86 protein-coding genes and 1 riboswitch (1 of these 87 running past the window's edge) are annotated in these 115,343 nt (G+C 60.1%); of the genes, 62 read left to right on the forward strand and 24 right to left on the reverse strand.

The genetic code is table 11. The features are described from left to right. From FCL40_RS12760 to FCL40_RS12775, 5 genes are all read left to right on the forward strand, one after another. Positions 1-109: IS3 family transposase (locus FCL40_RS12760; protein ID WP_136850104.1), on the forward strand; the 109-nt coding region annotated here is incomplete at its 5' end. 538 nt (positions 110-647) lie between these two features. Next, the gene (locus tag FCL40_RS18915) at positions 648-758 is read left to right on the forward strand and encodes a DUF6538 domain-containing protein (protein WP_407644151.1); all 111 of its coding nucleotides are present in this window, start codon (positions 648-650) and stop codon (positions 756-758) included. A 289-nt stretch (positions 759-1,047) separates the two neighbouring features. After that, entirely contained in the window at positions 1,048-3,336 is a 2,289-nt protein-coding gene (locus FCL40_RS12765) for a heavy metal translocating P-type ATPase (RefSeq protein ID WP_136853688.1), read from the forward strand. A 16-nt stretch (positions 3,337-3,352) separates the two neighbouring features. Further along, positions 3,353-3,709: a cupredoxin domain-containing protein gene (locus FCL40_RS12770; RefSeq protein ID WP_136853689.1), complete on the forward strand. Its 357-nt coding sequence runs from the start codon at positions 3,353-3,355 to the stop codon at positions 3,707-3,709. A 1,619-nt stretch (positions 3,710-5,328) separates the two neighbouring features. Further along, positions 5,329-11,319, forward strand: a complete 5,991-nt coding sequence (locus FCL40_RS12775) for a LamG-like jellyroll fold domain-containing protein (RefSeq protein WP_169307115.1) — start codon at positions 5,329-5,331, stop codon at positions 11,317-11,319. Between the two features lie 40 nt (positions 11,320-11,359). Here FCL40_RS12775 and FCL40_RS12780 read toward each other — a convergent pair whose 3' ends face one another. From FCL40_RS12780 to dinG, 7 genes are all read right to left on the reverse strand, one after another. Then, positions 11,360-12,073, reverse strand: coding sequence for a hypothetical protein (locus FCL40_RS12780; protein ID WP_136853691.1), 714 nt, complete (start codon positions 12,071-12,073; stop codon positions 11,360-11,362). Then, on the reverse strand, positions 12,048-12,311 hold the full coding sequence (locus FCL40_RS12785) for a late competence development ComFB family protein (RefSeq protein WP_136853692.1): 264 nt from the start codon (positions 12,309-12,311) through the stop codon (positions 12,048-12,050). The genes FCL40_RS12780 and FCL40_RS12785 overlap by 26 nt, the downstream gene beginning before the upstream one ends. Positions 12,312-12,324: 13 nt before the next feature. After that, the gene (locus FCL40_RS12790; protein ID WP_136853812.1) at positions 12,325-13,227 is read right to left on the reverse strand and encodes a histone deacetylase family protein; all 903 of its coding nucleotides are present in this window, start codon (positions 13,225-13,227) and stop codon (positions 12,325-12,327) included. A 111-nt stretch (positions 13,228-13,338) separates the two neighbouring features. Then, the gene (locus FCL40_RS12795; protein WP_136853693.1) at positions 13,339-14,004 is read right to left on the reverse strand and encodes a YccT family protein; all 666 of its coding nucleotides are present in this window, start codon (positions 14,002-14,004) and stop codon (positions 13,339-13,341) included. A gap of 10 nt (positions 14,005-14,014) precedes the next feature. Further along, on the reverse strand, positions 14,015-14,656 hold the full coding sequence (locus FCL40_RS12800) for a primosomal replication protein (RefSeq protein WP_169307116.1): 642 nt from the start codon (positions 14,654-14,656) through the stop codon (positions 14,015-14,017). Then, positions 14,653-15,423 carry a TSUP family transporter gene (locus FCL40_RS12805; RefSeq protein WP_136853695.1) on the reverse strand — a complete coding sequence of 257 codons (771 nt, stop codon included), beginning with the start codon at positions 15,421-15,423 and terminating at the stop codon, positions 14,653-14,655. The genes FCL40_RS12800 and FCL40_RS12805 overlap by 4 nt, the downstream gene beginning before the upstream one ends. A 1-nt stretch (position 15,424) precedes the next feature. Beyond that, entirely contained in the window at positions 15,425-17,512 is a 2,088-nt protein-coding gene (gene dinG, locus FCL40_RS12810; RefSeq protein ID WP_136853696.1) for an ATP-dependent DNA helicase DinG, read from the reverse strand. Positions 17,513-17,574: 62 nt separating this feature from the next. On the opposite strand from dinG, the gene FCL40_RS12815 reads away from it, so the two are divergent. The 17 genes from FCL40_RS12815 to FCL40_RS12895 all read left to right on the forward strand — a co-directional run bounded on the left by FCL40_RS12815 (position 17,575) and on the right by FCL40_RS12895 (position 51,234). Next, positions 17,575-19,905 carry a DNA polymerase II gene (locus FCL40_RS12815; protein ID WP_136853697.1) on the forward strand — a complete coding sequence of 777 codons (2,331 nt, stop codon included), beginning with the start codon at positions 17,575-17,577 and terminating at the stop codon, positions 19,903-19,905. 229 nt (positions 19,906-20,134) lie between these two features. After that, on the forward strand, positions 20,135-21,163 hold the full coding sequence (locus FCL40_RS12820; RefSeq protein ID WP_136853698.1) for a porin: 1,029 nt from the start codon (positions 20,135-20,137) through the stop codon (positions 21,161-21,163). A gap of 450 nt (positions 21,164-21,613) precedes the next feature. Further along, on the forward strand, positions 21,614-24,430 hold the full coding sequence (locus tag FCL40_RS12825; RefSeq protein WP_136853699.1) for a TonB-dependent receptor: 2,817 nt from the start codon (positions 21,614-21,616) through the stop codon (positions 24,428-24,430). Positions 24,431-25,254: 824 nt separating this feature from the next. Continuing rightward, entirely contained in the window at positions 25,255-26,031 is a 777-nt protein-coding gene (locus FCL40_RS12830; protein WP_136853700.1) for a DUF3450 domain-containing protein, read from the forward strand. After that, on the forward strand, positions 26,031-27,392 hold the full coding sequence (locus tag FCL40_RS12835; protein WP_136853701.1) for a MotA/TolQ/ExbB proton channel family protein: 1,362 nt from the start codon (positions 26,031-26,033) through the stop codon (positions 27,390-27,392). The genes FCL40_RS12830 and FCL40_RS12835 overlap by 1 nt, the downstream gene beginning before the upstream one ends. 2 nt (positions 27,393-27,394) lie before the next feature. Further along, positions 27,395-27,919, forward strand: a complete 525-nt coding sequence (locus FCL40_RS12840) for a MotA/TolQ/ExbB proton channel family protein (protein WP_136853702.1) — start codon at positions 27,395-27,397, stop codon at positions 27,917-27,919. Between the two features lie 11 nt (positions 27,920-27,930). Further along, complete coding sequence (locus FCL40_RS12845) at positions 27,931-28,335, forward strand: ExbD/TolR family protein (RefSeq protein ID WP_136853703.1); 405 nt, start codon at positions 27,931-27,933, stop codon at positions 28,333-28,335. A gap of 2 nt (positions 28,336-28,337) precedes the next feature. Further along, a complete protein-coding gene (locus FCL40_RS12850; RefSeq protein ID WP_136853704.1) occupies positions 28,338-28,958 on the forward strand; it encodes an energy transducer TonB in 621 nt (206 codons plus the stop codon). A 12-nt stretch (positions 28,959-28,970) separates the two neighbouring features. Beyond that, entirely contained in the window at positions 28,971-30,221 is a 1,251-nt protein-coding gene (locus tag FCL40_RS12855; RefSeq protein WP_136853705.1) for a tetratricopeptide repeat protein, read from the forward strand. A 70-nt stretch (positions 30,222-30,291) separates the two neighbouring features. Continuing rightward, entirely contained in the window at positions 30,292-32,103 is a 1,812-nt protein-coding gene (locus FCL40_RS12860; protein ID WP_136853706.1) for a DUF885 domain-containing protein, read from the forward strand. A 353-nt stretch (positions 32,104-32,456) separates the two neighbouring features. Continuing rightward, entirely contained in the window at positions 32,457-34,964 is a 2,508-nt protein-coding gene (locus tag FCL40_RS12865) for a TonB-dependent receptor plug domain-containing protein (RefSeq protein ID WP_136853707.1), read from the forward strand. Between the two features lie 600 nt (positions 34,965-35,564). Beyond that, a complete protein-coding gene (locus tag FCL40_RS12870; protein ID WP_136853708.1) occupies positions 35,565-38,174 on the forward strand; it encodes a TonB-dependent receptor in 2,610 nt (869 codons plus the stop codon). 717 nt (positions 38,175-38,891) lie between these two features. Further along, on the forward strand, positions 38,892-41,522 hold the full coding sequence (locus FCL40_RS12875) for a TonB-dependent receptor plug domain-containing protein (protein ID WP_324614084.1): 2,631 nt from the start codon (positions 38,892-38,894) through the stop codon (positions 41,520-41,522). A gap of 669 nt (positions 41,523-42,191) precedes the next feature. Then, complete coding sequence (locus FCL40_RS12880) at positions 42,192-44,948, forward strand: TonB-dependent receptor plug domain-containing protein (protein ID WP_229360333.1); 2,757 nt, start codon at positions 42,192-42,194, stop codon at positions 44,946-44,948. Between the two features lie 302 nt (positions 44,949-45,250). After that, the gene (locus FCL40_RS12885; RefSeq protein WP_136853711.1) at positions 45,251-46,324 is read left to right on the forward strand and encodes an efflux RND transporter periplasmic adaptor subunit; all 1,074 of its coding nucleotides are present in this window, start codon (positions 45,251-45,253) and stop codon (positions 46,322-46,324) included. After that, on the forward strand, positions 46,324-49,452 hold the full coding sequence (locus tag FCL40_RS12890) for an efflux RND transporter permease subunit (RefSeq protein WP_136853813.1): 3,129 nt from the start codon (positions 46,324-46,326) through the stop codon (positions 49,450-49,452). The genes FCL40_RS12885 and FCL40_RS12890 overlap by 1 nt, the downstream gene beginning before the upstream one ends. A 255-nt stretch (positions 49,453-49,707) precedes the next feature. Beyond that, positions 49,708-51,234, forward strand: a complete 1,527-nt coding sequence (locus tag FCL40_RS12895) for a zinc-dependent metalloprotease family protein (RefSeq protein ID WP_136853712.1) — start codon at positions 49,708-49,710, stop codon at positions 51,232-51,234. On the opposite strand, the gene FCL40_RS12900 is transcribed toward FCL40_RS12895, so the two are convergent. Then, the gene (locus FCL40_RS12900; protein WP_136853713.1) at positions 51,182-51,397 is read right to left on the reverse strand and encodes a DUF2897 family protein; all 216 of its coding nucleotides are present in this window, start codon (positions 51,395-51,397) and stop codon (positions 51,182-51,184) included. The two genes, FCL40_RS12895 and FCL40_RS12900, sit on opposite strands and share 53 nt — an antisense overlap. A gap of 257 nt (positions 51,398-51,654) precedes the next feature. Here FCL40_RS12900 and miaE point away from each other — a divergent pair, with 257 nt between their 5' ends. Beyond that, the gene (gene miaE / locus FCL40_RS12905; protein ID WP_136853714.1) at positions 51,655-52,416 is read left to right on the forward strand and encodes a tRNA isopentenyl-2-thiomethyl-A-37 hydroxylase MiaE; all 762 of its coding nucleotides are present in this window, start codon (positions 51,655-51,657) and stop codon (positions 52,414-52,416) included. Here the strand turns inward: miaE and FCL40_RS12910 are convergent. Next, positions 52,328-53,011 carry a lysoplasmalogenase family protein gene (locus FCL40_RS12910; RefSeq protein ID WP_169307117.1) on the reverse strand — a complete coding sequence of 228 codons (684 nt, stop codon included), beginning with the start codon at positions 53,009-53,011 and terminating at the stop codon, positions 52,328-52,330. The genes miaE and FCL40_RS12910 overlap by 89 nt on opposite strands. Positions 53,012-53,274: 263 nt before the next feature. Here FCL40_RS12910 and FCL40_RS12915 point away from each other — a divergent pair, with 263 nt between their 5' ends. The 3 genes from FCL40_RS12915 (at position 53,275) to FCL40_RS12925 (ending at position 56,611) form a co-directional block, all read left to right on the forward strand. Beyond that, positions 53,275-55,017 (forward strand): formate--tetrahydrofolate ligase, encoded by a 1,743-nt coding sequence (locus FCL40_RS12915; RefSeq protein ID WP_136853716.1) that lies wholly within the window; start codon positions 53,275-53,277, stop codon positions 55,015-55,017. Positions 55,018-55,149: 132 nt separating this feature from the next. Continuing rightward, positions 55,150-55,797, forward strand: coding sequence for an MBL fold metallo-hydrolase (locus FCL40_RS12920; RefSeq protein ID WP_136853717.1), 648 nt, complete (start codon positions 55,150-55,152; stop codon positions 55,795-55,797). Positions 55,798-55,963: 166 nt separating this feature from the next. Continuing rightward, entirely contained in the window at positions 55,964-56,611 is a 648-nt protein-coding gene (locus FCL40_RS12925) for an MBL fold metallo-hydrolase (protein WP_136853718.1), read from the forward strand. Positions 56,612-56,975: 364 nt separating this feature from the next. Here the strand turns inward: FCL40_RS12925 and FCL40_RS12930 are convergent, their stop codons facing one another. The 4 genes from FCL40_RS12930 to FCL40_RS12945 all read right to left on the reverse strand — a co-directional run bounded on the left by FCL40_RS12930 (position 56,976) and on the right by FCL40_RS12945 (position 64,649). Next, entirely contained in the window at positions 56,976-58,931 is a 1,956-nt protein-coding gene (locus FCL40_RS12930) for an MtrB/PioB family decaheme-associated outer membrane protein (protein WP_136853719.1), read from the reverse strand. A gap of 12 nt (positions 58,932-58,943) precedes the next feature. Beyond that, positions 58,944-59,876, reverse strand: coding sequence for a DmsE family decaheme c-type cytochrome (locus tag FCL40_RS12935; RefSeq protein WP_324614089.1), 933 nt, complete (start codon positions 59,874-59,876; stop codon positions 58,944-58,946). A 65-nt stretch (positions 59,877-59,941) separates the two neighbouring features. Beyond that, the gene (locus FCL40_RS12940; protein ID WP_169307118.1) at positions 59,942-61,936 is read right to left on the reverse strand and encodes an OmcA/MtrC family decaheme c-type cytochrome; all 1,995 of its coding nucleotides are present in this window, start codon (positions 61,934-61,936) and stop codon (positions 59,942-59,944) included. Between the two features lie 451 nt (positions 61,937-62,387). Further along, on the reverse strand, positions 62,388-64,649 hold the full coding sequence (locus FCL40_RS12945; protein ID WP_136853722.1) for a multiheme c-type cytochrome: 2,262 nt from the start codon (positions 64,647-64,649) through the stop codon (positions 62,388-62,390). A 449-nt stretch (positions 64,650-65,098) separates the two neighbouring features. On the opposite strand from FCL40_RS12945, the gene FCL40_RS12950 reads away from it, so the two are divergent. Next, a complete protein-coding gene (locus tag FCL40_RS12950; protein ID WP_136853723.1) occupies positions 65,099-65,671 on the forward strand; it encodes a NapC/NirT family cytochrome c in 573 nt (190 codons plus the stop codon). Positions 65,672-65,924: 253 nt separating this feature from the next. Here FCL40_RS12950 and FCL40_RS12955 read toward each other — a convergent pair whose 3' ends face one another. After that, positions 65,925-66,527 (reverse strand): acetate uptake transporter, encoded by a 603-nt coding sequence (locus tag FCL40_RS12955; protein ID WP_136853724.1) that lies wholly within the window; start codon positions 66,525-66,527, stop codon positions 65,925-65,927. A gap of 374 nt (positions 66,528-66,901) precedes the next feature. On the opposite strand from FCL40_RS12955, the gene FCL40_RS12960 reads away from it, so the two are divergent. The 3 genes from FCL40_RS12960 to glnS all read left to right on the forward strand — a co-directional run bounded on the left by FCL40_RS12960 (position 66,902) and on the right by glnS (position 71,287). After that, positions 66,902-67,132 carry a FeoA family protein gene (locus FCL40_RS12960; protein WP_136853725.1) on the forward strand — a complete coding sequence of 77 codons (231 nt, stop codon included), beginning with the start codon at positions 66,902-66,904 and terminating at the stop codon, positions 67,130-67,132. 3 nt (positions 67,133-67,135) lie between these two features. Next, positions 67,136-69,385, forward strand: coding sequence for a ferrous iron transport protein B (gene feoB / locus FCL40_RS12965; protein WP_136853726.1), 2,250 nt, complete (start codon positions 67,136-67,138; stop codon positions 69,383-69,385). A gap of 228 nt (positions 69,386-69,613) precedes the next feature. Further along, positions 69,614-71,287, forward strand: coding sequence for a glutamine--tRNA ligase (gene glnS, locus FCL40_RS12970; protein WP_136853727.1), 1,674 nt, complete (start codon positions 69,614-69,616; stop codon positions 71,285-71,287). 59 nt (positions 71,288-71,346) lie between these two features. On the opposite strand, the gene fur is transcribed toward glnS, so the two are convergent. Further along, positions 71,347-71,769 carry a ferric iron uptake transcriptional regulator gene (gene fur / locus FCL40_RS12975; protein WP_136853728.1) on the reverse strand — a complete coding sequence of 141 codons (423 nt, stop codon included), beginning with the start codon at positions 71,767-71,769 and terminating at the stop codon, positions 71,347-71,349. A 268-nt stretch (positions 71,770-72,037) separates the two neighbouring features. Here fur and cobB point away from each other — a divergent pair, with 268 nt between their 5' ends. Next, positions 72,038-72,769, forward strand: a complete 732-nt coding sequence (gene cobB, locus FCL40_RS12980) for a Sir2 family NAD+-dependent deacetylase (RefSeq protein ID WP_136853729.1) — start codon at positions 72,038-72,040, stop codon at positions 72,767-72,769. Between the two features lie 64 nt (positions 72,770-72,833). Here the strand turns inward: cobB and pepE are convergent, their stop codons facing one another. Next, the gene (pepE, locus tag FCL40_RS12985) at positions 72,834-73,541 is read right to left on the reverse strand and encodes a dipeptidase PepE (RefSeq protein WP_136853730.1); all 708 of its coding nucleotides are present in this window, start codon (positions 73,539-73,541) and stop codon (positions 72,834-72,836) included. A 507-nt stretch (positions 73,542-74,048) separates the two neighbouring features. On the opposite strand from pepE, the gene htpX reads away from it, so the two are divergent. Continuing rightward, positions 74,049-74,927 (forward strand): protease HtpX, encoded by an 879-nt coding sequence (gene htpX / locus FCL40_RS12990; protein ID WP_136853731.1) that lies wholly within the window; start codon positions 74,049-74,051, stop codon positions 74,925-74,927. 254 nt (positions 74,928-75,181) lie between these two features. Then, a complete protein-coding gene (locus FCL40_RS12995) occupies positions 75,182-75,499 on the forward strand; it encodes a cytochrome c3 family protein (RefSeq protein ID WP_136853732.1) in 318 nt (105 codons plus the stop codon). Positions 75,500-75,555: 56 nt separating this feature from the next. Here the strand turns inward: FCL40_RS12995 and bcp are convergent, their stop codons facing one another. Next, entirely contained in the window at positions 75,556-76,023 is a 468-nt protein-coding gene (bcp, locus tag FCL40_RS13000; RefSeq protein ID WP_136853733.1) for a thioredoxin-dependent thiol peroxidase, read from the reverse strand. A 7-nt stretch (positions 76,024-76,030) separates the two neighbouring features. Beyond that, positions 76,031-76,573: a glycine cleavage system protein R gene (locus FCL40_RS13005; protein WP_136853734.1), complete on the reverse strand. Its 543-nt coding sequence runs from the start codon at positions 76,571-76,573 to the stop codon at positions 76,031-76,033. Between the two features lie 229 nt (positions 76,574-76,802). Here FCL40_RS13005 and dapA point away from each other — a divergent pair, with 229 nt between their 5' ends. The 3 genes from dapA (at position 76,803) to FCL40_RS13020 (ending at position 80,973) form a co-directional block, all read left to right on the forward strand. Beyond that, entirely contained in the window at positions 76,803-77,681 is an 879-nt protein-coding gene (gene dapA / locus FCL40_RS13010) for a 4-hydroxy-tetrahydrodipicolinate synthase (protein WP_136853735.1), read from the forward strand. A 13-nt stretch (positions 77,682-77,694) separates the two neighbouring features. Next, a complete protein-coding gene (gene bamC / locus FCL40_RS13015) occupies positions 77,695-78,780 on the forward strand; it encodes an outer membrane protein assembly factor BamC (RefSeq protein ID WP_136853736.1) in 1,086 nt (361 codons plus the stop codon). Between the two features lie 741 nt (positions 78,781-79,521). Next, complete coding sequence (locus FCL40_RS13020) at positions 79,522-80,973, forward strand: DUF3360 family protein (RefSeq protein ID WP_136853737.1); 1,452 nt, start codon at positions 79,522-79,524, stop codon at positions 80,971-80,973. Between the two features lie 64 nt (positions 80,974-81,037). Here FCL40_RS13020 and astB read toward each other — a convergent pair whose 3' ends face one another. Further along, positions 81,038-82,378: an N-succinylarginine dihydrolase gene (astB, locus tag FCL40_RS13025; protein WP_136853738.1), complete on the reverse strand. Its 1,341-nt coding sequence runs from the start codon at positions 82,376-82,378 to the stop codon at positions 81,038-81,040. Positions 82,379-82,723: 345 nt separating this feature from the next. Here astB and topA point away from each other — a divergent pair, with 345 nt between their 5' ends. Further along, the gene (gene topA, locus FCL40_RS13030; RefSeq protein ID WP_136853739.1) at positions 82,724-85,384 is read left to right on the forward strand and encodes a type I DNA topoisomerase; all 2,661 of its coding nucleotides are present in this window, start codon (positions 82,724-82,726) and stop codon (positions 85,382-85,384) included. Positions 85,385-85,456: 72 nt separating this feature from the next. On the opposite strand, the gene ribB is transcribed toward topA, so the two are convergent. After that, positions 85,457-86,104: a 3,4-dihydroxy-2-butanone-4-phosphate synthase gene (gene ribB, locus FCL40_RS13035; protein WP_136853740.1), complete on the reverse strand. Its 648-nt coding sequence runs from the start codon at positions 86,102-86,104 to the stop codon at positions 85,457-85,459. 131 nt (positions 86,105-86,235) lie between these two features. Then, positions 86,236-86,378: riboswitch (FMN riboswitch) on the reverse strand. 136 nt (positions 86,379-86,514) lie between these two features. Next, entirely contained in the window at positions 86,515-87,270 is a 756-nt protein-coding gene (locus tag FCL40_RS13040; RefSeq protein ID WP_136853741.1) for a hypothetical protein, read from the reverse strand. A 192-nt stretch (positions 87,271-87,462) separates the two neighbouring features. On the opposite strand from FCL40_RS13040, the gene cysB reads away from it, so the two are divergent. After that, positions 87,463-88,437, forward strand: a complete 975-nt coding sequence (cysB, locus tag FCL40_RS13045) for an HTH-type transcriptional regulator CysB (protein WP_136853742.1) — start codon at positions 87,463-87,465, stop codon at positions 88,435-88,437. Positions 88,438-88,532: 95 nt separating this feature from the next. Here cysB and queD read toward each other — a convergent pair whose 3' ends face one another. After that, entirely contained in the window at positions 88,533-88,895 is a 363-nt protein-coding gene (queD, locus tag FCL40_RS13050; protein WP_136853743.1) for a 6-carboxytetrahydropterin synthase QueD, read from the reverse strand. A 155-nt stretch (positions 88,896-89,050) separates the two neighbouring features. On the opposite strand from queD, the gene FCL40_RS13055 reads away from it, so the two are divergent. The 23 genes from FCL40_RS13055 to FCL40_RS13165 all read left to right on the forward strand — a co-directional run bounded on the left by FCL40_RS13055 (position 89,051) and on the right by FCL40_RS13165 (position 112,025). Next, positions 89,051-89,263 (forward strand): hypothetical protein, encoded by a 213-nt coding sequence (locus tag FCL40_RS13055; RefSeq protein ID WP_136853744.1) that lies wholly within the window; start codon positions 89,051-89,053, stop codon positions 89,261-89,263. Between the two features lie 127 nt (positions 89,264-89,390). Beyond that, complete coding sequence (locus FCL40_RS13060) at positions 89,391-90,293, forward strand: bifunctional methionine sulfoxide reductase B/A protein (protein WP_136853745.1); 903 nt, start codon at positions 89,391-89,393, stop codon at positions 90,291-90,293. A 45-nt stretch (positions 90,294-90,338) separates the two neighbouring features. Beyond that, positions 90,339-90,872 (forward strand): hypothetical protein, encoded by a 534-nt coding sequence (locus tag FCL40_RS13065; protein ID WP_136853746.1) that lies wholly within the window; start codon positions 90,339-90,341, stop codon positions 90,870-90,872. Then, a complete protein-coding gene (locus tag FCL40_RS13070; RefSeq protein WP_136853747.1) occupies positions 90,872-92,530 on the forward strand; it encodes a response regulator in 1,659 nt (552 codons plus the stop codon). The genes FCL40_RS13065 and FCL40_RS13070 overlap by 1 nt, the downstream gene beginning before the upstream one ends. A 104-nt stretch (positions 92,531-92,634) precedes the next feature. Beyond that, on the forward strand, positions 92,635-93,087 hold the full coding sequence (locus FCL40_RS13075; protein ID WP_169307119.1) for a DUF2780 domain-containing protein: 453 nt from the start codon (positions 92,635-92,637) through the stop codon (positions 93,085-93,087). Positions 93,088-93,278: 191 nt separating this feature from the next. Then, complete coding sequence (locus tag FCL40_RS13080; protein WP_136853749.1) at positions 93,279-95,345, forward strand: methyl-accepting chemotaxis protein; 2,067 nt, start codon at positions 93,279-93,281, stop codon at positions 95,343-95,345. Between the two features lie 386 nt (positions 95,346-95,731). Beyond that, a complete protein-coding gene (locus tag FCL40_RS13085) occupies positions 95,732-96,865 on the forward strand; it encodes an SMP-30/gluconolactonase/LRE family protein (RefSeq protein ID WP_169307120.1) in 1,134 nt (377 codons plus the stop codon). Further along, positions 96,858-97,394, forward strand: coding sequence for a TlpA family protein disulfide reductase (locus tag FCL40_RS13090; RefSeq protein ID WP_169307121.1), 537 nt, complete (start codon positions 96,858-96,860; stop codon positions 97,392-97,394). Before FCL40_RS13085 ends, FCL40_RS13090 begins: the two co-directional genes overlap by 8 nt. 120 nt (positions 97,395-97,514) lie before the next feature. After that, positions 97,515-98,693 (forward strand): sensor histidine kinase, encoded by a 1,179-nt coding sequence (locus tag FCL40_RS13095; RefSeq protein WP_136853752.1) that lies wholly within the window; start codon positions 97,515-97,517, stop codon positions 98,691-98,693. Next, positions 98,665-100,008: a sigma-54-dependent transcriptional regulator gene (locus FCL40_RS13100; protein ID WP_136853753.1), complete on the forward strand. Its 1,344-nt coding sequence runs from the start codon at positions 98,665-98,667 to the stop codon at positions 100,006-100,008. The genes FCL40_RS13095 and FCL40_RS13100 overlap by 29 nt, the downstream gene beginning before the upstream one ends. Then, positions 100,005-100,610: a tetratricopeptide repeat protein gene (locus FCL40_RS13105; RefSeq protein WP_136853754.1), complete on the forward strand. Its 606-nt coding sequence runs from the start codon at positions 100,005-100,007 to the stop codon at positions 100,608-100,610. Before FCL40_RS13100 ends, FCL40_RS13105 begins: the two co-directional genes overlap by 4 nt. Continuing rightward, positions 100,607-100,894: a c-type cytochrome gene (locus FCL40_RS13110; protein WP_136853755.1), complete on the forward strand. Its 288-nt coding sequence runs from the start codon at positions 100,607-100,609 to the stop codon at positions 100,892-100,894. Before FCL40_RS13105 ends, FCL40_RS13110 begins: the two co-directional genes overlap by 4 nt. Positions 100,895-101,149: 255 nt before the next feature. Beyond that, complete coding sequence (locus FCL40_RS18675) at positions 101,150-102,037, forward strand: cytochrome c3 family protein (RefSeq protein WP_205729139.1); 888 nt, start codon at positions 101,150-101,152, stop codon at positions 102,035-102,037. 48 nt (positions 102,038-102,085) lie between these two features. After that, on the forward strand, positions 102,086-103,048 hold the full coding sequence (locus FCL40_RS13120) for a peptidylprolyl isomerase (protein ID WP_136853756.1): 963 nt from the start codon (positions 102,086-102,088) through the stop codon (positions 103,046-103,048). A 21-nt stretch (positions 103,049-103,069) separates the two neighbouring features. Beyond that, entirely contained in the window at positions 103,070-104,821 is a 1,752-nt protein-coding gene (locus tag FCL40_RS13125) for a hypothetical protein (RefSeq protein WP_136853757.1), read from the forward strand. A gap of 35 nt (positions 104,822-104,856) precedes the next feature. Next, on the forward strand, positions 104,857-105,252 hold the full coding sequence (locus tag FCL40_RS13130) for a c(7)-type cytochrome triheme domain-containing protein (protein WP_205729140.1): 396 nt from the start codon (positions 104,857-104,859) through the stop codon (positions 105,250-105,252). Continuing rightward, complete coding sequence (locus tag FCL40_RS13135; RefSeq protein WP_136853759.1) at positions 105,249-105,875, forward strand: c(7)-type cytochrome triheme domain-containing protein; 627 nt, start codon at positions 105,249-105,251, stop codon at positions 105,873-105,875. Before FCL40_RS13130 ends, FCL40_RS13135 begins: the two co-directional genes overlap by 4 nt. Next, positions 105,872-106,729 carry a hypothetical protein gene (locus tag FCL40_RS13140; RefSeq protein WP_136853760.1) on the forward strand — a complete coding sequence of 286 codons (858 nt, stop codon included), beginning with the start codon at positions 105,872-105,874 and terminating at the stop codon, positions 106,727-106,729. Before FCL40_RS13135 ends, FCL40_RS13140 begins: the two co-directional genes overlap by 4 nt. A gap of 17 nt (positions 106,730-106,746) precedes the next feature. Continuing rightward, positions 106,747-107,337: a c(7)-type cytochrome triheme domain-containing protein gene (locus tag FCL40_RS13145; RefSeq protein WP_205729141.1), complete on the forward strand. Its 591-nt coding sequence runs from the start codon at positions 106,747-106,749 to the stop codon at positions 107,335-107,337. 10 nt (positions 107,338-107,347) lie between these two features. Beyond that, the gene (locus FCL40_RS13150) at positions 107,348-107,719 is read left to right on the forward strand and encodes a c(7)-type cytochrome triheme domain-containing protein (RefSeq protein WP_136853762.1); all 372 of its coding nucleotides are present in this window, start codon (positions 107,348-107,350) and stop codon (positions 107,717-107,719) included. Beyond that, on the forward strand, positions 107,713-108,780 hold the full coding sequence (locus FCL40_RS13155) for an NHL repeat-containing protein (protein ID WP_136853763.1): 1,068 nt from the start codon (positions 107,713-107,715) through the stop codon (positions 108,778-108,780). The genes FCL40_RS13150 and FCL40_RS13155 overlap by 7 nt, the downstream gene beginning before the upstream one ends. Further along, on the forward strand, positions 108,767-111,091 hold the full coding sequence (locus tag FCL40_RS13160) for a cytochrome c3 family protein (protein WP_136853764.1): 2,325 nt from the start codon (positions 108,767-108,769) through the stop codon (positions 111,089-111,091). The genes FCL40_RS13155 and FCL40_RS13160 overlap by 14 nt, the downstream gene beginning before the upstream one ends. Before the next feature lie 10 nt (positions 111,092-111,101). After that, positions 111,102-112,025, forward strand: a complete 924-nt coding sequence (locus FCL40_RS13165) for a cytochrome c biogenesis protein ResB (protein ID WP_136853765.1) — start codon at positions 111,102-111,104, stop codon at positions 112,023-112,025. Here FCL40_RS13165 and FCL40_RS13170 read toward each other — a convergent pair. Further along, positions 111,937-112,572 (reverse strand): tetratricopeptide repeat protein, encoded by a 636-nt coding sequence (locus FCL40_RS13170; protein ID WP_169307122.1) that lies wholly within the window; start codon positions 112,570-112,572, stop codon positions 111,937-111,939. The genes FCL40_RS13165 and FCL40_RS13170 overlap by 89 nt on opposite strands. A gap of 260 nt (positions 112,573-112,832) precedes the next feature. On the opposite strand from FCL40_RS13170, the gene ccsA reads away from it, so the two are divergent. Continuing rightward, positions 112,833-113,519, forward strand: coding sequence for a cytochrome c biogenesis protein CcsA (gene ccsA / locus FCL40_RS13175; RefSeq protein ID WP_169307123.1), 687 nt, complete (start codon positions 112,833-112,835; stop codon positions 113,517-113,519). Here ccsA and FCL40_RS13180 read toward each other — a convergent pair whose 3' ends face one another. Beyond that, positions 113,520-115,343: the 3' portion of a bifunctional diguanylate cyclase/phosphodiesterase gene (locus tag FCL40_RS13180; RefSeq protein WP_136853768.1), read on the reverse strand. Its footprint extends 384 nt past the window's final position; the window shows 1,824 of its 2,208 coding nt (coding positions 385-2,208); its start codon lies off the right edge, out of view — the gene reads right to left on this strand; its stop codon occupies positions 113,520-113,522.

Genomic DNA, 115,343 nt, shown 5'->3' on the forward strand with positions numbered 1-115,343 from the left:
CGACTACATCGAGATGTTTTACAATTCGAAGCGCCGACATGGTTCCAATGATGGCTTGTCACCGGTAGAGTTCGAGGCCCAGTATTTTTCTAACCAATCGGGTGTCTAGGAAAATAGGGGCTATTCAATCGGACACAAAATTGCACCTTGAGTGAGTCGGAAGATCAAACTTTAACCGTTGTTGAAGCGTTTGACCAGCACGAGTTCAAGCCAAGCAGAATACGCATTTGACGTACCTTACAAGCAAGCCGGCGGCGCTATTTGCCTTCTAGCGGTGCTGGTGAAACTGATCGCTTCTACTGGTTTGATGTGATCACTCTGCTGGCGTTGGACACATAAATCGTAGCTTCATATGTGAGTGGTATTAGATTGTTGTGGTGTAAATTTACACGATGGGAATTTAAGGTTAGATATACTATGCAGCTTTATGCTTTATTTTCATGTAACCTTATGCTTCAGCTTTACCTGTAAGTTATTGATATTTGTCTTCTGGTTATGCAGGCTTATGGTTTAAGCGACAAAATCCCTGAATTCCATAGAAATCTATTTGTCGACGACCGTAGTGAGACACTCGGTGAGACACTTTGGGCTTTTCAAACACTTCTAAATCGCACTCAGCACCCTATCTGTTCTAGTCCAGACATGGCATCTGGTATGCCCGTGTGGTCGTTCCTAAAGACCTCCGTTCTCAGGTAGGCCAGAGAGACCTCAAGCAATCCCTTCGTACTCGTTGTAGGCGAGAGGCTATTCACGGATAAGCCGGACCTGGACTGCCCAGAGTCTCATTGACCATACAGTTAGGGTAGGGTCTATAGTGAGGATGAATCGAGCTGACGGAGGCCAGGTATGAGAAACGTCACCCGGCAGGCGGTTGTTGGTTCTTTGGTGCTAATTCTGCTGAAATTGTCAGGGTAAAGTGCCCATGTCTACTGTGGCTCTCTCCAAGGCGCCGTCCGTTCCCGGGAGAGGCCTGCGGAGTCAGATGCGTGACCTTTGTCTATACCCGCTTTTGTAATGAAAATGGCACTATCCCGGAGAGTTCTTAGTATGAAGGTAATATCAGGACAGGAATCACAAGATAGACCGGGCCCTAAGGCAAGCAGAACTGAGCCGATTGAACTTGTTGTGGATGGTGCCAGTTGCGCCAGCTGTGTGGATAAGATCGAGTCGGCTTTGGCCAAAGTGCCTGGGGTAAATCATGCCGAAATGAATTTCGCCATGCGCACGGTGATGGTTAGTGGGAGTGTCACCGTTGATGCTCTTATCAATGCTGTTGAGCAGGCGGGTTACAGTGCCAAGCCCCTCTCAAAGGTAGGGGAGATTGATGCGACGGATGAGCGGGAGCAAGCAGACAAAACCTACTACAAACGCCTGATGAGAGAGATGGCAATGGCTCTCTCCCTTGGAGTTCCACTGATGATTTACGGCGTTTTGGGCGGGGAGATGACCGTAGAGACTGGCACAGAGCGTCTGGTTTGGGCGCTAATAGGTCTCTTGACCCTGGCCGTTATGGTGTTCTCCGGCAAACACTTCTATGTTGGTGCCTGGCAGTCGTTCAAAAATCATTCGGCAACCATGGATACCCTGATTGCGCTGGGTACGGGCACGGCCTGGATTTATTCCGTGGTTGTCGTGGCGGTGCCTGATCTGTTGCCGGAAATGGCAAGGCATGTGTATTTTGAGGCAACGGCGATGATCATTGGCTTGATCAACCTTGGGTTGGCGCTGGAGGTGAGGGCGCGTGGACGTACCTCTGAAGCGATTAGGCGATTGATTGGTTTACAAGCAAAAACTGCTCGGGTGATTCGAGAGGATAGAGAGCTGGACGTGCTGATTGAGCAGGTGTTGGTGGGTGATACCGTTCGCGTGCGTCCGGGCGAAAAACTGCCGGTTGACGGCATCGTAACTGATGGCCATACCTCGATCGATGAGTCGATGCTGACCGGAGAGCCCATGCCTGTTGAAAAGTGCGAGGGCGATGAGGTGGTGGCGGGAACCCTAAATAAAACCGGTACCATCCTGTTTCAAGCCAGCCGGGTTGGGGCGGACACCGCGTTGGCGCAGATTATCAACATGGTGAAGCGAGCACAAAACTCCAAGCCGCCGATTGGCCGATTGGCCGATGTGATTTCTGGGTTTTTTGTTCCGGTAATTATGATCATCGCTGTGGTCAGCGCTCTGGTATGGCTGAATTTTGGGCCAGAGCCTACCGTCGCCTTTGCCGTCGTATCGGCGACTACGGTGTTGATCATTGCCTGCCCGTGCGCGCTGGGGCTAGCGACGCCAATCTCGGTGATTGTTGGGGTAGGCAAGGCTGCGGAAGCGGGGGTGTTGATTCGCAATGGCGAGGCTTTGCAAACGGCTTCCAAGATCAGCGCCATGATATTGGATAAAACCGGCACCATTACCCTGGGGACGCCCAAAGTTACGGATGTAATTGTCGCCAATGGCAGCAACGAACTTGAGGTGATGCAGCTGGCTGCCACTATTGAGTCCGGTTCTGAGCATCCGCTGGCTGAGGCCATCGTCGAATCTGCACTGGAGCGGGGGATAAAGCCGGGTAAAGCCGATGCGTTTAATGCGGTCGCTGGTCAAGGAGTTGAGGCCCAAGTCAATGGACAGGCGCTGTTGTTTGGCAATGAAAAGTTGATGGGTCAGCGGAACATTGATGTGGAGGAGTATGTTGAGCAAGCCCAGTCGCTGGCGGCTGACGCCAAGACGCCGATGTACTTTGCTGTAAATGGCAGGTTGGTGGCGATTATTGCCGTTGCCGATCCAATCAAGGAGGATTCGATTAAGGCCATTGAGCGTATGCAGCAGAGCGGGGTCAGAGTGGTGATGCTTACAGGAGATAACCGGGATACTGCCAGGGCGGTGGCTGGGAAAGTGGGAATCACTGAGTATTTTTCCGAAGTACTTCCAGATGACAAGGCAAAAAAAGTACAGGAGCTGCAATCTGCCGGAGAAGTGGTTGGCATGGTGGGAGATGGCATTAACGATGCGCCTGCACTGGCCCTGGCAAATGTTGGCTTTGCCATTGGAACCGGAACTGATGTGGCAATAGAAAGTGCAGACGTCACCTTGATGCGGGGTTCATTACATGGCCTCGCGGACGCCATCGCGGTTAGTCGGGCGACCCTTCAAAACATCAAGCAAAACTTGTTTGGCGCCTTTATCTATAACGTTGCCGGAGTGCCCATTGCTGCCGGTGTACTGTTTCCGTTTTTTGGGGTTCTGCTGAACCCCGTAATTGCTGGTGCCGCCATGGCGTTTTCATCGGTTACGGTGGTCTCCAACGCCAATCGATTGCGCTGGTTCAAGGCTCAGGAACACTAGAGAAGGGGGGGAGCGCGTGGCAATTATTAACCTTGTTGGTGTTGCATTAATCGGCCTGATTGTGTGGTGGTTCTGGCTGTATAAGCCGACACAGGTTAAGGCTGGTGGCGATGAGCCGATAACTATCGTGGTAGAAAATGGTGTTTACCTACCGGCGCAGATCCAGTTACCGGCAGGGAAGGCGATAACTCTTCGCTTCCTGCGCAAAGATGAGTCTCCATGTGCCGAAGTGGTTCAGTTTCCGGGTCTTGAATTGGCCAAATCTTTGGCCGTCGATAAGAGTACCACTGTTGAAATACCGCCATTGGAAGCAGGGGAGTACGATTTTCACTGCCAGATGCAGATGTATCGAGGCAAGCTTGTCGTTGGCTAATGGCGTCTTTATACAGTCTATAGTCCCCCATCTGTTTTCGCTAAGGTGCGCTTCCGCTTAGCCGGTCCCGTCGCTGCCGGGGTGTTCTCCTGATACCCGGTACATGCTCTACCCTTCTTGTGGCCCTAGGTCCTGTCTCACATCATGATGAATAGAGTTGATGTCAAATCAATCCTGTGGCTTTGTGTTGATGAGAAAATCTGAACTATCTCACTGAGGCTGCGGCAGAGGATGCTTTGAGGCTGTTGCTTGAGCAGGGCTTGATCTAAAAACATTTGAGGTGTAACCTTTGTTGACATTGTTTCGGTAGTTGGCCGATTCCCTGAGGAGGCGTCCTGGGGAGATGTCAGGGTTGCATCAACCCTGACAAACGATGCTCCGGCGTCAGGAGCGCCGCTCCATGTCTGACTCACTGGCTTGTTGCAGCCTCGACGGTGCGGGTGTGATTCACCTTTCGATCGGAACCTGGCTGGCGGTAGTTGGCTCTCGGTCCGGGAGTCAGCGGTACAGCGATGGGTGAACAATATATATCCTCTTTACTTTTAAAGAGTTAGCACATAAATGTCGCCTTGGAGAATGGGGTAAAAAGGGGTGACCCGGGTTCATGACGCATCAGGGAAACCTGTCATAATCTCGGCTTTTTCAACCTTGTTGCTGTCGGCTCTTAAAATGTTCCGTTTTTCGACTCTTTTGTGATGGTGGTGTCCCTGCGTGCCCATCATTATTGGGGTTGGAGGATGTTGTATGATTACTAATCTGTCGTAAAAGTATGGGTCGTTCAAGCTTGTTTTCGGGACGGAATGGCCAATTTTGTTGGTTAATGACCTACTTTGGTGCAGATTCGCCTCATGCTTGGAGAATGTAATTATGTTGACATTCACTTCAATGATTTGATTATAGATTTTTTTTAGTCATAATGGTGTTTATCAGAGCAAACCTAAACCCGCCCCAGAGAGGGGCACAAGGAGGAGATGGATGAAATCAGTATTTAAAGAGTTATCTGTTCTTATCGTTCTGTTCGTAGCCATCGCCTCGGTTGGGATGATCGGCACCCCCATCGGCGGCTAACCAGCCGGACTGGGTGAGGATGATCCGGCTAGGGATAGTCGGACATCCATTGGCAGCGACTCCGTTGCATCTTTAATCGGCGCTCGTCGGCGCCTTATCAGGCGGAGGTTGACTCGTCCTGCCCAATAGAGTCGGCGGGGTACCCCATTCCGCCACACATGGTCCGCCATCGGCTCAGCTCTCGCTGTTGTCTGCAGTTGCCTGGTGGTTGCCTGCAATTTTCCCGTTGTTTTCTTATCGGTTAGCCTCTCCACCACACGGGAGGATTTTTCCGCCCCGAGAATCGAACCCCAGTTGTCTGGTGTTGTTCCCACGCTTCAATCAGTTATCCAGGATTGCCTGCGATGCCTTGGCGGAACTGACTTGTATACAGGGGGATTTTTCAGCAAATGCCCCAATAGCCTCGACTACACTCAATGCAATTTGGTTCAGCAAGACCATGTGGATTCTGTGAATAATTCGGGGTCGCTGTCCCGAGGTGATAGCGGGTGAAGGCTATGGTTAAGCGCTTGACGTCTATTCTGTTACTCCTGGTTTTGGGGGCTTGGCCAATGATGGCCCTGCCCGCACTGTTTGATGATCCAAATTTTACGGAAGAGGCGCTCTCCCGGCCGGACGGCCAAGGGTGGTCAGGTGTCGTGGGGCTGGCCTTCTCCGAGGCCGGCGATCGTATCTACGCCTGGGAACGCGAAGGTCGTGTCTGGATTATCGATGAGGCCAACCCGGTGGCCACGCCCTTCCTCGACATCGCCGACGAGGTGTTGGCCTGGCGGGATCATGGGTTGCTGGGATTTGCCCTGGATCCCCTGTTCGAGCAGAACGGCTATGTCTACATCGGCTACATCGTCGATCGACACCACCTGTTGCACTGCGTCGAGCCGGACGCCGGGGTGGGGGCGCCCATCTGTGACCAGAACTACGATCCCAACTACACCGTGCTGCAAACCCAGGCCACCATTGGCCGGGTGGTGCGCTATACCGCCATCCGCCCCCAGGGCGCCCCGGACTTCAGCAACGCCGTGTCGGTCGACTACGACAGCCGAAAGGTGCTGATCGGCGAGTCTCCCTCCACCGGCATGGCGATGACCCACCAGACCCACGGCATCGGCCAACTGGTGTTCGGCACCGACGGCACCCTGTTGGTGGCTTTCGGTGACGGGGCCAGCTATGCCTCCACCGATGTGGGCAGTGCCGAAGAGAGTGCCTACCTGGATGCCCTGGCAGAGGGCATCCTGAGGCCGGATGAGAACGTGGGGGCGTACCGTGCCCAGATGGTGAACTCTCACAACGGTAAGATTCTGCGCATCGATCCCGCCAGCGGCGATGGGGTGGCGTCCAACCCCTATTACGACGGCGCGGCGCCGCGTTCGCCTGCATCCCGGGTGTGGGCGCTGGGGTTGCGCAACCCCTACCGGATGACCCTCAAACCCGGTACCGGCAGCCACAATTCCGCCGATGCGGATCCCGGCGTGCTCTACGTCGGCGACGTGGGGCTCAGTCGCTGGGAGGAGTTTGTGGTGGTGGACGGACCGGCCATCAACTTCGGCTGGCCCGTGTTCGAAGGGATGACCATTCAGAGCGGATACTTCTATGCTGCCCCCAACAGTGAGGCGGCATCGGCCGCCCTGGGCTGCGACGTCAAATTCACCGACCTGATCGTCCAGGAGTCCCAGCAGCCTCTCAGCTTTCCCAACCCCTGCGGTCAAGGTGAGATCACCTCGGTGCCGGTGTTTGAGCACCGGCGGCCGACCCTGGACTGGTTCCACATCGATCCCGACACCCGTTACCCGGCGTTTGACGGCAATGGTGACGCGGTCGCCGTGGGTATCGGCCAGCCGATACCTGGCACCTCCGAGGTGCTGACCCAGGGCACCCCCTTCGCTGGTAACGCCTCCACCGGCGGGACCTGGTATCTGGGCGGTGAGTTTCCCGAGTCCTACCACAACACCTATTTCCACGGGGATTATGGTGGCCAGTGGATCCGAAATTTTCAGATGAGCAGTGATGACCGGGTCACCCGGGTCGTTCCCTTCGCCAGCGATGGCGGCGGGGTGGTGTTCATCGCCACCCACCCGGCGGACGGGCGGCTCTACTACATCAGCTGGGCCAGCTTTATCTACCGGGTCAGCTATGCCCCCGGCGGCAACCGGGTGCCGGCGGCGGTGGCCTCTGCCGACCCCATCTTCGGCCCCAGCCCCCTGACGGTGCAGTTCTCCTCGGCGGGCTCCTCGGATCCCGAGAACGGCACCCTCAGCTTCGACTGGCAGTTCGGCGACGGCGCCAGTGACAGCGGCCCCTCGCCCACCCATGAATACCGGGCGTCGGGCAGTGGTCCAGCCAATTACACCGCCACCCTGACGGTGACCGATGACGGCTCGCCGCCCCAGAGTGACAGCGCTACCCTCCTGGTCAGCCTGAACAACACCCCGCCCCAGGTGACCATCACCTCGCCGGCGGACGGCACCCTCTACCCGCTCTCCGGAGACACCACCTATGATCTGACGGCGCAGATCACCGATGCCGAGCACGGCAGCGGAGAGCTCAGCTGCGCCTGGCAGACGGTCCTGCACCACAACAACCATACCCATGAAGACCCGGTGGACAACAACTGCAGCAGCCAGGTGCAGATCGCCCCGGCCGGGTGCGATGGCGAGACCTATTTCTACCGAGTCCATCTGACGGTGACCGATGCCCACGGGCTGGCGACCACCGCGGTGTCCACCCTCTACCCGGATTGCGGCGGCGTCTCGCCACCGGTGGCCAACGACGACAGCGCCAGCGTGCCGGTGGGGGGCTCCGTGGAGCTGGATCTGCTGGCCAATGACTCCGACGATACCGGCCTCAATCCCGGCAGCCTGACGCTGCTCAGCCAGCCGGCCAGCGGCCAGTTGACGGTGCTTCCCGGGACCGGCCGGGTGCAGTACCGGCCCGCCATCGTCACCTCCGGCAGCGTCAGCTTCCAGTACCGCATCTCCGATGTCGACGGATTCGCGTCCGATCCCGCCAACGTGACGATCGCCATCGTCCTCGACGGCAGCACCCCGGTGGTGGCGACCCCGGTGGTGACCCCTGGGGCAGGGGAGTACCCGGCGCCCCTTGAGCTGACCCTAAGTTCCGCCACCGGCGGGGCCACCCTCTATTACACCCTGGATGGTCGCGATCCGGATTTCGATTCGGCGGTGAGCGACGGCAGCCTAAGCCTCGAGCAGAGCGCCACCCTCAAGGTGTGGGCCTACCGCGATGGCTACGTGCCCTCTTCGGTAGTGACCGAAGGCTATCAGCTGTTGTCCGGCGGTCCCACCTTCCCCGTGGACGGCCTGGTGGGCTACTGGCCGCTGAACGAGGGGGGAGGCACCCTGATCGGCGACGCCTCAGGCAATGGTCATGACGGCCAGCTCAGCGGGGCCACCTGGACCAGCGGCTGGGATGACGGCGGCCTGCGCTTCGACGGGGTGGATGACCATGTGGTGGTTCCCCATAGCAGCCAGCTTGCCTTTACCCTGTTCCAAAGCTTCTCCCTCACAGCCTGGGTGCAGCCCGACGGCGGCCAGGGCGGCTGGGCCGGGCTGGTCACCAAGTCCAGGGATCAGGCGCCCTGGTATGGGCTGTGGATCACCAGCTGGGATGCCTGGGCCGCGGGGGGGCCCAACGCCATCTTCGACGGACCCATCAGTGGGGGCTGGCATCACCTGGCCCTGGTGCAGGACGCCTTGCTGGATTCGCGCTGGCTCTACGTGGACGGGCTCCTGGCGGGCACCCTGGACGCCCAGTTTGGTGAGGGCGGGGGGGACCTCTGGTTTGGCGGCGCCGCCGGCATCGAGGAGTTTTTCGACGGCGTCCTGGACGAGATTCGCCTCTATGACCGCCCCCTGACGGCGGAAGAGGTGGGGGTGCTGGCGACGGCCCCGCCGCCGGCGGCCGGTCCCGTGACTCTGCCGGACTCGGTGCAGATCGTCAGCGGTGCCAGCGTCGACATCGACGTGCTGGCCAATGACCATGCCCTGGCAGGATTGGACCCCGCCAGTGTCGAGGTGGTGGTATCACCGGATCAGGGCACCATCACCGCCATCGGCAGTGGCGACGGGGTGATCAGCTACAGTCACAACGGCAGCGGCCTCGGCGATGGTTTCAGCTACCGCGTCAGGGACTACGCCGGTGCCTGGTCGGCGGCCACGGCGGTCACCATCGGTGTCCAGGCTTACGTGCCGCCGACGGTGGCGATCACCGCTCCCCAGAGTGGGGCGCAGGTCAGCGGCAACCTGGTGGTTCAGTGGCGGCTGTCTGGGGACGACAGCCAGTACGACCACATTCATGTGCGCCTGGACGACAATCCCCATGTCACCCTGCACAACACCAGCCTCACCAGCTATGACTTCGGGGCGGTGGAAGCCGGGGAGCATAGCATCGAGGTCTGGTTGGTCACCCCGGAGCACCTGCCCCTGGCCAACCCGGAGGCCAGCGATTGGGTGAGTGTGACCGTATTGGACCAGAGCGGTGGCGATCCCACTCTGGTGGGGTACTGGGCCATGGATTCCGGATCCGCCCAGACCGCCCTGGACAGCTCGGGCAATCAGCATCATGGCCAGATCCTCGGCGCCCAGGTGGTACCGGGTCGCTTCGGCCAGGGGTTGAGTTTCGATGGGCTCGATGACCTGGTGCAGATCCCCCACGACGCCGCCTTGGCCTTCGGCAGCGGCGATGACTTTACCCTGGCCTTCTGGGCCCAGGGGGTAGGCAGCCAGCCCGGCTGGGCCGGTGTGGTCACCAAGTCCAGGGATCAGGCGCCCTGGTATGGCATCTGGGTGGCCAGCAATCGTCGGTGGACCTCCGGCGGGCCGCAAAACATCAGTGGCAGCAAGATCAGCGCCGGCTGGCATCATCTGGTGCTGGTGCAAACCGGTGGCAGTCGTCTGCTTTACCTCGATGGGGTGCTCAATGCCCAGGGCAGTGCCCAGGAGGCCAGTGGTGTCGGGGACCTGGTGTTTGGGGCTGCCCTGGGGGTCAGCGAGCACTTCAGCGGCATCCTCGATGAGGTGCGCCTCTACCGGCGGGCCCTCGGTGCCGCCGACGTGACCGGCCTCTATAACCTGGATCCGGGCGCCCTGAGTGTGGTGGCGGTAGATGACAACGCCACGGTGGACCAGGGCGGATCGGTCAGCATCGACCTGCTGGCAAACGACAGCGCCACCCTGGGATTGGACGCCGCATCGGTGGAGCTGATGAGTGCGCCTGGCGACGGCACTCTGCAGATAGACCCGGTCACCGGCGAGGCGGTCTACCAGCATGATGGCAGTGCCACCAGCAGCGACAGCTTCAGCTACCGGGTGGCGGACAGCCAGGGCAACCTGAGCAACCTCGCCCAGGTGCAACTGACCATAGTGCCCTACCTGCCGCCCACCGTGACCATCACCGCGCCGGTGTCAGGGGCCCAAGTGACGGGCAATCTGGTGCTGCAGTGGCAGACCTCGGGGGATCAGGCCGCATTCGACCACATCCATGTGCAGCTGGACGATGCTCCCTATGTGCCCCTGCACGATACCTCGCTGACCAGCTATGATTTCGGTCCGGGTTCGGTCGGGGAGCATGTGATGAGGGTGTGGCTGGTGGACGCCAACCATCAGGCTCTGCTCAATCCGGAGGCATCGGATCAGGTGACGGTCAACTGGAGTGATCCTGCTATTGTCAGCCCAGTTCAGATCGATCCTCCCGGCGGTGACTTCACCAGTGACGTGACCGTGACCCTGAGCGCCGACGCCGGCGCGGCGATCCACTTCACCCTGGATGGCTCCACCCCCGGGGCCGGTTCCAGCCGCTATGAGGCACCGCTGCTGATCAGTCAGAGCCTGACCCTGAAGGCGGTGGCCATACTGGACGGCGTCAGCAGCAGCGTCAGCTCTGCCCAGTTTAACCTGGATCTGCCGGGCGATGGCCTGCCCAGAGCCGGCCTGGTGGGGTACTGGCCCATGGATGAGGGCGGCGGCAGTCAGCTGTTGGATGCCTCCGGCTCCGGCCTGGTGGGCAGCATCTCCGGGGCGCTTTGGGCTCCGGGCTGGGCGGGCAGCGGCCTCTACTTCGATGGGATCGATGATCTGGTGAGTATTAGCCATCAGCCGCAACTGGCCTTTGCCAGCGGCGCTAGCTTCTCGCTGTCGGCCTGGGTCAACCTGGACGGCGATCAGGGCGGCTGGGCTGGGGTGGTGACCAAGTCCAGGGACGACTCCCCTTGGTACGGCCTGTGGGTGGCCTCCTACGATCGCTGGATCTTCGGCGGGCCAACCAACCTCAAGGGGCCGCTGGCCGAGGGAGGGTGGCAGCAGCTGACCCTGATCCAGGATGGCGCGGCAGGCAGCCGCAGCCTCTACCTCAACGGTACCCTGGTGGCCAACGGGGTGGCCCAGCACGCCGACGGTGCCGGCGACCTGGTTCTGGGCGGGGTACAGGGCGTGTCGGAGTTCTTCCGCGGCACCCTGGATGAGGTGCGACTCTACAACCGGGCCCTCAGCGCCGACGAGATTCAGGCGTTGGCGACCCTGGCGCCATAGGTTGAGGTTGCGCCATGGAAGGGGGGAGGCCGCCTCCCCCCTAGGGCACCCCGGCATCTGATGCCGGCTGATAGTGTTGCATCTCCACCTCCAGCACCAGGAACCCCAGTCGGCGAACCTCCAGGCGCACCAGCTGGTTGCCCAGATCAGGGGCAAACCAGAAATCGGCCACCCGGGATTTTTCGGGGTGACTCTGGCGCAGGTGCAGCGCCGTGTAGGGGGCGCCCATCAGCGACAGGGTGGCCTTGCCCAGATTCTCGAACCGGTAGTGGCGGGTTTCCGCTCCCCAGGTGTAGCTGGTGACCACATCCTGGCCGGACTGGGCCAGCAGCGGCAGATTCTGCAGCAGGGTGGCAGCGCCCTGGATGGCGGGCTCCATGCCGTCGGGGTAGTGGACCGCCTCCCCCTGCTGAAATACCCTTATCAGGCCCTGGTTATCGGCCTCCCCCCGGTAGAGGGCGGGAAACCAGCCGGCGACCTCGGTGGTGAAGCCCTGGGTATACCAGCGATCCTCCTGCCAGCGCAGCCGCGTCAGGTTGTGGGCCTCACCCAGCAGACAGAAATCGCCCTGGCTCTCCAGTGTCACCCCCTCCCGGTCATGGCTGAGGCTCTGGAATCCCTGGCCGCAGGGCACCCCCTGGCTGCTGGCCAGGTAGTGGGCGGTAAACCCGCCGATGGGGGTGGACTGGACCGCGACCGACAGCAGCAGCGACAGCAGCGGCAGTAGCTCAATCCTTGCGGGGGTGATGTGCAATGTACTCCAGGGCCCGCTCCAGCGCCTGGTCCACATTCTTCTGCATGGCGATAAGCTCGTCGGTAGAGGCGTAGGCACTGAGATCAACCCGGTGGCGGAAGTAGCGGCAGGGCAGCTGGTTGAGGGTCAGGCAGTAGAGATCCGCCAGCGGATCGGCACCAAGCTGTTCACCGAGTTTGCGTTCGGCAACCGTCTGCTCCAGCAGGATTTCATAGTAATTTCTGATTTCGGCGTCCATGAGTCAGGCTCCTCTATCCCAGAGTGAAGGCGGCATGGAACAGCTGTCCGTGTCGCCGGGTCAGGCTGTCGGGATCGCGGTCGTAACCGCCGCCGATGACACAGGCCAGTGGTATGGCGTGGTCCCGACAGGTTGATAGTACCAGCTGTTCCCGCTGGCGTAATCCGTCATCGCTGATGCAAAGGTGTCCGAGGCGATCGCCTTGGTGGACGTCCACCCCGGCATCGAAGATCACCAGGTCCGGTTGATGCAACCTGAGGGCCAGGGTTAGCGCCTGCTCCACTGTCTGCAAGTAGACGGCATCCCCCACACCCTTCTCCAGGGGAAAGTCCATGTTCGAGGGCGGCTTGCGGCTGGGAAAGTTGGACTCACAGTGCACCGAACAGCTGATGATCTGGGGGCGGTCGGCACACAGGGCGGCGGTACCGTCCCCCTGGTGGACATCCAGATCGAAGATCAGTACCCGATCGACGCCCGGCTGAGTCAGGGCCTCTTCGGCGGCCAGTACCAGATCATTGAAGACGCAGTAGCCGCTGCCAAAATCGAAGTGGGCGTGGTGATAGCCGCCGGAGAGGTGCAGAGCCAGTCCATGCTTCAGGGCCAGGCGGGCGGTCAGGCTGGTGCCGGATACCGAGGTCAGGGTGCGTGCCACCAGGGCCTGGCTCCAGGGAAAACCGATGCGCCGTATCGCCCGGGCATCGAGTCGGTTCTCCAGGAAGGCGCTGGTGTAGTTGTCGCAGTGACAGCGTGTCAGCTGCCCCGGGTTGAGCCTGTCGGGCCGGTGCCAGCGGAGCTGCTCAGGGGGCAGTGTGCCGGTCAGGTAGTCGTACAGGTGACGGTACTTGGTGATGGGGAAGCCGTGGCTGGGCGGCAACATCAGTTGGGAGTAGATGGGGTGATAGACGCAATGGAGCATACTAGGCGAGGGCGGGGGTGACGGCCCGCCCATGGGTACCTGCCGAGCCTTGAGAGAATGGGCGCCACCAAGGCGCTCATTCATGGAAAAGGATCAACAGGCCCTTCACAGTTACATGTTGGAGATGGCCCAGGTCATGAACTCCTTGCGGGTCTGCTCATCGGCCTGTTGCCACCAGTACTTCAGCATCGCTTCCGGGTTGAGTTTGGCGTCGCCCTGAAGCTGTACCTCATTGGCATCGGTTGGCGTGTCGGCGCTAGCCGCGGCGCTGCCCTTGGGGGCGGTGGCGGCGATCACCTCCTGCTTGTGCTTCTGCTCAGGAGTCAACTCCTTGGTCAGGGAGTCGATGATGCTCTCCTCGTGGATGCTGGTCATCTCGATGCTGTACTGGACCTGGTGACCGTCGGAGTGGGTGACGCTGACCTTGGGAGCCTGGGCAAAGGCCTTGGCCTGTTTCAGATCCCGGATGGGGGTCTGGGGTCGCAGCTTGTAGACGCCATCGGCATCGATGGTGATGTGCAGCAGGAAGGGATCGGAGTTGACCCTCTGGTGGCCGTCACCATAGGGCTCCTCGATGAGATCCTTGTAGACCAGGGCAACAGTGTGCTTGCCCTTCTCCAGCTCGATTTCATCTTTATGGCTGAAGAAATTGGACTTTACCTCCTGACCATTGACGGCGATGAACTCCATGGACAGCGGAATGTTCAGGTCGGCCGCCAGGCTGTTCAGGCTCAGGCCTCCGGCGATAAGTGCAGCCATCAACGAGGCTTTGTTCATCCTGTGCTCCTTAATATCTCTGCCCGTTTTGCTCTAGGCGGGCGATGCGTTCTTCAATATAGGTCATGGCCTGACGACACCGGCCCAGCCGTTTTTGTGTGGTCAGAATCTCATTCTGTAGTTTGATTTTTTCCGCCCCCTGATGCAAATCAAGTTTTTGTTCCAACTCATGAATCTTTTGTTGAAGGCGGTCGGCCCAGTTTTGGTGCTTGCGCAGTTCGGCGTAGGCGCTGTGGCTGTTTTGCATCACCGAGCGGGCAATCCACTGGTATTGGCTGTCCTGCCGCGGCACGCTTCGGCGCCGGCTGGAGAAGCGGGCACCGGCGGCCTGCAGTCCGGTGGTGGCCAGGGCCTGAGTCACCGCCTGGTAGCGATCGGAAAACTGCTGGCACACCAACTCGAAGGTGTCGCCGGAGTCGCTGGCCTGGCTCAGGCGATCCAGTTTAGCCAGGTCCTGCTCCAGCCGCTGCAGGCACTGGGCCAGCGACGCTCCGGTGTGGTCGAACAGGGCGGAGTGAAATCTCTGCTGGTGATCCAGGGCCTGTGAAGTGTTGCCGGGCAGGGCGTGGTCATGTTCGCGTACCTGGCTCTTAAGTTGCTCCAGGCGCTGCCTGAGCAGTTGCAGCAGGTCGCTGCGGCGCCGATAACTCACAGCCACGCCTCCACCGCCAGCTTTCCGGCGATAATCAGCACCACAGAGATGAACACCGGCCGAATGAAGCGGCTGCCGTAGCGGATGGCGGAGTGGGCGCCGATCCAGGCGCCGGCCATCAGGCAGCCCCCCATGGCCAGGCCAATGCCGAAGTGGACATGGCCCAGACCGATGAAGAATCCCAGGGAGGTGGCATTGCTGACAAAGTTCATGCTGCGGGCCAGGCCGGAGGAGAGCAGAATGTTCATCCGGTAGAGCACCATGGAGGAGACGGTCCAAAAGGCGCCGGTCCCCGGTCCGGCGAAACCGTCATAAAACCCCAGGGTGACTCCCTGGAACCACTGCTTGGTGCGCAGCTTCGGGCAGCGCACCGGCAGGCCCCGCTGCTCATCGCTGGGAGAGGGGGACAGCAGGGTATACAGGGCAATGAGGACAATCACCAGGGGCAGGATGCGGTTGAGCACCTCGGCGGAGAACAGGTCTACCGCGAGGGTGCCGGCGCCGGCGCCAATGAAGGTGGCCAGCACCGACTCCCGCCAGAACCTGGGGTTGAACAGCTGCTTGCGGTAGAAGGCCCAGCTGGCGGTCAGGGAGCCGAAGCTGGCGGCCAGCTTATTGGTGCCCAGCGCCAGGTGAGGGGGAAGCCCGGCAGTCAGCAGCGCCGGAATGGTCAGCAGTCCACCGCCTCCGGCCACGGCGTCGATAAAGCCGGCGACAAAGGCGACTGAGGAGAGCAGCAGTATCAGGTCGAGACCCAGTTCCATCATCTCAATATTCAATATGGCGGCGGTAGGGGGGCAGGGAGTCGAGCAGGGCACTGCCGTAACGCTTGGTTACCAGCCGTCGGTCCAGCACGGAGATTCTGCCGTAGTCGGTTTCGTTGCGAAGAAGGCGACCGCAGGACTGTACCAGCTTTTTGGCCGCATCGGGAACCGCTAGCTGTAAAAAGGGGTTGCCGCCCTTGGACTTGATGTACTCGGCATGGGCCTGCTCCACCGGCGAGGTGGGTACGGCGAAGGGCAAGCGGGTGATGATCAGGTTGGTCAGATAGTCCCCGGGTAGATCCAGTCCTTCGGAGAAACTGCTGGTCCCAAACAGGATGGAGCTCTCGCCGCGGTCGATGCGCGCCTTGTGCTCGGCGATCAGCTCGGAGCGGGCGCGCTCCCCCTGCACCAGGATCGGCAGCTTCTTGTGCATCCTCAGGGTGTCGGCCACCGCCTCCATCTGCCGGTAGGAGGTAAACAGCACCAGGCTGGCGGTCTCCTCCTCCAGCAGGTCGGGAATGGTCTTGATCAGCATGTCGCCGAAGCGCTCATCCTGGGGCTCGACGCTCACCTTCGGCAGGAACAGGGTGGCGTTCTGCTGGTAGTCGAAGGGGGAGGGCAGTGCGGCGTAGCGGGTACCGTCGTCGTTGCGCAGGCCCACCTGATGGCGGTAGTGGTCGAAGCTGCCCAGGGCCATCAGGGTGGCGGAAAGCAGGGCGACGCCGGCCGCCTTGCTCCACAGCATCTCCTCCAGCATAAAGCCGATTTCGATGGGAGAGGTGCTGACGTGGTAATCGTGGCGCTGTTGGAATTCCACCTTCTCTATCCAGCGGGCGAGGGGGGCGCTGCCCTGGGGGATCTCCCGGGTCATCATCTGCCACAACTGAGTCAGGCCCTCCAGGCGCTGCAGGTGCTGGCCCACTTCCGCCACCATGGGCTCGGCCTGCCAGCCCTTGATGTCGCCCTCCTTGATCGATTCCATCAGCATGGTTTGCAACTTGGTGAGCCGTTTCAAGGCCTGACCGCTGGCGCTCTTCAGGTTGGTAGCCAGGGTCACCAGTGCCTCGGGCAGCACGCCATTTTCGAAGCGGTGTCGCAGCTCCGGGTTGTCGAACAGGCTGGGGTTGGCTTCACAGAAGGTCACCATCTGCCCCAGGCCGTCTCCCAGGGCCTCGATATCCTCGGTCAGTTCGGTGGCCAGGTTGGTGGCCCGGTCAGAACGCAGCTCCCGGGCCAGCTTGTGGGCAGCCTTCTCCAGCTTGCCCAGCCATTCCACGGTACTCTTCATGTTGGCGCTGGCGGCGGAGAAGTCGCGGGTCACCTGGGGCAGGTGGTGGGCCTCGTCGATGATGTAGTACATGGCGTCCGGTTCAGGCAGGATCTTGCCGCCTCCCAGCTCCAGATCCGCCAGCAGCAGCGAGTGGTTGACGATCAGTACGTCCCAGCTGTCCATCTCATCACGGCTGCGGTGGAAGGGGCAGTCTCTGTGGGCGGCCAGCTGCTTGTTGCAGCTGTGCTTGTCTGAACCGATCTGCTGCCACAGGTAGTCGGTGACCGGCTCGGGCACGCTGTCCAGCTCCCCGTTCCACTTCCCCTCATGGTAGGCCTGGTGCAGCCGCTTAAGCAGGGCCACGTCGGCGCTGGCAGGCTTGCTTTCCCATAGCGCCTGCTGGCCAGTGTCGCCGTCACCCCCCTCGTCGGCCAACAGCTCCAGTTTGGAGAGGCAGGCGTAGCGCTGACGCCCCTTGGCCAGGCCAAAACGGAAGTTGAGGCCGCTGTGCTTCTGCACCAGGGGGAGATCCTTGTTCACCAGCTGCTCCTGCAGGGCAACGGTGGCGGTGGCAATACACACCTTGCGGCCGCTGGCCAGGGCCTGGGGAATGGCGCCCAGGCAGTAGGCCAGCGACTTACCTGTGCCTGTTCCGGCCTGGACTACCACGATGCGTCGCTCCTTGCAGTACTCGCCGGCCAGGGTCTTGGCAATTTCGGCAATCAGGTAGTTTTGCTCCTTGCGCCGGACGAAGTTGGGGATCGCTTCGGCGATGCCGTTATAGGCCTGGCGGGTCAGTGTCTTGGTCTTGTCGCTGAGCATGCTGTGCGTGGGTTGGGGGAAGTAGCTGTACAGAATACCAGTATTTGGGGGAGAATGCCTCCATGACAGTACCTACTCATCAAACCGGCTGGCTGTTGAGTCGCAACCAGTATGGCGACGACCAGGGCATCACCCTGGAGTACTGGCTGGCCACCGACCAGGGACCGGTGAAGCTGATCATCCCGGGGCAGGCTCACCAGGGATTTGTCTGCGAAACCCAGGCGCAGGCGCTTCGACGCTGGCTGGCTCCCTGGCCCCAAAGCCTGTGGCGACTGGCGCCGGTGGCCGCCACAGACTTCGGCGCCCGCCCTCAGCTTGGGGTCTACCTCTACTCCGACAAGTTGTGGCAGGAGCTGCAGTCCTACTGCCAGAGCCGGGGCATCGCGCTGCTGGAGAGAGACGTGCGCGCCTGCGACCGTTTCCTGATGGAGCGACGCATCACCTCGGCCCTGACCTGGCGTCGCGGAAAAGATGGGGTGCAGGTGCGTAGCACCGATTACCTGCCCAAGTTGACCATGGTGTCCCTGGACATCGAGTGCAGCCGGGAGGGGGAACTCTACTCCATCGGGCTGCACAGCGATGCCGATGCCAGGGTGCTGATGCGGGGAGCCAGCCAGGAGCGGGCTCCCGCCCATATCGAGTGGTGCCAGGATGAGCCGTCGCTGATCCTGGCCTTGTTGGAGTGGTTCCGCCGCTTTGACCCGGATGTGATCATCGGCTGGAACGTGGTGGGGTTCGACCTCAAGCTGCTGCAGAAGCGGGCCGAGCGGCATGGCATCCCCTTGACCCTGGGACGGGGCGCGACCCTGCCACTGTGGCAAAAGGACGCCGGGGCGGGGCGGGGCTATGGCCTTGAGGGCCGGGTGGTGCTCGACGGCATCGACTGGCTGAAGGCCGCGTTCTACCAGTTCGACAGCTTTGCCCTGGACGCTGTGGCCAGGGAGCTGCTGGGTGAGGGTAAGGCGTGTCAGGACAGCGGCAATCGCATGGCGGAGATTGAACACAACTTCCACCATGACAAGCTCGCGCTGGCCCACTACAACCTGATGGACTGCGAGCTGGTTCGCCGCATCTTCGATAAACTGCAGCTGCTGCCCTTCGCCTGTCGCCGCGCCCAGTTGACCGGGTTACAGATGGACCGGCTGGGAGGATCGGTGGCGGCCTTCACCAACCTCTATCTGCCGGAGCTTCACCGGGCCGGGTTTATTGCGCCGGACCTGACCGACAGTGACATCGCGCCCAGCCCCGGTGGCTACGTGATGGATTCCAGGCCCGGGCGCTACCGCAACGTGTTGGTGCTCGACTTCAAGTCCCTCTACCCCTCCATCATCCGCACCTTCCTGATTGACCCCATGGGCATGGTCGCGGCGGCCCAGGCCGAGGAGGGCGATTGTGTGCCGGGATTTCGTGGTGCACAGTTTCACCGCTTTCAGCACCGTCTGCCCGCCATCATCGAGTCTCTGTGGCAGCAGCGCGAACTGGCCAAGGCCGCCAACGATGCGCCCCTGTCCCAGGCGATCAAGATCCTGATGAACTCCTTCTACGGCGTACTGGGGGCTGCTGGCTGCCGTTTTCACGATCCCCGCCTGGCCTCCTCCATTACCCTTCGCGGCCATGAGATTATGAAAACCACCCGGGCCTGGATAGAGCAGGCGGGCTTTGAGGTGATCTACGGCGACACCGATTCCACTTTCGTTCATGTGGGCGATCACCTGACCGAGCTGCAGGCTGGCGAGATAGGGAGGAATCTGGTGGCCATGGTCAATCGGCGCTGGCGTCAGTCGCTGCAGCGTGACTATGGCCTAAGCAGCGTACTGGAACTGGAGTTCGAAACCCATTTCCATCACTTCTTCATGCCCACCATCCGCGGTGCCGAGACCGGATCCAAGAAGCGTTACGTGGGGGCCTGTTGCAGGGAGGGGCGACTCGAACTGGTGTTCAAAGGGATGGAAACGGTGCGCAGCGACTGGACGCCGCTGGCCAGGGAGTTTCAGCAGCAACTGTACCGGTATTGGTTCGAAGGGAAGCCGGTGGTGCCGCTGGTGCTGGGGCGGGTGGCGGCACTGATGGCCGGAGAGTGCGATCACCAACTGCTGTATCGCAAGCGGTTGCGCCAGGAGATCCAGGAGTACCGATCCAAAGGGCCCCATGTGGTGGCCGCCGAGCGGGCCAATGCCGTGTTGGGGCAGAGACGTTACCGGCGAGGCAGCCAGATCGCCTATTTGATGACTCACAGCGGGCCGGTGCCCCAGGAAGAGGCGAAAGACCTCAGCCCGGATTACCAACACTATCTGGAGAAGCAGCTTGAGCCCATCGCCGAACCGGTGCTGGCCCACCTCGATCCACCCACCAGCCTGGAGCAGCTGATGACTGGTCAGATGGGTTTATTTTAATGGGTGGTTGTTGCCTGGGTGTAATAAGGAGGAGTCACTGGTGGTTATTAAAAAGTAATTTATGCGTTTCGGGTGCAAATTAATGCATTTTTCCTAGCAAAAGTGTGATGTCGATCACCGTGTGATTTGAAACTTTCCTGATAGTCTCGAACCCCTTCAGCGGATGAATGTTGCTCGCGATGGATTGGGAGACACACTAAGAATCAGATACACATAAAGGTTAGGTTAGATGAAAAAGTCACTTATTGCAGTTGCCGTTCCGGCGTTGTTGGCTGCCCAAGCTCAGGCAGTTGAGTTGTATAACGACGGTGTTAACTCCGTAACCATGGGTGGCCACCTAACTGTCCAGCTGGATGACAAATCTGGCGACACCAAGATCAATGACAACATGCCGCGCATCAACTTCAGCTTTGATCGTGACATGGGCAACGGCTACAAAGTCGACTCCCGCATCGAAAGCCAGTTCAACATGGTGAACGGCGGCGAATCTTTCAAGACCCGTCTGGGTTATATCGGTATCTCCCACGACGACTACGGTCGTATCTCCGTCGGTAAGCAGTGGTCGGTATACTATGACGTGGCCGTGGTAACCGACTACGCCTACGCCTTCTGGGCCGATCACCTGGGTGTCTACTCCTACGGTGTTGACGGCGGCGAAACCGGCATGGGCCGCGCCGACCAGGCCCTGCAGTACCACAACACTTTCTCCCTGGGCAACGCCGGTGACCTGACTCTGGGTCTGCAGTGGCAGGGTGCCGAAGGTGGCCTGGACGATCGCTTCGGCGGCAGCCTGGTGTACAAGGTTGGCCAGGTGAGCCTGGGTGCCGGCTACTACGGCGGTGATGTGGATGGTTCCTTCACCACCCCCAACGGCGTAGAGCTGGAAGATGGTGACAGCATCGATGGCACCATCGTGTCCGCCAGCTACGGTACCTGGGGCAAGGGCCTGTATGCCGCCGCTGCCTACATGCAGGGTGACAACCAGGAAGACTATCGCTTTACCGGTGAGTCCGAAGGTCTGGAGTCCGTGCTGAGCTACGGTTTCGAAAATAACGCCACCGTGTACACCATGCACCGCTTCATCAAGTCCAAGGATGAGATTGCTCAACTGGGTCGCAAGTACAATGAAGCGGATATCCTGGTTGGTGCTGCCTACATGCTGAGCAGCAACGTGGAAACTTACGGTGAGTACCGCTTCTCTACCGGTGACGATTACGACGACAACGCTTTCGCCATCGGCCTGCGTATCTACCTGTAATCTAATAGAATTAATATAAAAAGGCCGCCCGATTGGGCGGCCTTTTTTTTGTGCCATGAATCGTCGGTGTAACAAAGAAGCGGTCGGTTAAAAAGGGAGTGTGTTTTCCTGTAAACAAAATTCGATCCCGGTACTCTGACAATTCCCGATTGTAACAAAGGTGTAATATCGGTTTGGGCGTGGGGTTTGTGCTGTCTTTGATGTTCTTTGTGGTGTATCTATCCGTTCATGCGGTTAATGCTGATTTTGAATATGGCATTAATTGGCTTGAGCCAGATTTATTAAGGTGGCGCCTATTGTTGCGAGGTGAAAGAAAGGTTGCATGGCTGTTGCTCCTGTGATTAATATCGGTGTTGCTGAAGGGTTTGTCCTGCCGAAGTGTTTCAAATTTTTGGATTTGAATCGCGACGGAAAAACAATAAACACATTGATGTGTCAAGGGAGAATGAGATGAAGAGCAGTACAATTTCGAAAGCAGTCAAGTTTGCTTTAATTGTCGGCGCATCCTCTGCCGCGCTCAGCGCACCGGCCGTATGGGCCGAAGAGAATGAAGTAGAGCGCATCGAGGTAACCGGTTCCCGCATTAAGCGGACCGACATGGAGACTCCGGTTCCAGTCACTGTGATTGGCCGTGCTGAGATTGATGCGATTGGCGCAGTAAACGTCGCTGATATCTTGAATTCGTCACCGGTGGCCGTTGCCGGTTCCGATCAGTCCAACAGCACCTTTTCCACGACCACCGTTGGCTTGAACACCACCTCTCTGCGAAACCTGGGTGAATCCCGTACCCTGGTGCTGGTGAATGGACGCCGTTTTGTCTCAGGTGTTGATCCATCGACCGGCTATGCGGTTGACCTGAACGCGATTCCCGCCGCCATGATCGAGCGCATCGACATCCTGAAGAGTGCCTCCTCCGCCGTGTACGGCTCCGATGCGGTCGCAGGTGTGGTGAACATCATTACCCGTAAGGATTTTGAGGGGCTTGAAGTCGACGCTCAGGCCGGTGTCTCCGACGAGGGCGACCGCGATACTCAACAGATCACCGTTACTGCCGGTGGCAGCTGGTCCGGTGGTAACGCCTGGGTGTCCCTGGGTTATGACAACGACGATGGCCTGAAGGCCACCGATCGCAGCTTCTCCGCTCAAGATACGGCCATCTATCTGGATGAGAACGGCAATGAGTTCGCTGGACCTCTGTTCTCTTCCTATCCGCCCCAGGGGCGAATCACCATCAGTGGCGTCGGCAGCTTCAATGCCGACGGTACCCCCTTTACCGCAGACAGCCGTTTTAACCGGGCCAGCTATCGTCAGCTGGTCACTCCGCTCGAGCGTCGTTATGCCGCGGCTGGCCTGACCCATGAGTTAAGCGATAGTGTTCGTTTCTTCTCCGAACTGAACTGGAACAGCACCGAGACCAAGGATTCCACCATCGAGCCCACGCCTTTTGATGTGGTAAACGATGTCTGGCTCAAGGACAGAAACGGGACTGGTGGCATGAGTGTCGACTCGCCGCTGATTCCTGAGCTGCTACGCCAGGAACTGGTGGCCGCCGGCATCACCGATCTCAATGAGGTGACCTTTGTCCGCCGTATGGTCGAACTCGGCGCTCGCTCCACCGACCTGACCCGCGACACCATCCGCGTCGCAACCGGCTTCCAATGGGACATCAATGATCAGTGGACCGCCGATGCCTACCTGACCTGGGGACAGACCGACCAGTGGCAGGACAACGGTGGCCAGGTCAACGTCGAGCGTGCCGCAAAGGCGCTGGATGTCGTTGAGATTGACGGTGAGTTGCTCTGCCGGGATGAGCTGGCACGCCTGAACGGCTGTGTGCCCCTGAATATGTTCGGCGAGGGCACCATCTCCGCCGAGGCTGCCGACTACGTCCGCGTTCCTGCCAAGGCGACCGGCGTTGCCGAACAGTTTGTGCTGGGGGTTAACCTGGCGGGTGAGCTGCCTGTCGAGCTGCCCGGTGGCAACATGATGCTGTCTACCGGTGTCGAGTTCCGTGAAGAGAAGGGCTCATACTCCCCCGGTGATCTGGCACAAACCGGTGCCTCCAGTACCAACCGCTCCGAGCCGACCAACGGCAGCTTCAATACCACCGACATCTTCGGTGAACTGGTGCTTCCGGTGTTCGATGAACTTGAAGTCAGCTTGGCGGCGCGTTACTCCGACCACTCCATCGTGGACGGGCAGACCACCTGGAACGCCGGCATTCAGTACACCCCCATCGACGGCCTGATGTTGCGGGCCTCTGCCGCCACCGCGGTACGTACCCCCAACATCTCCGATCTCTATGCGGGCCGCGGCGAGACCTTCGCCACCGTTACCGACCCCTGCAACGGCATCGACGCCACCACCCCCGGCAACATCGCCGACAACTGTCGCGCCATTCCCGAGGTTGCGGCGCGAATCGCGGCCGACGGCTCTTTCGACCTGACCCAGGCCGAGGTCCAGGGAACCGGTGGCTTCATTGGCGGCAACCCGGACGTCAAAGAGGAGACCGCCGATACCTATAGCATCGGTGCGGTCTGGCAGGTCTATGAGGATCTGTCCCTGACCGTCGATTACTATGACATCTCCGTCGAAGATGCCATCGACGTCACCAGCCGCTCCACCGTGCTCTCCCGCTGTTTCGATGTGGATCCCAGCGAGTTCAACTCCGCCGATTGTAACGGTGCGGCGATTCGTGACGGCAACGGTGCGCTCATCGAGGTGAACTCCGGTACCTCCAATGAGAACAACATCGATACTTCCGGTGTCGATGTGGAGGTTACCTATACCCACGAGCTGTTTGGTGGTGACTTCCGCGCGAATCTGGTGTGGAACTACACCAGGGAGCTGGTCACTACCGGCATTCTCTCCGGTGATGCAGTGGACGAAGCGGGAGAGATCCTGACCCCGGAAAACCGGGCGGTGCTGAACCTGTTCTACGACTACGGCGATCTGACTGCCGCCTGGCGTATCCGCTACTGGGATCAGGTGGTCGATTCCAAAGAGGGTGATAACTTTAACTTCACCGACTTTGAGCCGCTCGATGAGTACAACAGCGTCGGCAGCTACTTCTACCACGACTTGAACCTGGCCTATAACTTCACCGAGAGCTTGGTCGGCAGCTTTGGCGTACGCAACCTGTTCGACAAGCAGCCGCCGCTGTTGCCACAGGGCACGCTCTATGGCGGTACCGGCATTAACACCGCCTCCGAGGCGTACGATGTGACCGGCCGTTACTTCTACGCCGGTGTCACCATGACCTTCTAACTTCGGGTCTATCCGATAAGCGCTGCCCAAGGGTAGCGCTTTTTTATGGTTCATCGCGCATTACCTGGCTTCGCGGCCATCCGCGAACGTGGTGCCCGGCCCAAGCACAACCGGTGATGCTGATGCCGCTGCTGTTGGGCCGGTTTCAGATCTCAGGGCAATCAGGCCGGTTCGACCTGGATGGTGGCGAGCCCCCGCGCTGCGGCAAGCAAGGTCCGATTAGGGTTCACACCCTCGGAGTTGCCTGGTGAAACATCTTCATTTTCCTGCCGGGTTTGCCTTACCCGCCAGCCTGCATAAGCAGTCGCTCTCACCCGCGTTGTTATTCTCCTGGCGGAAACTCAGCCGGTCACTCATTGGAAGCGCAACTTTCCCTATTGTGGTGCTAAGTCTGTGGTTTTTCCGTCTGACGATTGGTCGGTGGCTGCTGCTGGTGTGTCCTGAGTTTGTAGTGTAAATGTCTATCAATGTATAACAGACATTGATTCTGTGTTGGTGGTTGGGCCACTCCCGGGGGGAGATGCTGGTCGAACTGGTGAATAAAGATGGGGAAAATACGGAAAAAAGCGCCGTTTGAATAAAATTTATCCCGTTGCCCGGATTTATCTATTCTTTGGTGCCTGAAGCGTTTGGTAACATGGTTGACACACCTTGGCAAACTGTGGAAAGATGCGGGGGCGCTCACCTTAGCAAAGGGAACGAGAGCAAGGGATATATAACAAATAGACCAATAATGTAGGACTGGCCCCGACAGAATGCATAGGTGTACACACCGTATAAGTGCCGCCGGGGCCGCAAACTCACAACAAGACTGGTTGGGAACTATGTCCGTGATTAGTAAAAGAACCGCACTAGCAACTGCCTTTGCTGTGGCATTGGCAGGTACCGGCGTTGCGTCCGCCGCTGATCTGGCCGGCATTCAGAAAGCCGACGAACAGATCCAGAAAGACGCCATTCAATCTCAGAAAAAGATCAATAAGCTGTACGACCAGGCTCAGGACATGCTGTACGACTACCGTCTGGTGGTTGACGAGTATGAGACCCTGAAGTCCTACAACGACTACTACGCTGGCCTGGTTGCCGACCAGGAAGCCAACATCGCTTCCCTGCAGACCCAGATCGGCGGCATCGAGAAGACCAAGCAGGGCATCATCCCCCTGACCTTCAAGATGATCGACACCATGGAGCAGTTCATCGAGCTGGATGTGCCCTTCTCCATTGAAGAGCGTCGCCAGCGCGTAGCCCGCCTCAAAGAGGTGATGGGTGACTCCAACGTCTCCACCGCAGAGAAGTACCGCCTGGTTCTGGATGCCTACCAGATCGAGAACGAGTACGGCAACAAGATGGCTGCCTACGAAGGTAAGCTGAACATCGACGGCAAAGAGCTGACCGTTGACTTCTTCCACCTGGGCCGAGTGGTATTCCTGGCTCAGTCCCTGGACCAGAAGACCGGTTGGGTATGGGACAATGGCGCCCGCACTTGGAAGGCCCTGCCTGACGAGTCCATGCGCAGCGTGGCGAACGCCATCAAGATGGCCCGTAAGCAGGCCGCCCCAGACCTGTTGAAACTGCCTGTTCAGACCGCGGAGGGAGCTGAGTAATGAAAAAGTTGATCTCTACCGCCATGGTAGCCGCTGCGCTGTCTTTCAGCGGTGCAGCCCTGGCCTCCGAGGCGCCTAAAGCCGTTTCCCTGGATCAACTGCTGAACCAGGTGAAGACCGAGCGTCAATCCGAAGCCAAGCTGAACAAGAAGCGTGAGGCCGAGTTCTCCGCCGAGCGTGCCGACAAGGCCGCCCTGCTGAAGAAGGCCAAGGCTCAGCTGGCTGCCGAAAAGCAGCGTGGTGAAGAGCTGGTACGTCGCTTCTCCGACAACGACCAGACCATCAACCAGCTGAACAAGGACCTGGAAACCGCCAAGGGTGACCTGGGTGAGATGTTCGGTGTGGTACGTCAGGTATCCAACGATACCGCCGGTCTGATCGATGCCTCCCTGATCAGCGCCCAGTACCCTGGCCGCGAAGAGCTGATGTACAAGCTGGCCCAGGCTAAAGAGCTGCCCACCATCAAGGAGCTGGAAGAGCTGTGGATCTCCCTGCAGACCGAGATGACCGAGTCTGGCAAGGTGGTGAAGTTTACCGCTCCGGTGACCGACTCCAACGGTAACGTCTCCGACCAGAGCGTGACCCGCGTGGGTCCCTTCACCCTGTTGGCCAACGGCGAATACCTGAGCTACAACGCCGAGACCGGCACCATCCTGGAGCTGCCCAAGCAGCCCGAGGGTTACAAGGTTGCCAGCGTTAAGAAGTTCCTGAACGCCGGCGCCGGTGAAACCACCGACACCTTCATCGATCCCTCCAAGGGTGCGCTGCTGCAGGTGTACACCCAGAAGGCCTCTTTGGAAGAGAAGTTCCACCAGGGTGGCACTGTCGGCTACATCATCGCCGGCCTGCTGGGCTTCGGTCTGCTGATTGCCGTCTGGAAGGTACTGACCCTGACAGCCGCTTCTGCCAAGATCCGCTCTCAGATCAAGAATGTTGACAACCCCGGCAACAACCCCCTGGGTCGCATCCTCAAGGTGTACCAGGAGAACAAGGATGTGGACGTTGAGACTCTCGAGCTGAAGATCGACGAAGCCATTCTGAAAGAAACCCCAAGCATCGAGCGTGGCGTGCCTCTGATCAAGGTACTGGCCGCTATTGCGCCCATGCTGGGTCTGCTGGGTACCGTAACCGGTATGATCAAGACCTTCGAGAACATCACCCTGTTTGGTACCGGTGATCCGAAGATCATGGCCGGTGGTATCTCCATGGCTCTGGTAACAACTGTACTGGGTCTGATCGCTGCTCTGCCCCTGATTCTGGTTCACGCCCTGGTGGCCGGTCGCGCCCGCGCCGTAGTGGACGTGCTCGAAGAGCAAAGTGCTGGAATCGTGGCTGCTCACGCTGAAACAAGGAGCAAGTGATTATGCTTTACCTGATAGAGCTCTGGGAATCTGTCAGGGACTTCATGGCAACCGGCGGTGACGTTCTCTGGCTTGTAGCAGGTGCCCTGTTCCTGATGTGGGCCCTGATGCTGGAACGTTACTTCTACCTCAGCTTCGTGTTCCCCAAGGTACGCAAGCAGGTAGTAGATAACTGGATGGCTCGGGAGGATACAACCTCCTGGCATGCCCACCGGATTCGTGAAGCATGGCTTTCCCAGGCCAAGGAACAGTTGACTGCCCGTATGGGTGTTATCAACGCTCTGGTCGCCATCTGCCCCATGCTGGGCCTGCTCGGTACCGTAACCGGTATGATTGCAGTATTCGAAGTGATGGCTGTACAGGGTACAGGTAACCCCCGTCTGATGGCAGGTGGTATCTCAATGGCAACTATCCCGACCATGTCCGGCATGGTGGCGGCCCTCTCCGGCGTATTTTTCAGCACCCGTCTGAATGCGTCCCTGAAGGTGTCTGCCGAGAAGCTCCAGGATAGTCTGTCGCACCACTAGAGAGAGATTTTATGGCACGCAAAAAGCATGCAACCCCAGCAGAGGGTGCGGAAGTCGATATGACTCCGATGCTGGACATTGTTTTCATCATGCTGATCTTCTTCATCGTGACCACGTCATTCGTGAAGGAGTCCGGCATCGATGTAAACCGTCCCAAGGCACAACAGGCGAGTAAGAAGCCATCGGCTAACATCTTTATCGCCATCAACGAGTCCGGCATCGTATACATGGAGAAGCGTGAAGTGGATATCCAGCGTGTACGTGCTAACGTTGAACGTATGCTGGCTGAATCCCCTGAAGCCTCTGTGATGATCCAGGCGGACAAAGAAGCCAAGCATGGCATCGTAGTCAAGGTGATGGACCAGGTGAAAGCCGCCGGTATCAACACCATCTCCGTAGCAGCGAAGGAAGAGTAATTATGCTGAGATCACTGTTAGCCCTAGTACTTGGCGCGGCGGTGACCTTCGCTCTGTTCTCTTTCATGGCGTTCTTGATCGACGGTGGCGCCAAGCGCGCCGCCAACAGCGTCGATCTTCCGCCGATTGAGATCGTGATGGATCGCCAGGACGCGAAGGCACAAAACCGCGACCGTCCTAAACCCAAGCCGCCCAAGCCGCCAGAGAAGCCGCCAGAGCCCATTGATCTGCAGCCAGAAACCAACGACGTTTCCGACGCTGTGTCTATCAATGTGCCCAGCGTCGATATCGGTGGTGTCAACGCAGGTATGGGTGATGTCGGTGGCGCAATGATGCGCGACGGTGACGCGACTCCTATCGTCCGGATGGAACCCAAGTGGCCCATGAAGGCTCTCCGTGAGGGCAAAGAGGGGTATGTGGTGATGAAGTTCACCATTAACGAGCTGGGTCAGCCGGAAGATATTACCGTCATCGAAGCCGAGCCTAAGCGCCTGTTCGACAAAGAAGCGAAGCGCGCACTGCGTAAGTGGAAATACAAGCCCAAGGTGGTCGATGGTAAGCCGGTGAAACAGCCTGGCATCACCGTTCGTCTTGACTTCAAACTCAACAAAGACCAAGGCTAAGGAGGAGGTACCATGCTGATGAAAAGCAAGCTGCTGCCTGCTCTGGTTATGGCGGCACTGGGTGTTGCAGCCCTGCCCCAGGCCCAGGCCGCGGAAAAGTGCGAGATTGACACCCGCAAGACCAAGGTGATGTCCGAGCGGGTAGGTAAGAAGGTACAGCGTTCCTTCGAAGCCTACTCCGAGGAGCGGATGGACGATGCGCTGGCGACCCTGCTGGAGATCAGCCCCCGGGCAGAGTTCGACCAGGCCTACGTAAACCGCTTTATCGGCAACATCTACGCCGGCATCGAGGGCAAAACCGCCGAGGCGCTGAAGTATCTGCAACTGGCCGTGGACGCCGACGTTCTGGGCGGCACCGACCAGGCCCAGGCGATGCGTCTGCTGGCTGATCTGCGCATGCAGGAGAAGCAGTACAAGAAGGCGCTGGCCGACTACGAAAAGTGGATGGCGTTCACCTGTAAGGAAGACAAAAACGTCTACCTGCGTATGGGCCAGGCTCAGTACGAGCTGAAGCAGTACAACAAGGTGATCCCTCTGGCTGACAAGGCGATTGCCCTGGAGAGCAAGCCCAACAAGAACGCCTACGTACTGAAGATGGGTTCCTACTACGAATCCAAACAGTACCCCAAGGCGGCCAAGGTTGTTGAAACCATGGTTGAGCTGTTCCCGAGTGAGAGCAAATTGTGGGTCCAGCTGGCGCAGATGTATCTGCTCAGCGAAGACTACAAGAAAGCCCTCTACACCATGGACGTAGCCTACCGTCAGGACCTGTTCGAGAAGCCGTCTCACTACAAGATGCTGGCGCAGCTGTACGCTCAGAACGAGATTCCGTACCAGTCTGCCAGGATCCAGGAGATGTACCTCTCCAAAGGCATCGTCGAGAAGGATGAGGCGTCGCTGTCGATGCTGGCCAACACCTATCACCAGGCAAAAGAGGTGAAGAAGGCGGCCAAGTACTATGGCGAAGCGGCCAAGTTGACCAACAAGGCCAAGCACTACTCCAAGCAGGCTGCACTGCTTCTGGAAGCCCAGGATTACCGGGGTGCCCAGGCGGCAGGCCGCGACGCACTGAACGCCGAAGGGCTGAAGAGCGTTGGCCAGGTGCAGATGGTGTTGGCTCAGGCCTACTTCTACGATGGCAAATACAAGCAGGCCTACGTGGCGTGTGAAGCGGCATCCAAGGATAGCAAGACAGCCAAAGCGGCGAAGAGTTGGCTCTCCTACATCAAGGACACCGCCAAGCGGAAAAACGTCCGCATCTAAACGAAAAGCCCCGCTCGCGGGGCTTTTTTCATACCGTCTCTCAAAGAATGGAATAATCAAGGAGCACTGAATGAGAGTGGCAAAACTTGCCGTGACCCTGGCCCTGGCGCTGGGCACTGTTGCCTGCGGTCCGGCACAGGCCCCCAAGGAACCAATGGCCGACGCGGCGCAGGCTCAGGTGAGCATGGAGCAGCGCTATCTGGACCTGGTTGGGCGCTACTTTGATGACCTGCTGGCCCTGGATCCCATCAGTGCCACCTTTGCCGGTCGCAGCCAGTACAACCACCTGTTTGGCAATGAGCTCACCGAGGAGTACCTCAAGGCCCGCCACGATCTGAACAGCAAGATGCTGGCCGATCTGGACAAGATCGACGCGGCCCAGCTGTCGGAACAGAACCGTGTCGGCTATGAGGTGATTCGTTACGATGTCCAGACCGCCCTGAAGGCAGAAACCTATCCGTCGCGCTGGTTGCCGCTCAATCAGTTTTACAGCAAGGTGTTTACCCTGGTGCAGCTGGGCAGCGGCGAGTCCGCCCAGCCCTTTGACACTGAGCAGGACTTCGACAACTTCATCGGCCGGATGCAGGGTTTCGCCCAGTGGGTAGACAGCGCCATCGAGCGGATGGACCAGGGGATCGAGTCCAAGGTGGTGTTGCCAAGGGTGTTGGTGGAGCGGATGATCCCCCAGATTCAGGCACAGCTGGTGCAGAGTCCCGACGACAGCATCTTTGCCCAACCCCTGCAGAACCTTCCTGAAGCACTGGGTGACGATCAGCGGGCCGCGCTTAAGGCCCGTTACCAAGACGCCATCATGACGGTGCTGATGCCCGCCCTGACCAAGCTCGAGGGCTACCTGACCCAGATTTACCTGCCCGCTTCCAGGGGCTCCCACGGTTGGTGGGGGTTGCCCAACGGCAAGGAGTGGTACCAGTTTCTGGCCAACGAGAACACCACCACCCAGATGCCGGTGGCGCAGATCCATGAGCTGGGGCTTCAGGAAGTGGCCCGGATCCTCGAGGAGATGGACAGGGTGCGTCAACAGGTCGGGTTCGAAGGGGATCTTTCGGCGTTTTTCGAGCATTTGGGGAGTGATCCCGAGTTCTTCTTCACCACCAAGCAGGACTTGGTGGATGGCTATATGGGGCTGAAGAGTCGCATCGATGCGGTATTGCCCGGGTACTTCGATGTCTCTCCCAAGGCCGATTACGTGGTGAAACCGGTGGAGCCGTTCCGTGAGCGCTCCGCCGCCGGAGCCTCCTACGAAGCGCCGTCACCGGATGGCGTTCGTCCCGGTGTGTTCTACATCAACACCTTTAACCTCAAGGCACAGCCGAAGTGGGGCATGACCACCCTCTCCCTGCACGAGGCGGCACCGGGACACCATTTCCAGATTGCCATCAAGCAGGAGTTGGAAGGGGTGCCCGAGTTCCAGCGATTTGGCGGCTACACCGCGTTCGAGGAGGGCTGGGCACTCTATGCCGAGTACCTGGGTATCGAGATGGGGCTGTTCAGTGACCCCTACCAGTACTTCGGCAAACTCTCTGACGAGATGCTTAGGGCGATGCGACTGGTGGTGGACACCGGCCTCCACGCTAAGGGCTGGAGCCGCGAGCAGGCGATTCAGTACATGCTGGACAACAGCCCGCTGGCAAAAACCGATGTCATCGCCGAGGTGGAGCGTTACATGGCCATTCCGGGACAAGCGCTCTCCTACAAGGTGGGCCAGCTGAAGATTCTGGAACTGCGTGCCTACGCCGAGAAGGAGCTGGGTGATCGGTTCGACCTCAAGGCGTTTCATAACCAGGTGTTGACCTCTGGTTCGTTGCCGATGGCGGTGCTGGAGCGGAAGATTCAACTCTGGGTTGCGTCATTGCGAGCTTGACCGATTTTTTAGCCGTGCAAGGGGGACAGGTTGTCCCCCTTTTTGATTGGGGGGTGTGATCGAGGTCACGCCGTTGGCAACTGACCAGTTAACTCTGTAAATACACAGGCGTTGATTTTGTCACTGCCTCTGGTGGTGTAACAAAGTGAAAGCTACTTGTCTGCAAACTTTATCTTAGCTAAATATTCAATCACCCGTGATTCTCCCCATAATGTGAAAATATCCTTTAACAGTGGGTTCACCTTAGCATGACACGCTTCGCATTGACCTAAATTTGGCGATTCATCACTATCCCGTTGGGAAACCCCGCAAGAGGGGCCAGAACAACGACAACCATAAGAAGGAAGATAGGGATGAATAAGCCAACCTACTTGGCTAGAGCCGTGCACCTTGGGGTGATCACCGGGGCCATGTTGCCCGCTGCCGGCATTGCTGTCGCCCAGGAGCAGTTGGACGACGTGGAACGCATTCAGGTGACCGGTTCCCGTATTCAGCGTCAGGATATGGAGACCGCCTCGCCGGTAACCGTCATCGACGCGTCCACCATCAAGGCGGAAGGTTACACCTCTGTCGATCAAGTACTGCAGTCCCAGCCCTCCATGGCCGGCGCGGCGGTGGGGTCCACCACCAACAACGGCGCTGACGGTGTGGCCCAGGTGGACCTGCGCGGCATGGGCGCTAACCGCACCCTGGTTCTGCTCAACGGCCGCCGGATGGTCAACTCCGGCTCTGGTGCCGACAGTGCCGTAGACTTGAACACCATTCCGGTGGCAATGATTCAGCGCATTGAGGTGCTGAAAGACGGGGCGTCGGCGGTGTATGGCTCCGACGCCATTGCCGGGGTGGTGAACATCATCACCAAGACCGATTTCGAGGGATTTCAGTTGGATGTCAACGGTGATATGACCGAGGAGGGGGACGGCGAGAACCTCGAGATCTCTGCGCTTTACGGCGTGTCCACCGACAAGGCCAACTACACCGCCGGCTTCTCCTACACCGACCGCAAAGAGGTGATGCAGGCGGACCGCGACTGGGTGCCGCCCGGCGCCAGCTCCTTCGTGCCTGGCGGTTCCTTGGGGGGATATGTGCCTTCCGAGGATGGTTGGAAACAGCGTGACTTCGGCTACGACTATACCGACGACAGCTACTTGCAGACTCCGAGCACCAAGTACAGCCTGTTTGCCAACACCACTCAGATGGTCAAGGATGATTTGAACTTCACTGCCGACGTGCTCTACACCCGTCGAGAGTCCAAGCAGCAGATGGCGCCTCAGCCTGCCGACGTGATGCTCGATGTCTGTGGCGAGCCCGGTGTGGAGCCAGCTCGGTGTATCAGCCTGACCGACCAGATGCTGGCCGCCGGGATGGGCGCCGATGACACCGGCCGAATCAACTACCGCCGTCGCATGGTCGAGGCGGGACCGCGTGTCTACGAGCAGGAGACCGATACCCTGAGGCTGTCGGTGGGTTTCAGCGGCTATGCGAACATCAACCAGGGGATGGATTGGGACCTGTCCTACACCTACGGCCGCAACCGGGCGGACACCTGGGTGTACAACTCCATCAACGCGGTGAAGATGGAGGAGTCCATCTACGCCAACCAGGGTGCCTGGTTCTCCGGCAAACCCATCGACATCGTCCGCCTTATCGATGATATCTCCTATCTGGAAACCAATGATGGCGGCAATGACCAGCATATCCTGGCTGGTGTGATCGGCGGAGATCTGTTCGAGGTGGACGCTGGCATGGTCTCCTTTGCCCTGGGGGCCGAGTATCGTTACGAGAGCGGCTTCTACAATCCCGACCCGGTGATTGTGGCCGGGGAGGGCACCGCCGCCCAGCAGGATCCCACCGACGGTGACTACGACGTCGTTTCCCTCTACCAGGAGGTGGCGCTCCCTGTCACCGACACCCTGAGTGCCGAGTTCGCCTTGCGTTATGACGAGTACAACACCTTCGGCGGTGCCACCACCTGGAAGGTGGGGCTGACCTGGGAGCCGTCAGACGAACTGATGTTCCGCTCGGTGGTGGCCACAGGCTTCCGCGCCCCCAATGTCAGCGAACTCTATGGCGGTAACACCGGTTCCTACGACTACCTGATCGATCCCTGGGGCAATGCCCAGGATGCGCAGATCCTGGTGAACTACACCTCTGACGAGGATCTGCAGGCGGAGGAGTCTGACTCCTTCACCCTGGGGTTGGTTTATTCGCCTGCCTTTGCCGATGGTCTCTCCTTCACCGTCGATTACTGGTCGTTCCAGATTGATAATGCCATCGCCCGCATGGATGTCCAGGCTGGTCTGGATGCCTGCTATCAAGGCAACGCCAGCGCCTGCGAGACCTTCAGCATCACCCCGGATGGCAATCTGGAGAATCTGACCAGCCCTCTGACCAACGTGGGATATCAGGATACCAGTGGCATCGATTTCAATGCCCATTACCGCTTCGAAGCGGTCGGCCTGGAGTGGGTCATCAACAACGATCTGACCTACCTGCTGGAGTTTGAGCAGGATGGCATTGACTACACCGGCTCCATAGGGGGCATGTTTGGAGGCTATGCAGAGGTGAAGAACAACTTCGCCCTGACCGTCCGTCACGACGATTTTGCCCTGCTGTACTCGGCCCGTTATATCGGCTCCATGGATGAGATCAACACCGGTGAGAAGATCGATTCCATCACCTATCACAATCTGTCCGGAACCTACTACATCAACGAGATGGTCAGCGCCACCCTGGGGGTACGCAACCTCGCCGATGAGAAGCCGCCCATGGTGCCCTATGGCAACGATGCCGGTACCGTCCCTGAGGTCTATGAGACCATCGGCCGCACCTACTTCGGCGGTCTATCGGTACGCTTCTGATCTCTCTGTCTCAAGTGATAAGGCAGCCTCCGGGCTGCTTTTTTTTGGGGGGGCCTAGCTGCAGGTAGTGGAGAGATGGTGGTGCCTGACCCGAGCCTCTTCGAGGCGAATTGTTCATCCAGGCGAACAATGCCTGGGTGGGGGAGGACTCAATGCGAGCCGAACTTGATGAGCCTCTCGTGGTGAGGGGTGGTGCGGAAGTTATCTATCTCATTTATGGGTGGAAATGAGAGTTTAAGCGACGCAAATGATCAGGGTTGTTCGACTCGTCGGTGAATACATATTCAGTGCGGGTGGAGGGCTCGGGAGAAGTTAACTGATAACGATATGTTGCAAAAATGTTTTTGGTGCTTATGGGGTTAACGAGCTCTCATTCAGTGATTACGGGCAAATTTGGGAGGTGGGTAGAGTTTGCCTCTCGTTTGGTCATCGATAAGCAACAGTGAGGTAACGGCATTTACAAAAAAGATGCATTTATTGGGTTGACACAATGTTGCAATAAAGTGCAGCATTAACGTCGAGTAGCAAGCTCGTAATCAACAAAAAATGAATAAATTGGCGCAAAGACCTACCGCTTGTGTCACTTTAGGGAGAATTATAATGACAACCCATACCACTGTTGCGAAGTCTGTTCGCCACGTGATGCTGTTGGCTGCCGGTGCCACCGCTTTTGGCGGGTTCAGCGCCTATGCCGCCGAAGAGAATGGCGATGTTGAACGCATTGAAGTGACTGGTTCCCGCATTAAGCGTGCGGACATGGAGACCGCCAGCCCGGTAACTGTTATCAGTGCCGATACCATCAAGGCTTCCGGTGCTACCACCATCGACAGCGTTCTGCAAAAGATGACCGCCACCGGCGGTGCCATGACCAACCCGGGTATCAACAACGGTTCTGGCGGTAACGCCCGAATCGACCTGCGTGGCCTGGGTGCCCAGCGTACTCTTGTTCTGCTGAACGGTCGCCGCATGATCGCCTCCGGTACCGGTGCCGCTTCCACCGTCGACCTGAATACCATCCCGGTTTCTATGGTCGAGCGCATCGAAGTACTGAAAGACGGTGCCTCTGCCGTGTATGGCAGTGACGCAGTCTCCGGCGTAGTGAACATCATCCTCAAGCAAAACTTCGAAGGTGCCGAGCTGAATGTTCAGACCGGCGTTTCCGGTGAGGGTGATGCCAATGAAACCAGTATCGATCTGACCCTGGGTGCCAGCTTCGACCGCGGCAACGTGGTTCTGGGCGTCCAGTATATGGACCGTGGTGATGCCAGTCAGGCTGATCGTGATTTCTCCGATTGCCCCATCGCCGAACGCGAAGGCGCCGATGGCAGCCTGGAACTCTACTGTGGCGGCTCCAGCTATGCCCCTGGCGGCACCATCTGGACCGAAGACGCCAAGTACAAAGGCGATCCGGATAATACCTGGCGCGCGTTCAACGACGGTGACTTTTACAACTACTCTCAGGCCAGCTACCTGTTCACCCCCATGGAGCGCCTCAACCTGACCGGTATTGGTCGCTACGAGCTGAGCGACTCCATGAGCCTGTTTACCGAGGCGACTTACTCCAAGCGTTGGTCTCAGCAGCAGATGGCTCCCCAGCCCGTATGGTTTGACTTCCAGTACGCCGACTGGATGGGCACCGACGCCGGCACTGCCAACCCCTTCATCGTCGGTGAAGATATCTCCTACGGCCGTCGTCTGACCGACGTTGGTACCCGTAACTTCTCCCAGAATGTTGACACCGTCCGCCTGGTTGTAGGCGTACAGGGTGAGCTGGAGAACGGCTGGAGCTGGGATGTGTCCTATAACTTCGGTCGCAACGACTCCGTCGACCGTCTGGCCAACCTGGTGAACATGGGCTCCATCCAGGATGACATCGAGACTCAGAACTTCAACCCGCTGAACCAAGCCTCCTGGAGCGATCTGACCAAGTACGTCTACACCGAGCAGAACTCCGGCGGCAGTGAGATGAGTGTCTTCTCTGCGTCCGTATCCGGTGACCTGTTCGAACTGCCTGCCGGCTACGTGGCCATGGCGGCTGGTTATGAGCATCGCTCCGAGGAAGCCTGGTACATCCCCGACTCCCTGACTGCACAGGGTCTGGCCAACGATCCACCGGTTGAGCCTACCGGCGGTGATTTCGACGTTGACGAGCTGTACGCTGAATTCGTGGTTCCCCTGGTATCCGACGCCTTCCTGGCCGACAGCATCGAACTGACTGCTGCGGCCCGCTATTTCGACTACAGCACCTTCGGTGACGACTCCACCTGGAAGCTGGGTCTGACCTGGCGGATGAACGACCAGCTGATGTTGCGTGGTGTGGCTTCTACCGCTTTCCGTGCTCCCACCGTGGATGAGCTGTACGGTGGTAAGTCCCCCAGCTTCGAGCAGGTGGTCTACCCCGGTGCCCAGGATCAGGCGGAAGTGACCGTTGGCGGCAACGACATGCTGACTCCGGAAGAGGCGGATACCGTGACCGCAGGCCTGGTGTATGAGCCGAGCTGGTTTGAAGGGTTCTCCCTGACCTTCGACTACTACAACATCCAGATCGATAACGCCATTGCTTCTGTGAACGAGCAGTACATTGTCGACCTGTGTCTGGCTGCTGATGGTAGCGGTACCCCGATCAATACCAGCAACCCAGTGTGTCAGTCCTCCGGCATCTTTATGGACAACTCCAAGCGGATCATCTTCGAGAACGGCTTGCAGAACATCGGTGCCGAAGAGACTTCAGGTTACGATCTGAACCTGGCGTATCAGTTTGAAGCCTTTGGTCTGGACTGGAACACCAGCCTGGATACCACTTACCTGGAGGAGTACAAGGTCACTGTTGCCGGTGAGACCACCGACTATGCCGGCCTGATTACCGGTGGTATTGGCGGCTACGCCGAGTGGAAATCCAACCTGGACGTAACCGTTGCCAGCGACAACTGGGACATCTCCTACCAGGCTCGCTATATCGACGGTATGGACAGCTCCGCCTGTCTGTCCGACCCCAGCGAGTGTTACGCGCCTAGCGTTGGTAGCGTCGTGTACCATGACCTGTCCGGTTCTTACATCTTTACCGACAAGGTGTCTCTGCGTGCTGGTGTAAACAACCTGTTTGACAAGCAGCCTCCGTACTACAGCGGTAACAACGACTCCAACACCGATCCCTACACCTACGATGTACTGGGTCGTTACTTCTTCGCCAACCTGAACGTTAAGTTCTAATCCGGCTTAGACCAGAGAAAGCGGTGGCCTTGCAGGCCACCGTTTTTTTTTGTCGATAGACCGGCTTGCGGGTCGTCGTCGTCGACAGCCGTGAGCAGCACGGTTGTGATTGTGTTGGCGTTGTCACCGGTCGTCGATAGGAGCCGGGAATAACCGATCCAATTTGCCCTGGCCAAATTCATGCACCAAGGGTGCATAGGTATGCAACAAATAAAGTAAGCGGGGTAGCGGCTTGAGGAAAGTTCAATTAAAGATGTGTGAAAAACGCGCCGAAAGTTGGCCGTTATTTGTTTAATTTATTGGGAATAAATTTTGTTGATAGAACAAAAAAGAAACGCTTGGCCCGATAGTTGTATTTAAATGTGTCTGTAGATTAGAGTTTTCTTTATCAGAATTAACAAAATGGCATCATGTTAAAGTTGCACACGACTGCGGGGTGGGGCTCTGTTGTGTCAATTTTGTCAGTTTTGGTGTTTACATTGAGGATACGGGGGTAACAATTTGGCAAAAAGTTGAGTGTGATCACTGTCATTGACACCCGGTGGCACGAAATGCAGCATCATCGCGAGGTTGGAGCAACCTTAAGATAACAAAACCCCATAAGAATTAGCGAATAGACTCGCTTTGAGTGGAGATATTATTCAAATGATGATGCAATCAGTTGTGTCACGCTCCGTGAAAGTAGCCATGCTGGGTACCCTGGCGTCCGCTGCTTTTATGAGCAATGTGGCATATGCAGAAGAAGGCGCCGATGTAGAGCGCATTGAAGTTACCGGTTCCCGTATTAAGCGCACTGACATGGAAACCGCCACACCGGTTACCGTGCTGGACGCGTCTGACATGGCGAAGCAAGGCTTCACCAACGTACAGGATGCCCTGCAGAGCCTGACTTCCACCACCGGAGCCATGACTACCCAGTCTGTCCATGGCTTTACTCCCGCGGCTTCCTCTATCAGCCTGCGCGGTGCCGGTGCCAACCGTACCCTTACCCTGATCAATGGTAAGCGCCTGAACCAGTATCCTAAGCCAGCAGGTGGTACCGACAACTTCGTTGATACTGCCAACCTGCCCATGGAAGCGGTTGCTCGCATCGAAGTACTGCAGTCCGGCGGTTCCGCCATTTATGGTGCCGATGCCGTGGGTGGTGTAATCAACATCATCCTCAAGCGCGACTTCGAAGGGGTGGCCCTGAAGTACCGCCACGGTGACACCACCGAAGGCGGCGGCGCCAATGACCGCATCGCCCTGTCCATCGGTTCCAGCTCCGAGCGTGGCAACGTGTCCACCTTCCTGGAGTTCACCGACAATGAGCAGCTGAAGGCGACCGATCGTGCCAACTTCGGCCTGGATACCGACAAGGTACCCTACAGTGACTTCTCCGCCTACAGCTCCTACGGTGCGCGCATCGCCGGTGGCCCAAGCGGCAACACCACTGCCGGCAGCCTGTCTGAGGCGGAGTGTACCGCGGGCGGTTTCCTGTGGATTCCCGAGCGCAACCTGTGTGGTTTCGACCGCTCCAAGTGGCGTGATCTGGAGCCAGAGAACCGTCGTTTCATCAGCTCCACCAACTTCACCTACGAGCTGGCCGAAGACATCAACTTCGTCGGTCGCCTGGACTTCGCCGAAGCCAAGTCCACCACCCGCATCGAGCCCATGGGCATTGCCGATTATGACGTGAACGTTAGCGGTGACCAGGTGACCCTGTCTGCCGCCGGCGGACTGAGCAAGACCTTCGCCGACAAGGCCACTGCCCTGGGCGGCGACTTCGCCGGTGCCGAAGATGGCGACTACTGGTACGTGCGTCGTCTGCACGAGTTTGGCAACCGCATGGGCGAGACTAAGACTCGCAACTACTTCTTCACCGCCGGCCTGGAAGGCGCCATCGGCTATGACTACAGCTGGGATGCGTCCATCAACTACGGCCGCACCGACGTGGACGTACTGCGCGGTGGTTACGCCACCCGTCGCGATATGTTCGACTACCTGGCTGAAGGTGACGACGGCCGCTCCCTGTTTGACCCCTTCACCAAGGAGAATGTGGCTGACCTGAGCTACACCCCCTTCGAGAAGGCCCAGTCCACCCAGAAGAACGTTCAGGCCAACCTGACCGGTCCCGCGTTCCAGCTGCCTGCCGGTGAAGCGATGTTTGCCGTGGGTGCCGAGTACACCGAGCAGGACTATGAGTCTGCCGCGGACTCCGAGACCCAGAAGGGCAACATCCTGACCACCGGTGGTTCCTCCGGCCAGGGTGAGCGCTCCTACTGGGCGACCTACGCCGAGCTGAGCCTGCCCGTGGTGGACACCCTGACAGTGGACCTGGCACTGCGTTACGACCGTTACGAAGATTTCGGTGGCAACCTGTCTCCGCAGATCGCCGTAGAGTACCGTCCCATGGACGAACTGCTGGTTCGCGGTTCCTGGAGCAAGGTGTTCCGCGCCCCAGATATGCACCGCGTCTACGGTGATCCCACCAACGGCTTTACCTCCGTCATCGACTTCAAGCGCTGTGGCGAACTGGGCGGCACTCCTGGTGAGGCCAACCCAGATGACACCATCAACGAGGTGTGTAACGAACTGCACATCGATACCACTACCGGTGCCAACAAGGATCTGGATGCCGAAGAGGGCTACACCGCCAACATCGGCGCCGTTTGGGGTGGCGACAACCTGAACATGTCCTTCGATCTGTGGGAGTGGAAGCTGGATGACATGGTGAGTGACATCTCCGCGTCCAAGGCGGCTCGTGAGTATGAAACTTACGAGAACATGATCACCCGTGACGAAGACGGCACCATCACCCACATCAACGCCACCGCACAGAACCTGGCCTACCAGAAGGTTCGCGGTATGGATCTGACCGTGGGTTACAACTGGGACCTGGCCGACCTGGGTGAGCTGAAGCTCAACGTGGGCGGTACCTACCTGCTGAAGTCTGAAGGTCAGACCGATCCAACTGCACCCATCGACGACGATCTGGAAGATGGCGGCCTGCCTCAGTACCGTGCCAACATGACTGTGGGCTGGTTCTATCAGGAGTTCGAGGCCACTCTGGCGGCTTACCACATCGCTCGCCTGCACGGCATCTACTACAACTCCTTCAAGGAGTCCGCAGAACAAGCCGGTGAATCCTTCGATGGGAAGGCTCACGAGACTGCCTCATCCACCAAGTGGAACCTGACTGGTGCCTATCACTTCAGTGACAGCTTCACCGTTAAGGCCGGTATCGTGAACCTGTTCGACAAGGGGCCAAACTTCGATCCCACCTACACCAGCTGGCCACACTACCAGCGCGGCCTGTATAACGCCCGCGGTCGTGAATGGTTCGTAGAAGGTGAAATCCAGTTCTAATGGACAGGATAGCTAGACACTGAGGTGACTAGTAAAGCAGAATGAAAAAGCCTCCCCGGTATAGGGGAGGCTTTTTGTATTCAGATTCTTGGTTCCCTGTTTGCTTATTAGTCCTCTCAGCTGAAACCTGCATAAAATCTGCAGCAGGCGGCGGTTGCCGCGTGCTCACTCCAATATCCACCCTATCTCAAAAGGTACCGTCCAGGTATTCAACACTCGAATACGCTCCGTCAATATCTGGCTTCCAGGTCGGTCGATTTTCAGCTGCGTCAGGTCGGTCTCGGATTACCAGCCCGGCCAGCGATGAAAAATTGCCCGTTCTAATTGCGGGTTAGAAGGGGGAGGGGACAGCGTCATTCGACAGGCATCCGTCGGCGCCACTTTGGGCAATCGCTGCTGAACCGGATAACCAGAGTTTGAAACCGCTCCCAGACTGGCTCAGTTTTCGCTAACAAGTTGATATTTTCGTGAGAAAATAGCGCATCACTATTAATCGAAGAACTCTGGCCATACTTGTCGCAGTCCGCGTTGTCGTGTTGCGTTTTTGTCCGGAGTCGAGTTTTTATTCGCCAATCATTGGCGAACGGAGAGTAATTACTGATGAAGCGATCAGTTCTTTCGTGGGCGATTGTCTCTGGCCTATTCGGAACCGTTGTCTCAGCCACGGTAATGAGTCGTGCCGCCGTTGCCCAGGAGGCCGAGATTGAGCGCATTACCGTACTGGGTACGCGCATTGCCAGGGAGGGGAGCGTGGCCCCCACCCCGGTGACCGTAGTCAGCGGAGAGGCCCTGAGCAACACCGGTGCGGTCAACATCGCCGAGGCGCTCAACAGGCTTCCCGCCCTGGCGAACAGCGGTGCCCTGGCCAGTTCAGGAGCCGCCATCGGCGAGGTCGGTCTCAGCGCCCTCGACCTGCGGGGCATGGGCGCCGAACGCACCCTGGTACTGGTGGATGGTAAGCGGCATGTGGCCAGCAGCATCGAAGATCCTCGCATCGACATCAACACCCTCCCCCTGGCCTGGGTCGACAGCGTGGAGATCATCACCGGCGGAGCCTCGGCGATCTATGGGGCCGATGCCGTGACCGGCGTGGTGAACTTCCGCCTGAAGCGGGACATCGATGGCCTGGCCGTCAGTGCCATCGCCGGTCGTGCCGATGATAGCGACTTTGACACCCGCAAGCTTTCCCTCGCCTACGGACGGGACCTGCAGGACGGACTGGGCAATGCCGCCATCTCCTTCGAGTATGCCGGTCAATCCAAACTGGGCGCCCTGGAGCGAGAGGCCACCCGGGACTCCTGGACAGTGATTGGCGGGACTGACACCGTCGAACGTTGGATCCAAGGCGGCTACTATGGCGTCAACAATGCCGGCGTGATCGTCGGTCCCTGGCATGGACTGAGTGACAGTTACACCTTTGCCGAGGATGGCTCCCTGGTTCAGATTGCGCCCGGTGAGGTCGTCGATGGCCTCAAGTGTGGCAGCGATTGCGACTACTACGAGAACCTTCGCCAGTGGGAGACCCTGCAACCTGAACTGGACAGCGTTACCGTCAACGTCAAGGGTCACTACAGCCTCGCCGGCGACATGGATGCCTATCTGGAGGCCAAGTGGTCCAGGACCGACGCCCGCTACGACGGGCCGCCGGCCTTCTTCCTCGGCAACTTGCAGCTGCAGAGAGACAATGCCTTTATCGGTGCCGATCTCGCCGAACTGATGGACAACAACGGCCTGGGCAGCATCATGCTTAACCGTTTCCTCGACGACCTCGGTCCCCGCGCCGAGGAGAACGAGCGCACTACCCAACGTTATGTGCTGGGGGTTGAGGGAGAGCTGGCCGAAGGCTGGATGCTGGACGCCTACGGCATCTTTGGCCAGTCGGATCTGCGCCGGGACAACGGCAACAACCTGATACTGTCCAAATTCGCCGAAGCGAGCGACGCCATCATCGTCGATGGCGAGGCAGTGTGCCGATCCGAGTCCGCCCGGGCCCAGGGATGCGTGGCGGTGAACCTGTTCGGCGATGGCGCCCTGACGTCGGAGATGGCCGATTACATCAGCACCACCTCGGTGATGAAGGCCGCGCTGCAGCAGACCATCCTGGGTGCGTCTGTGACCAACCCCTCCTGGCTGGCGCTGCCTGCGGGGTATGCCGGAGTGGCCGCAGGGGTGGAATACCGCAAAGAGAGCATGAAGACCCGTGAGGATAAGCTGGCGGCATCCGGAGACACCTTCTTCCCGGCCTATTCCAACGAAGACGCTCATTACGATGTGTCCGAGATCTATGCCGAACTGAGCCTGCCGTTGGTGGTGGACAAGCCTGGTGTGGAGCGCCTGGAGATGGATCTGGCCACACGTTACTCCAACTACTCCACTACGGGAGCTACCACCAGCTGGAAGCTGGGACTGAGCTGGGTTCCGGTCAGGGATCTCAGGGTGAGAGCCACCCTCTCCAGTGCTTTCAGGGCGCCCAACCTGAGAGAGTTCTATGGGGCCGAGAAAGACGGCTACTTCTCCATCAATGACAGCTGCAGGGCCAGCCGTCTTGCCGAGCTCACCGAGGCACAGCGGGCCATTCGCTCTGGTAACTGCGCCTCCCTGGGTGTGCCTGCCGACTTCGATTCCGACTATGACACCGTCGATCTTAAGGGCATTGAGAGCGGCAATGACAAGCTGGAGCCAGAAGAGTCCCGAAGCTTCACCGCCGGGATGGTCTATCAGCCCGATTTTATCGACTCCTTGACCATTACCCTGGATTACTGGGATATCGAGATCACCGATGCCATCTCCAAGGTTGGAGCGCAAAACATCATCGATCGCTGCCTGGATAACCCCGCCGGCACGGAAAACCAGTACTGCGATCTGCTCGGTCGTGATCCTGTGACCCACGAGCTGACCAGCCTGGTCAATACCTACACCAATGTGGCCAAGCAGCAAGCCTCCGGTGTGGATGTGGAGATTGGCTACGATACTGCACTGGGGCAGGGGGATCTGAGCACCCGGTTGATCGGTACCTACCTGATTGAGCGGAACGAGTATGCCTTCCAGGAGGATCCCTCGCTCAAGGAGGAGTTGGCCGGTACCCCGGATCATGCCAAGTGGCAGGCCAACCTGATCACCGGCTACCGTTTCCACGACTGGGATCTGCTCTGGACGCTCCGCTACATGGATGGTGTCGACGTCTACACGCCCCAATTTGAGGACAACTACACCAAACCCTATTCCACCATCATGAGCTACGGCACCTATGTGGTAAACGATCTGCTGCTGCACTACAGCTGGGACAATGGCCTCAAGCTGGGTTTCGGGGTTGACAATCTGTTTGACCGGAATCTGCCGGGTCACTCCATGGGGAATGTCGTCGGCATGGGTGGGTACGACAACGTCGGCCGCTTCTACTATCTGAGTTTCGACTACGCCCTGTAGGTGAAACGGCCGCCACCAAGGCTCAGTGGCCAGGCGGCGGCCCTGTCCAGTCCCATCTCCTTCGTCAGACGGGGGTGGGGCAGCGTATCCCGTCACCCTTCGGAGCCGCTGGCAGCGACCCTCAACCGACTCCCACTCTCCTTCGTATTGGCTTTGTCAAGATTGTGTGGCTGCTGTCACAGTTGGTTACCAATTGAATCACAACTTGGCGGCAACATTGGATGGCGGCGCCCAAAGGGCTTGGTACCCTATAGGGCAAGGTCCTGCAGGTGGACTGTCAGCAATCAACTAGGCAAGAGATAATGAAAAAAACCATAATTGCCGGTGTCGTGCTCGCCCTTGGTGTGGCGGGTTCGATCTACTACAAAGAGACCGGCAACAGCCAGGGAGCCCGAAGCAAACCCAGGACCACCCCGTCGGTGGTGGTCACCCAGGTGGCGACCGAGTCGATGCGCCGGGAGGTGGAGGCGCTGGGTACCGTCAAGGCCAGGGAGTCGGTGGTGTTGTCGGTCAAGGTCACCGAGAAGGTGGAAGCGGTCCATTTCGACGACGGCCAGAGAGTGGAGGCCGGGACATTGCTGCTGACCCTGAGGGATGGGGAGCAGCAGGCCAAGCTGAGTGCTGCCCGGGCCAACCTGCTGGAGCAGCAGCGGGAGTTCAACCGGATCAAGGATCTGGTTCAGGCCCAAACCATTGCCAGTTCAGAGCTGGACCGGCTGTCCACCTCGGTGGATGTGGCCAAGGCCACCCTGGCCCAGTATCAGGCGGAGCTGGATGCCCGCTATCTGCGCGCTCCCTTTGCCGGGGTGCTGGGGTTTCGCCAGGTGAGTCCGGGGACTCTGGTGACACCGGGGACCGAGGTCACCACCCTGGACGACATTCAGGTGGTGAAGCTGGACTTCCCGGTGCCCGAACGTTTCCTGGCCCGGCTGGCCCCCGGCCGCCGGGTGTTGGCCAGCGCCGCCGCCTTCCCTGACCGGGTGTTCACCGGCACCGTGGCCAGTGTCGACAGCCGGGTGGATCCGGTTACCCGCTCGGTGGTGGTGCGGGCCAACATCGACAACCCAGATCTGGCCCTGCGCCCGGGCATGCTGATGACCCTGAAGCTGATCACCGAGCAGCGGGACACCCTGGTGGTGCCGGAGGAGGCGATCATCCCCCTGCAGCAGCGCCACTATCTGTTCGTAGTTAGCGCCGACAACCGCATCGAGCAGCGCCAGGTGGAGGTGGGGCTGCGCACCCGCGGCAAGGCGGAGATCCTCTCCGGGGTCGAGGCCGGAGAGACCGTGGTGACCCGGGGCATGATGAAGGTGCGGCCGGGCCAGCAAGTCACCACCCGCGGCGGTGAGCGCTTCAGCGTGCAGGGAGCGGAATGATGCTGCTGACGGATCTTTCGGTCAAACGGCCGGTGTTTGCCTCGGTGATCAGCCTGCTGCTGATCGCCTTCGGCCTGGTCTCCTTCGATAAGCTGCCCCTGAGGGAGTACCCCAACATCGACCCGCCGGTGGTGGAGATCTCCACCAACTATCGCGGGGCCTCCGCTGCGGTGGTGGAGACCCGCATCACCCAGATCATCGAGGACCGCATCGCCGGCATCGAAGGGATAAAGAACATCTCCTCCTCCTCCCGGGACGGTCGCTCCTCGGTAACCCTGGAGTTCAACATCGAGCGTGACATTGACTCTGCCGCCAACGACGTGCGCGACCGGGTGTCCGGGGTGCTGAACAACCTGCCCGAGGAGGCCGATCCGCCGGAGGTGCAGAAGGCGTCCGGCAGCTCCGAAGTGATCATGTGGCTCAACCTGCAGTCGTCGCGGATGGACACCCTGCAGCTGACCGACTACGCCCGCCGTTACCTGGTGGACCGGCTCAGTGTCATCGACGGGGTGGCCAACATCCGGGTTGGCGGCGGCAAGGTGTACGCCATCCGCATCTGGGTGGACCGCCAGGCCCTGGCGGCCCGGGATCTGACGGTGTCGGACATCGAGTCGGCCCTGAGGGCGGACAACGTCGAGCTGCCGGCCGGCAGCATCGAATCTGAGAATCGCCACTTCTCGGTGCGGGTGCAGCGCAGCTTCATCGCCCCCGAGGACTTCGCCCAGCTGGTGGTTGGCAGGGGCGCTGACGGCTATCTGATCCGGCTGGCGGACGTGGCTCACGTGGAGCTGGCGGCCGAGGAGGAGCGCATCGCCTTCCGCGGCAACACCGAGTCGATGATCGGCCTCGGGGTGACTCGCCAGTCCACCGCCAACACCCTGGAGGTGGCCCGGGCGGTCAACGCCTTGGTGAACGAACTTAACCCCACCCTGCCGGATGGCATGGAGATCAAGCGCTCCTACGACGCCTCGGTGTTTGTCCAGGCCTCCATCGACGAGGTGTACAAGACACTGGGGATAGCCATGTTGCTGGTGATCGTGGTGATCTACCTGTTCCTGGGCAGTGTCCGGGCGATGCTGATCCCCGCGGTGACCGTGCCGGTGTCCCTGCTGGCCACCTTCGTGGTGCTCTATGCCCTGGACTTCTCCATCAACCTGCTCACCCTGTTGGCATTGATCCTGGCCATCGGCATGGTGGTGGACGACGCCATCGTCATGCTGGAGAACATCCACCGCCGGGTCGAAGAGGGGGAGTCCCCGCTCAAGGCCGCCTTCCTCGGTGGCCGTCAGGTGGCCTTCGCCGTGGTGGCCACCACCCTGGTACTGATTTCGGTGTTTATGCCCATCGGCTTCCTCGAGGGGGACCTGGGCAAACTGTTCCGCGAATTCTCCATCGCCATGAGTGCGGCGGTGGCCTTCTCCTCGTTGGTGGCCCTGTCACTGAGCCCGATGATGTGCTCCAAGTTGCTGAAGCCGGCGTCGGAGGATCCCTGGTTGGTGCGCAAGGTTGACCAGGCGATGGAGTGGGCCAAGGAGCAATACCGAGATTCCCTGAAGCAGTGGGTGGGCCACCCGATCCTGGTGGTGAGCGTCATCGTTGCCGCCCTGGCGGGCAGTGGCTTCCTGTTTTCCAAGGTGCCTTCGGAGTTCGCCCCCAGGGAGGACCGTGGCTCCATGTTCATCATGATCAACGGTCCACAGGGCGCCAGCTACTCCTTCATGAAGGAGTATATGGATGAGATTGAGCACCGGCTGATGCCCATGGTGGAGAGCGGGGAGATCAAGCGTCTGCTGATCCGGGCGCCGCGTGGCTGGGGCGCCATCGCCGATTTCTCCGGCGGCATGGCGATCATCAACCTGGAGGACTGGGGCCAACGACGCAGTGCCTTCGAGATCATGGCGGAGATTCGTGTCCGCCTGGCGGATCTCAGCGGGGTGCGCGCCTTCCCCATCATGCGCCAGGCCTTTGGCCGAGGGGTAGGCAAACCGGTGCAGTTCGTCATCGGCGGCGGCAGTTATGAGCAATTGGCTCAGTGGCGGGATCAGATCCTGGAAGCGGCCAAGGAGAGCCCCATGCTGGTGGGGCTGGACCACGACTACAAGGAGACCAAGCCGCAGCTTCGGGTGGTGATCGATCGTGACCGGGCCGGAGATCTTGGGGTGTCGGTGAGTGCCATCGGCCGCACTCTGGAATCGATGCTGGGGTCGCGGCTGGTGACTACCTTCGAGCAGCAGGGCAAGGAGTATGACGTGATCATCGAAGGGAGGCGGGAGAACCAGAACACCGCCTCGGATCTGAGCAACCTCTATGTGCGCTCTGGCTCGACCGGTGAGCTGATCCCCCTGGCCAACCTGGTGGCGGTGGAGGAGTTCGCCGACGCGCCGAGACTGAACCGCTACAACCGGATGCGGGCCATTACCTTGGAGGCCAATTTGGCCGAGGGCTACACCCTGGGGGAGGCCCTGGGTTACCTCGAAGGCCTGGTGGCGCAGCTGCTGCCGGCGGACGCGGTGGTCAGCTACAAGGGGGCGTCTCAGGACTATCAGGAGTCCGGCGATGCGGTGGTGTTCGTGTTTGCCCTGGCCCTGGTGGTGGTGTTCCTGGTGCTGGCGGCCCAGTTCGAGAGTTATATCCACCCGCTGGTAATCATGCTGACCGTGCCCCTGGCGACCCTGGGGGCGCTGCTTGGGCTCTATTTCACCGGTCAGAGCCTCAACATCTACTCGGAGATCGGCATCATCATGCTGGTGGGGCTGGCGGCCAAGAATGGCATCCTGATTGTGGAGTTCGCCAACCAGCTGCGTGATCAGGGGGTGAAGTTTGAGGAAGCAATCATCGAGGCGGCGGTGCAGCGCCTGCGCCCCATCCTGATGACCGGTATCACCACCGCCGCCGGTGCCGTGCCTCTGGTGCTGGCGGCCGGCGCCGGCTCCGAGACCCGGTTCGTCATCGGCGTGGTGGTGCTCTCCGGCATCCTGGTGGCCACAATGTTCACCCTGCTGGTGATCCCGGTGATCTACAACCTGCTGGCCCGCTATACCACCTCGCCGGAGTTTGTCGCTCGGCAGCTGGATGAGGAGCTGGCCAGGGAGGATCTCTACCTGCTCAGGCGTCGCAGCGGTGAGTAGGGCGAGTTGTACTGTGCGCTGAATTGGATCCTAATCAAGCAGATTGGAGCGCCCTTCGGGGCCGCTCTGACGACAACCACCCGGTGTCGTCATCGTCGGCCAAACTCCAGACACCAAAGATAAACACACCCTAATCAGACGCCGCCGCCAGGTGGCGTTTTCTTTTGCTTTTTTGAGCGCCATCCTGAAATGGCCCAGGAGTCAGAGGGATAGGCTAGCCTTAAGGAAAGCTGTCGCGAGAGAGAGGGGAAGGGCATGAAATTCAGAGTCGCCGGTCTGGCCGGTTTGTTGCTGGCTGCCGCCGTCCACCCTGCCGAGCCGGTTTCCCTGGGCCATGATGGCCTGTGGAATCCGCGGATGGCCCTGGAGCTTGAGACTCAGCGGACCAATAGGTTGTCCACCCCCCTGGCCCTGTCCGGTGCCAGGGAGGTGGATCTGCTGATGTGGATCCCTGACTGGGCCCAGCCCTATCCCCGCTATGGGGAGTTGGAGGCGATGGTCGCCTCCATGGTGGCCACCACCAATACCTACCTGGAGAACTCCCGGGTGGCGGTGCAGCTCAGGCTCAGGGGGATAGTGCCCCTCACCACCCTGGAGGCGCAGGGCGCGGCCGACCCCCTGGTGACCGACTTCAGCCGACTGGAGGAGGTCAGCCGAGCCCTGGACCTGCACTACGGGGCCGACCTGGCCATGCTGCTGGTCCCGCAGATGGATGATGCTGCCGGCATCGCCTTCCTGCCCGGCCGCCACTCGGTGGTTGGCTACAACGGACTGTCGGACGGGATCCGCGATGCGGTGGCCGCCCATGAGATCGGCCATAACTTCGGCGCCGGCCATGAGGGCAACGACGCGGCCCTGCACCCCTACAGCCACGCCGCCGACTGCGGCTTCGGCCGGACCGTGATGTGGTCCTTTGTCTCTCAGGAAACGCTGCCCAGTTTCTCCTCGCCGCTGCTCAGCTCCCCCTTGGGGTGTGGCGATGCCACCAGCGCCGACAACGGGCGCACCCTCAACGAGTCGGCGGAGTTAATTGGTGGCTGGGCGGTTCGCACCCCAGAGCGTGGCAGCCTGTCGCTGGAGAGTGCTCCGACCTCGGTGGAGGAGGGGAGTAGCTTCGAGTTGGGGATCAGCCGCAGCGATACCCAGGCGTCGGCCGCCGCGACCCTGCTGGTGACCGTGGGTGCGAGTGAGCGCTTACTGCCGGTCACCTTCGACGCCGGGGTGGATCGGACAACGGTCACTCTGTGGGTGGAGCAGGATGACCAACAGGCCAACCGCACCCTCGACGCCACCCTGTTGTGGCCGGGTGGGGCAGCCTTGGGGCGGGATCGCCATTCGGTGCAGATCATCGACAGCAGTGCCGGCGGCAGCGGTACCGTGGTGTTTGGCCAGGCCAGCTTCCGGGTGACGGCGGGGGAGGTGCTGGCCGTCGAACTGACCCGGGAGGGGGGCAGCAGCGGTCCGTTGACGGTGCAGCTTCAGACCCGAAATGGCACCGCCCTGGCGGGACGGGATTATACGGCGCTGGATCTGCCGGTGAGTTTTGACGAGGGTCAGCTCAGTCGCCGTGTTGATCTGGTCACCTTCAACCAGGGGGAAGCGCGCAGCCTGACCCTGGTCCTGACGGCACCGGGTAACCTGGTTAGCCAGGCGACGGTGCAGCTGATTCCGCCGGTGACCGCCCCGCCCAGTGGAGACGGCGGTGGAGGCGCGTTGGGATGGGGAGGGGCTATTGCCCTGATGCTCCTGGCCTGTTGCCGTCGCCGTCTTGATCGTCGCTAGCCTCGGGCTGGCCATCCTCCCCCTCATGGTGAGGTTTTTTGGGCAGGTTGGGTTTACCAAACTGGGGCATCTTGTAGTTGGCGGTGTACTTCAGCACCATGATGTTGCTGACGATGACACCGAGGATCAGGGCGATCAGCAGCCAGGCTTGCCATTTTTCCATTTCAGGGTCTCTTGAGTGTCGTTCCTTGCTTCAAGTGTACCCTGAAACCGCGCCGACAGGCAGTACAAGCGTGGTACCTCAGTTAACCCGCCACGTGTGGCCTGGGGCCTCTGGAGTGCGGGTTTTCGGCCCCATGAGCCATGCCACTCTGGCCGGAAGCTGGAACCGTTTCCGGGCGCATGGTATCGCCCTTGTGCCTTACCGGCCCGGGCGATACCATGCGCCTCATCTGGGTAACCGCCGCGGGGAGTTAGGCAGTGGAGAGATTACTGGCGCCGGTGAAGGCTTTTTTGCACGGGGAGACCCCAAGCTCATGGATAGAGGAGGCCAGGCGACCCGAGCGGCTGGCGGTGGTGCTGCAGGACCACCTGCTGTGTGAGCTGAAGGCGGCGCAGACCGCGGTGTGGCTGCTCAGGCGATACGCCCTGGACAAGGGAGGCAGTGAGCGGCTTAAGGGTTGGCTTCGCCCCTTCGAGGACCGGGTCTACCGTCCCTGCCTGGTCAAAGAGCACCAGGCCATGGCCAGTGAGGTGACCCCCGCCGGACTCAGTTGCCGTCCGGACGCGCCCCTGGCGGGCCCTCTGGTGGAGAAGATGGTGCGCCTCATCAAGGAGGAGCTGCACCATTTCGAGCAGGTGCGAACCCTGATGCTGGCCCGGGGCATAGTCATCGAGCCCATTCGCGCCTCTCGCTATGCGGCCTCGCTGATGCAGTTGGTGCGCAGCGGCGACCCCTGGGTGCTGGTGGATCGCCTCATCATCGGCGCCTACATCGAGGCGCGCTCCTGCGAACGTTTCGCTGCCCTGGCTCCCCATATGGATGAGGAGGTTCAGCGGTTCTACGTTTCCCTGCTGCGCTCGGAGGCCCGCCATTATCAGGATTACCTGGCCCTGGCCCAGATGGCCAGCCCTGAGCCCATCGATGCGCGGGTCAGGGAGATTGGCGAGGCGGAGTGGCGGCTGATTGCCGAACCGGACGCCCTGTTCCGCTTTCACTCCGGGGTGCCGTCAGCCCTTTGACCAGCAGCATCAATGCGGCGAAGTAGGTGACGAAGATGGTGGTCATTCCCGCCTGGGAGTGATAGACGAAGGTGTCGATGGCGATCATCGAGTCGGAGATCAGGAACAGTGCCGCGCCCAGTTGGCTTTGCCCGTTGAGGTTGGCCCGCACTGCCCCCATCACCATGGCGGTCAGCAGCAGGCTGTAGAGCGCCAGCAGCGGCGCCCGACCATCCAGGAAGGGCCAGATCAGCCACAGGAACACCCAAGTGCCCAGCGGCAGGGTGATCCACTGCCAGCAGGGGCGGCCCGCCGGCAGGCGCCAAAACAGGGCGAACAGGCACAGTTGGGTGACACCGAAGGCGGCCAGCCCGGGCACCAGGTGGGAGTCGTGGCCAAAGTCCAGGGCGATGTCTCCGCAGGCGGCGGCAGCCAGGGCCAGGTAGAGCAGCAGTCGGGGGCCGCGGATGGCACGTCCCAGGCTCCACTGCAGCAGCGTCAATGCGGGCAGGGCCTTAAGCAGCCAGCTCAAGGGAAAGGGGCGGAACGCCTCAGCGGCGGTGTAGGCCAGGGCCGTTAGCAGGGCCAGACCCCAGGACAGGGAGCGGTTGTCCATCATCATCCTTGATTGGGGAAAAGACCATTTTGCCGCTTCAAATCAAAAGCTTCCATCCCCCTGTTTCCTGGCAATGACAAGCCGGAAACCAGTCTGTACACCCATTTCGAAGTTAACATTTTGAATACATAAAGATTTCCACCTAGTTGCCAACCCGGCCGCGCCCCTTCGACCTTAGGCCAAAATTGGTAAAAAGGTGTCTGAATTATGCCTCGTTTCCAGTACAATGTGCGCGGCTTCAAGGTCGTACCCGGAAAATAATAATGAAATCAGACATCGTAATCTCTCAATCTGCTGACTTGGCTCCCATCACTGACATTGCCGCCGCCGCGGGCATCCAGCCACACGAGTTGGTTCCCCAGGGGCAGTATAAAGCCAAGCTCAGCCATCAATTGCTCAAGCGCGCCAGCGATGCGCCTCAGGGCAAGCTGGTGCTGGTGACCGCCATTACCCCTACGCCACTGGGGGAGGGCAAGACGGTAACCACCATCGGTCTCTCCCAGGGACTCAAAGCCATTGGCCAGAAGGTGATGGCCTGCATCCGTCAGCCCAGCATGGGCCCGGTGTTTGGCGTCAAGGGCGGTGCCGCAGGCGGCGGCTACTCCCAGGTGGCGCCGATGGAAGAGATGAACCTGCACCTGACCGGTGACATCCATGCGGTGACTGCCGCCCATAACCTGGCCGCCGCCGCCATCGATGCCCGCGCCTACCACGAACAGCGCCATGGAGATCAGTTCGAGTCCCGTACCGGCCTGCCCCGCCTCGGGGTCACCGCCGAGGGGATCGTCTGGAACCGGGTGGTGGACATGAATGACCGCGCCCTGCGCCGGATCCGCATCGGCCTCAACGAGCCGGGCAGGACGGTCAATGGTCTGGAGCGAGAGAGCGGTTTCGACATCTCCGCCGCGTCTGAACTGATGGCGATCCTGGCCCTGGCCAAGGACCTTGGCGATCTGCGCAAGCGCCTGGGGCAGGTGGTGCTGGCTTACGACGATCAGGATCAGCCGGTGACCGCCGAGCAGATCGGGGTGGCCGGTGCCATGGCGGCCATTCTCAGGGATGCTGCCCAACCTACCCTGATGCAGAGCCTGGAGGGGGTGCCCACCCTGGTGCATGCCGGACCCTTTGCCAACATCGCCCATGGCAACTCCTCGGTGATCGCCGACCGTATCGCCCTGGGGCTGGCAGATGTGGTGGTGACCGAGGGCGGTTTTGGCTCCGACATGGGCTTCGAGAAGGCGTGTAACATCAAGGCCCGGGCCGCCGGTCGCGGGCCCGATGCGGCGGTGGTGGTGGCCACCTTGCGTGGACTGAAAGCCAATTCAGGCCGCTATGACCTGCGCCCCGGCCAGCCGCTGCCCGACGCCCTGTTCCAGGAGGACAGCGAGGCCCTGGTCGATGGCTTTGCCAATCTCAAGTGGCATATCGACAACGCCCGTCGCTACGGTGTCCCCGTGGTGGTGGCGCTGAACCGTTTCCCCGACGACAGCGACGCCGAGCTGGCCTGGCTGGAGGAGCGGGTCAGGGAGTCCGGGGCCAGCGTGGCCCTGTCTGAGGCCTTTGCCAAGGGGGGCGAGGGCGCCAAGTCCCTGGCTGAGGCCGTGATGGCAGCCCTGTCCGAGCCCGCCGACTTCCGCCATTTGTATGAGCTGGATCAGCCCCTGGAGGCCAAGCTGCTGACCCTGGCCGAGGTGGCCTACGGTGGTGACGGCATCGAGCTGTCTGAGCTGGCCAAGGCGGACATTGAGCGGCTGACCGTGCTGGGTTACGGCAACCTGCCCCTGTGCATGGCCAAGACCCCGCTCTCCATCAGCCATGACCCTGCCCTGAAAGGGGTACCCAGCGGCTTTACCATCCCGATCAGGGGGCTGAGGCTGTGCGCCGGGGCCGGTTTTGTCTATGCGCTCACCGGCAATGTGATGACCATGCCGGGACTGCCGGAGCGACCCGCCTACCTCAGTATCGATATCGACGAGGATGGCAACATCACCGGCATCGACGAGTAACGCCAGCGCCCCCGAACCGGGGGCGTTTTTTTGTGGTTCCCCCGAAGAAAGACCCTGGTTTGACTAAGGGCGTTTGGGCCCGGGGATCCCTGTGATACCCTAGGGCCACAGTTTTTGGTGAGTGTGTGAGTTATGAAATACCAGATTGTGCCGGTCACCCCCTTCCAGCAGAACTGCACCCTGTTGTGGTGCAGCGACACCAACAAGGCGGCGGTGATCGACCCCGGTGGCGACCTGGAGCGGATTGTGGCGGCCATCGACAAGCAGGGCGTCGAGGTGGAGCAGGTGCTGCTGACCCATGCCCATATCGACCACGCCGGTGCGTCCCGCATGCTGGCCGACCAGCTGGGGGTGCCCCTGGTGGGACCGCACAAGGCGGACCAGTTCTGGCTGGATCAGCTGCCCCAGCAGGCTCAGATGTTCGGTCTGGCGCTGTCCCAGGCGTTTACCCCAGACCGCTACCTGGAGGACGGTGAGCAGATTTGCGTGGGCAACCAGACCCTCAAGGTGCTGCACACCCCGGGGCATACCCCAGGTCACGTGGTGTTCTACAACGCGGGTGCCGGACTGGCCTTTGTCGGCGATGTGTTGTTTGCCGGCTCCATCGGTCGTACCGATTTCCCCATGTCCAACCACGGGGATCTGATCGCCTCCATCACCGGCAAGCTGTGGCCCCTGGGGGCCGACACCGAATTCGTCCCCGGTCATGGGCCCAACTCCACCTTCGGTCAGGAGCGCAGCTCCAACCCCTTCGTGGCCGACGCGGTTCTGGGCGGCTAACGGCCGTCAGTCAGGGAAAAACCGGCCAACAGGCCGGTTTTTTTGTGCACGGGACAACACGAATTCGCGGGGCAGATCAAAGATCCGTAAACAGCCCGACCGCCTGTTCTGTCTCAGAATCCAGCTCATGGTAGTCTGGCGCCACTGCTGTATCCAAGGAATTACAATGAAGTATCAAGTGGTGCCGGTAAGCGCCTATCGGACAAACTGCGCCCTGCTGTGGTGCACCCAGAGCAACAGGGCGGCGCTGATCGACCCGGGTGGCGACCCTGAGTTGCTGATGCAGGCCATCGAGGCGCAGGGGGTGACCCTGGAGCGGATATTGTTGACCCATGGGCATATCGACCACGTGGGGGCAGCCATGGTGCTGGCCGACAGGTTGGGGGTGCCCGTGGAGGGCCCCCACAGGGACGACCAGTTCCTGCTGGAGATGCTGCCCGAGGAGGCGCGCACCTACGGGTTCCCCATGGTGGAGGCCTTTACGCCGGGCCGTTACCTGGAGGAGGGGGACAGGATTCAGGTGGGCAATCTGACTCTGGAGGTGCTGCACACCCCCGGCCATACCCCGGGACACCTGGTGTTCCATAATCCCCAGGCGGGCATCGCCTTCGTGGGGGATCTGATCTTTGCCGGCTCGGTGGGGCGTACCGACTTCGAGGGCGGCAACCGGCGGGATCTGCTGCACTCCATCACCACCAAGCTGTGGCCTTTGGGAGCCGATACCGAGTTTGTCCCCGGCCATGGTCCCAACTCCACCATTGCCCGGGAGCGTCGTCTCAACCCCTATGTGGCGGACAACCTGCTTCAGGGGTAGCCACAATATGAAAAGCCGGCCTCAGGGCCGGTTTTTTTCTGCCTGCATCTGTCACAGCCTGAGCTGGCGGTCGACCAGATAGGCCAGCAGAGGTAATTCCGCCAGCAAGGTGAGTTTGACCAACGCTAGGAAAGCGGGGTTGCCCAGTGCGGTCAGCTTAGTCATGGCGACGCGCCTCTACGGGCAAACAAGGTCCACTCCCTGGCCTGAATTGAGGCGCGGTGGTGCCAGTCAGGGCAGAGTAGCGACGGGGCGTATATGGCTCAAGCCATGACCAGTATTATCAACGCTTGATTCAGGGATGGGGCTGACCCAAGAAAAAGGCCGGTCTGAAGACCGGCCTTGGGCACTCGGATGGAGTGAGTTACAGCTTGTAGTTGACCGACAGCATCACCATGTGGGCGTTGTAGTCGCTGTTCAGGTCACCCAGGGTCACCAGGTTGGACAGGGTGTCCTGCTCAACGGCAGCGTAGTCCGCATCCTCATAGCGCTCGAAGCGGTAGTCCAGCCTCAGGGAGAGGGCGGGATTGATGGCGTAAGCACCGTAGAGGTTCAGGTTGTAGCTGGTGGCGAAGTAGCCATCGTACTCGCTGAAGCCGGCGGTGGTGTCGCTGTTGGAGTCGGCGTAGACATAGTCGCCGCCCAGAACCAGCTTTTCAGCCATCAGGCCGGAGTAGGTGAAGCCCAGGCCGAAGTGCTCAAACTCATCCTCCACCTTGGCTTCCCAGTTGGCGGGACCGGAGACCGAGCCGGACTGCTCGGAGAAGATCCACTGCTTGCCGAAGAACAGGTGAGTGTTGAAACGCTCGGTGTGCTGGAACGCCAGGGTGGCATCAAAGCCGTAATCCTCGGCTTCAGTCAGGCCCACTTCGGAGTTGTCATAGTCATCCAGGGCATAGTAGCCGCTGAGATCCACGGTCAGCCGATCCAGAGGGGTGTGGCTGAGGCGCAGTTCCACTTCGCTGCGATCCCGGTCCGCCACGTTGTAGCGGCGCATCAGGTCGTTGTTGTTGCCGGTGACCGTGTAGGTGGAGCCGTCGCGGCTGGAGAAGCCGCCCTTCAGGGCGATGTCCCAGGCGTCGAAGGCGGTCACGCGGACACGACCCCACACGGCGTCATCTGTGGTGTCTTCACGATCCTGGGCGCTGCGGGTCACCTCCTTGCGGTCATAACCCAGGTCCACCCGGTAGCCACGGGCGATGCGGTAGCTTGCCCCCAGCTTGTAGGTGGTGCGATCCACGTCGTAGGCCTGGTACTCGGCGGCGTTGCCAGAGTTGGGATCCAGGGCCAACTCGGTGACCAGGATGTCAGAGGAGTTGTCACGCTCGCTGTAGTCCACGGAGGCGGTCAGACGCAGGGCGCTGGTCACCAGGGAGGTCAGCTTCAGGTTGGCGTCCAGGGTTTCGATTTTGCCGTCGAAACCGGCGAGACCGTTGTTGACCAGCAGCAGATCCTGGTCCTGGGTCATCTCACCGGAGGAGACCCGACCGGCGACCTGGGTGCGGCCGAAGCTGTAGTAGCCGTTGGCCATCACCTGGTAGGCGTCGTTGTCCGGAGCATCCTGGTAGGCACCCGGAACCGCGCCGAAGTTCAGCACGTCCACCTTGTTGTCGTAGCTGGAAGCCAGGTACGCCAGCTGGGTGAACCAGCGTTCGCCCTGCAGCTTGACGCCCGCTTCCCAGGTGTCGGTGCTGCTGTCTACCGGCTTGGCCACATTGGTGGGGGTTCCGCCCCAGATGGAGGCCTTGGTCAGGCCGCTCTTGTCTTCGCGACGGAAGTTGGCATAGGTCTGCCACATCTCGCCGCCGACACTGAGTTCGGCGCCATAGCGCTCGCGTTCGCTTTCCAGGGTCTGCTCCTGGAGCTCACCGGCCACCCAGCCGTTGCCGACGACGGAGTAGTTGGACTGGGCGTGGTCGTTCTTCACGGTCACCAGCTTGCCGTACTCCAGGGCCAGGTTCCAGGTGTCACCGTGCCCGGCGGACAGGCGGGCTTCGCCGTTGTCCATGCCCAGGTTACGGGCTTCCAGGGCGGCGCCATAGCCGGACTCAGCGCTGTACTTCAGGTCGGAGTTGAAGGCACCAAAGGCACCATCTTCTGCACCAAAGTAGTTGGCGGAGCGTTCATTGTCGCTGTCGACCGTACCGGCGGCCACACCGACGCTGCCGTGGGCGCCGTACTCGACGACGCAGCGTTTGCAGGACCATTTGTCGGTGTTGACCTTGTCCAGGTTGGCGTCCTGGATGCTGTAGCCACCCGCCATTGCCATGCCGGAAACACCGGCAAGGGCCAGGGTGATCAGGTTGTATCTGAATCTCATGCTTCCCTCTCCTTAGCGTTGCAGCGCTTTGCCGGCAGGGTGGTTAGACCCGTGGATCTGGCTGTGGCAGTTCAGACAGCTCTGGCCAGAGGTAAAGACGCTGGGCTGGCCGTTGATGCTGTTGCCGCTGTGAGGGTTGGTGTGACACTGTTGGCACAACTGCGGAGCACGGTTGCTCAGCATGCCCTCGTTAACACTGCCGTGAGGGTTGTGGCACAGGGAGCAATCCTCGGTCACCGGTGCGTGCTCCCACAGGAAAGGGCCGCGCTTCTCGGCATGACACTGGTAGCAGTTGTCGTTGACCGACACCTGGTTCAGGGCCGCTTCGGACATGGAACCGTGCGGGTTGTGACAGTCGGTGCAGCTCATGTCGGCCCACTTCAGCGGGTGGGAGGAGCGCTTGTTCATGTCCGCTTTCTGGCGGCTGTGACAGGCGGTGCAGGCCGCCACTTCGGTGACGCGGTCCAGAATGGGATCCTTGTCGACGTGTACCTTGTGGCAGGAGGCACAGGCCACCTCTTCCAGGTTGTGGGTGGAGGAGTGCCAGGCCATGCGCTCGCCATCCTGGTGACAGGAGAGGCAGACACTGTTCTGCTTGGCCGCAGGGATGGGGGCATCGGCACCGAACTGGATCATCGGCTCCTTGCCGCCCTTGTTGTGCTTGCCCTGGGGGCCGTGACAGGCTTCGCACTGCAGGCCGGCCATGGGGCTCTTGCTGCTGGCGGTGCTGCCGTGCACACCCTTGAAGATCGCCATTACGTCGTCGCTCTTCTTGTGGCACATCAGACAGCCGTCGGCGCCCTTGTTGGAGTATTTACCCTCGGCAAACTTGGCGTCCAGGATCTGCTCCACTTCCGCGTCGGGCAGCTTGTCCCACGGGGCGGCGGTCGCACCCAGGCCGGTAAGCAGGGCGAGGCCGGCTACCAGGGGGGTTAACCATTTCATCTGTTTCATATCGTGTTCCTAACTGTGATCCGAACAGGGGGAGGGCGTAAGCCCTCCCCGACGCCTTAGAACTTGACGTTGCCGTGGTTCGCCACGTCAGGGGCGTGGCAGACGAAGCAGTTCTCGGCGGAGACCGCCTGCTGGGCTACAGCCTTGTCACCGTTGTACACGCCGTTGCCGAGGGTGCCGCCGGTCATGTGGCTGATGGCAGCCTCATAGCCGTGGCAGCTGGCGCAGGTGGCGGTGATTGGGGTGCCGTAGCGGGCGTCGGCGGGGTTGAAGCGGTTACCGCCGTCAACGATGCCGGTGTTGATCACATCCTTCTTGCCGAAGGCGTCCAGGTTGAAGCTGGTGTGGCACTGGGTGCAGTCGCCAACGATCGCCTTCTCGCCATGGACCACGTGCAGCTTCTGTTCGAAGGCGCCCTGGTTGTCGAAGGCGTAGGTGCCCTCTGGGGTGTGGCAGCTTACACAACCGTCCAGGCCTTCAACCAGGTCACCCATGACGAAACCTGGGTGGTGAGTACCTTTGTGAATCTGGAAGTTGTCGTTGTGGCAGCCCTCACACTTGGTGATGTCCAGGGAGTCCGTGTGACGCATGGAGGGGGCTTCACCGGACTTGGTGACAAAGGCCAGATTGGCTTTCATACCAGTGAAGTTTTCATCCAGGGAGTGGCCACTCTCGTCCAGAGGCAAGCCTTCACAGCTGATGATCTGGCCATCTTTGGAGCAAGCGGACAGGCCGACGAAGGTGAATGCGGTGTCAGCGTCGCCGTTGCCGAAAGCCAGGGCTCCGGTGTTGGCCACGATATCACCGTCGACGATGGTGGCGCCGTTGGCCAGTTCACCCTGTTCGACGGCATTAAAGCCACTCTTTTGACCGTAGCCCAGAACCGGGAAGTTGGGGCCGATGTTGGTGGTCAGTTCCAGGCGCTCGATGCTGGTGAGTACTTCGGAAGCATCCAGCTTGGTGCCTGCGGAGTCCAGGATGGAGACGGTGACGTTGACGCTGTCGTCTGCGGCCACGTAGCTCATCTGAACATCAGTGCTCCACTGGGCAATCACCTTGGCGGCATCGTTCCACTCGCCCAGGTGGGCGTCGATGGTGCCGGCAACCACGCCGGTGCCTTCGGCGGTGTGGCAGGTGGCGCAGGTGGAGCTGTCGGGCTGCTCACTGATGTGAGCGCTGTCGGTGTGACAGCTGGAGCAGGTCTGCTTGGTGGGGACCATGGACCAGTTGCCCCACTCGGTCAGGGCCAGGTCGGCTTCCGGCTCGGAGGTCAAGTGGCAGACGTTACAGGCGGCGCGGTCGGTGGGGTATTCACCCTCGGCAAAGGCAACCTGGTGCTTATCGTGAACCAGCACGGTCAGGCTGCGGCTGGTGCGGCCACCGTCTGCCTTCATGCCATCGTGGCAGGTGGCACAGGTCTGAGGATTGGTGTAACCGTGCTTAATTGCCTGGTCTTCGCCGTGACAGGCGGCACAGGAATCGATGGCTACGATGTTGCGGGTGTAGTCGGCGGCGGCGCCGGCGGCATTGTAATCAAAGGCCACTTCCGCTTGGGGAACAGTGGTGGTGCCGTCTGCCAGGGTGCCGGCGGGCACCACGATGTTCAGGCGACGAGTGAAGTCAGGATCCAGCTGAGCCTTTTCCAGGGCGCTGAAGGTCACGCTGTAGTAGCCGTTCTTCTCGTCCACGATCTCGGCGGCGCCGTACTTGCTATTATGACCGGCAACCTGCCACATGGTGCTGTCACCCACGGTCTTGTGACCGGCGGGCAGCAGCTGGGCCACGTTGATCTTCATGCCCTGCAGGCCAACGACAGACTCGTCCTCTTCGTTGGTGGCCAGAATTTTGAACACCGGCAGGCCGTTGTCGAAGCTGACCTCGGTGACGGACAGGTTCAGTTGGTTCACGGTCACCGCGGGCTCACCGCCGGGACGTCCGGGGTTGCCATCGTTGCCGTCGTTGCCGTCGGATCCGCCACAGGCGGACAGCGCTGCACTGACTACCGCTGCGGTAGCCATCAGACGCCAGTTGGGGGTTTTCATCATCATCATTATCATTTCCCTGCTTTTTGGAGATGGTTTTTTGTTAACCATCTTACCAAGTGACGCTTACCGTCTTGATTAAGATTCAGTTAAGCGCCTATTCAATGCAATTTATATCAACTTCCTCTCATGAATTCTGTGACTTGCATCAGCGATTTACATTGCTCTACCCAGAAAGGGGTAAGTGAAAAAATTCACTTGGGCAATAACTTAGTTGCAAAAAGGGGAAATGTGAATGGGGTTTTTCGCCGGTTCAGCCGGGGTTCAGTGAAATATCTTCGATAGCCCGGCTTCAAGTCTGAAAAACCGAGCTAACAGGCTGAAAAAAGAGGGGGCACAGGTTCAAGTTTGCGCCCTTTTGTCTGTGGTGCTGACAATTTGAAACAATTTCCTTCCGTTTCCTTGCCGAGACAAAAAAAAGCGGCCCGTTTGGGCCGCTTGGGGTGTTCAGCGGTAGGCCTTAGTGGCTGGAGCCCCAGTTGGAGTGGGCTTCCAGAACCTGGCTGTTGCTGTGGCAGGTGGCGCAGGTCTCTTCGACCTGGGCTGGGTAGCTGCTGGATGGCACACCGATGGTGTTGATGTCACCGTCGTGGTCGATCACGCCGCCCATGGACTTGATATGAGCCACGGTGGAGTCGCTCATGCCATAGGGGGGCAGGTGGCAGCTGACACAGGCGGCGGCCTGTGGGGAGACCAGCAGTTGCTCGTTGGTCGCCGGGTTGAAGCGTCCGCCGTCGGTAGTGCCGAAGGCAACCGGCGCGGCATCGGCTGGGATCAGGCCCAGTGAGAAGCCATTGTCACCGTGACAGGTCGCACAGTCGGTCTTCTTGAAGAAGCCGCCGATGTAGTGCTTGCTGTGTACGATGTACGCCAGGTTGGAGGAGCCGGCGCCCTTCTTGTCACGAGTGCCGTTGTGACAGGTGGCACAGCCGTCCATGTCATTGGTGTAGCGGTGCTTGATGGCGGTGGTGTGACAATCCTGACAGGCAGACATCTCGGCATGCTGGATGCGAGGGCTGTCTGCAACGGCGGTGCCGTCCTGGTTGAAGTAGAAGGTGTCACTCACCAGGTAGGGGGCGGTCTGACCGTCCAGGTTGCCTTCCGCATCGATCACACAGTCTTCACGCTTGCCCTTGCTGCCGAAGCAAACATGAATCTGGCTGCTCAGGGCGATGGAGGCACCGGCATCGACCAGTTCCTTCACACTATAAGCTGTATCGGGAATGGTGACTTCGATACGTCCGTCGTCCAACTGGGTGGCATAGCTAGGCTGACTACCAACGCCAGGTAGAGCTACGCCGACTTTTTGGTAGTTCACCAGGAAGTCGTCGCTCTTCACGCCGTTCAGCACGATGGCGCTGGTTTTTCCGCCATACTTGTAATCGCGCGGGTCGATCTGGCTCAGGGGCACCAGCTCGTCACCGTCCATCACCTTGAAGATGGTGGTGATGGAGGTGCCGTCATCGGCCACGGAGATCTCATCAAAGATCACCTTCAGCTCGGTGGAGCGGGCATTGGCGTTGGCATCATAGTGTCCCGCCTCGGCGCCTCGTGCAATTTGGCCGTGGCAGGAGACACAGTTCAGCTTATCTTCCTGGATCTGGTTGTTGTCCGCATCCCAGTGCCAGCTGGGCACACCGTAGACGCTGTTGTGACAATTCAGACAGGTGGCGCTGTCCAGGTCGGCGGTCCAGGCATCGGCGTTGGCCACAGACTCGTTGGCCTGGTGACAGGTCTGACAGTTGGAGGCGATCTGTGGGTAGAGACCGTCGTCGGCAAAGTAGGAATGGCTGTGGAACTCGTGGGCAATGCCCTTGATGGAACCATCGTGCTTGCCGATAACGTTGCCGTCGTCATCCTTGGTCTGGTACTCGTTGAACTCCACGTGACAGAAGGTACAGGAGTCCATCACCGTGTGCTTGCCTGGGTGGTGCATGTTGCCCAGGTTACCGTCGTGGCCGGGTCGGTGGCAGCTTTCACAGGTCTCGTTGGCGATCACGTGCTTGGGTCGCTCGGCGACGGTGTCGGCGCTGGGCAGCCAGTAGTAGAAACCGGCGGTATTCAGGTAGTCGCCGTTGGCCAGGTGGATCTCGCCAGCGTTGTCGTCGCGCACCTTGATGGTCAGGTAGACGCCGTGGGTCAGGTCGTTCTTCACCTCGTACAGACCATTGGTGTTGATGGCCACCTCGTAGGCGGAGCCGTCGGGCTTGGTGCCCTTGGTCACCAGGGTGTAGGTGCCGTCGTTGTTGTCGGTCAGGCAGTCGGTGCAGTTGACGTCGCCACGGTAGGAGATGCCGGAGAAGTAGCCGGAGCCTGCGAACAGGGTCTCACCGTTCACTTCGCCCTTGGTCTTGGTGTAGTAGCTCAGCCAGATGTCGCGGGGTGAACCCTCGATATCGGTGGAGCCGATCTCATCTTCGCTGCCGATACGGCCCAGGGAGACAGCGGCGATGTCGATGTCCTTCAGGCCGTAGAGGGCAACGCCGTTGCCGTCGGTCAGAGAGAAGTTGAGGGTCAGGATGCCGGCGTCATCAAAGCTGGCATCGGTGATAGTGCTTACGATAGCGTTGGCGGAGGTCACCGGCTTGCCGACGGGGCCGGGCTTGCCGTCCTCGCCGTTGGAACCGTCGGATCCGTCGCTGCCGCAGCCGCTGAGGGCCAGGGCGCCCAGGCCGGCGAAGGCCATGGCACGCCAAAGGGCGTTGGGTTTCATCATCATCATTACTTTTTCCCTGCAATGTTTAGGTTGTTCATGCATATACCCCAAACTGGGTATGCATAATGAACAGCACGAAGATAACCCAGACGATGGCCTGTTCATCGTGATCAATGTCAACAATTCCAAAAGTTTAAACTTGATATTGCAAAAAAAGTGAGCCCTGTTCAGTTTGCCGTCAGCAATGTAAAAATAAATTGACACCGAGCGCCGCTCGTTCTGTCTTAAGTATTGATTTAAAAAAATAAAGTGGAACAACGGCCGTGCTGGCGACGCGGTCCAAGTTCGAGCGTGAAAAGATGATCGGGATCTCAGCTTGTCGGAGCGGCCGTTTTGCCGTTGAATATTCTGTGAACTGAGTCATTATGTTGCAATTTTACTCACATTAAACTCTCTCGCCACAGGTTTTGCCGCGGACTATCGGTTTGATGCGGCACATTTTTTGAGGATGAGAGATGAACAATAACCAGCAGCAATCCGGTTGGTCCAAGCTGTGGAGCCAGCCCAAGTCCAAGTGGCTTCTGGGGATTCCCCTGGGGGCCTTCCTGGCGGTGGCCCTGGGGGCGGTAGGCACGGTCGGCTTCAACACCGTTCTGCACGCCACCAGCAGCGACGCCTTCTGCGTGAATTGCCACGTACCCTCCTTCGCCGCCGAAGAGGTGGCCCTGAGCAAGCACGGCACCAGCGTGTCCGGCATGGTGGTCAATTGTGCCGATTGTCACGTCTCCAAGGAGTTCGTGCCCAAGATGATCCGTAAGATCTCCGCCATGAAGGAGGTTTACCTGGAGCTCAAGGGAGAGATCACCACCAAGGATGAGTTCCTGGCCTATAAGAAAGAGGGCGCCGCCCGCATCATCGAAGAGATGAAAGCCAACGATTCCCGCGAGTGCCGCAGCTGCCATGACGTAGGGCGGATGAACTTCGACAAGCAGAAGAAGGTGGCTGCCAAGATGCATCAGAAGATGGACAGCATGGGTAAGACCTGCATCGACTGTCACAAGTATAAGGTGGCCCACAAGAAGCCCTGAGGCTGCTCCCTAAGCAGTTGACAAAGCCGGCCGCCGCCGGCTTTTTTTGCGCCTGCAGCTTGGGGGCTCCGAGGTGGCGTCGGTGTCCACCGCAGGCCGCAGCACTCGCCCGTGTGACTCCGGAGTGTGTCAACGCGGAGGCCAGCGCCCGCAGAGCGGCATATTGTGGTGTCAATGGAGGGCAAGATCGGCTAAGCGGCAAAAAGAAAGCCCCCGGATGGGGGCTTTCGGCAATGGTCAGGAGAGGTGTCTGTTAGGCCAGGGCGGCGCGGCCGGCAGCAGCGCGGCTCTTCCAGTCACCGATGGGCAGCACGGTGCGGCCAAACTCGGCGTTGATGATGGTGGCCATCGCCAGGTAGAAGGCGGCGCCACCACAGACGATGCCCTCGTAGCCGGCGATGGTGCCAATCAGGGCACTGCCGGTGAAGTCACGGGCGGCCAGCAGGAAGAACAGCACGGTCAGCGAACCGAAGATGAACTGTTTGACTCGGGGGTAGTTGGCCAGGGTACCGATAAACATGAAGCCGGTGAACAGGCCCCACAGGCTCAGGTACCAGCCCATGAAGTGATGGGGGCTGGCTGCGACGCCGACACCCATGTTGGGCAGCATGATCAGCGCCACCAGGGTCAGCCAGAAGGAACCGTAGGCGGTAAAGGCGGTGGTGCCAAAGGTGTTGCCGTTACGGTACTCCATGATGCCGGCAATGATCTGGGCGATACCGCCAAAGAAGATCCCCATGCCCAGAATCATACCGTCAATGGGAAAGAAGCCGGCGTTGTGGATGTTCAGCAGAATGGTGGTCATGCCGAATCCCATCAGACCCAGTGGCGCGGGATTTGCGTGAGCGCGGTTCATAATTTCACCTAATTTTTGTTAATAAGATGTAGAGTAAACGGTTGAAAGAGCGGGGATTATTGATCGGGTCGCTGTGGCAGTAATGTGAACGGAATCACATTCAGCCCAGGGGCGACCGGGGAGTAAAAGAACTTTGAACCTCATTTAACTGTTAGTGGCTTGAGTGTGATCCAGCTCCGCAAAAATCCGCTATCGATCCTCTTAACTCCGGCTCTGGCCCGCATTCCCGGTGACCTCTGTTCAAAGTTGCGAGGAAAACAGGAATAATTTCCATTTGAGATAAAAAACGGCGAACTAGGTCAAGGATTTTTGGAAAACCTTGTGTATACTTAAGTGCAAATGATATCAATTCCCATTTAGAAGCAGGTAGCAGAATGGTTTTATCAGAGCTGGGTCTAGGACAAAAAGGCAGTGTGGTTCGCCTGGGCGACCAGTCCATGTCACTCTCTCTCAAGCGTCGGCTGATGGCGCTGGGCTTCACCAGGGGCAGTGAAGTAAAGATGGTTCGCTCTGCGCCTCTGGGTGGCGCGGTCCAGTTGACGGTGCGGGGAGCAAGCCTTTGCCTCAACAACCGACTGGCTGCACAGATTCACGTAGAGGTGTAACCAATGTCCAAAGTACTGCGCTGTGTCGCCGTTGGTAACCCCAACTCCGGTAAGTCTACCCTGTTTAATGCTCTGACCGGCAACAATGTCTCCGTCGGCAACTGGGCCGGCGTGACCGTCGACAAGAAGGTCGGCAAGCTGACTCTGGCCGATCAGCCGGTCGAGATCACCGATCTTCCCGGCCTGTATGACCTCGAAGCCGCCGATGGCGAAGGCTTTATCGATGAGAAGATCAGCCGAGACTACCTGCTGGGACAGGGGATCGACCTGCTGATCAACGTAGTGGATGTCTCCCAACTGGAACGTAACCTCTACCTGACCACCCAGCTGCGCGAACTGAACGTGCCCATGCTGCTGGTGCTGAACAAGGGCGACGTCACCGAGCGCCGCGGCGTCCAGGTGGACACCGCCGCCCTGGAGAAGCGCCTGGGTTGTAAAGTGGTGCAGATCAGCGCCAAGAACGAATCTGGCCCCAAGCTGGTGAAAGAGGCGATGGTCGAGCTGGCCAGCCGTGGTGACACCAGTCAGCCCTTGGCCATTGATCTGGGGGCCGAAGTTGAACAGGCCCTGGCCGAACTGGGTGGCAGCCGGGCCAGCGCCATCACCCGCCTGCTGGCCCAGGGTGACGACGCCGCCCTGCAGGCCTCCAACAAGCTGGTGGCCCAGGACATTACCCCCGCAGAGCACATCGCCGACCGCCGCTACCAGTTCATCGGTGAGCTGGTGAGCGCCGTAGTGTCCAAGCCGTCGGTCATCGATTCCATGACCGAGAAGCTGGATCACTATGCCCTGAGCCCCATGACCGGGGTACCCATCTTCCTGGGCATGATGTACCTCACCTTCATGTTCGCCATCAACGTTGGCGCCTCCTTCATCGACTTCTTCGATATCGTGGCCGGTGCCATCTTCGTCGACGGCACCGCCCTGCTGCTGGAGAGCGCCGGCATGCCCGACTGGTTGGGCGCCATCCTGGCTGACGGCGTGGGTGCCGGTATCCAGACCGTGGCGACCTTCATTCCGGTAGTGGCCTTCCTCTACATTGCCCTGAGCATCCTTGAAGTGTCCGGCTACCTGGCCCGGGCCGGTTTCGTCATCGAAGGGGTGATGCAGAGGATTGGCTTGCCCGGCAAGGCGTTCGTTCCGTTGATTGTCGGCTTTGGCTGCAATGTACCGGCCGTGACCGCGACCCGAGCCCTGGACACCAAGCGTGAACGCATCGTCACCGCCATGATGGCCCCGTTCATGTCCTGTGGTGCCCGTCTGCCGGTGTACGCCCTGTTTGTGGCGGCGTTCTTCCCCGATAACGGCCAGAACCTGGTGTTTGCCCTCTACCTGATCGGCATCGTGGCCGCCATCCTGACTGGCCTGCTGCTGCGTCATACCCTGCTGCCCGGCGACGCCAGCCAGGGCTTTATGGAGCTGCCCGACTACGAGATGCCCACCCTGGGGGCCATCGGCCGTCGCACCTGGCAACGTACCAAGCAGTTTGTGCTGGGAGCCGGTAAGACCATCGTGATCGTCGTGACCATCCTCAGTTTCTTCAACTCCATGGGGACCGATGGCAGCTTCGGTAACCAGGACTCTGAGAAGTCGGTGCTGTCTGCCGCGGCACAAATTGTGACCCCGGTATTTGATCCCATGGGGGTCAAAGAGGAGAACTGGCCCGCCACCGTGGGGGTGATCACCGGTATCTTCGCCAAGGAGGCGGTGGTCGGTACCCTGAACAGCCTCTATAGTCAGGGCGCCGAGGAGGAGGCCGGTGAGTTCAGCCTGCTGGGCGCCGTCAATGAGGGGCTGGCAACCATCCCTGAGAACCTGTTCGGCATCGCCTGGGACGATCCTTTGAGCCTGAACATCGGTGACGCCAAAGATGTGGACACCATGGGTGAGGAGTTCGGTTTCGAGGCGGCGACCCTGAAGAACCTGAAGTCCCAGTTCGAAACCGGTGCGGCGGCCTTCGCCTACCTGCTGTTCATCCTGATGTACACTCCCTGTGCGGCGGTACTGGGCGCCATGGCCGGAGAGTTCGGTGCACGCTGGACCGCCTTCAGCGCCGTTTACACCTTCGTGGTGGCCTACGCCACCGCCACCCTGTTCTACCAGGCTTCCCGCCTGGCGGTGGAGCCGGGCCACGCCCTGTTCCACATCGGCATCATCCTGGTGTTGCTGGTGGCCGGAATCACCTATCTGCGCAAACTGGGCAAGCGTTCCCAGATGGGCGTCGGTGACATTCCGGTGGCCATCAAGGAGTGATCTCGCCTCACTCACCTTAGATGACGCAAGGCAGCCTTCGGGCTGCCTTTTTCGTTTTTGACCCGGAGCCCTTGCTGGTCTAAAGAACAGGGGGACGGGGCGGGAGAGTTCCGGTGAAAAATTCGGGAAAAGTCACCGCCGTATCGACGATTGGGTCTTGCTCCTGTCCCGGTGATAGTGGATCATTACCCGCTTATAAGTTTTTGTTGAAGTGAGTCGAGGGCAATCATGACCCAGCCGGACAACGAGGTTCGTCCAAGCAACTTTATTCGCAATATCATCGATGCCGATCTGGCGTCAGGCAAGCACGACTCGGTGCACACCCGGTTCCCGCCTGAGCCCAACGGTTATCTCCATATTGGTCATGCCAAGTCCATCTGCCTGAATTTCGGCATTGCCCAGGATTACCAGGGCAAGTGTAACCTGCGTTTCGACGATACCAACCCCGAGAAGGAGGATGTCGAATACGTAGAGTCCATCAAGGAAGACGTGCGCTGGCTCGGGTTCCAGTGGGACGGTGACATCCACTACTCTTCCGACTACTTCGAACTGCTGTACGGCTTCGCCGTTGAGCTGATTGAGAAGGGTCTGGCCTACGTAGATGAACTCTCCCCTGAACAGATCCGCGAGTACCGCGGTACCCTGACCGAGCCGGGCAAGCCCAGCCCCTTCCGCGACCGCAGTGTCGAGGAGAACCTGGCGCTGTTTGAGAAGATGCGCGCCGGCGAGTTTGAGGAGGGCAGCGTGTGCCTGCGTGCCAAGATCGACATGGCCTCCTCCTTCATGGTGATGCGCGATCCGGTACTGTATCGGGTGAAGTTCGCCCACCATCACCAGACCGGTGACAAGTGGTGCATCTACCCAATGTACGACTTTACCCACTGCATCTCCGATGCGCTGGAGGGGATCACCCACTCCCTGTGCACCCTGGAGTTCCAGGACAACCGTCGCCTGTATGATTGGGTGCTGGAGAACATCAGCATCGAGTGTCAGCCCCACCAGTACGAGTTCAGCCGCCTGAATCTGGAGTACACGGTGATGTCCAAGCGCAAGCTGAACGCCCTGGTGAACGACAAGCTGGTGGACGGCTGGAACGACCCCCGCATGCCCACCATCTCCGGCCTGCGCCGCCGAGGCTACACCCCGGCCTCCATCCGCGAGTTCTGCAAGCGCATTGGTGTGACCAAGCAGGAGAACACCATCGAGATGGGTTCCCTGGAGTCCTGTATCCGGGACGACCTCAACGTCAACGCCCCTCGGGCGATGGCGGTGCTGGAACCGGTGAAGGTGGTGCTGGAAAACTACCCCGAAGGTCAGGTGGAAACCCTGAATGTGGCCAACCACCCCTCCGACGAGTCCATGGGCAGTCGCGAAGTGCCCTTCTCCCGGGAGATCTGGATCGAAGCGGAAGATTTCCGCGAAGAGGCCAACAAAAAGTTCAAGCGCCTGGTGCTGGGCAAGAAGGTGCGTCTGCGCGGTGCCTATGTGGTGATTGCCGAGCGGGTTGAAAAGGACGAGCAGGGTAAGGTGACCACCATCTACTGCTCAGTGGATCTGGATACCCTGGGGGTGGATCCGGCCGACGGGGTCAAGCCCAAAGGGGTGATTCACTGGGTCTCTGCCGAGGTGGGTCTGCCAGCCGAGTTCCGGCTCTATGACCGCCTGTTTACTGTTGAGAACCCCGGCGCCGCCGAGGAGTTCGAAGCGGTGATCAACCCGGAGTCCCTGGTGGTGCGCCGCGGTTTCGTCGAGCCCAGCCTGAAGGCCGCCGAAGCGGAACAGGCATTTCAGTTCGAGCGTACCGGTTACTTCTGTGCCGACAGCGTCGACAGTAAGGCGGATGCCCTGGTGTTTAACCGCACCGTCGGCCTGCGCGATACCTGGGCCAAGATGGGCGGTTAGCCGCCCATCCACGAAAAAGCGGAGCCCAGGCTCCGCTTTTTTATGCCTGATCGGCTGACTCAGTGGTTACACTTACCGTCGGTGCTGACACCGTACAGGTAGAGGCTGTGGTTGGTCAGCTTGATGTTGTGTTTCTGAGCGATTTCGTGTTGGCGCTGCTCGATCATTTCGTCACTGAACTCCACCACCTTGCCGCAGTCGAGGCAGACCAGGTGATCGTGGTGGTGCTGGGTCGCCAGTTCAAACACCGCCTTGCCACTCTCGAAATGGTGGCGGGTCACGATGCCGGCATCGTCAAACTGGTTTAATACCCGGTAGACCGTTGCCAAGCCGATCTCCTCTCCCTGGTCCAGCAGAAGCTTGTAGAGGTCTTCAGCGCTGATGTGTTGATTGCCTGGGTGCTGCAACAACTCCAGAATCTTGACCCTGGGCAGGGTGACCTTCAGTCCAGCTTTCTTCAGTGCTTGGTTTTCGTCCGTCATAGCAGTCTCTTGCTTTAAGTCAGTGGGCTGACATTAGGTAATTAGACCATTATAGGTAGCTTGCCTTCAACATTAAACCTTGGATAATGCAGGGATTTGCAAATCTCCGGCCGGAATGCCTGTAAACATCAGCAAATCGGGCAAAAACGGCCGTCGAACCGGGAAAAAGCCTCCAAACTGGAATCTGAGCCAATGACAGGGTAAAAAGGAGAGACTACCGGCCGAGTCGATGGTCTCAGCCCTCTGGAGGCAGCTCAGGGATGACAGGATGTATAAAAAGATAGTGGTACTCACCGGCGCCGGCATCTCTGCCGAGTCGGGCCTTAAAACCTTCCGCGCCGAAGACGGTTTGTGGGAACAGCACAACATCGAGGATGTTGCGACCCCCGAAGGGTACCAGCGTAACCCTGATCTGGTTCGCACCTTCTACAACGCCCGCTGGGAGCAGCTGAAGAGCGGCCAGGTGGCCCCCAACGCCGCCCACCTGGCCCTGGCCGAACTGGAGGCGTCGGAGGGGGTGGAACTGACCCTGATCACCCAGAACATCGATAACCTCCACGAAAAGGGGGGCAGTCGCCGGGTGATCCACATGCATGGTGAACTGGCCAAGGCCCGCTGTCCCCGCAGTCAGCAGGTGTTTCCCATGGACCAGCCTTTCTCCGCTGACAACCGCTGCACCTGCTGCATCCCGGCGGAGCCGTTGCGCCCCCATGTGGTCTGGTTTGGTGAGATGCCCCTGCAACTGAACCGTATCTACCAGTCTCTGTCAGAGTGCGACCTGTTTATCTCCATCGGCACCTCCGGCACCGTTTACCCCGCGGCCGGTTTCGTGGAGATGGCCAGCCACGCCCATGCCCAGACGGTGGAGATCAACCTCGAGCCCTCCGAGGTGCACAGTCAGTTTCAGTATCACATGCAGGGAAGGGCTGGGGAGATGGTGCCCAGGCTGGTCGCCGCCATCATCGGCGGCCAGCCGCTGGAGCAGCTGCTCAGCCGCTGAGGCGGCAGAACCGAAGAGAGGGCCCATGGGCCCTCTCTTGTTATTCAGCGTTGCTGCGGCTGCGCTACAGCAGGAAGCTGATGTCACTGCCCGGGGCGATGGGCTGCTTCTGGGTGGTGCCCTCAAACAGGTAGGCTTCCAGATCCCCCAGAAGCACCAGCGCATCCCCCTGACGACGGATGGCACTGCCTTCACAGATGCCTATTACCGGCGAGAGGGGATCGACGCAGGTGAACTCCCTCAGCCGATCGGCCCGGGTCTCGCCGTTGTGTCCCGGGGGCTGGTAGTCGGTGTAGTGGGGGTTCACCTGGAAGGGCACCAGCCCCAGGGCATCGAAGCTGGGGGGCTCGATGATGGGCATATCATTGGTGGTGCGTATGGTTTTACCCGCCACATTGGAACCGGCGCTCCAGCCGATGTAGGGCATGCCGTTGTTCACCTTGTCCCGGATAGCGTCCACCAGGCCATGGCGGTAGAGTTCGTGCAGCAGGTGGAAGGTGTTGCCGCCACCGACAATGACGCCATCGACCTCCTCCAGTGCCGCCACCGGGTCCGGGGTTTCATGGGCGCTCACCAGCTGACATCCCAGGCCGCCGATGGCCTCGACCACCTTCTGGTGGTAATCGTCGTAACTGATGCTGACGCCAGCATAGGGAATGAATAACCAGCGGCTGCCTGGGGGCATGATCTTCTCCAGCATCGGCAGGGCGTGGCTCAGGTAGGGGGTGTCTCCGGCTCGGGAGCTGCTCAGCAGCAAAATGGACTGACTCATGAAGCGGATTCCTCGGTTGGCGCTATCCAACTGATAATAAAGCCAAAACTTCAGGATGTCTGCAACATTTCCAGAAACTTTAAAAACGGTTAGGGATCAAAAGGATAGGGTGGAATACCAGGTTGCCACCCGAGAGAGAACGTAATGTTATATAAATATAGGCCAAAAGTTATTAAATGGCGCATCTTGTGGTTGAACAATGAGTTCCGTGGCATATACTGTATGGTGAAACGAATTGGTTTCCCAAACCACATCAAAAGCCACCGCCCCCAACGGTGGCTTTTTTCTTGACGGAATGACCCGAGAGTGACAGCAGGGGTTCAGCCGGATTCGATTACCATACCTCTTTCACGGAAACCGCGACTAATGCTCGGAATGGTCGAGCGATCTAACTGGCTTTTTCGTGCTGTCAACACCTTGAACCCGGGAGTGTTTATCCCCAATTAGTGTCTATACAGTGGTGGCCGGAGTGGCCATCTCTGAACTTTGTGTTTTTTAGGAGATTCAATGAAACGCATACTGTTGTTCCTGGCGACGAACCTGGCTGTGGTGCTGGTGTTGGGAATCGTTCTGTCCGTGCTGACCTCGGCACTGGGGATTGAGTTCCACAGCATGGGCGGCATCCTGATGCTGGCACTGGTATTTGGCTTCGGTGGTTCACTGCTGTCGCTGCAGATGTCGAAATGGGTGGCCAAGCGCTCCATGGGGCTGCAGGTGATCGAGCAGGCCAGGGACGAAACCGAGGCCTGGTTGCTGAACACCGTGGCCGATCAGGCTGGTCGCAGTGGCATCAAGATGCCCGAGGTGGCGGTCTACTCCTCGCCGGACATGAACGCCTTCGCGACCGGCCCAAGCCGCAACAACTCGCTGGTGGCGGTGTCGACCGGGCTGCTGTACGGGATGAACCGCGATGAGGTGGAGGCGGTACTGGCCCACGAGGTCAGTCACGTGGCCAATGGTGACATGGTGACCATGACCCTGATCCAGGGGGTGGTGAACACCTTTGTGATCTTCATCGCCCGGTTGATCGCCGGCACGGTCAGCAACGTGCTCGGCGGTGATGAGGAGGGCAGCGGCGAGGAAGCCAGTTACATGACCTACTTCCTGGTCTCCATGGTACTGGAAATGGTGTTTGGTATCCTGGCCTCCTTCATCGTCATGTACTACTCCCGTCAGCGAGAGTACCGTGCCGATGCCGGCGGTGCAGCCCTGGCTGGCCGCGAGAAGATGATTGCGGCGCTGGAGCGACTGCGCGGTGGTCAGGAGAGCCAGATGCCCGCTACCATGGCCGCCTTCGGCATCAGCGGCAAAAAGTCGATGAGCGAACTGCTGATGAGTCATCCGCCGCTTGAGAAGCGTATCGCCGAGCTTAAAGCCGCGGCCTGACCCGATGCCGACACAGACAGGCGGCCTGGTGCCGCCTGTTTTCGTTGTATGATTTATATAGAATTACTGTGTAAATTTAGGCACCTGCAACAAATTTCCACCCCCTTTTTTGATCTGAGCGGCGTTTTCTACGGGGGTAAGCTGATAAAGTTAGCCCGCCGCCAATTGCAGGGTTGATGTTGATCAACTAGGTTAATTGGGGACGAGAAAAAACAGGCAAGTAACTGCCTTAAATGCGTGTGAGGATGAGAATAATGTTTAAACAACTGCTGTGCGCCATGTTCGGCATGGGGCTGGCCTTCAGTGCCGCCGCTGCCGACGTACTGGCCGATATGCACGCCGAGATGTCCGGCTGCGAAACCTGCCATGCTGACGGTGCGCCCTCCGAAGATGGTGCCCACGAAGCCGCCGCCTGTGCCGAATGTCATGGTGGTCTGGCCGACATGGAAGCTCCCCACCCTGCCCACGACGGCATGCTGGAGTGCACCGATTGCCACATGATGCACGAGCACGAAGTGGGCACCCGTCCTGCTTGCGATGCCTGTCATGACGATGGTCGCACCGCAGGTTAAGGTGCTGGCAACAGTTAGAAAAAACCCGCCTATCGGCGGGTTTTTTTATGGCCGGGCTACAGGCCGTTGAGGTAGCTCAGAACCACCTCGTGGTGATCCTTGGTTTTGAACTTATCAAACCTGTGGACCACCTTGCCCTCTTCGTCGATCAGGAAACTGAGCCGATGGATGCCATCATACTCGCGCCCCATAAACTTCTTCGGGCCCCAGACGCCGAACCGGTCGGCGACGGCATGATCTTCGTCGGAGAGCAGATCGAAGTTCAGGTTGTCCCGTTCGATGAACTTGCCCAGGCGCTTGACCGGGTCGGGGCTGATCCCCAGTACCACGGTGTTGAGGGCTTCCAGCTCGGCCTTGGTGTCGCGCAGGCCGCAGGCCTGAACGGTGCAGCCCGGCGTCATCGCCTTGGGGTAGAAGTACACCAGCACCCGTTTGCCACGGAGTGCAGCGAGGCTGATGGACTCGCCGTTCTGGTTCTGCAGAGTAAAATCGGGTGCCAGGGCACCGGGTTGAAGTGGTTGCATAACGTCCCTAGTTGGTGTTTTCGTTGAGATCCATTCGCCGTATACGGCACTCCAGGCCAATCCGATCACCCAGCTCACGCAGCTGCCGCTCCAGGCTGTCGGTATCGGTGCCTTCAGGAATGTTGATGAACAGCTCCAGCTGCTGCAGTGCCTTACCCTGTTCGTCGGCATCGGCGTGGGTGCGCATGCCCGCCAGATCCTGCCCCAGGTCCTCGAGGCACTGGGTGATCTGTTTCATGGTGCCGCGGCGGTTTTCACCGGAATACTCCACGGCCAGTCGGGCCACGTGGTTTTGGGGCACATGCTCGCTGGTTCGCTTGGTGATGGTCAGCAGGTCCAGCTCCGCCGCCTTGGCGGGCAGCTGGTTTTCCATCAGGGTAATGGCAGTGTGACTGCCCGCAACCAGCATAATCAGATTGAACTCATTGCCGTAGGTCGCCATGCGGCTGTCGATGATGTCGCAGTCACAACTGGCGGTGAGCTTGGCCAACTGATGGACTATGCCAGGACGGTCGGTCCCCATAGCCGTTACCGCAAGATACTGGGTCATGGTGGTCCTTACTTGGCAGGTAATAATTTGTTATTGCTTTTATATCGGTCAGTCATCCTAGCACAGTTGTCGGCGGCCAAGCATGAGAAAAACTTATCAATAAAGGTTATGAATGGCGTGCCAAACCCGTGGTTGTCCGGTCCGTTGCGTCGCCGCGCCGTCCGCGACCTTGTCAATACCCCTGGCCACAAGTACCATAGCTTGCTCAATGGTCTAGGGAATTCGAAAGATGTTTAGCGGAAGTATTGTTGCCTTAGTCACCCCATTTCATGAGGATGGCTCCGTCGATTTCGACGCGTTGACTGCGTTGGTTGAGTTTCACATCGAGCAGGGGACCGACGCCATTGTGGCGGTTGGAACCACGGGTGAATCCGCGACCCTGAACCCCAAGGAGCATATTCAGGTGGTGGAAGCCGTGGTGAAGGCGGTCAAGGGACGGGTCCAGGTGATCGGTGGTGCCGGAGCCAATGCCACCCAGGAGGCGATCGAACTCACCCTGGCCTGTGAGGATGCGGGTGTGGATGCGACCCTGTCTGTCACCCCCTATTACAACAAGCCGACCCAGGCCGGCCTGATTGCCCACTACAGCGCCATTGCGGCGGTGGCCAGCAAGCCGATCATTCTCTACAACGTGCCGGGGCGTACCTGTTGCGATCTTCTGCCGGAAACGGCGGCCGAGTTGTCGAAACTTCCCGGGATTATTGGAATCAAAGAGGCGACGGGCGAACTCTCCCGGGTGACCAGGCTCAAGGCGCAATGTCGCGATGACTTCCTGCTGCTCAGCGGCGATGATCCCACCGCCATGGAGTTTATCCTTCTCGGTGGTCACGGGGTGATCTCGGTGACCAACAACGTCGTCCCGGCCACCTTCAAGGCGATGTGCGATGCCGCAGCCAGGGGCGACCGGGCAGAGGCCGCCGAGTACAACGACAAGATGACCGGGCTCTACAGTGCCCTGTTTGCCGAAGCCAACCCCATTCCGGTGAAGTGGGCCCTGGCCGAGATGGGCAAGATGCCTCTGGCGGATCTGCGTCTGCCGCTGACCACACTGTCCGACGCGCACCACGACACGGTGCGTCAAGCACTGGCCCAGGCCGGTGCCCTATAAAAAGGAAAAAAGAATGAAGCGAGTTTTACTGGGGGTGATGGTGGTGTCGGCGCTGGCCGGATGCACCACCCCGCTGGAGCGGCGTCAGGCCGAGGGCAGCTACAACTACCTGGAACAGCCCGAGCCGGTTCCCCTGAACGTTCCCGAAGGGCTCTCCTCCCCCAAGATAAGCAGCGAATACCTGATTCCTGCTCCGGTTTCCGGTCCCCGGATTCTCGGCGAGCGGGTGGACGTGCGCTCGCCGCTGCAGGTACTTCCCCTGGGTGAGGGGGTACGTCTGCAGGAGGGGGTCGACAGTGTTACTGTCCTGGTGGAAAACCAGCGGGATGACATCGATCTCAAGGCTCAGCTCTTCTCTACCCTGACCGAATTTCTGCAACACAAGAAGATCGGCCTCGCCAGCCGTGACGAAGGCCAGGGTCAGCTGGACACCGCCTGGATCGAGGTGACGGAGGAGTTTGGCGGATCACTCTGGAGCCGCGACGAGTATAAACTGCGTCAGCGCTACCGTTTCGATGTCGAGGTGCGCGACAATGGCCACACCGGCTCCCTCACCATTGAACTGCTCGATCACGAAGAGTTTATCGATCAACGCGATCAGGACGTGGTGCTCACCGACTCGGATAAGCGCCGCTACACCATCGATATGCTGAACAACGCCATCTCCTACATGAATTTCAAGCAGACCCAGCAGAATAAGCTGGATGATCTGGAGCGAGCCGAGGGGATGGAACTGGCCTTGGCCACCGATGCCGATGGCAACACGACGTTCGAGACTCAAGCGGGCTTCGAGCGGGTCTGGAGCCGTCTGGATCGGGTGTTGCCGGTATTGGGCTTTACTGTCAAGGACCTGGATAAGAGCCAGGGCACCTACTATGTGGACTACGACCCCAATCAGGGGTTCTGGGCCAACCTGTGGGGCAACAATGATCTGCTGGCGCTCAAGTCCGGAGCCTATCGGGTAAAGTTGACCGAAGGGGGCCTGGGAACCCAGATCCTGCTTCAGGATGCCGATGGCGTTGCCCTGGACGCCGAGTTGATGAGTGCCCTCTATCAGCAGTTCTCCGACTATATGAAGCGGAACGCCCGCTCACTCTGAGCCGGTAATCTGGACAATCCCCGCCCTGGCGGGGATTTTTTTGGCCGGGATTCTCCTGATTACCCGTGGACGGCGGTGACCGCCTGCGGTTGCTTGTCCCTGTGCGCGGGTTCCGCAGCGACCGAGGTCGGCGTGGTAATCCGGAGGGAACAAAGCGGCTTGCCCTGGCGACCTCGAGGGGGAAGCGGCAGGGGGGCAACGGCAGTCACCGGGGAATGATGCAAGATGTCATAATTGTGACCTAAGCCGGGATAATTTGATGCGATCCGTCGTAGATCACATTTGTTGGCGGTTCGAGAGCCTGTGAGCGCCCGCCAACAGCGCAATCCCGCGCCCTTTTTTTAATTCGATCACCATCGTTCCGGTTCCGTGATCATCCTCAAGAAAAAAATGAACCGCCGTTACAATTGGGTTACATGTGGCAGGGCTAATCTATTGATATATCTTCAATTATAGATGAAATCTATCATGTGCTAACTTTTGTTTATATTGATTATTAAGCTTGTGTATTTAATTGAAATATCAAGTTTTCACGGCGAAAATTTGAGTATTTTTGGGGTTGGGTGAATCTGCGTCGACAAAGTTTTGCTGATATTAGAGCCAAAATTCCACCGTTTGATTTGCAGAATCCGCCTACCTAGAATTCGACGACAACGAAAATGAAATGTAAGTCGACTGTTGCAAGGGCAAGGTCGACCATTTCTCCAGCTAACTGTTGGGTACATCCTCCAGAGGTTATCGATGTCAACACAAACTGCTTCCTACCAGGATCGCCATAAGCCGGCCAGTGCATTCGAGACGCGTCAGAGCTATCTCGAAAACGAACTGACCATCATGAATTTTCGGCGCTGGCGCCTGCACCTGCCCTTCCGCGATTTCGGCATTGAGTTCGAAGATCTGATCCCGGCGTTGGCCGCCACCATCGGCAAGGTGGTGATGGTCACCGCCATGGCGGCCGCCTTCGCCTCTCAGTTCGGTCTCTCCCCCGAGTTTATCGCCGAGAATGTCCGCTATGAGTTGCTGATCGCCGGTGTCCTGTTTGCAGTGATCTTTTCCGCCCTGCTGAATCCCAATACCAACCTGGCCGGTACCCACGGGCCGATGATCCCGCTGATCCCTCTGGTCGCCGCCGCCGGCGGCCATCCACTGGCGCTGGGGATCATGGTGGGGGTCTTTGGCCTGCTGCTGAGCTGGAGTAAAGGGGGATCCCGGTTGGTCACCATGACCGGAGAGGGGGTGAAAGGCGGCCTGCTGATCTACCTGGGTGCCATCGGATTGGTGGGTCAGATCACCAAGCTGGAAGCCTGGTCCTCCGGCATCGGCATGGGCTACGTTTCCTTCGGGGTGATCTTTGCCACCGTAGTGATCTACGCCTACCTGGCCCGCGTGCAGATGCGCTGGCTGGCCATTCCCCTGTGCTCCTTCCTGGCGGGTGTGGTCGCCTGGGCCATGGGTACCCCGTTCGAGTTCGTCACCGAACCCGGCCTGCCTCCGATGAGCCCGCTGTTCTGGTGGGGGGAGAATACCGGCTGGCAACTGGGCTGGCCTGAGCTGAGCCACTTCGTGGCGGTCATTCCCTTTGCCATTCTCGCCGTGGCCATGTGGTCCCCCGACTTCCTCGGCCACCGGGTGTTCCAGGAGCTGAACTATCCCAAGAAGGCCAAGGGTGTGCTGATGAACGTGGATGACACCATGACCGTCTGCTCTATCCGTCAGATCGTCGGCTCCCTCCTCGGCGGCGGCAACCTGGCCTCCTCCTGGGGGACCTACATGATCCCCGCGGCCATTGCCAAGCGGCCCATCCCGGGTGGCGCCCTGCTGACCGGGGTGATGTGCGTGCTGGCGGCGGTTCTGGGTTATCCCATGGATCTGGCGATGTGGGAGCCGGTGCTGCGTGTGGCCCTGTTGGTGGGCGTGTTCCTGCCGCTGCTGGAAGCCGGTATGCAGATGGTGCGCGACAACCAGAGTGCCCAGAGCGCCGGTGTCTGCATGTTCTCCTGCGCCTTCGTTAATCCGGTGTTCGGCTGGGCCCTGACCATGCTGCTGGACAACCTGGGTCTGATCGGCGATAAGGAGCGCTCTGCCAAGCTGTCCACCGCCGACCGCCTGGTGATCCCACTGATCGCCTTTGTGGTCTGCGTGGGGGCCCTGGCCCTGGTGGGCCAGCTGCCCGGGATTCCCGCCCTGCTGTAACGCCTAGGCAGTCGAGAGAGAAAAAAGCGGCCCCAGATGGGGCCGCTTTCGTGTGTTTTGGGTGTCAGTCCCGCTGGAAGGGGTAGACGCTGCCCAGGTTAAGCAGCTGGGTCAGCTCATCCAGGGCGGTGAGTGACTCGTTCAGCAGGGCGGTGTCTCGTAGGTCATCCAGGGTGAGGCGGTCACGGTAATGCTTGTTGACCCAGGCACTGAGGCTGGCGTGGCTGCTCTGGTCGATCAGGGTGGCGGCGTTGACCCCGGCCAGCTCCTGCTCATTCATCGCCACCCGCAGCCGCAGGCAGGCGGGGCCACCGCCATTCTGCATGCTCTGCTTGACGTTAAAGAAGTGCACCTTGGTGATGGGAGTATTCCGGGTCACCAGGCTCTCCAGGTAGGCGGATACCTGAGGGTTCTCCTGGCACTCGGTGGGGGCGATGATCACCATCTCGCCGCTGGGCAGGGTCAGGATCTGAGTGTTGAACAGGTAGCTTCTCACCGCGTTCTCGAGGCTGACCGATTCGGTGGGCACCTTGATGAAGTGCAGCTCCCCGTCGCCAAACTTGTGGCGGATCTCCTCCAGCTTGGCCTGGGTGTCAAGGAACGCCTGCTCGTGGTAGAACAGCACGTTCTGATTGCCGACGGCGATGACGTCGTTGTGGAACACCCCCTGGTCAATGACATCGGGGTTCTGCTGGACAAAGACGGTGTTCCCCTCATCCAGCTGATGCAGCCGGGCCACCGCCTGACTGGCTTCCAGGGTCTGGCGGGCCGGGTAGCGGCTGGGCTTGGGGGCGGAGGGGTCGGAGCCGTGCTGGCCATAAACAAACAGCTGCACCCCGGCCTGGCCATAGTCGCGGCACAGGCGGGTGTGGTTGGCGGCCCCCTCGTCGCCGAACATCTCGTGGGCGGGCAGGGCGTCGTGGTGGGCAAAGTGTCGCGGATCGGCGAAGGTGGCCTTGAGGATCCGTCCGGTGACGCCGTGCTCGATGGCGCGGTGGAACTTGTTCACCAGGTTGGCCGGGGTGAAGTGCACCTTGCCGTCGGCGCTGTCGGCGCTGGGGGAGACGGTGGCGGCGTTGGCGGTCCACATGCTGGAGGCGGAGCAGCAGGCCATCAGCAGGTGGGGCGCGGTCTCATAGGCTTTCTGAAGCACGTTAGCATCATTGCCGCCGAACCCCAGTTGCCTTAGGGTCGGGATGTCCGGACGTTGCTGCGGGGCCAGGACGCCCTGGACCAGCCCCAGCTGCCTGACGGACAGCATCTTGTCCAACCCCTGCAAGGCTGCGGCCTTGGGATTTGAAACCGCCTGAGCGTTGGACTGAGAGGCAACGTTGCCGAAGGAGAGACCGGCGTAGTTGTGGGTAGGGCCAACCAGGCCATCGAAGTTGGCTTCAAAAGCGTGCATGAAAAATCCTTTCCTTATTTATAGTTAAACCTCTCTGCCGGGATCTGGGAGGGGCTTGCCCAAGCAGGTGAAGAAAGTCAACAGTATAAGGCTCAAACTGTGATGAACAAGGGGGGAACTGCCGCTCGGATGTAACATCTGCATAACTATTACTTGCGTTACCTCTCTCATTGCATTAGTAATTTTTTTAGATGCGAATCTAGTCCCAAAAAAATTCGCTATTGGACAAATTTCGACTAACTGGTGACTTCCTTGGGGTCCAAGGCTTGAAACTGACAGGTCTTCCCTCTATATATGGAGCCACTTTGTATAAACCCCTTGCACACAGGTGTCCTATCCCCCGCCATGGCTAAATCACTGGTAATTGTGGAGTCGCCCGCCAAGGCGAAAACCATTAACAAATATCTCGGCAACGACTTCATCGTGAAATCCTCGGTGGGGCACATCCGTGACCTGCCCACCTCTGCCAGTCAGTCTGAGTCAGCGGCGCCGGCCAAGAGTGCCGCCGAAGTGCGCAAGATGAGTCCCGAGGCCAAGGCGGTCTACAAGCGGGAACGCGAATACCAGGGCCTGATCGCCCGCATGGGGATCGACCCCGAGCACGACTGGAAGGCCAACTACCAGGTGCTTCCTGGCAAGGAGAAGGTGGTCAAGGAGCTTCAGACTCTCGCCGCCAAGGCGGACCACGTCTATCTCGCAACGGATTTGGACCGCGAAGGGGAAGCGATCGCCTGGCACCTGCAGCAGGTGATCGGCGGCGACGACAGCCGTTACCGCCGGGTGGTGTTCAACGAGATCACCAAGAGTGCCATCAAGGAGGCGTTTGCCCACCCCTTGGAACTGAACCAGGCCAGGGTGAATGCCCAGCAGGCCCGCCGGTTCCTCGACCGGGTCGTGGGCTTCATGGTCTCTCCGCTGCTGTGGAAGAAGATCGGCCGCGGACTCTCCGCCGGTCGGGTGCAGTCGGTGGCGGTGCGTCTGCTGGTGGAGCGTGAGCGCGAAATTCGCGCCTTCGTGCCCGAGGAGTTCTGGGATCTGCATGCGGATCTCAGCTCCGCTTCCGGTGAGGCCCTGCGGATGCAGGTGGCGCGCTTTAAGGGCAGCAAGCTGGAGCTGGGCAACGAGACCCAGGCGATGGCGACGGTGGCCGCCCTCGAGAGTGCCGGTTACACCGTGGCCAGCCGTGAGGACAAGCCCAGCAAGAGCCGCCCCCAGGCCCCCTTCATCACCTCCACCCTGCAACAGGCGGCCAGTACCCGCCTGGGCTTCGGGGTGAAGAAGACCATGACCCTGGCCCAGCGCCTGTATGAGGCCGGTTACATCACCTACATGCGTACCGACTCCACCAACCTCTCCAAGGAGGCGGTGGCCAGCTGTCGCGACTACATCCAGCAATGGCATGGCGACGCCTACCTGCCCGATGCCCCCAAGGTGTATGGCAGCAAGGAGGGCGCCCAGGAGGCGCACGAAGCGATCCGCCCCTCCGACGTCACCGTCAAGTCCGACAGCCTCAAGGGGATGGAGCGTGACGCCGAGCGGCTCTATGACCTGATCTGGCGCCAGTTTGTGGCCTGCCAGATGACCGAGGCCCGTTACGATGCCACCACCCTGACCGTGACCGCCGGTGACTACGAACTGAAAGCCAAGGGCCGCATCCTGCGTTTCGACGGCTGGACCGCGGTCCAGCCGCCCCTGCGCCGCAAGGGCGAGGAGGACCTGATCCTGCCGCCGGTGCAGGTGGGCGACAGCCTGGACCTGAAGGCGCTGGATCCCCGCCAGCACTTCACCAAGCCACCGGCGCGCTTCAACGAAGCCTCCCTGGTAAAGGAGCTGGAGAAGCGCGGCATCGGCCGTCCCTCCACCTATGCCTCCATCATCTCCACCATCGTTGACCGGGGTTATGTCAAGGTGGAGAACCGCCGTTTCTTCGCCGAGAAGATGGGCGAGATCGTCACCGACCGTCTGGTGCAGAATTTCACCGACCTGCTCAACTACGACTTTACCGCCGAAATGGAGCAGACCCTGGATATGATCGCCGACGACCGGCGTGACTGGAAGCAGGTGCTCAACGAGTTCTACAGTGGCTTCACCCAGCGGCTGGAGCAGGCAGGCCTGCCGGCAGAGGAGGGGGGCATGCCGGGCAACGAGATGGTGCTCACCGAGATCCCCTGTCCTACCTGTGAGCGCCCCATGGGCATTCGCACCGCCACTACCGGGGTGTTCCTCGGCTGCAGCGGCTACAGTCTGCCGCCCAAGGAGCGCTGCAAGACCACCATCAACCTCACCCCGGGTGAGGAGGCGGTGGCCGTGCTGGAGGGGGAGGATCTGGAGACCGAGGCGCTACGTCAGAAGCGCCGATGTCCCAAGTGTGGCACCGCCATGGACAGTTACCTCATCGATGAGCAGCGCAAGCTGCACGTGTGCGGCAACAACCCCAGCTGCAGCGGTTACGAGGTGGAGCGTGGCAGCTTCAAGATCAAGGGCTACGACGGTCCCATCATCGAGTGTGACCGTTGCGGTGCCGATATGGAGCTGAAGAACGGCCGTTTCGGCAAGTATTTCGCCTGTACCAACACCGACAACTGCAAGAACACCCGCAAACTGCTCAAGAGCGGTGAGGTGGCGCCGCCGAAAGAGGATCCGGTTCAGCTTCCGGAACTGCCGTGCGAGAAGTCCGACGCCCACTTTGTGCTGCGTGACGGGGCCGCCGGCCTGTTCCTGGCCGCCAGTACCTTCCCCAAGAGCCGCGAGACCCGGGCGCCCAAGGTGGAGGAGCTGGTGCGCTTCAAGGAACGCATCTCGCCCAAGTTCCACTACTTGACCGAGGCGCCGGTCAAGGATCCCGAAGGGAACCTGGCGGTGGTGAAGTTCAGCCGTAAGACCAAGGAGCAGTACGTGGCCACCGAGGTCAACGGCAAGGCGACCGGCTGGACCGCCAAGTACGTTGACGGCAAATGGGTCGAGGAGCAGACCAAGAAGCGTGCGGCCGCCAAGAAAAAGGCCTGATCGCCCCAGGCAAAGAGAAAGCCCGCTGCAGTAGCGGGCTTTTTTGTGCCGTAAAGGGCCTCAGCGGCGCTCTCAGGCGCTTCGACGCTCCTGCTGGAGTCGGTATGCCACCAGGTCCTCGATGGTCAGCAGCGGCATCTGACGGGCCTTGGCGAACTCCACCAGGGCGGGCAGGCGCATCATCTCGCCATCGTCATGGTTCAGTTCGCAGATCACCGCCGCCGGTGTCAGTCCCGCCAGCCGGGCCAGATCCACCGAACCCTCGGTGTGACCGCGGCGGGCCAGCACGCCGTCGGGCTGGGCTCGCAGCGGGAACACATGGCCGGGGCAGGCCAGATCTTCGGGTCGCGCTCCCTCGGCCACCGCGGTGCGCACCGTTACCGCCCGGTCCGAGGCGGAGACACCGGTACTCACCCCAATCTTGGCTTCGATGGAGACGGTAAAGGCGGTCTGGTTGCGGCTGTTGTTGTCGGCCACCATCGGCGCCAGCTGCAACTGCTCAATCCGCTCCGGGGCCAGACAGAGGCAGACGATGCCCGAGCCATGGCGGATCAGCAGAGCCATCTGCTCCTTGGTGATGGTTTCGGCGGCGAAGATGACATCGCCCTCATTCTCCCGATCCTCATCATCCACCAGGATGATGCCCTGGCCGAGCTTCAGTGCCTCGATGGCGGCTTCGACCCGGGAGTGGGGAGTGCCGATAAGTAGAGACTGATTCATGGTAGGTCCTTATTAATACTTGAGTTACCAGAATCAGGGCATAGGAATAGGGCGCGGCACAGGGCCACAACCCGGCAGGCGGAGCGATGCAACGCCGTGCGGACGCACTTGCCCCGTCTGGGGCAGAAGACGCCTATCCTCTTTCATCCGGACTGTCACCGTCGGCTCTGGCTTCTCACCAGATCTGCTGACCCTGTCAGGTTGACAGGCGCTCGCGGGCTCACCCTGAGGGTATACCGCCGGTGGGGAGTTTCACCCCGCCCTGAGAATAGTTGCCCGAAGGCAGGGTCATGCTACTCCGGCGGTGGGGCGGCGACAACCGGCGGCGGCGAAATTGGAATGGGGATCCCAATCTGGTGTTCGGGTGGGAACGGCGGCCAAAACAAAGGGGACCGTTTGGTCCCCGCTGCTTACCACTTTTTCTTCGGTTGAAACAGTTCGTCCAGGTCGTCTTTCGGCCTGTTCTTCTTGCTCAGATCCTCTTTCGAGCCCTCAATAGTCTGCAGCAGTTCGTTGGTTTTTGTCTGCATGCGGGCCCGGTAATCGGGACTGGCCAGCACCTGGTTGTTGAGGGCCAGGGTGATCTTGGACAGCAGCATCTTGGCGGAACCGAACTGACGGGCATTGACCAGGTTGCGCGCCCGGTTCAACAGCACCTCGATGTGGATTCGCAGCTGCAGCTTATCGATCTTCAGCTCCTCCTCGGTGAACACTTCGGCTGCCATGCGCCCCTTATTGTGTTCATTGCGCAATACTGGTTTAAGCTTCTTCAGGGTCTGGATCAGCACCAGGGTTTGTTTCTCGTTGCTGGGGAGCTGGAACAGGTCGATGCTCTCCTGGCCGAGCTGGCCCGCCTCCAGCACCGCAAGCTGGCTCTGGGTATGACTGATGCGGGCATCATACTCGCTGCCGCCACCGGCCAGCTGCTTGGACTGGTTCAGGGAGTCGAGAATACGGGTGTTGAGGGTCTGCAGCAGGGCATTGCTCATGGGGATGGTCGCCGCCTGGGAGAGGATCTCTTCGGTCTCCTCGATGATGGCACGCTGACGAGCCAGCTCCTTGCGCCGCTGGGCCTCTTTGGCTTCATGATGTTGATAAACCAGATTGATGGCGATGATCACCAGCAGGGCAATCACGACCATGACGACGACAGCGAAAAATGACATGCTTTAGCAGACAGTTAGAATTTTTGTCAATGCTACACTATTGTCGGTTGATGTGCATCCCGTCTTGGGAAGAGACCCTGTCGGGTTGATGTGTGTCCCGTCCTGGGAGGTCACACTATATTCCGATTGATGTCTAAAAGCCTTTTGGCTATAACTTACAGGAATTAACAGGCTGAGATAGTTGGGAAGCCCATGAAGCTGCAACAGTTGCGCTATATCGTTGAAGTACTCAACAACAACCTCAATGTGTCCGCCACCGCGGAGAGTCTGTATACCTCGCAACCGGGGATCAGCAAGCAGGTGCGGATGCTCGAGGATGAGTTGGGGATCCAGATCTTCGGTCGCAGCGGTAAGCACCTGACCCACGTCACCCCGGCCGGTCAGCAGGTGATCGACATCGCCGCCGAGGTGCTGGGCAAAGTGGAGAGCATCAAGAAGGTGGCCCGGGAGTATACCCAGCCGGATCGCGGTGACCTGGTGATCGCCACCACCCATACCCAGGCGCGCTATGCCCTGCCGGAGGTGATCAAGGGCTTTATCGAGCGCTACCCCCAGGTCAACCTGCATATGCATCAGGGGACTCCGGATCAGATCTGCGAGATGGCGGTGCGCGGTGACGCCGACTTCGCCATCGCCACCGAGGGGATGCACATGTATCACGACCTGCTGATGCTGCCCTGCTACCACTGGAACCGCTCCATCGTCTTCCGCCGTGATCACCCGCTGGCCTCGGCCAGCCGCGTCACCCTGGCAGACGTTGCCCAGTATCCCCTGGTGACCTATGTGTTCGGCTTCAACCGCAGCAGTGCCCTGGAGAAGGCGTTTGATGCCCAGGGGCTGGATCCGCGGGTGGTGTTCTCCGCCACCAGTGCCGATGTGCTCAAGACCTATGTTCGCCTTGGGCTGGGTGTCGGACTGATGGCCACCATGGCCCTGGATGAGATGGAGGACAGCGATCTGGTGGTGGTGGATGCGAGTGACCTGTTCGAGCCCAACACCACCAAGATCGGTTTCAGGAAAGGCAGCTTCCTGCGCAGCTACATGTACGAGTTTATGGAGCGGTTTGCGCCACACCTGACCCGGGAGCGGGTGGAGAAGGCGCAGCTGCTGAGGGATCAGCAACAGGTGGATGAGATGTTCGCCAATGTCGAACTTCCCACGAGGTAATTTCGAGCATTATCCCTGGAACCATTCGGTATGGTCGATGCCTTACTCGTCGGCAGGCCCTAAAAAAAGCAGCCACCTGGCTGCTTTTTTGTGGGTTACTCACCCCGGTATCGGCAACCCGCGGTGCAGGTCTCCTTGATCTCCACCATGGAGAGTTCCGGCAGGGCCGGCTTGAGCTGCTCCCAGACCCAGCGGGCCAACACCTCACTGGTGGGGTTTTCCAAGCCGGGAATCTCGTTCAGGTAGTGGTGATCCAGCCGATCGTAGATGGGCTTGAAGGCCGCTTTCAGATCGGCGAAGTCCATGATCCAGCCGGTATGGGCGTCCACTTGCCCTTGGATGTAGATCCGTACCAGGAAGGAGTGCCCGTGCAGCCTGCCGCACTTGTGACCCTCTGGCACATGAGGCAGCTTGTGGGCGGCCTCAAAGTAGAACTCTTTGTAGATCTCTGTAGACATGATGGACTCCTAATAATGCGGGCGGAAGTTTGGCACGGCGGCGGCGGTGATGCAACCGCTCCAGCCCAGGGCCGCCGGCGGGTGCCCACAGGCTCTGCTTTGGCGTACTATGGTTGAGGGTCAGTGACGACCAACTTAGGAAAAGGAAAACGGTTATGAGACTTGGTATTTTGGGATTGTCAGCCCTGCTGGCGCTGGTGGGGTGCGGTGAGCCGGAGGCCACCTGGGTGCATGACACCAAGGACAACCAGGCCTTCATGGCTGATCGGGACAGCTGCAACCGCCGTACCGATGACAGCCAGGCCAACTTCAAGGAGCGGTTCGCGGTCTGCATGCAGGCGGCGGGCTGGCGTCTCGAGTCCCACTGATCGGAACCGGCTCGGGTAGCCGAAACTCGCCGAACACAGTGTCGCTCGGTCTGTCGGCTGCGGTGACCGCGAGGATCAGGGATGCTTGGATCGACCTGGCCGGGTCGGTTTTCCAAGGGGAGGAGATATGACGAAACGGCCCCTGACACAGGACGAACAACGGGTGCTGCACCACAAGGGCACCGAGGCGCCCTTCAGCGGACGCTTCCTCAGCCATGGCAGCGAGGGCCACTACCTGTGCCGCAACTGCGGCGCCAGGCTCTATCACAGCCGCGGCAAGTTTGAATCCGGCTGTGGCTGGCCCGCCTTCGACGCCCCGGTGCCCGGCGCCGTGGCGGAGCAGACCGATGCCGATGGCCGCCGCACCGAGATCCTCTGCCGCGCCTGCGGCGGCCACCTGGGCCACGTATTCCGGGGAGAGCGCCTGACCCCAGCCAATGAGCGTCATTGCGTCAACTCCCTGAGCCTGGCCTTCGCGCCGGACGCCGAGACTGGACGTGACACCCTGACCCTGGGGGGAGGCTGCTTCTGGTGCATCGAAGCGGTGTTTCGCCGGGTGCGCGGGGTGCACTCGGTTCAGAGCGGTTACGCCGGAGGTGAGACAGACAATCCCAGCTACCCGGCGGTGTGCAGCGGTACCACCGGCCACGCCGAGGTGGTGCGTATCGGCTATGACCCTGCCGAGGTGGACCTGGACTCCCTGCTGGAGCTGTTCTTTGCCGCCCATGATCCCACTACCCTCAACCGCCAGGGGGCCGATGTGGGGACCCAGTACCGCTCCATCATCCTCTGCCGCGACGGCCGGCAGCGTCAGCAGGTCGAGGCCTACCTGGCCCGGTTGAGGGCGTCGGGTCTGTTCACCTCCCCCATAGTCACCGAAGTGGCCGACGACGCCCCCTTCTATCCCGCGGAGGAGGGGCATCAGCAGTATTATGAGCACCACGGTGGTCAGCCCTATTGTCAGATGGTGATATCCCCTAAGGTTGCCTCTATATATCAGCGTTTTGCCGATCGGCTCGAGGAAGAGTAATGGTCTAAGCTTATCCCCAGAGACCACCCCGGCCAGGGAGGCGCCATGCAGGGGACCATTTTCACTGAACGCTTGGACCTGGTGGGCGGCTCACTGCGGCCGCAAAACTCCGAGGCGATGTCGGTGCGGGTCACTTCCGCCAGCGGCGGGGCCTGCCCCCGGGTCGGCGACCATGACCATAGGGCGACGGTGCGGCTGGTGGTGACCCTGAGTAAACCGCTGAACCGACCGGTGCCGGAGCTGCCCTGCAGCTATCGCTATCGTCTGTCTCCCCGGCGGCTGCGGCTCAACCCCAGTATGCTGGGCGAGTGTCTCGATACCTTCGAGCTCCTGCAGAGGGTGGAAAACGCGATCCCTAGCCAGGTTAAGATGAGTCATCCCCACTCCCAGTTGCCCCCCTCCGAGATCTCCCTCGTCGACGACACCCACATGGAGGTGAACTGCAACTCCGATCGGGGCCTGGCCGATGTCGCCCACTGCTGGAATCATTTCCGCCAGGCGGTGACGATCGATGTGGAGGGTCTCGGCGGCGACCGCAAAACCCGGGTGGTGTTTCGTCTGAACAAACGGGGGAGTTGATGGCGGGGATTTGGCAAAAGCGCTATCAGCGTGAGCGCGCGGCCAGGGAGGAAGTGGAAGCGCTGCTGGAGAACAGGAACCTGGAGCTGTATCAGGCCAACCAACGCCTGGAGGCGGTCAATCAGCGGCAGGCCGGTGAGATCCGTCTGCGCCAGAGATTCGATGCCTACCTGCTGGGGGTCAGCCGTGAGCTGCTGGCCTGCAGCGTTGCCGCTCCCTTCGATGCCATTCGAGAGTGCCTGAATCGGCTGGGGCTGCTGCTGGATGCCCAGTGGGTCGGACTGGAATGGGGCCGGGGGCGCATCCTGGGCTGGCCCAGCCTCTACAAGGGGCCCTGGCCCAAGCGCCAGAGTGGCCCCCTGCAACCCGCAGAGGCGATGCTCAGGGAGTGTGGTCTGGGACAGGGGTTCCAGGCGGTGGACACCGGTGTCAGGCTGGTGGTGCTGTTCACCCGGGAGATCCACTGGCAGGAGGCGCAGCAGGGGTTGTTGCGGGACCTGGCGTCGCTGCTTAACGCCTTCTATGACAACTGGCTGGCGTTCAGCCAGCTGAAGCGGGCGGAACAGGAGATCCACAGGATGTCCACCCTGCGTTCCCGCTTCCTGGCCATGGTCACCCACCAGCTGCGCACCCCGATGAACGGCGTGTTGGGGTGTGCCGACCTACTGGCGTCCACCGAGCTGACCCATGAGCAGCGCCAGCTCCTGAGGGTGTTGAGCCAGTCAGGCCACGGCCTGTTGGCACTGCTCAACGATCTGCTGGACTACAACAAGATCGATTCGGATCGGTTCTGCCTCAACGACAAGGCCACCGATCTGCACCAGTTGTGCCGCGATACCCTGGAGATCGTCCGCCCCATGGCCACGGCCAAGGGGCTGGAACTCAGATACCGGATCGATGGTCGGCTGCCGGAGTCGGTGCGACTCGATCCCGGCCGGTACCGGCAGGTGCTCCTCAACCTGCTGGGCAATGCCATCAATCATACCGAGTCCGGGGAGGTGGTGCTCAGCCTCAGAAGCTCCCCTCTGCGGCAGGGGTGCCAGGTAACCACGGCGGTGGTGGACTCCGGGCCGGGGATCAGTGCCGGGTTCATGGGACAGGTGTTCGAACCCTTCTCTCAGCAGCCGGGGGAGGGGCCCGCAACCGGGCTGGGGCTGTCCATCAGTCAGAAGCTGGTGAGGTGTCTGGGGGGAGAACTGCTGGTGGAGAGCCATCTTGGCGAGGGCAGTCGGTTTCACTTCACCCTGGAGCTGGACGGCTGTCAGCCGCTGGGCCATGAACGGGAGCCGGTGACGCCCCAGAAGAGCGGGAATATCCTGGTGGCCGAAGACACCAAGGCCAATCAGCAGGCGGTCAGGTTGATGCTGGAGCGTCAGGGGTGTCGGGTGACCATAGTGGACAATGGCAGGGAAGCGCTGCAGCTGGCGTGTGATCACTCGTTCGACCTGATCCTGATGGACTGCAGCATGCCGGAGATGGATGGCTATTCGGCCACCGAGGCGCTGCGCCGTAAAGGGTGCAGCATGCCCATCCTGGCGCTGACCGCCACCACCACCGCCGAAGCCCACCGCATGTGTCTGGATGCCGGTATGGACGCAGTGCTGCACAAGCCCATCCATCGGGAGGCGTTGATCAACGCACTGAACCAGTGGCTGTGAGCGTCTGGGAAGGCCCGTCGCCGGGCTTGCTACCACTTAATGGGTAGTGATGACCCTTTCCCTGGTCTATGCTTGGTGAACGCCATTACTGCGGAGTTCTCCCTATGCTGAAGCTGTTTGCTCCCCTGCTATCCCTGCTGCTGCTGTGGCCGATGCCGTCACAGGCGATGGAGGATCTGGTTGGTCAGCTGGTGTCGCAACTGGGGGTGACCCAGACTCAGGCCCAGGGCGGCGTCGGCGCACTGCTGGCCAGTGCCCAGCCGCACCTGGCCTCGGAGACCCAGGCTCAGCTTGCCCAGGTGATCCCCGCGATGGAGACCCTGATGGGGCAGGGCGGGCGGTTGTTGGCGGAGTCGGAGGAGGCCAACGGCACCGCCGGCCTACTGGGGACGGTCATGGGTCAGAGTGGTGGGGCGCTGATGGGGTTGAGTGACGCCTTCGCCTCCCTCGGGCTCAGTCCGCAGATGGTGGCCAGCTTCAGCCGGATCCTGCTCGACTATGTCAATCAGCAGGGTGGGCAGGCGCTGAGGCAGCAGCTGGAGAGTGCGCTGTTCTGATTGGTAAAACTCACATAATTTTCCGTGTGATCTGCCTAACATAACCCGGTGACCCCGCGCCTAATTCTTGTTCGGTATCCGCCGAAAACCGGAGAGGCCCCACAACTGGTGAAAATCCCCTTTTCAGATATTGAAACATTGGCTCCCAGTTTATTAGGTTTATCTTAAATAAAAGACGGTTGGAGCCCCCTATGACCCTCACCATTCGCTGGAAACTGGCGATCCTGATTGCCGGTGTGCTCGTAGCCGTCAGCAGCTTCTTCGGCGCGAACCTGCTCTGGATCGAATCCAAGGTGCTGCATCAGCAGCAGGCGCAGATCTCCGAAAGGGTGGAAAACCTGATCCGGGAGAACCTGGCTGGCCAGGTGGAAACCCTGGTGCGCGGGGTCAGCGGAGCCTATCGAAGCACCGAAGAGCAGGCGGTGCGCCAGGCGCTGGCCACCGAGGTGGCTGCGGTCAGGGACTCGGTCGAGAGGATGTACCGCAACAACCTGACCGACGATGAGGCGATGCTGCTCTACACCTTCATCAACGAGTATCGCTGGGGCAACGGCCGCTACCTGTTCGCCTACGATGCCGACACCCTGGCTAACGAGGCCTCCGGCAGCGGTGAGGTGGCGGTGGGCAATTCCCGGGATGCCCAGGATGAGAAGGGCAACTTCTACGCCCGTGATATCGTCCAGGCTGCCCGCGCCGGTGAGATCGGTTTCGCCAGCTACTTCTTCACCAACCCAGATACCGGCAAGGTGGAGGAGAAGCTGTCCGCCTCCTTCTACTTTGAACCCCTGAACCTGGTCATCGGTACCGGTGAATACCTGAGTACCCTGAAGACCTCGGCTCGGGAGTCGGTGCTGGCGTCGGTGGCCCAGGCCCGCTTTGGCCGCCATGGCTACTTCTGGATACAGGACCGCGAGGGACGGGTTCTGAGTCATCCCGACGCTGAGCGGGTCGGTACCGTTACCGAGGCCACCGAAGCGGTGGCGACGGCGCTGCAAGGTGACGCCGAGGCGGTGCTGCGTACCCGGGCGTTGAACCCGGACAGTGGCGTGCCCGAGACACGCATCACCTACGCCCGGACCGTGTTTCCCCGCTGGGACTGGATCATCGTCACCGGCACCTTCGAGCGGGAGGTCACCGACATCGAGAGTGGCCTCGGTGGCGCCATTGCCAAGCTGTTTAATGACGAGGTGGTCAAGAGCATCAGCTACTCGCTGCTACTGCTGCTGCTGACCATGGGGCTATCGGTATTTCTGCTCAACAAGATCATCGCCGAGATGCGCGACCTGCAGGCACGGATCGAAAACCTCTGTACCGGCGATGCCGATCTGACCGCTAGGCTGGAGGTGAAGACCGAAGATGAACTGGGGGCCATCCGTAAGGCGTTCAACCAGTTCGTCGGTAACCTCCAGGGGATGATGCTGCAGGTCAAGCAGACCAGCGACCACATCACCCGATCGGTGGACGAGCTGGACAACCAGACCCAGCGCAACAGCCAGGCCCTGGAGCGTCACGCCCGGGAGACCTCGCTGGCGGCCACCGCCATCACCCAGGTGAACGCCAGCGCCGACACCGTGGCCGGCGGCGCCGCCGACACCTCCGCCATGACCCGCACCGCCACCGGCCAGGCGAGGGAATCCCGGGTGACGGTTCAGCAGGCTTCCGACAGTGTGCGGGCCCTGATCACCGAGATGGAGCAGGCGGCCAAGGGGATCGATTCCATGAACCTGGACACCCAGAAGATCGCGTCGGTGCTGGGGGTCATCGGGGACATCGCCGAACAGACCAACCTGCTGGCGCTCAATGCCGCCATCGAGGCGGCCAGGGCCGGTGAGCAGGGAAGGGGATTTGCCGTGGTGGCGGATGAGGTACGCAACCTGGCCTCCCGCACCCAGGGCAGCACCGCCGAGATCAATCAGATCATCACCCAACTGACCCGCAGTGCCTCCGAGGCGGTGGAGATGGTCCATCATACCCGCAGTAGCTGTACCTTGGTGGCGGAGAACACCGAGCGGGTGACCGCTAGCCTGGAGCAGATGGGCAGCGCCATCGGCGACATCGACCAGCTCAGCGGCCGCATCGACCAGGCGGCCCGCCAGCAGAGTGCCGTCAGCGAAGAGATCAACCAGAATGTCCATGCCCTGCAGGCCATGGCCATGGAGCTCAGTGACAATGGTGAGCAGGTGGCCCTGAGCGCCCGCAGCCTCGCCAGCGCCAATGAGCACCTCAGCGCTCTGGTGGCCCGCTTCAAACTGCAATAGTAACCCTGGAGCCAGGGGCGTCCGGCTGACGCTGGATGCCCCTATTTTCCCTCATCAGGCCGGTGCCCGCCCGGTCTCGCTGTACCCTCCTGTTTTTTGCCTGAATCCTGACCGCCGCCATCCCGGGGATGGCCGAACCTGGCCCTCCTGTTCAGGGAGTGTGATCTGGGGCTCAGGCCAGGGTTCATAAGGCTGATCCAGTCATCATTAAATTAGATTCAAATGCCTAAAAATACGCTTTAATTCAATGGCTATTGAAATCCTGGTTCCGTGAGGCCGGCGACAGTGCTTTCGGGATTCTGGCACGCAGATTGCTATTTACAGGGTCAAGGTATAAAAAACCGGTGCAAACGGCGCATCGGTTCTCAATGTTGGGAAAGCTAAGTATGAAGTCATTACCCTCTCTCATCCTGGCCCTGCTGATGGGTCCCACTCTTGTCGGTTGTGCCTCGCAGATGGTTACCCAAGATGTCGAGGAGTTTGTTTACCCCAAGGCGCCCGATGCCCCCCGCTTCTATTGGCAGAAGATGCTCCTGGGCAGCCAGAGCGTTGAGCATGAGACCGAGGAGAGCCGCATCCAGAGGTTTATCACCGGTACCACGGCAGAAAGCCGCGGACTGAGCAAGCCTTTTGGTATTGCGGTTCATCGGGGACGCATCTTTGTGTCGGATCCGCCGGCGCGGGATGTGCTGATGTTTGATCCTCACCAGTACAGGTTTAAGTCCCTGAGTGCCGATCCCAATGTCACCCTGATGAAACCCTTCGGGCTGGAAGTGGCGGACGATGGCACCCTCTATGTCCTCGACCAGACGCTGAAAGACATCAAAGTGTTCAACCGGGAGGGGAACTGGCTGAGAACCCTGAGTCTCGATGCCCCCCTGGAGATGCCGACCGATTTGGCATTGAGCCCGGATGGTCGCTCAGTTTTCGTCTCGGAAACGGGAAAAGTGGATAACCAGAATCATGTTATCTATCGCTTTGATGCCACCAGCGGAGAGTTGCTGGACACCCTGGGCAGCAGGGGAAAGGGAGAGATGGAGTTCAATTTCCCCAAGGGCATAGACATAGACGAGGACAACAAGCTCTACGTGGTGGACAGCGGTAATTTCCGTGTCCAGGTGATCGATCTCGAGGCGCGTACCCTGGTGCATACCTTTGGTCAAGTAGGGCGAACCTTCGGCTCCTTCTCCCGGCCCAAGGATATTGCGGTGGACGGTGAGGGGCGGATCTATGTGACTGACGCCGCCTTTGGCAATGTTCAGATCTTCAACCAGCAGGGTCAGTTGCTGATGTTTATCGGTGAGCGGGGCGGAGAGCTGCGTCCCGGTGTCTTCATGCTGAACTCGGGCATCGATGTGGACGAGGATGGCCGGATTCTTATGGCAGACCAATTTTTCCGCAAGGTGGATATCTTCCGCCCGGTGGCAGTGGCCGAGGATCAGGGTTTCCTGGGCGAGCGGCTTCCGATCTCCGATGACGAGTACCGGGCACTCAAGCAGAAACTGGACAGTGATGACTAACACCATAAAGGGAGGCGTATTGCTGTCGATGCTGGGACTGCTCTGGTCGTTGTCGCGACCGGCACCGCTGCCGGAGCGGTTGACGCAATCGGCAGGGGAGATCGCCCGGGCCAGTCCGGATCGGGGCGTCATCATCAACTACTGGGCAAGCTGGTGTGGGCCCTGCCGTCAGGAGCTGCCCCTCCTGTCTGAGCGTGCCGACGGGTGGCGTCGACAGCAGGTGGGGGTGTTGGCCGTTAACCTGGATGAGGACGCTCGACTGGCAAACGAGTATCTGTTGGGAGCGTCGCTAAACCTGTCCCTCTCTGCCGCAGCGGCTTCTGAGAGGAGTCTGTGGCTGGCTCAGGGCATTCCTCAGACACTGTTGCTGGATGCCAACGGAGAGATCATCAGGCGTTGGCAGGGGGCCATGACGGAACAGGATCTGCAGCAGTTATCCCAGATGGTAAGCCGCCTGCCGAGCAGGTCCCGGATTCTCGGCTCGGAGGCCGGGACCAATGACGGTATGGATACCTCGAGAACCGAGTAGTCAGAGGTGGTTTTGTTTAGGTTTCAAACCGTAATTTGTGCTTCGGCATCGGCCATGAGCTGGCCACTGTTGGCGGCTGAAGGTCAGACACAACTATCAGGCTCGCTGGAGCTGATCTTAGTGTCGTTGCTGTTTCTCCTGTGGCTGGCCGGGGTTGGGATATTCCGTCAGCGTCAGAGCCGCGAGCTGGGATGGCTGCAACAGTGCAACCTGCCAACCCTGTGTGTCGATGGCCGGGGGGCCGTGGTCGCCAGCAACGGGACTGCCGAGCGTCTGCTGGACCTGACTCAACGCTCCTTGGCCGGAGAGGAGCTGGCCAAGCTGATGGAGCCCCTGGAGAAGGATGAGCCCTGGCCAGCTGAGCAGCTGGTAGCCTGGATATGTGATAGCCCCAACCGCCTTTACCGCAGCAGTCGCTTTCCCGATGCGGTATTTCGCCTGGAGCGAACCGTCGATAGTGGCGGCCTAACCGGGCTTCAGCTTATTGATGAGACCGAGCGGATGAGACTGCTCGAGTCCCAACGCATGTTCTTCCAACTCTCCACCAAGTCCAGATTGATCGCCAGCGCCATGCATGAGATTGGTTCGCCGCTGGCGGCCATCGAGGGTGGACTGGAGTATAGCCAGGTGCTGTTGGCGGATGCGGAGGCGAATTCAGAGGTGGCGGAGGTGTCATCGGTGGTGGTGCGCCTGCTGGAGGAGATCAAGCGGGTGAACCAGATCAAGGTGGATTTCGTCGGGCTGTTTCGTGACGAGGAGGAGGAGATCGAGCTGCATGACCTCAACGCGGTGGTGGAGAGGGCATGCACCCTGATGAACTACGACAAGCGGATGAAGATGGTGGAGGTCCGGCTGGAACTGGACCGTTCCATCTCCGCCTTGGCCTTCAATGAGGGCAAGCTGTTGCAGGTTCTGCTGAATCTGCTGACCAACGCCGCCGATGCCCTGGTGGAGTGTCACTGGCAGGATCGCAGGCGAATTACTGCCGCCACCTGCAACCGGGGTGACACCATTGAACTTGTGATCGAGGACAATGGCATTGGAATGTCCGAGGATGTTCTTAAGAACTCTTTTGATCAGTACTTTACAACAAAGGAGCGGGGCTCATCCGGCGTGGGCAGCGGCAGCGGTCTGGGCTTGATGATCTGCCGCAACCTGGTCCGAGAGATGGGGGGGGATCTGCACATAGAGTCCAGGCTGCACAAGGGGACCCGAGTGGTGCTGAGTCTGAAGTCTGTCAGTATGAATGAGATGAATGGATGGGAACAGGATGAAGTCTCTGACTGTGTTGGTTGTTGATGACGAGGTGGCGATCCGCCAGATCCTGAGTCATGTAATCTCCAAGTTGAAGCACCGGGTGCTGACCGCGGAGAGTGCCGAGGAGGCGTTGCAGGTGATGTCGCACAATGCGGTGGACGTAGTGTTCACCGATGTGCGCATGGCAGGGATGACTGGCATCGAGATGATCGAGGTCGCCAAGAGCCGTGGCTGGAAACCCTATTTCGTGGTGATGACCTCTTTTGCTTCGGTGTCGACCGCCATCGAGTCGATGAAGATGGGGGCTTTCGACTACCTGATGAAACCCCTCAAGCGGGAGGATGTGGAGCACCGCCTGAAGCTGATCACCGACATGATCGGCCTTAGGCGGGAGAACAAGGCGCTGCGCCAGGTCGCCATGCTCAGTTCCGGTTCGGCGCTGCCCTCCCAGTCTGAAGCCATGCTGACTGTCGACAGGATGATCGACAAGGTGGCGGTCAAGGAGTGCACCGTCATGATCAATGGTGAGAGTGGCACCGGCAAGGGCGTTGTGGCCAAAATGTTGCACCGGGGCAGCCCGCGGTCCGGCGGGGCCTTCATCCCGGTCAACTGTGCAGCCATACCGGAAAACCTGCTGGAGAGCGAGCTGTTTGGTCATGTTAAAGGGGCTTTTACCGGCGCGACCTCTGCCAAGATGGGGTTGTTTGAAACAGCCTCAGGGGGAACCCTGTTTCTCGATGAAGTCGGTGAACTGCCCTTGGCATTGCAGGCGAAGCTGCTCCATGTCCTGGAGGAGAAGATGGTGCGTCCGGTGGGGGGGGAGAAGCTGCGACCTGTGGATGTACGCATCATCGCCGCGACCAATCGCAACCTGCAGCAGATGGTGGCCGAGGGGCTGTTTCGAGAGGATCTCTACTTCCGCCTGAATGTCTTCAACATCACTCTGCCCCCCCTGAGAGAGCGCGGCGAGGACATCCTGCCGCTGTTTCGCCATTTTCTGGAGTCGGAATCGCGCAAGCAGGGGGTGAAGCTGGCGCCGGTGGTGGACTCCGAGGTTCAGCAGCTGCTGCAGAGATACCGCTTCCCCGGCAACATCCGAGAGTTGGAGAACATCGCCGAGCGAGCGCTGGTGATGGCCGATGACAACCTGGTCAGGGTCGAGGACCTGCCTCAGCAGCTGTGTGTCACCCGGGCGAGGAGTGAAGGGGATCTGACCCTTAGGGAGCAGTTGAAGCGGTTCGAGGAGAAGGTGATTCGTTCCACCCTGTCCGATACCGATGGCGATCGCCGCGAGGCGGCCAAGAGGTTGGGCATAGGTTTATCCAGCCTCTATAGAAAGTTGGAGGAGTATCAGTGAGTAAATTCATCGTTGCCGGAATCCTGGCCAGCCTGCTGCTGGCTCCGGCCCGGGCTGAAGAGCGTGCCGATCAGCTGGCGCAAGCTCGGCAAAGCTATGCCCAGGGTGACCTGATTGGGGCCATCGGCGGTCTGGAACGGGCGGCGGAGTCGGGGAGTGCGGAGGCCAGGGGCTTTCTCGCCTATATCCTCTTTCAGAGCGGCCAGGTGGCACCGGCGCTCGTCATGTATCGGCAAGCGGCGGACGCCGGAGACGGCTTCGCCCTGGTTCGGCTCGCCGAACTGAAGTTGACCGGACGAGGGGTGGACGCGGATCCCGCAGGGGCGCTGGAGATGCTGCAACAGGCGCTGGACAAGGGTCGGGTTGAGGCCGGGGTGATCCTGGCCGGGGTGTATGAGTCGGGCCTGCCGGGCACCGAGCCCAACCCTTCACTGGCGCTGGCCTACTACCAACAGGCCGCGGAGTCCGGTGATCAGGACGCCATCGGTCGGCTGATCCGGGTGTATGCCCAAGGCGGACTGGGTGAACAGGCCGATCAGACCAAGTTGGCTTACTGGCAGGCGGCCATGCAACGCCTGAGTGATGAGGAGCTGGCTCAATGAAGCGTGACATTCTGTTGATCGCCCTGCTGCTGGCGGCGCCCGCTACCCTCGCCGGGGGCGAGGAGGATTATCAACGTCTGTGTGCCCAGTGCCATGGCGCAGATGGCGAACCGCGGATGCCCGGTGCCGCCAATTTTAACCGGCAGGAGGGGCTTCGTGTGTCTACCCTGGCGCTGCAGGAGCGCATCCGCAGAGGCAATAGGGGCTGTCCCCCCTTTGCCGGCCAACTGGATGATGAGCGGATACTGACTCTGATTCAGGCCCTGCGCCGAATGGGGCGCTAACTTACCCCTTGCCTGGGCGTCTCTCCAGACGCCCGTTTCCCACTTCTGAGAATCCCTTTCCCACCCCTGAGATGCTGATGCTTTTTCCGCCAGTCAGGGCGTGATCTTCGTCTAATAATCATTTTAAAACAAGACTTTAAACCTGGCATGTTGGTTGCAATCTCCTAGTTGCGAGCGACGTAGATCGCAGTATTAGGAAATCAAAACCGGGGCGGTGTCCCCTGCCAAATTCAAAGGCACCAACAGGAGATGATGATGAAAAGAGCTCTCGTGGGCATGATCTGCCTGACCCTCAGCGGAGGCACACTGGCGGCCAGTATTGTGGACTCCAAACACAACCTGGGGAACATTGGCGGCAACACAGCAAACCGTAACTATACCGACGCCACTCAGGAGGTGTGTGTATTCTGTCATACCCCTCACGGCGGCAGCGCCACCCATAACGGCGAAGCCGTAGCCCCCTTATGGAACAAGGCCGTCACCACCAGCACCTTCCAGACCTACGACAGCCTGGGAACCTCCTCCCTCAAGGGCTCCGTGGCCAACGTCGGTTCGGTCTCCATTGCCTGCCTATCCTGCCACGATGGCTCCCAGGCGATGGATGTGATGATCAACCAGCCGGACAGCGGCGGTTATACCGCCGCCGGTGCCTCCCTGGGTGGCACCTGGACGGCAAATGGTGCGGTGGATGCCGCCACAGGAAAGATGCTGACGGCCAATCCCATCCCTGGTGTGGGCACCGACTTGCGCAACGATCACCCCATCGGCATTCAGTACGCCGGTGGCCTGATCTCCGGGACCGATCACACCAACGCCAGCAACTACCGCAACCCTGACTTTGTGGCGGCGGCCGAGGTGACCATCAATGGCAACCAGATCTGGTATGTCCCGGTACCGGCCAGCAATGCCACCACTGGACTGGCCAACTCAGTCAGCGGTTCCCAGATCAGCCCGGTTGCCGGTACCCGCAACAAGACCGATATGGCGCTCTACACCCGTTCGGTTGCCACCATCGATTCGGGCCGAGCCCAGCCCTACGTCGAGTGTGCCAGCTGCCATGATCCACATCAGGCCAATACGGCCACCTTCCTGCGCATCGATAACACAGGCAGTGCCGTCTGCCTGGCTTGTCACAAGAAGTAATCAACCCAGTGGGGGAGTCTCTCCCCCACTCTTTAGAAGGGAAAGTGGATGTTTGCACGATCCAACTGGTTTGCGGGAGTGGTGCTGGGCCTTCTCATGACGGCCGGGCAGGCCTGGGCCGAGCTCCCTGAGTCCTACTCAACTCCCTACATCAAGATCGACGGCCGTGATCACATGCTGGTGGAGTTTCAGGAGCTTTATCACCACAAGCGCCGCAATCGCTATTTCCACGGAGAACCTCCCGCCAGCCAGCAACAGGCGTTCGTGGATGAGGTACGAAATGAGTGGATTGATCTGATCCTGGTGGAGCGCTTCCTGACCCGGGAGGAGAAGCCGGTCCTGCCCATGGAGTTGATAGCTCAGCAGTTGGCACAGTTCGATGCTCAGATGGCAGATGTGCCCAGCTGGCCTGAGATTCGCGATGCCTACCTGGAGGTGCTGAGGACTCGGCTGGTACGCCAGCACCTGCGGGATCAACACAGAAAGCAGCTGCTGGACCGGGTTGACGTATCCGATGCCGACGTGGAGCTGTACTACCGGCAGAACCCCGACCGCTTTACCGTACCCAAGGCCAACCGGGTGTCGGTGATTCACCTCGGAGTGGATCCCTCGGCCAGTGCCGAGGAGTGGCGCCAGGCCCAGGCCCAGATGGAAAAGCTGCGCAGCGAGGTGGAGTCCGGCGCCGAGTTTGCCGGTCTGGCGGAGATCTACTCCTCCGACTCCAGTGCCGAGTTTGGCGGGGACATGGGGTTTATGCATGCCGGCAGCCTGGCGCCCCTGGTGGAGGAGCAGCTGCAGGGACTGAAGTTGGGTGAGATGACCGATGTGATCTCCCTGCTGAACGGCATTGCATTATTTCGTCTGACCGATCAGCGGCCTGCCAGGCTGCTGCCCTACGATCAGGTTAGCCAGTCGGCGAGAGAGGGATTGCTCGAACAGCGCAGGAAACATGCCTGGGAGGCGTTTATCGCCTCTCTCAGGGAGCAGGCAGAGATCCGTGTGCTGCTTTAACTAGGCGGTGGCGTAGTGGTAATGCGGAGAGAGGCTTGGCCGCTGCTGGTGCTCCTGTGCCAGTGGCCCCTGCCGTCCGGTGCCGTGACCTGGTTCGATCTGCAGCCTTTCCGGTTCGATAACACGGGCTTCGTGGGGCTGTCGGCATCGATATCCGAGTTCGAGGACATCAACGACGAGCGGATCGGGATGATCGCCCGGGACAGGTTCCAGGTGGCCAGCCAGGGTTACCTCTACCGGCCCTGGGTGCTGAGCCTGAATCTGCTGGGCACCCTGGATGCCAACCTGAACCGGTATGATCTCTATGAGGGTGAAACCCGCAACGAGATCAGTGCCGCCCTGGACAGTCAGTGGGTGCTGTTCCCGGAACAGAAGGGGGAGACCAAGCTGAACCTGAACCTGGGACTGACCAACAGCAATGGTTCCGAGGATCGCCGTTATGGTCACCTGAGAGCCAAGGTCAGCAAGGATATCAAAACCGAAAACACCCTGTTCAGCAGTCGCTATGAGCTGCGGCACGAGGAGGAAGCCAGCATCGACCGGGCGTTCAATGCCCACCTGCTGGATCTGACTTACAACGGCAGTTTTCTCAACAGCAGCAACAGCGCCCTCCTCAGCCTGGTGTCTCAGCAGGCCACGACCGACAGCCTGGATAATGGTGAACTGCGGTTGCTCGGTAGCTTTCAGCAGCAGTTCCGCTTCGCCGAACAGGATTACACCCAGTTTCTTGCCAGTTACAGCCTGGTAGATCAGAGCAGTGGCACCCTGAGCGACCTGTTCGAACACGGGCGGCTGAGCAACCTGACCCACTGGGAGCTGGAGGACAACCTTTCCGTGGAGCTGTTCACTCAGGCTTACCGCTCCAGTCAGGAGCTGGAGGAGGGGGAGTGGCCGGAGTCCAAGCCGACCAGGCATGAACAGTGGCTGGTGTCCGCCAACGTCAACCTCGACTACCGCGCCAGCGACCAGCTTGATCTGTTTGCCACCCTCTATGGCGAACGCCATCAGGAGCGACACCATCGGACAGAGCTGGTGAGTGTTGATGGCTTTCAGTCTCAGCAGTCACTCGGTGCGCGCTGGCGCGACTACCTGGACCTGGGGACGTTCCGCTACAGCCTGTTTGGTTCTGCCGTACTGCTGACCCGGCAGGGCACCTATGAGTCCGCCAAGATCGACTGGGACATCAGCCACAGCCTTCGTCGCAGCTGGCCCCTGGGCAAGGGGGAGCTGTCCCTGGCGCTGGCGGAGAACCTCTTCGGTGTCACCACTTTCAAGGGGGAGTCGTCACCAACACTGGTGGGACACCATCTGGATGCCACCTGGCTGCAGACCGATGGGCTCCGCCAACTGGATCTCTATGCCAGGTTGACCGACGAGCGGGAGTTGGCGGATGACCGACGCTGGTATCAGCGCCTGGATACCGGGCTCAGTGGCTCTTTGCAGCTCTCTAGCCACCAGGCTCTGGGTGGAAACCTGCAATTCAGCTGGGACAAGAGCCGGGAGAGGAGCAGGGAGTCCGCCTCAACCGGCAGTGGCTATGGCCGGCTGTGGTATCGCAACGACAGGCTGTCAGGGGTGCGTCATCTCAGGCTGGTATCCACCCTGATGATCCCCTTCGATGACCTCTTCTTCGACGATGGCGACAAGCGTAATGATGTCGCCAGTTTTGAAAACACCCTCAGCTACAACATCGGCAGACTCGAGTCGGAGCTGACTGCCGTGCTCAGCGAGGGAAACCAGTACTACTCGCTGAATCTGAAGCGACACTTTTGATTTCCGGGACCCGGTTGTCCCGAGAGGAAATGGCAATGATGAAACACACTACCTTGGCGATGGCCGCCGTGCTGGGCGCCCTGATGGGCTCCCCCCAAGCGAGGGCTGAGTACGGCGATGTGGTCATGAACAACCATTCCGAACAGAACGGCATCAACCCAGTGGTGTTTCCCCACTGGTTTCACCGTGCCCGCTACGGCTGCAAGGTGTGTCACTCCGATCTGGGCATGGAACTGGAGGCGGGGGCCAATGGCATCAACATGATGACCATTATGGACGGTCAGCACTGCGGAGCTTGCCACAACGGTGAGATCGCCTGGCAGCTGGAGCACTGTGATCTCTGCCATTCGGGTAAGAGCGGCTTGGAGACCCAGGTCCACGGCAGCACGTCAGCCCAACTCAATACCACCCAAGGGGAGGAAGCACGGTGAAACAACTCATTCTGTTACTGGCTTTGATGACTCCGATCCAGCTGCCCGCCCTGGCTGCCAGCGAGGAGGGGGTAACCGCCCGCCAACAGCAGAGCCAGCAGGGCTCGCCCATACGGTTTAACCGCCTGATGCCCAGTGTCGAAGCACGGAATCCACCGCCGGCCCTGGATGGTATCCACGATCCCTCGGTGGATGGGGTATTGATGTTGCAGTCACCCAAGGCGCTGTTCGAGCACCTGCCAAAGCTGGGCAGCGGTAACCGGGTCAACTGGAGCAAGGCCGTGGAGCTTGGGGTGATCAGCCCCAGATTTGATATCAGCAATGACCGAAAAAAGCCCAGGGTCATGAGAACCCGGGTGGTGCGGGAGGTGAAGGGCTTTATGCCGGATGTGATCTTCCCCCATGAGCAGCATACCCGGTGGCTGGATTGCGGCAACTGCCACAAGAGGCTGTTCAAGGCCAAGAACGGCGCCAACCCCATGAGCATGGCCAGCCTGATGATGGGAGAGAACTGCGGTGCCTGTCACGGCAGCGTTGCCTTTGAAATATCCGAGTGTCGAATGTGCCACTCCAAGGGCCAGTCGATGCTCAAGGCGTCGACCGCCAAGGGGGTGACGCCATGAAGACGGCATGTGCCCTACTGTTCCTGGTGCTGTGTCTGGGAAATGCCGAGGCGGCAATCCGTTACGACAACAGCAATAAACCCTCCCGCTACCATCTGGTTTCGCAGCTTATCCAGTATTCAACCGGCGCCGTGCTGGTGCAGAGTAGCTCCGCACCCGAGGTCCAGGTGACCTACCAGGAGGCCATTGACCAGTTCAACCTGGCCACCGATGTCCAGGATCCCGCAGAGATTAACGAACACCTCAACCTGGCCGTTCGCAGCATGTACCGAGCAATCCAACTGGCCACGCCCAGTGAGGTCAAGCGGGACAAGCTGAAGCGCGATTTCCGCGGTCACAATCGCACCTTGGATGAGTTGGCCCAGGCCATCTCCCGTGTGGCGGAAGAGAAGGGGCAGGGAGAGCGTGCCGAGGAGGTGGTGGCCAAGGTGGTGGCCCAGCAGCAACAGGCCCTGTTGATGAGTCAACAAGGGGAGTGGCAGCCGGGAATCGATCTGCTGAAGCAGGCCCAGTCTCTGGCCAAGGAGACCCTGATCCTGATGCGGGGGGATGAGACCCTGGTGAGGAGTTTGAGCTTTTCGTCACCTTTGGAGGAATTCGACTATGAGCGGGATCGCAATGACACCCACTTTATGTTGGTGGAACTCCTCTTGAAAAATAAACTCGATTCAAAGTCTTCCCAAATCAGGGAGCGGTTCTCGTCGCTGGTGGGTGAAGCGCGCGAGAGGCGGGAGTCGGCCGAGCGCCAGTTCCAGGAGGAGAGGCTGCACCAGGCGATAGCCACCCTGGAAGACTCCACCCGCTCGCTGGTCAGGGCGATTCGGCTGGGCGGGGTGTTTATCCCCAGTGCCTGACAATGGGAGAGCAGATGATGAGCAACAGAGTGACAGTCAGTGCGGTGCTGCTGGGCACCTGTCTATTCGCCGCGGGTTTGGTCCAGGCGAAGGACAAGCGGGTTTGGTCTCCCCTGGAGACCGACGGAATTCACGATCCCGATGCGCCTGGGCTGGAGTTGCTGCAGTGGCCGGATGAGGCACTGAGAGCCATGCTGCCCGACCATCCCGGGATCGGCAACCAGGTGGACTGGCTGAGGGCCACCTCTGCGGGGCAACTGCGGCCGGTGGATGCCCTCTATGAAGTGACCCGGGTGCGGCAGAGGGACAAGGATATTGTGATGGGGCGCACCGGCGAGATGGCCATGGTTCGTTTTCCCCATGGTTCCCACTCCCGGGAGATGGATTGCGATAACTGCCACGACCAGTTCTTTGTGGCCAAGGCCGGGGCAAATCACGCCAACATGTTTTCCATCCTGGCCGGGGAGAACTGCGGCCGCTGTCATGGGGCAGTGGCCTTCCCCCTCACCGAGTGTCGCCGATGCCATACGGATGAGCGTGGCGGTGGGACGGTTCCCGGTGTTCAAGCCGGTCAGGGGCGGCAATACGATCCCGTAGTGACCCGGTAAAGGAGAGGCGATGAAGCGAATCTGGAGATCGACACTGGTTATCGGTGTCCTGCTGGCACCCATGGTCAGGGCGGAATATGGCGATGTGCTGCTCAACCGTTACGCCGAAGCCAATGGTGAGCGCCCGGTGGTGTTCTCTCACTGGTTCCACCGGGCCAGGGTGAGCTGCAAGGTGTGCCACTCCGAGCTGGGGTTTGCCATGAAGGTGGGGCGGAACGACGTCACCATGGGCGATATCGTCCAGGGGCAGTTTTGTGGCATGTGCCATAACGGTGATCTGGCCTGGAGTACCGAACGCTGCCAGCTCTGTCATACCGGTAAGGCCGGGAACCCCACCCAAATTTTCGGCGGCCATAAGACTGCGGGTCCCTCCCTATGGTAAGAGTTCTGCTGTTGGCAATGATCCTGCTGCTGACCGGCTGTGCCAGCGGGCCCCAGTCTTCCAGCTTGCGGCTGCTCACTCCTTCGGAGCAGCTGCCGTTGATGTGGCCCGATGGTGACCGCGCCCGCTACCGTTTTTTGGGCGACCTGGTGGGGGAAGCCAATCTGCAGTCGGAGTCGAATCGGAATAACGGTTGGCAGAAGGCGCTGGAGTGGCTGGTGGGCCAGTCCGACGCGCCTCTTCTCAGGCTTCAGCGTCCTCAGGGACTCACCGTTGATGAACGAGGCTGGGTCTATGTGGTGGATGTGGGAGCCGCTGCCCTCCTGGCGTTCGATACCCGCGGCGGCCAGGTTCACCGCTGGGGCAGTTATGGTCAACGGCAGTGGCGCACACCGCTGGATGTGGTGCTCAAGGGTGAGGAGCTGTTGATCAGCGACGCCGACTGCCGCTGCATCTGGCGTATGGACAGATCCTCGGGACGCCATCTGGGACGCTGGAGTTTGCCCGGAGCGACCCGGCCCGTGGGGCTGGCATGGGCGGCAGATTGGCAGCAACTTTTCGTCGCCGACAGCCAGGGGCACCGCATCCTGGTGTTGGACCGGCAGGGACAGTACCTGGCCTCCATGGGGCAACGGGGGACCGCGCCGATGCAGTTCAACGGCCCGACTTTCCTGGCTTATCAGTCCGGAAAGCTGCTGGTGTCGGACACCCTCAATGCCCGTCTGCAACTGATTGACCTGGCCCGCAACCAGGCCAGGGTCATCGGCCAGCGGGGCAGCCGGGTGGGCAATCTGGCACGTCCCAAGGGGGTTGCCTTCGACTCCGAGGGACATCTGTATGTGGTGGAGTCCTATTTCGACCATCTGCTGGTGTTTGATTCGGGGGGGCGTTTGCTGTTGCCCCTGGGGGGGGCCGGCAGCGAGCCTGGCAGCTTTACCCTGCCCAGCGGCCTCGCGGTCGACGGCAGTGACCGTGTCTATGTGGCCGACATGATGAACGCCAGGGTGTCCGTGTTTCAGTATCTGGGAGAGAACCGAGGAGGCCACGATGGCGATGAGTAACTGGAGCGGAGTTCTCCTGCTGCTGGCTTGCTGGGGCACGCCCGCCGGGGCCAGCAGCATCTATTTCACCAAGCACAACCTGTCTGCGGGCTCCGGCAACGAGGTCAGGGCCAGCGGAGAGGATCAGCTGTGCGTGTTTTGTCACACCCCCCACGGTGCGGCAAGCAGTGCCCAGGCGCCACTGTGGAACCGGCAACTGCCACAGGGGGCCAGCTACCAGGCCTACAGCTCCTCATCATTGCAGGCGACCACTGAGGCGCCCGGAGGTGCCTCCAAACTCTGCCTCTCCTGCCATGACGGCACCCTGGCCATCGGCGCGGTGAATGTCGCCAACGGCCAGGTCGCCCCCACCCTGACCATGACCGGGGCGGCGGCCGGGGGCATGATGCCCTCCGGTGGCGGCCTGACCACAGGCAATACCCGCAACCTGGGGACCGATTTGAGCAACGACCATCCCATCTCCTTCACCTTCGATACGGAACTGGCAGCCCGGGATGGTGAGCTCTATGACCCCGAGGCGGTGGCCCACATCGGTACTCGCAGTGGTGGCGACTACCCCCTGCTGCCGCTGGATCATGACAGCAAGGTGCAGTGCACCAGCTGCCACGACCCTCATCAGTATGACGAGGCCACCGGCAACACCAAGTTTCTACGCGGGCAGAGGCTGCAGCAGCAACCGCCCGGTGGTGCCGGATTCGATGCCGCCAACGACATGATCTGTCTGGGGTGTCACCAGAAGTCGGGGCGGGCCTGGTCCGAGTCGGTACACGCCAGTAACCTGACCGCCTCCTACAGCTATACCGACACGGCCGCCGATGAGCGCGGGTTTCCGCTGGGTACCAAGGTGTGGCAGGCCGGCTGCCTCAACTGCCACGATTCCCACACGGTCCAGGGCGCCAAGCGACTGCTCCGGGAAGGGACCGACAGCCTGGCGACCCCCAAGGCCGGGGGCAACCCGGCGCCGGAGGAGACCTGCTATCAGTGCCATTCTAGTTTGTCGAACCGGGCGGTACAGGAGCTGGGCATCGCCGATATCCGCTCAGATTTTGTCAACAAGAGCCGGAGGATGCCCATTACCCGAGATCATCAGCAGCGGGACCACCCTCATGACATCGAAGACGCCAACCTCAATGAATCTAGGGAGAAGCTGGGGCGAAATCAGCCGAGCAACCGCCACACCACCTGTACCGACTGCCATAACCCGCACAGGGTGATCCGGGCACCGCTGCTCAACGCCGGCGCGCCGGCGTCTCAGGGCACCCACACCCATGCCTCGGGCACCCTACACAGCAACCTGGCTTCCGGTGCCCTGCGGGGTTCCATCGGCGTCGAGCCGATCTATGCCAACGACACCTTCGAGCCGGATCCCATCGCTGCGGATGCCCTCATCGCCTTTCAGGTGAAACAGGGAGCGCCCCAGGCCGGCGCCAGTACCGATGTCAACCAGCCCTACGTGACCCGGGAGTACCAGGTATGCCTGAGGTGTCACTCCAACTACGGCTTCGGTACCCTGCCTCCCACCGCCGGCGACAGCGGCGGCGGTACCCCCTACGGCACCAACGGCCTGGCGCAGTACACCAACCAGGCGATGGAGTTCAACCCTCCGCTGGCGGACCGGGGTGAGCCAGGGGGCAACCACAGATCCTGGCACCCGGTCATTGGCCCCACCGGGCGAACCGATGCGGTGCGCCGCTCTGGCGCCAGGAACTCCTGGAGTGCGCCCTGGAATCAGAGCGGTGCCCTGGGCAATCAGACCATGTACTGCTCCGACTGCCACGGCAGCGACCACAGTGCCACCGGCAGCGGCGGGGCTCCGGCGGCCGGCAGTCCCTGGGGCCCCCACGGCTCCAACAACAACTTCATCCTCAGGGGCAGTTGGAGCAATCCGGAGAACCCCTTCGGCACCGGTGCCATCTGCTTCAAGTGCCATTCCACCGGCTACCGGCGCAAGGACGGGCTCTCCAGTTCCGGCTTCTGGGGGGGCGGCCGTGGAGACTTGCACGGTTACCACGCCGACAACGTGCGGCGCACCGACAGCCCAAGGGATCAGATGCGCTGCACCATGTGCCACGTCGCCGTGCCTCACGGCTGGAAGAACAAGGCGTTTCTGGTCAACCTCAACGATGTGGGCCCCGAGGGGGGGCAGGCGATCGGCACCAATGTCAGCGGGCGGAGTTACACCAACGGCCCCTACTACCGCAAGGCCTACCTGAGAATACGCAACTGGCGTCCCAGCGGCAGCTGGCGGGAAAACGATTGTGGTAAGAGCGGAAGCTATGGCCGAGACTGGATGCGCAACACCTGTGGTTAGGGTGCTGCAGGTGTTGGCCTCTCTCAGGCTCACCGTGGCGGCCATCCTCGCCCTGATCCTGGGGTTGATGCTGGTCTCTGGTCGGGGCTGGCCCCTGGCTGCGACCCTGACGCTTCCGGCACTGCTATTATGGCTCAACCTGGGTGCTGCGCTGGCGGTGTTTCCGGTATTTCGCCGGTCGTTGTCCCTGACCCTGTTTCACCTGGCGCTGATGCTGATGCTGCCCCTGGCCCTGGTGGCCGGACGCTTTCACTTTGCCGGGCATTTCGAGCTGCCGGAGGGGGCGGCATTCGATCCCGGGCGGCTGGTGATCGACCGGCAGGGCCCCTGGTACACTCCGGGGTTGTCCGCTTTAAACCTGACCCTGGACAGCATCAGTGCCAGCTATGCCGAGGGCCTCAGGCCTCAACATATCCGCGCCAGGGTTCGTCTCAACGGTGATGGCAAGGTGATCGCCGAGGGCAGGCCGCTCCACTGGCAGGGCTACCGACTCTATGTGACCAAAAACGTTGGTTTCTCAGTTAACCTCGACTACCTGGCCAGCAATGGAAGCCGGCATAACCTCTCGGTTAATTTTCCCTGGTTCCTGGGTAATGAGCTGGCCCAGGCTCAGGAACTGACCCTGGGCGGAGATCGCTTGTGGCTGAAGCTGGATGGGTTGGAGGCGGTGTTTGATGATTCCCTGGCGGTGTCGCCCCTCCGTTTGCCTGCGAGGCCGAAACTGGTGGTACGCCGCCAGGAAACGCGCCGCGTGCTGTCACTGGGACAGAAGGCCGGCCTGGGACAGGGAACCCTGGTGTTTCGCGGCGTCCACTTCTGGCAGGGGTTTAAGGTGCAACACGATCCTAGCCGGCACTGGATGCTGGCGCTGGTGCTGCTGATGCTGGGCTCTCTGAGCTGCTTCCTGGTTCGGCGTCATGTGTTGCGTCGCTGAGTTGAGTTTCCCACAGCCAAAGTGCCGCTCGGGCGCGGCTGGCAAACTGATCGTCCCGCCGCAGATGAAGGTAGGTTCTCATATGGCCGATGGCTGCGGCCAGCTGTTGTCGCTGTTCCAGGACCAGGGCGAGGCCATAATAGGCGTTCGCCTGGTCGGGGTTCATCTCCAAGGCGTGTTCGAAGGCCGCCCCGGCCTCCGGCCAGCGCAGCAGACCAATCAAAGTAAACCCCAGGTTTACCTGGGCTTCGGCAACGGTGGGGTTATCGGCAATAAATCGATGCCAGGCCACCAGCGCCCCCTCGAGGTGACCCAGGGTCATCAGTTGCACCGCCTCTTCAAACCTCTTCAGCCTGAGCCGCTGTTGCTGTTGTCTTGCATGTTCACTGCCGTTGAGGGCACCACTGACATAGGACTGAGGGGAGGGCGCGGGATCGGCAGCCTCTGCCGCAGGGGAGAGCGGGGGCGAAACCAGGTGCTCGAGTGTCAGGATAATCATGGCAGCCGACAGCAGGACTGCCAGGGCCACGGGGCGTTTGTCTCGCATTATGTGCAGCCAAAAATAAAAAGTGTATACCGCCTGAGATTGGATAACAGATCCCGGCGACCTGAAAGAAATTATATGGTTTTCGCCAGGGCGAAACAAAGGGTGATATATCGTCTTTCTCATTTATTTGATCACGGAAATTGCATAACGTGCCTGAATTGATCATTTTATCTTTGGGGTTGGCTCTCTATATTTTTGCCACCCTCGTAGCCTTGGTGTTTATTTCCTCTAGCCGCTCCGCTCCCCCATGGATAGGCGCCTTGGTTGGTCTTGGCTGGATACTGCACTCTCTCTCCCTGCTGATGCGCTGGCTGGTGCTGGGGCACGGTCCCTTCGTGACCCTGTTTGAGGTGCTCTCCGGCAACCTGTGGAGCCTGGTGCTCGCCTGGCTTGTGGCCTGGTGCGCTTGCCCAAGATTCCGGGGAGGTTGGGTTGCGGCGATGCCTGTGTTGGCGCTGATGGGGGTGTGGATCCCGACAACCCCGGCCGAAGGCAGTGTCCTGCCCGCGACCTTCTATACCCCCTGGCTCTATGTTCATTCATTGACCGGGCGAGTGTTTCTGGCCGCGCTGATGCTGGCTTTGGGGTTGGTGCTGGCCCAGTGGTTATCGGCCCGCTCGGACCGGCTGGTGCCACTGTCAGTGGTTCAGGGGGAGAGAGCGGTGGATGCCCTGTTGCTGATGGCGTTACTGTTTGATGGTTTAATGCTGGTCTCCGGGGCGATCTGGGCCGAAAACGCCTGGGGTCAGTATTGGGGGTGGGATCCGTTGGAGGTCTGGGCGTTGATCACCTGGCTGATGGTCGGCTTGGCAATCCACGTCAGGTTGGTGGTTCCATCCGGCCCCGGCTGGTCGCTGATGGCGGTTGCAGCTGCCTTTGCGGTGGCCTTCGTGACCTTTTTTGGTGTTCCCTTTCTCTCCATGGCACCGCACATGGGGGTGTTTTGATCAGAGCCTCTGTTGTGCCTGTTGGCGAGGACTCATCTGCTGTTTCTGCCGTTTGAGTGTGGCGACCGCCTGGTCCATCTCCATGGGCCGGTGATAGAAGAAGCCCTGGCAGATGACGTCCGGATAACCGGTGACGAAATGGTGTTGGGAGTTGGTTTCGATCCCCTCTGCGATCACCTTAAGCTGGAGGTGGTTAGCCAGGGCAATGATGGTCTTGGCGATGCCGGTGTCCACCTGATCTGTCAGCACCCCTTCGATGAAGGAGCGGTCGATCTTCAGTTCGTCCACGGGTAACCGCTTCAACTGATGCAAGCTGGAGTAACCGGTGCCGAAATCATCGATGGAGATGCGTACGCCAAAGCTCCGCAGTCGCTCCAGTGTTTGTGAGGCCTGCTCCTGGCTTTCAATGAAGGTGGTTTCGGTGATCTCGAAGGTAAAACAGGAGGGGGGAGTACCAACGTTGAGAATGTTGTCCTTGATGGTGTGGTAGAGGGAGGGCTCCTTCAGTTGCTTGGCAGACAGGTTGACCGACATCTGCACGTTGCGTCCAAGCACATTGGTAAAGGCACATTGAGCACGACAGGCCTGTTTGATCACCTCTGCGCCAATCTCCTGTATCAGATCCAGGTTTTCGGCCAACTGGATAAACCGGGCAGGGGCTTCGATCTCACTCTGGCTGCGACGCCACCTCAGTAGCGCTTCAAAGCCGATGATCACCCCGCTTCCGGGGCAGACCTGGGGCTGGTAGACCAGGAAGAACTGGTCCTTTGCCAAGGCACTTTTCAACTGCTTCTCCAGCTCCCTGCGTTCCAGCAGTTTGTACTCCATTGACTGGTTGAAGAAACTGATATTGGAGTTGAGCCCCTGATCCGACTCCAGGGCGATGAGGGCCCGGCTCAGCAGGACATCGGCTTCCAGGCCATCCTTGATAACCAAGCTGATGCCAAATCGGCACTGGAGGGTGACCTCGCCACCATTGACCGGGTAGGCCTTGGTCATGGCTCCCGCCAACTTATTGGCGGCGATCCAGACGTCGTTCATGCAGCTAAAGTTATCGATAGCCAGGCCAAACGTGTCTTGGTCAAGCTGTCCCAACAGGTCGGTCTTTCGGCTGAGTGTTCGCAATTGGCTGGAGATCTGCTGCATCAGCTGCAGGTTGTCATCGGAGCTCAATGTCAGTTGCAACTGCTTCAGTTGACTGAAACGGATGACAATCAGCGCTGACAATCCATTTTGGGCATGGAACAGCTGGTAACGCATGTGCAACTGCTTGAGAAAGCTTCTGCGGTTAAAGAGTCCGCTCCTCAAATCAGTTTGCTCCAGGGTGTTCATCTTGGCCTGGGTTTTGGCCAACTTCTCCCCCAGGTGCGATGGGTGGCTAAAGATGTGGCGGTTGATATAGAAGAAGGAGAGGCTCAGTAGCAACAGGGTGCCGTAGGAGAGCAATATGGGGAAACTGAAATTTTGGTGCTCGCGGGCCAACTGCAGGTTCCAGGGGGCGAGCGGGTTCAGGGGCAGGGTCAGGGTATCCTGGTTGGGACCGAGCTGATCGCCGTAGAGAGTCGAGGCGTTGAGGCTGTGGGTCAGCGCCAGGGTCATTCCGGCACTGCGCAGTGCCGTTAGGCCGGTCTCCTGGGCAAATCTGTCCATCTCTACCATGGCGGTGACGAATCCCCAGAATCGCTTGCCTTTGCTGCCGGGAAGAAAGACGGGCTTACGCAGGAAGAATGAGTAATTGGACTGAAGTGTCTTGTAGGGGCCGGACAGGACGGTTTGCTGGATATTGATGGCGTTGAGGACATCCTGTTGGCGCTTGTCATCCAG

It is taken from the genome of Ferrimonas sediminicola (assembly GCF_005116715.1).
Taxonomy (GTDB): Bacteria; Pseudomonadota; Gammaproteobacteria; order Enterobacterales; family Shewanellaceae; genus Ferrimonas; species Ferrimonas sediminicola.

Bases quoted from the DNA above. Each gene is read 5' to 3' on its own strand.
- FCL40_RS13070 (WP_136853747.1), top strand. From the start codon at position 90,872: ATGGCGGGGATTTGGCAAAAGCGCTATCAGCGTGAGCGCGCGGCCAGG.
- FCL40_RS12875 (WP_324614084.1), top strand. From the start codon at position 38,892: ATGAGCAATGTGGCATATGCAGAAGAAGGCGCCGATGTAGAGCGCATT.
- bamC (WP_136853736.1), top strand. From the start codon at position 77,695: ATGAAGCGAGTTTTACTGGGGGTGATGGTGGTGTCGGCGCTGGCCGGA.
- FCL40_RS12845 (WP_136853703.1), top strand. From the start codon at position 27,931: ATGGCACGCAAAAAGCATGCAACCCCAGCAGAGGGTGCGGAAGTCGAT.
- FCL40_RS12950 (WP_136853723.1), top strand. From the start codon at position 65,099: ATGAACAATAACCAGCAGCAATCCGGTTGGTCCAAGCTGTGGAGCCAG.
- FCL40_RS12880 (WP_229360333.1), top strand. From the start codon at position 42,192: ATGAGTCGTGCCGCCGTTGCCCAGGAGGCCGAGATTGAGCGCATTACC.
- htpX (WP_136853731.1), top strand. From the start codon at position 74,049: ATGAAACGCATACTGTTGTTCCTGGCGACGAACCTGGCTGTGGTGCTG.
- FCL40_RS12920 (WP_136853717.1), top strand. From the start codon at position 55,150: ATGAAATACCAGATTGTGCCGGTCACCCCCTTCCAGCAGAACTGCACC.
- ribB (WP_136853740.1), bottom strand. From the start codon at position 86,104: ATGAATCAGTCTCTACTTATCGGCACTCCCCACTCCCGGGTCGAAGCC.
- FCL40_RS13085 (WP_169307120.1), top strand. From the start codon at position 95,732: ATGAAGTCATTACCCTCTCTCATCCTGGCCCTGCTGATGGGTCCCACT.
- fur (WP_136853728.1), bottom strand. From the start codon at position 71,769: ATGACGGACGAAAACCAAGCACTGAAGAAAGCTGGACTGAAGGTCACC.
- FCL40_RS12805 (WP_136853695.1), bottom strand. From the start codon at position 15,423: ATGATGGAACTGGGTCTCGACCTGATACTGCTGCTCTCCTCAGTCGCC.
- FCL40_RS12915 (WP_136853716.1), top strand. From the start codon at position 53,275: ATGAAATCAGACATCGTAATCTCTCAATCTGCTGACTTGGCTCCCATC.
- FCL40_RS12945 (WP_136853722.1), bottom strand. From the start codon at position 64,649: ATGATGATGATGAAACCCAACGCCCTTTGGCGTGCCATGGCCTTCGCC.
- FCL40_RS12850 (WP_136853704.1), top strand. From the start codon at position 28,338: ATGCTGAGATCACTGTTAGCCCTAGTACTTGGCGCGGCGGTGACCTTC.
- FCL40_RS12910 (WP_169307117.1), bottom strand. From the start codon at position 53,011: ATGGACAACCGCTCCCTGTCCTGGGGTCTGGCCCTGCTAACGGCCCTG.
- FCL40_RS12870 (WP_136853708.1), top strand. From the start codon at position 35,565: ATGACAACCCATACCACTGTTGCGAAGTCTGTTCGCCACGTGATGCTG.
- FCL40_RS12895 (WP_136853712.1), top strand. From the start codon at position 49,708: ATGAAATTCAGAGTCGCCGGTCTGGCCGGTTTGTTGCTGGCTGCCGCC.
- FCL40_RS12865 (WP_136853707.1), top strand. From the start codon at position 32,457: ATGAATAAGCCAACCTACTTGGCTAGAGCCGTGCACCTTGGGGTGATC.
- FCL40_RS13130 (WP_205729140.1), top strand. From the start codon at position 104,857: ATGATGAAACACACTACCTTGGCGATGGCCGCCGTGCTGGGCGCCCTG.
- FCL40_RS13160 (WP_136853764.1), top strand. From the start codon at position 108,767: ATGGCGATGAGTAACTGGAGCGGAGTTCTCCTGCTGCTGGCTTGCTGG.
- FCL40_RS12890 (WP_136853813.1), top strand. From the start codon at position 46,324: ATGCTGCTGACGGATCTTTCGGTCAAACGGCCGGTGTTTGCCTCGGTG.
- cysB (WP_136853742.1), top strand. From the start codon at position 87,463: ATGAAGCTGCAACAGTTGCGCTATATCGTTGAAGTACTCAACAACAAC.
- FCL40_RS13020 (WP_136853737.1), top strand. From the start codon at position 79,522: ATGTCAACACAAACTGCTTCCTACCAGGATCGCCATAAGCCGGCCAGT.
- feoB (WP_136853726.1), top strand. From the start codon at position 67,136: ATGTCCAAAGTACTGCGCTGTGTCGCCGTTGGTAACCCCAACTCCGGT.
- FCL40_RS13140 (WP_136853760.1), top strand. From the start codon at position 105,872: ATGAAGACGGCATGTGCCCTACTGTTCCTGGTGCTGTGTCTGGGAAAT.
- FCL40_RS12835 (WP_136853701.1), top strand. From the start codon at position 26,031: ATGAAAAAGTTGATCTCTACCGCCATGGTAGCCGCTGCGCTGTCTTTC.
- FCL40_RS12785 (WP_136853692.1), bottom strand. From the start codon at position 12,311: ATGGACGCCGAAATCAGAAATTACTATGAAATCCTGCTGGAGCAGACG.
- FCL40_RS13055 (WP_136853744.1), top strand. From the start codon at position 89,051: ATGAGACTTGGTATTTTGGGATTGTCAGCCCTGCTGGCGCTGGTGGGG.
- FCL40_RS12820 (WP_136853698.1), top strand. From the start codon at position 20,135: ATGAAAAAGTCACTTATTGCAGTTGCCGTTCCGGCGTTGTTGGCTGCC.
- FCL40_RS12825 (WP_136853699.1), top strand. From the start codon at position 21,614: ATGAAGAGCAGTACAATTTCGAAAGCAGTCAAGTTTGCTTTAATTGTC.
- FCL40_RS12885 (WP_136853711.1), top strand. From the start codon at position 45,251: ATGAAAAAAACCATAATTGCCGGTGTCGTGCTCGCCCTTGGTGTGGCG.
- FCL40_RS13080 (WP_136853749.1), top strand. From the start codon at position 93,279: ATGACCCTCACCATTCGCTGGAAACTGGCGATCCTGATTGCCGGTGTG.
- topA (WP_136853739.1), top strand. From the start codon at position 82,724: ATGGCTAAATCACTGGTAATTGTGGAGTCGCCCGCCAAGGCGAAAACC.
- bcp (WP_136853733.1), bottom strand. From the start codon at position 76,023: ATGCAACCACTTCAACCCGGTGCCCTGGCACCCGATTTTACTCTGCAG.
- FCL40_RS12830 (WP_136853700.1), top strand. From the start codon at position 25,255: ATGTCCGTGATTAGTAAAAGAACCGCACTAGCAACTGCCTTTGCTGTG.
- FCL40_RS13155 (WP_136853763.1), top strand. From the start codon at position 107,713: ATGGTAAGAGTTCTGCTGTTGGCAATGATCCTGCTGCTGACCGGCTGT.
- FCL40_RS12940 (WP_169307118.1), bottom strand. From the start codon at position 61,936: ATGATGATGATGAAAACCCCCAACTGGCGTCTGATGGCTACCGCAGCG.
- dinG (WP_136853696.1), bottom strand. From the start codon at position 17,512: ATGCTCAGCGACAAGACCAAGACACTGACCCGCCAGGCCTATAACGGC.
- FCL40_RS18675 (WP_205729139.1), top strand. From the start codon at position 101,150: ATGAAAAGAGCTCTCGTGGGCATGATCTGCCTGACCCTCAGCGGAGGC.
- FCL40_RS12795 (WP_136853693.1), bottom strand. From the start codon at position 14,004: ATGAACAAAGCCTCGTTGATGGCTGCACTTATCGCCGGAGGCCTGAGC.
- FCL40_RS13005 (WP_136853734.1), bottom strand. From the start codon at position 76,573: ATGACCCAGTATCTTGCGGTAACGGCTATGGGGACCGACCGTCCTGGC.
- FCL40_RS13120 (WP_136853756.1), top strand. From the start codon at position 102,086: ATGTTTGCACGATCCAACTGGTTTGCGGGAGTGGTGCTGGGCCTTCTC.
- FCL40_RS13170 (WP_169307122.1), bottom strand. From the start codon at position 112,572: ATGCGAGACAAACGCCCCGTGGCCCTGGCAGTCCTGCTGTCGGCTGCC.
- FCL40_RS12925 (WP_136853718.1), top strand. From the start codon at position 55,964: ATGAAGTATCAAGTGGTGCCGGTAAGCGCCTATCGGACAAACTGCGCC.
- FCL40_RS12930 (WP_136853719.1), bottom strand. From the start codon at position 58,931: ATGAGATTCAGATACAACCTGATCACCCTGGCCCTTGCCGGTGTTTCC.
- FCL40_RS13090 (WP_169307121.1), top strand. From the start codon at position 96,858: ATGACTAACACCATAAAGGGAGGCGTATTGCTGTCGATGCTGGGACTG.
- pepE (WP_136853730.1), bottom strand. From the start codon at position 73,541: ATGAGTCAGTCCATTTTGCTGCTGAGCAGCTCCCGAGCCGGAGACACC.
- FCL40_RS12790 (WP_136853812.1), bottom strand. From the start codon at position 13,227: ATGCTCCATTGCGTCTATCACCCCATCTACTCCCAACTGATGTTGCCG.
- astB (WP_136853738.1), bottom strand. From the start codon at position 82,378: ATGCACGCTTTTGAAGCCAACTTCGATGGCCTGGTTGGCCCTACCCAC.
- FCL40_RS12935 (WP_324614089.1), bottom strand. From the start codon at position 59,876: ATGAAATGGTTAACCCCCCTGGTAGCCGGCCTCGCCCTGCTTACCGGC.
- FCL40_RS13145 (WP_205729141.1), top strand. From the start codon at position 106,747: ATGAGCAACAGAGTGACAGTCAGTGCGGTGCTGCTGGGCACCTGTCTA.
- cobB (WP_136853729.1), top strand. From the start codon at position 72,038: ATGTATAAAAAGATAGTGGTACTCACCGGCGCCGGCATCTCTGCCGAG.
- FCL40_RS12775 (WP_169307115.1), top strand. From the start codon at position 5,329: ATGATGGCCCTGCCCGCACTGTTTGATGATCCAAATTTTACGGAAGAG.
- FCL40_RS12815 (WP_136853697.1), top strand. From the start codon at position 17,575: ATGACAGTACCTACTCATCAAACCGGCTGGCTGTTGAGTCGCAACCAG.
- FCL40_RS12765 (WP_136853688.1), top strand. From the start codon at position 1,048: ATGAAGGTAATATCAGGACAGGAATCACAAGATAGACCGGGCCCTAAG.
- FCL40_RS13150 (WP_136853762.1), top strand. From the start codon at position 107,348: ATGAAGCGAATCTGGAGATCGACACTGGTTATCGGTGTCCTGCTGGCA.
- FCL40_RS12860 (WP_136853706.1), top strand. From the start codon at position 30,292: ATGAGAGTGGCAAAACTTGCCGTGACCCTGGCCCTGGCGCTGGGCACT.
- glnS (WP_136853727.1), top strand. From the start codon at position 69,614: ATGACCCAGCCGGACAACGAGGTTCGTCCAAGCAACTTTATTCGCAAT.
- FCL40_RS12955 (WP_136853724.1), bottom strand. From the start codon at position 66,527: ATGAACCGCGCTCACGCAAATCCCGCGCCACTGGGTCTGATGGGATTC.
- FCL40_RS12855 (WP_136853705.1), top strand. From the start codon at position 28,971: ATGCTGATGAAAAGCAAGCTGCTGCCTGCTCTGGTTATGGCGGCACTG.
- FCL40_RS13075 (WP_169307119.1), top strand. From the start codon at position 92,635: ATGCTGAAGCTGTTTGCTCCCCTGCTATCCCTGCTGCTGCTGTGGCCG.
- FCL40_RS13065 (WP_136853746.1), top strand. From the start codon at position 90,339: ATGCAGGGGACCATTTTCACTGAACGCTTGGACCTGGTGGGCGGCTCA.
- queD (WP_136853743.1), bottom strand. From the start codon at position 88,895: ATGTCTACAGAGATCTACAAAGAGTTCTACTTTGAGGCCGCCCACAAG.
- FCL40_RS12995 (WP_136853732.1), top strand. From the start codon at position 75,182: ATGTTTAAACAACTGCTGTGCGCCATGTTCGGCATGGGGCTGGCCTTC.
- FCL40_RS13100 (WP_136853753.1), top strand. From the start codon at position 98,665: ATGAAGTCTCTGACTGTGTTGGTTGTTGATGACGAGGTGGCGATCCGC.
- dapA (WP_136853735.1), top strand. From the start codon at position 76,803: ATGTTTAGCGGAAGTATTGTTGCCTTAGTCACCCCATTTCATGAGGAT.
- FCL40_RS12900 (WP_136853713.1), bottom strand. From the start codon at position 51,397: ATGGAAAAATGGCAAGCCTGGCTGCTGATCGCCCTGATCCTCGGTGTC.
- FCL40_RS12840 (WP_136853702.1), top strand. From the start codon at position 27,395: ATGCTTTACCTGATAGAGCTCTGGGAATCTGTCAGGGACTTCATGGCA.
- FCL40_RS13125 (WP_136853757.1), top strand. From the start codon at position 103,070: ATGCGGAGAGAGGCTTGGCCGCTGCTGGTGCTCCTGTGCCAGTGGCCC.
- FCL40_RS12960 (WP_136853725.1), top strand. From the start codon at position 66,902: ATGGTTTTATCAGAGCTGGGTCTAGGACAAAAAGGCAGTGTGGTTCGC.
- FCL40_RS13060 (WP_136853745.1), top strand. From the start codon at position 89,391: ATGACGAAACGGCCCCTGACACAGGACGAACAACGGGTGCTGCACCAC.
- FCL40_RS13040 (WP_136853741.1), bottom strand. From the start codon at position 87,270: ATGTCATTTTTCGCTGTCGTCGTCATGGTCGTGATTGCCCTGCTGGTG.
- FCL40_RS13110 (WP_136853755.1), top strand. From the start codon at position 100,607: ATGAAGCGTGACATTCTGTTGATCGCCCTGCTGCTGGCGGCGCCCGCT.